This window comes from Gilvimarinus agarilyticus, from assembly GCF_000832015.1.
In the GTDB taxonomy this organism is placed as follows: Bacteria; Pseudomonadota; Gammaproteobacteria; order Pseudomonadales; family Cellvibrionaceae; genus Gilvimarinus; species Gilvimarinus agarilyticus.
In genome coordinates, this window is record NZ_JXCJ01000001.1 from 3,255,151 (window position 1) to 3,370,493 (window position 115,343).

Consider the following 115,343-nt stretch of genomic DNA (forward strand, 5'->3'; position numbering starts at 1 on the left):
TTAAAAACAGGAGGCGTCACATCGCTTGGTGTGGAAAAAGTTAAAGAGTTTATACAAAAGGCTTTGTCATCGATCGGAACAATTTGCAGCTTTTTAATATTAGCAAAAGATCCACTTGTGGTAACAGAAAGGTCAACATTTGTCGCGGCTTGCGCCGCGGGTAAGCTAATGCCTTTTTTACTGGCTATAGGGGTAGTAGATGCGAGTGAGTCGAAGCCATATACATCAACTTCAGTAGTATTATAAGAGTTTGATTGCCGCAGAACCAACTGGTCCATACCAAAGCTATCGCCGCCGGGCTCAGAGCGGATATAAAAGGATGAATCTGAATAATATAAATTCACATACAAATCATCGATACAGGCTCCGGCATTGGTCCCATTAATGATCTCGGGTTGAGTTGACTTAATAAACGCGGCAAACTCGTCAGCTGGAAACGTCATTTCTGCGTTTACGGCATAGACCTGATTAGTAACACCCTCAAAGGTTTTGGTCCCCACAGGAGCCAGTACAGAACTGAAATCTGTGAGTGCTTTATCACTGAAGGCGAGCTTTGTATTGATATCACCTCTGGCGATCTCTAAATCCCAGTCCCCGTTTAAGGATTCGCGACCGCTTTTATCATCCGATGCCGCCACGTCTAAACCGGTGGTGCTGTGAACGATATCAATAAAAGCTTCGCCTGCTTTCTGATCGGCCAAGTCGCAACCGTAAAACAGTAAATCCCCGCCCTTTTGTACCGAGCGTTTAAACGCCGCCGAGAGCGTTACATCTGACTTAATCGTTTCAGCCGAAATACGAGAGTTGCCCAGCAACAACTCCCCCTCGGTCGCATGAGACACAATATGCACGGCCGCCAAATTCTTGTATTGCGCTAACACGGCTTTTAATTGCTCGACACCCGATTCTTGTGAGTTTATCTCTACCACCGCCAAACCGGGCTTTAAGCCCTGGTAAAGCACATGTTTATCGGGCACCGCCGCATCAATTACCACTAGCTCTGTCACGAGAGTGCCTTGGGTAATGCTTAACGTGTCGCCATCGTAATCTGGCGCTAGTGGCGGCGTTTGAAACAACGCATCGGGCGTTGTTAACACTTGCTCACTGATCGTCGCCGGCAGGGCTTTGCGCTGATAATTAGCGTAGCTGGCAGGCGCGCCGTAAGCGGCAAATGGAAGCAGCAGGCTGGTTAACCCGGTAAGCATTTTGTTAGTCATTGTGATTGTCTCTCGTGACAGAGTGTTTTTTAGCGGCAATGATGTTGGCGGCGGTGCCGGCGTTATCTTGCCAAAAATCCATATCCTGGTATTTGGCGAATAAGTCGGGGGGTAAGATTGAGCGACGGGGCTTAAACTCGACCTTTTTGCGCACCGAGTGCAACCCACTCACCCCCAGGGCTTTATCAAATTCGTTGTGTTCGTACTCGACTGCGTCAAAGTCGTGGGTAAATACAGGCTCGCCAATAAACTGATAAACAAGCTCGATGGTGCGGGCCGGGTGCTGAGTTAGCAGGTCGTAGTCAACCAGCAACAGTCGATCAGAAAACTCGCCATAATAAGCTTCTTTTAACGCCGTCCAGGCGCTGCCCACCGTGCCGCCGGCGTTTATTAAGGCCTCGCAGCGGCTGTAAACGGTTTGGCGGCTGGCGGCATTAAACATACGGCTGTAATCGAACGGGTTTTTGCGGTAGATCATCTCGAAGCTGTCCATAATCCAGGCGGGGTTGCGTACACAACACACCACTTTAAAATCATCGAACAGTTCCGCCAGTTGGTGCAAGCGGGCCGTCCAGATTCTGCCGGTATCAAACACGACCTCCTTGTCGGCTTGCTCTTGGTAGTAGGCGTTAAACAGCGCCTGACAAATACGCTTGCGTTTAGCCTCGTCAAAAAACGAGTAAAATTCACTCCCAGCCCCCATTTGCTCTAACGCACCATTGAGCAGCCCGGCGACCGGGCTGCTCATGGCGGCGTAAAAACGCGGGTTTTGCCGTAAAATACCCGCGAGCAAGGTAGAGCCCGAGCGCGGCAGGCCGGATATAAAGTGAACGTGTTGTTGCATATAAGCTTTTTACCTATTACCAATGCATTCGCTTAGCGATATTAAGAGCGAGACGGGAAAACCCCCACAGTTGCAATGCAATATTGCGTGGTCAAAAAGGGTTGACGGTTTTCATGCGGCTGAGAACCACCTGCCGGGGCTAACACGGCGGGCGACATAACTTGGTCCAATGTCTGACTAGCGTCCCCCAAATACTTCAGGGTACCAGCACCACCGCGTTTATCTTTTGCCAGCACGCTGGTTGACTTAGGGTCACCCGATGCGCCGTCCATATTAAACCCCGTCACCTCATGGTTATGAGCGGGTATCTCAGATTCTAATAACGTCACCGAATCTGTACCTTGCCGCTCGCCCTCGCGCCACGCTTGCAGCCCGGGGCCGTGCCCGGCGCTTACCATGGCGCGGCCGCGCAAATCAGGAAGAGCAAACGTGCTTCGCCCGTCACCACCATAGGTGGTACCCAGAATAGAAAACAGCGCAGTATTTGATGCGATTGGCAGCAACTGCCCCTCGCACGCCATCCAACCACGAGGCGCGAAAGTATAAGGCAGCAGCCGGATTTCACCAATAAATGGGTCCATGATTAACTCCTTTTAGCTTCGGCTTGGGTAAATACCGAAAAGACTAATAATGTAGTTGGTTGCCAGGCTCGGCATAATGTTGTTATGGCTTCGGCTTCCCCCTGCACTACCAACCGTATTAGCCGTCATGCGCTCAGGCATCCCGGAGGCCGACTCCGCGTCCAGGTAAATATCATCATCTCCGGTAGCAGCAAATAGGGTACCGTTAGGCACGTCAATACTGGCAGTAGCCGTAGTAGCTACAAAATTGTGTTTGTGACTTGGCAACTGATTAACGGTTAGGGTTTCGGTCTCGCTGCCAAACTTGGCACCAATACGCCTGGCCGTTAAGCCGTTGGCCTGCCCCTCACCCATGGCTACGCGGCCGCGCAAGTCAGGCAATGCGAAGGTCGTCCGACCATCGCCACCAAAGGTGGCACCAATCAGTGAAAACAAGGTGTCGTATTCACTGATTGGCAATAAATCGCCATTGCAAAAATGCCAACCACGGGGGGCAAAATTACCGGCAAACGGGCGAATTTCCCCAATAAATGATTCACTCATAACGTGTGCTCCCTGTTTATGACCGCGATGGAAAAATCCCCGCCGTGGCGATGCAATAATTCAACACTAATGAAGGTTGGATGTTGTTATGTGATTGGCTACCGCCTGAGCTGGTCACCATGTTAGGCGCCAACGGTTGCAGCGCCGATGGCGCTGCATACACTGGCGACTTAGCAAACACGGCGTTTTGAAATGAGGTTTGGGTGCCGTCCGAGGAGCTCGCGTGCACCAGGTGTGTGTGTTGCGGCATCTGGCTTTCGGTTAAGGTGACCTGCTCCTGCCCTCCGGCAACTCCCTGTTTGGGGTGAGCGGCCGATGGGTGCACGGGAACGCGCCCTCTAAAATCCGGCAAGGCAAAGGTGGTCGTGCCGTTACCACCGTAAGTGGTGCCAATCAACGCAAACAGCGCCTGATTTTGATTGATGGACAAAACTGCCCCATTACACAGCGCCCAGCCCTTTGGGGGCCAATCCCAGGGAAAGAGCTTAACTTCTCCCACAAAAGGTTCTGACATGGTTATCTCCTTGATACCTTATTTTTTACCAATCACAGTAAGCACTTTTAGCCAGACTGGCGTATAAGTCATACGAGAGGTATTGCTTACCCAACACTCGTCAAAGTGTGTAGGTTAAACAGTGCCAGACATGCGCCCCGCAGAGAATTACAAGGGATTACAGCGCTGCTCAGAGACCCTGTGGGCATGGCGGTGCCATGGTTATTATCGGCTGCAGGAGCAGAACATTTAGAAATGCAGTGTGAAACGGAGCCATCATACTTCCCTGCTACTTTCCTTACTCTAACTCCGAGCGGCTGGAAGCCGTACTTATTGTGACGTAACCACAGTGCTTGTTACCGGCACATTATTTAAATTATTGTGGCATTGCGATTAACAATACACGTTTAAGCGGTTATACAAACTATCAGGAATAAACGTTAGACAACTATGTCAAGCCCTGAACCACCCCCCTTTTCAGAGGATAGTTCAAAACCTAGGCAAAGGTAAAGAGTGCATAGTAAGAAGCGCTCAACTTACCTATATCGGCAGGCGCTTATTGCGCCTCACGCAAAATAATCGCCGGTGGTGTCGATACCGCGCGGCGGCAACTGGCGGTGCCCAGCAGCCCGACCAATACGGCCCCCACCAAGGGTGATGCCAACCAGTACTCGTAGTGTGGTTGCACCGGGATTTCAAATACATACACCTGCAACCCCAACAGCAGTACCTCGGAGGCTATTACCGCGATGGTGCCGGCTGCTAACCCTAGCAGGGCAAACTCTACTAACACGCTGCCCAGCATAAGCCGTCGGCTAGCGCCTAAAGTACGCAACAGCCCTACCTCCTGCTTGCGTGAGTCCAGGCTGCCACTCACCGCCGCCATCAGCACTAAGCACCCGCCCAGCAGCACCATAATCAACACCAACTGCACACCGTCACTCACCTGAGCGATGATGGTGCGAATTTGGTTGATGATACGATCCAGCTCAATCACCACAACGGTGGGGTATTGGGTGAGCAAGGTATTAATAAATTGCTTTTTCTCGGGAGGCAAGTACACACTGGTCATGTACATGGGCGAGTAATTATCCAGCGCGCCCGGCTCAAAAATAAAGTAAAAGTTCGGTTGCAGTGACTCCCACTGCAAAGTGCGCAAGCTGGCCACTTGCGCCTCGGCCACCAGACCACCGATGGAAAACGTCAGCCGATCACCCAGCTCAATACCCAGCCGCTCGGCCACTTCAACCTCGACCGACACGCCCGGCAAGTCAGATGCATCGCGGCTCCAGTTGCCCCACCACTGCCCGGCCACCACCTGATTATTATCCGCCAGTTCAGCGCTCCAGGTCAGTTGCGCTTCGCGGTTTAGGGCATCTTGCGGTTTTGGTTCGCCGTTAATCTCGCTCAGCCGCCCTCTTACCATGGGGTACAGCTGCTCGACCGATAACTGGTTGTCGGTTAATAACTGCTTAAATACGTCCACGTCTGGCGGGGCGATATTCAACAGAAAATGGTTGGGGGCGTTATCGGGGACTTTGACTTGCCACTCATCAATCAGTGAAGTGCGCACCACGGTCAGGGTAAGCAGCAACATCATGGCCGTGGCAAACACCACCACCTGCAACACGCTCGCCGCACGGCGGCGCTGAATACTGGCCCAAGCCAAACGCCAATAGCTGCCGGCCTGGGCGCCCAACTTGCGCCCCACCGCTAACAGGCCGTAGGCCAACCCAACGGCCAGCACCGCCACGACCGTCAACGCAGCAATTACCGTTAGCGCCAGTTGCAGGTTACGGCTAAACACCGCCACCAAAATAAGCAGCACCACGCTGGCCGCCACCACTTGCCAGACGACCGCACTGGTTTTTACCGCCAGCTCGGCCCGCAAGACTTTTACCGGGGGCACCGTAGGTAAAAACCACAGCGCCGGCAAGGCAAAACCCAACAGCGATAAAGGCCCGCTGATAAAGCTCATAAAATAACTACCGAGCGCCGCCGGCGCCATAGTCACCTGATACAAACGCAGCACTGCTTCGGCCACCAACGCCTGTAGTACACCACCCAACGCCAGCCCCGCAGCCGACGCCAACAAGGCCAACACCACGAGTTGAGCAACATACAAGTAACGAATTTGCCGCGCCGAGGAGCCGAGGCTTTTAAGCAGCGCCACCGGGGCGATGTGCCGCTCGGCAAACTGACGTGCCGCCAACGCAATAGCCACACCGGCAAGCAGTACACCCATAATGGCCGCTAACACCAAAAAACGCCGCCCGGTTTGCAACGTTCCTTGCAGCCGCCGCTGGGCGTTTTCGATGTCCATTACCTCTTCGTGCTCTGATAATTCGGGCTCCAACCACGTCATAAAATTATTAAGCTCGGCCGGCACAGCGGCCAACAACCACTGGTACTCGACCCGGCTACCCGGCTGAATCACCTCGGTGCTGGCCAGATCACTCCAGTTCATCATCACCCGCGCGCCCATCAAGCTAAAAGGGCCACTGCCGTCGGGCTCATCGATAATCACCCGGGTTGCCTGCAACGAACGCTCACCCACTTGCAACGCATCGCCCAGCTCAATGCCGAGCAGCGGCAATAACCGCGAATCCACCCACACTTCACCCGGTGCGGGTACGCCGTCGGCGCGCTCAATCAGGTTACTGTCGACGGCAAAAGCGGATTGGCTGACATCGATATAGCCGCGTAGCGGATAGTTAGCCTCAACCGCTTTAACCGAGGCCAGGTGCATTTCATCGTCGGCAAACACCATCGAGGCAAAGTGGGCAACGCGGGTTTGCTGAATGCCCTCGGCCTCGGCCTCACTTTGCCAGGCCGGTTGCGGTAACTGATTACTAGCGACAATTTTATCGGCGCCCAGCAGTGAGTTACTTTGCTCCAGTAAGGTAGCCTCTAAGCGATCGGTAAAAATGGCAATAGTGCTGACCACCGCCACTGACAACATAATGGCAATGGCGAGCAGTTTAATTTCGCCGGCGCGCCAATTGCGCCACAACAGCCGTAACGCAAGCACGGTTATACCTCCACAGCCGGAGCATTGAGCAGCTCACCCGCCGCCATTTGAATATGACGCTGGCAGCGCCCGGCCAAACGTTGCTCGTGCGTAATAAGCACCAAGGTTGTACCGGTATCGGCGTTTAAGCCAAACAATAAATCGTTAATCGTGTGCCCAGTGGCGCTGTCGAGATTGCCGGTGGGCTCATCGGCAAACAAAATCTCTGGTTCGCAGGCAAAGGCGCGGGCAATGGCGACCCGCTGTTGCTCTCCCCCAGACAGCTGCGGGGGGTAATGGCCAAGCCGTTGCGCCAGCCCGACCTTATCAAGATACGTTTTGGCCGATGCCTCGGCACCCTTTTGGCCGCGCAGCTCTAGGGGTAACATAACGTTTTCAAGCGCGGTTAACCCCGGCAACAACTGAAACGACTGAAACACAAAACCCACATGACGCGCCCTGACCGCGGCACGCCCCTCTTCATCGAGCTTGGTTAAATCGTTACCCGCGAGCGAGATGACTCCGGCGCTGGGTACATCCAAGCCGGCCAACAAACCTAATAGCGTAGACTTACCCGAGCCCGAGGCGCCGGTAATCGCCAGCGACTCACCGGCCGCCACCGTCAGTGAAATATCGTTTAAAATAGTAAGCTCGCCGGCCGCGGTGGTCACGGTTTTAACCAAGCCTTGCGCACTGATAATGTTTTGCATAACACTCGCTCTTTTAACGTAAATATTTATTTAGCTGGCGCTCTGACGCTAACCCACTTCAGGTAAACGATACGCCATAAAGGCGCCTGCGACACCAGCCATCGACAAAGCTAAAATGGCGGCGCCGTAACCCAAGTTACTGGCCAACACCCCACTTGCCCCCATGAGCAATAGCACCAAACCAATCACACTGTTGCTTACGGCAACATAATCAGTGCGTCGGTTGCCCTCGGCCAGATCAACCACGTAGGTTTTACGCCCTACCCGCACCCCCTGATGGGCAACGGTCAGTAAGAAGTACAGCAGCGGCAACATAAAAAGTTGGGCCAAACCTACCTCAAATACATCCAGCAGAAACACCACAACACCCAGTCCAGCACTGATAATTGCCGCCCATATCATCACGCGGCGGCTAGAGACATCGGCAAAGCGCCCCCAAAAAGGCGCCGAAAGCAAGCTGGCCAAACCGCTGGCCAGTATAAAATAACCCAATAGCGCACTCTGACCGCTTAGATGTTGCTGCCCTAAAGCAACGTAATAAGGTGCGGTAAGTGCCGAGCACAACAACAACGCCCGGGCGATCACAAAACGCCTAAAGGGCGCATCATTGATCAAAATGTTTAAACGCTTTATCGCTTCGGTTAAGGCATTGCCGCCGCCACTCACCTCGCCGGCGTACTCCTTAACGCGTAAAAACCAGAAGGCCGCCAGCAACCAAAGCCCACCGGCTAGTATTAACAATAGCGTTGCCGACTTAAGTTCATTGTCGGAGCCCTGCTGCATTATCAGCACCACCGCTAACACAACGGTCACCAGCCCAGCGGCACTGGCCGACCAGCCGTTTACCCGTCCGCGACGCTTTTTAGGAATAGTTTTACCCAGGACATCTTTAGCCGCCACCGACGACAGACCTCGCGCCAGTGAAAACACCACCAGCAAACCGACGATGCTAAATCCGGCGGCGGCACCTTCCAGCAACATAGCGACCGCAGCCATCGCCAACACACATACCCCTTGCAGTAATGCCCCGAGGGACCAGGCGTATTTGCGAATGGGTAACCGCCTAACATAACTGGCCAGTACCAGTTGCGGCAAGAGCGAACCTGACTCGCGGATAGGCACTAAAAAGCCCAGCAAATAGGCCGGGGCCGCCAGTGACTCAAGCAGCCAGGGGAGAACAATTTTAGGGTTGGCGCAGGCATCGCCCAGCTTTGATAAAAAATGGGTAAAAATTAAACGTAGAAAATTGCCCGGAACTTCGTGACAGGCCTCAGGGGCAATGGATTTACACACCCGGGCATCTTCTTCGTTGAGCAGCTTGCGGTATAGCGCCTGGGTAAGTGACGACGACTTCAAGGCCTTCCCCTAGTGATAATCAAAGTGCAGAATACACCATAAGCCGTGCCAGCTCACATATCCACGCCAGACAATTGCCTGCCACTAGCCACTGAGGTAGGCTTGCCCTTCGCCCTCGTTAATTTCGGAGCCGGCCCATGCGATCACCTGTGTATTATCGTTTTTACCAAGCTGTTTTGGCCTTGGCTCTACTCACCCTAAGCGCGGTATACGCGCAGGCAAAACCCGCCACAATTGTGGTGCTAGGCGATAGCTTAAGCGCCGGCTACGGCATGGCGTTAAAACAAGGGTGGGTGCAATTATTGCGCGAGCGCTTAGCACAACAAGACAACACGAGTCGCTATCAGGTTATCAACGCCAGTGTCAGCGGCGAGACGACCCAGGGGGGGCTGAGCCGGCTGGATGCGTTACTAAAAACTCATCAGCCCGAGATCATTATTGTCGAGTTAGGCGGTAACGATGGGTTGCGCGGTCAACCTATTAAACTGATGCGGCAGAACCTAACCGATATTATTAAAAAAGCGCAAGCGGCTAGCGCCACCGTGCTACTGGTGGGCATGCAAATACCGCCCAATTACGGCGCCCGCTATACCCAACTGTTTGCCAAGGTATACCCGGAACTGGCCGAGCAGCTCAACGTGCCGTTAGTGCCTTTTTTATTAGAGGGCATCGCACTGGAGCCGGAGCTAATGCAAAAAGACGGCATCCACGCTAACATGGGCGCTCAGGCCACACTGCTCGACAATGTCTGGCCCTTTTTACAGCCACTGCTTTAAGTTGTTAATCGAGAGGCTCGATATAATCCAGCATTAACTGCAGCGACTCACGACCCCGGTACTCGTTAACATCCAGTTTAAACGCGGCGCGAACACGAGTGGTTGCAGGGCTCGGCCACACCTCTAAATCCACATTAAAAGCGATAGCGTCAATGGCGAGCTGATTATTCGCCTCCGGCGCCAACACCAGCTTTAAATGTTTATCGCCGACAATGCGTTGCTGCACCAGGGTAAACTCGCCATCAAACAATGGCTCGGGAAAGTGCTGCCCCCAGGGGCCCGCCGCCCGCAACTGGTGCGCTAAACCGAGGTCAAACTCCGCATCACTTAACATACCGTCACTAAGCACCACGGCTTGTAGGTCGTCATTGTTTAACTGACGCCTTACCTCGTTATCAAAGGCGCTGGCAAATGCAGCAAAATCATCTTTGGCCAAGCTCATACCCGCCGCCATGGCGTGGCCACCAAATTTATGCAACAACTCCGGGTGGTGCGCCGCAACCGCGTCTAAGGCATCGCGAATATGCAGCCCGGGAATCGAGCGCGCCGAGCCCTTAATGGTGCCATCGTCGGCGTCGGCAAAGACAATTACCGGTCGGTGGTGTCGATCTTTAATACGCGATGCGAGAATACCGATAACGCCCTGATGCCAACGGGCATCGTACAGGCATAAGCCCCAGGGCAACTCGCCATCCTCGCCCACCTCTAAGCCATCCAACATTTGCAAGGCTTCGCGCTGCATGCCGTTCTCAATGGCTTTGCGATCGCGGTTAAAATCGTCCAGTGCTACGGCTAGCTCGCGCGCAGTAAGCAGATCGTCACTCAACAAACACTGAATACCAATGCTCATGTCGTCTAGCCGGCCGGCAGCATTTAAGCGCGGCCCCAACGCAAAGCCTAAATCCGCAGCCACCAAACGCTCGCGGCCGCGGCCGGCCACCTCAAGCAGTGCCAAAATACCGGGGCGCGCCACACCCGCGCGAATACGCTGTAGCCCCTGCTCGACCAAAATACGGTTGTTGTGATCCAGCGGTACCACATCGGCCACGGTGCCCAAGGCAACTAAATCTAAATACTGGGCCATGTTTGGCTCTTTAATGCCAGCCTCGGCAAACCAGCCAATCTGGCTCAGCTCTCGCCTTAAGGCGTTAAGCACATAAAAAATTACCCCGACACCGGCCAGGTTTTTACTGGGAAAATCACAACCGGGTTGATTGGGGTTTACAATCGCCTCGGCCGCCGGCAACTGCGCACCCGGCAAGTGATGATCCGTAACCAGTACGGCGATACCCAGCGCCTGGGCGGCCGCGACACCTTCGATGCTGGAAATACCGTTATCCACGGTAACGATTAAATCGGGCTCCCGTTCGGCTGCCACGGCCACGATCTCGGGCGTTAAACCGTAGCCATATTCAAATCGGTTGGGCACCAAAAACTCAACCTGGCGCGCGCCCATGGCGGTTAATGCCAAAACGGCCAAGGCCGAGCTGGTAGCGCCATCACAATCAAAGTCACCGACAATTAAAATACGGGCATCGGCCACCACCGCATCGGCCAGCAAACTGGCCGCCTCGGGCAACCCCTTCATGGAGGGCTTGAGTAGCTCTTGTAAGGTAAGCGCCAGCTCACGCTCATCGCTAACGCCTCGGGCGCTATAAATACGAGCCAGTAACGGCGGGACGGCATCGCTGCTAAAAGCGGCCTCGGTAGAGCGGCGTTTGATGAGTTTTTGCATGGGGGGACTCGTCGGACGTCAGAGGTCTGAAGTCTGACGCACGAAGCACAGTCGATAACTATACTTCGTGCGCGATTAGAAGTGCAGCGTCTGACGTCCGGCTTCAGACGTCAGACACACAATCAACAAGCCAAGTGCCCGGACATAAACTTATGCACGGTTTCGGCATCGTTCGGCAGTACTTCGTAGCGCTCTTCGCGCTCGAACAAATCGGCCATATGATGGGGCAGCGCCGGGTCCTCGGTTTGGCCGGCCTTTTGTACCGCTTCAGGGAACTTAGCCGGATGCGCAGTCGCCAGGCACACCATGGGCACATCTTGATTGCGGCGGGTGGCTCGGGCAGCCTCGACACCGATAGCGGTGTGAGGGTCGAGCAAATACTCGGTGTTTTCAAACACATCGCGAATCACTTCGAGCATGCGCTCGTCATCCACGCGATGGCTGGCAAACAGCTCGCGAGCGCGGCTGAGGGCGCTCTCATCTAAGTGCATGGCGCCGGTTTTAAAGTCTTCCATCAACTGCGCAATTTTACCGCCATCGCGATCGTACAAATCAAACAACATGCGCTCGAAGTTACTCGACACCATGATGTCCATACTGGGCGACAAGGTGTGCTCGAGTTGTTGCTTGCTTAAATCGTTGGCGCTAATGGCGCGGTGCAAAATATCGTTACTGTTGGTGGCAATTACCAGCTGATCGATCGGCAAGCCCATACGCTTGGCAAGATAGCCGGCAAAAATATCGCCAAAGTTACCGGTGGGCACCGAGAACGAAATCGGGCGCGCGGGGCCACCCAACGCCAACGAGGCGTAAAAGTAGTAAACGATCTGGGCCATAATACGCGCCCAGTTAATAGAGTTTACCGCTACCAGCTGACGACCTTCGGGCAAAAACGACTGGTCGGCAAAACTGGCTTTAACCATGTTCTGACAATCGTCAAAATTACCGTCCAGAGCAATATTATGCACGTTGTCTTCCAATACCGTGGTCATCTGGCGACGCTGTACATTAGACACGCGATTGTGCGGATGCAAAATAAAAATATCGATGTTGTCGCAACGACGGCAACCTTCAATGGCGGCCGAGCCGGTATCGCCCGACGTCGCACCCATCACCACGACTTTTTGGTCGCGCTTTTTTAAGATGTAATCGAGCAAATGCCCCAAAAACTGCAGTGCAAAATCTTTGAACGCCAGCGTGGGCCCCTGAAACAACTCTAAAATAAACTCGTTGTGACCGGTTTGCACCAGCGGCGCAATCGCTTTGTGGCGAAAGGTCGCGTAGGAATCGGCGATGATTTTTTTCAGGTCGGCCTCGGGCACGGCGCCGTCCACAAAGGGCGACACCACCTTAAAGGCCAGCTCTTCATAGGATAAACCCGCCCAGCTGGCGATCTCTTCGCGGCTAAATTCGGGCAGCGTTTCGGGCACGTAAAGGCCGCCATCGGGGGCCAGGCCGGTCAGTACCACTTCTTCAAATGACAGTGCGGGCGCTTGGCCGCGAGTGCTTATGTATTTCACACGAGTAACCTGATTAACATGTTCAATAAAGGCGGGCTAGCCGCCCGCTTATTTTAACGGCTCAAGACGGATGCGGGTAATTGCTCCGGTGATTGAGCTAAGCGCTTCAATCTTGCTGATCGCCGTAGCCAGATCTTTCTCAACAGCACGGTTGGTCAGTAGAATCAGCGGTACAATTTCTTCGTCATCGGGCGCTTCTTTCTGAATCAGCGCCTCAATGCTAATACCCGAGTCGCTTAAGATGGTTGCCACCTGGGACAACACACCAGGTTTATCCAGCGCCGACATACGTAAGTAGTAAGCCGTTTCGACATTTTCGATAGGCAGAATATCGTCCTCGCCTAAGCTGCCCTGATGGAAGCCTAAGTGCGGCACGCGATGCTCGGGGTTGGCGGTCAGGGTCCGGGCTACATCGACGATATCGGCGATAACCGCCGAGGCCGTCGGCTCAGCACCGGCACCGGCGCCGTAGTACATCGTTGGGCCTACTGCATCGCCTTTCACCATAATGGCATTCATTACGCCATCAACGTTGGCCAGCTGGCGCTTGGCGGGAATCAAGGTCGGGTGCACTCGCAGCTCGATACCATCAGGCGTGCGGCGGGCGATGCCCAGGTGTTTAATGCGGTAACCCAGCTCATCGGCGTAGGCCACATCCACTGGCTCGATCTTGCTGATGCCTTCGGTAAATACTTTGTCAAACTGCAGCGGAATACCAAACGACATAGAGGCCAAAATCACCAGCTTGTGGGCGGCATCAATCCCCTCTACATCAAATGTCGGGTCCGCCTCAGCGTAGCCCAGCTCTTGAGCCTCAGCCAGCACGTCATCAAAGTCGCGGCCTTTGTCACGCATCTCGGTGAGAATAAAGTTACCGGTGCCGTTGATGATACCGGCCAGCCACTCGATACGGTTGGCCGATAGCCCCTCACGAATGGATTTGATAATAGGAATCCCGCCCGCTACTGCAGCCTCAAATGCGACGGTCACGCCTTTTTTATCGGCGGCGGCAAAAATTTCATTGCCGTGCTCAGCAATCAGGGCTTTGTTGGCGGTAACTACGTGCTTGCCATGCTCGATGGCGGTCATAATCAAGTCGCGGGCAACGGTCACACCGCCCATCAGCTCGACCACTACATCGACATTGGGGTTGCGAGCCACGTCAAATACATCGCGGGTAACATTCAATGCGGTCATGTCGCAATGGGGGTTGTCCCTGCGCGCACCAACCTGCTCTACAATAATGTCGCTACCGGCGCGGGCATTAATGACGCGCTCATTGCGCGCCAGTACGTTCACGGTGCCACTGCCTACGGTTCCCAGACCGCAGATACCTAATCTGACCGGTTTCAACATCGATTCCTCTTTATGATGGAGTTCTGAACAATTAAAAGACGGCAACCTTACTCAGCACGAGGGTTGCTGTCAATTGCCTAACGAGGGGGCTGCCGGCCGGGCGCGAGCCCAGCCAGCGGGAGTCACTACTTTTGCTCGATTGCCTGCAACAACTGCTCTGGTGGCTGATAGCCCACAAAGAGGCGGCCATCGGGCAGCAAAATTGCGGGGGTGCCGGTAACGCCCATTTCTCCGCCCTTTAAGTACTGCTGCTCAATGGGGTTTTCACAGGTGGCGGGTTCAACGGACTCTAGGTTTTTGAGCTTATCCAGCGCCGCTTTTTGATCGTCGGCACACCAGGCGCTTTCGAGTTTAGCCGCCGAGGGGCTGTTAGCACCGGCACGGGGATAGGCCAGGTAGCGAATCTCAATACCCAGATCATTGTAGCCGGGCTTGTTAGCGCCCATTTCGTTATAACTGTGCATTTGGCTGTGTAAACGGCGGCAATAACCGCAATCAACATCGGTAAAGACATAAGCCACGTGCTTAGTTTCACCCTCTGGGGCAAACTTGATGCTGTCGGCTTCCTTCAGGCTCGACACAAACTCGCGGCGGCTATTCAGCAGGTAAGGATCCTGTACCGGAGCCAAGCCTGAAGCGGTAATGTCAAACGTCTCGCCCATAATCAGGTGCTTGCCGTCAGCCGAGATAATCACCGCTGGGCCACCAATGATTTGCACATTGTAGAGGCCGTCGATGACCGACGGGCGAATAGCACCTAACTGAGCACCGTCAGTTAGCGTCGTGAGGGCCTCTTTAATAACCGCCTCCGGCGACTCCGTCTCTGTAGCGGTTGCTTCTGGGGCTGCTTCTTGAGCGTGGACGCCTGTTGTCAGCACTGCTGACAAGCCCAACGCTAAACCGTATTGAATGACTCGTAAAACCATAAACTCAACTCGTTAGGGAATGTTCCCGGATACGTTTCCGGGGCCAGTTTACCATATAAACTTACCCACAGGCTCCAAACTCTAGCCCCGAGGGTGGTGCTGCTGATGCAACCCCTGCATCCGCGCCTGAGCTACATGGGTGTATATTTGCGTGGTCGACAGATCACTGTGACCCAGCAGCAGCTGTACCACGCGCAGATCTGCACCGTGATTTAACAGGTGCGTGGCAAATGCGTGGCGCAAAGTGTGTGGCGACAGAGGCTTATCAATACCCGCCACTAGTGCCCAGTGCTTAATGCGGTGCCAAAATGTTTGACGTGTCATCGCTTGCGCACGGGTACTTGGAAACAGCACCTCTAAAGGTTTTTCGCCCACCAGCAGCGGGCGCGCCTCACGCATATAGCGCGTCAGCCAGTAGCTCGCCTCTTCACCCAAGGGCACTAAACGCTCTTTACTGCCCTTGCCCATCACTTTAACGACGCCCTGGCGCAGGTTTAATAGTGTCAGAGTTAAACTCGTCAGCTCAGACACTCGTAAACCGCAGGCGTAAAGCACCTCTAACATAGCGCGATCACGCAGCCCCACCGGGTCAGAAACATCGGGGGCATTAAGCAGAGCTTCGACATCCCGCTCAGTTAAAAGTTTTGGCAGCGATTTAGGCAACTTGGGGCTTTCGATGCCCACCAGAGGATCGAGCTCTTGCAAGCCCTCGCGCACCTGGTCGCGATAAAAGCCTCGCAAGCAAGACAACAAGCGGGCCGTTGAGCGACTGGTGTACCCCTTGCCGTGGCGCCAGGCCAGATAACCCAATAACGGCTCGCCGGTTATGGGCCCGGCCAGTGACCGGCCCTGCCCGGCAAGGTACCGCGCCAGCCCCTGCAGATCACGCCGATAGCTGGACAGCGAATTCTCCGAGAGGCCCTTTTCCAGCCACACACGATCTAGGTAGGCATCAATTACTGCCGTATCGGCAGCCGACAAGGGCTTGGATGTCATGGGTATTCCGCAGCAGTCACCATTGCGCCACAGCCTATGTAAAGCTAGCTATAGCAAGTTGCGCCATAAAAAAAGCCGATGTAGTTTCCCACATCGGCTTTTTTTATACAAAACGCACTTAACAAAACGTGCGCTTAGTATCGCTAGGCTATTAACCCAACTTTTCTTTAATACGTGCGGCACGACCGGTCAGGTCACGCAAGTAGTACAACTTAGCCTGACGCACATCACCGCGACGCTTAACCGCGATGCTATCAACCTGACGGCTGTGAGTCTGGAAAGTACGCTCAACACCAACACCGTGAGAGATTTTGCGCACGGTGAAAGCCGAGTGCAAACCACGGTTACGCTTGGCAATAACAACACCTTCGTAAGCCTGCAGACGCTCGCGGCTACCTTCGGTTACTTTAACCTGAACGACAACGGTGTCGCCTGGTGAGAACGAAGGTACTTCTTGTTTGAGCTGTTCGTTTTCGAGCTCTTGAATGATTTTGTTGGTCATTTCAATTCTCCTAAAGAGTTTGTAGCTTCACAGCTAGAATCAATCGTTATCAAGGTCCCGACGAAAGTCCGTCAGCAGCGCCCGCTGCTCCTCGGTTAAGTTTTTGCTTTGCAACAAATCTGGCCGTCTGAGCCAGGTTCGCCCCAGCGCTTGTTGTAAGCGCCAACGCCGAATTTTTTCGTGGTCACCCGAGAGCAAAATCGCGGGCACCGCCTCGCCATTAAGTACCTCTGGGCGAGTGTAGTGCGGGTGATCAAGCAACCCGTCACTGAATGAATCCTCCACCGCCGACTGAGCATCGCCCAGCGCACCCGGTAACAAGCGGGTGACCGCGTCGATCAGTACCATCGCCGGCAGCTCGCCGCCCGATAATACATAATCACCAATGGACCACTCTTCATCGACAACCGCCTGGATTAGGCGCTCGTCAATGCCTTCATAGCGTCCGGCAATTAAAATCAAATTGCCACGTCGCGCCATTTGGGTGGCTGCCGACTGATCAAACACTTGCCCCTGAGGCGAGAGGTAGACCACACGAGCATCACCCGTCCACTGCCTGGCCGCATCTACCGCGTCGCGCAGTGGCTGTACTTTCATCAACATGCCGGGGCCACCGCCATAGGGGCGATCATCCACGGTTTTATGCCGGTCGGCGGTAAAATCCCGTGGATTCCAGCACTGTATCTCCAGCTGCCCTCGCGTTACCGCGCGGCCCGTGATGCCATTATCGCGCACCGCAGCCAACATCTCTGGAAATAGCGTTACAACCGCAATTTTCATGGTTGCTGTAATCTTGTCATCTGACTCAAACACCTGGGCTCCCGTAACTGCCGGCCCTAAAAAGATGGATCCCAGTCCACCTCTATGGTGTTTGTCGCCCGATCGATGTGGGTAACAAACTGATCCGGCACATAGGGGATCAAGCGTTCGCGCTCATCGATGCTATCGGCATCGGGCGCCACTACCAGCACATCATTAGCACCCGTTTCTATAAGCTTCTTAACCGAGCCGAGGCGATATTCACCTCCGTCAAAGCGGCTAAGCACAGCCATGTCTTGCAACTGATGCCAGTAAAACTCACCCTCTTCCAAGGGCGGCAGCTGATCGCGCTCAACGGCAATGACACAATTTGTGTACTGCGCCGCGATATCCCGATCATCAACATCTTTGATGTGGGCGACAAAACCTTTGCCGTGCTCGCGATACTCATCAATCTCAAAGGCCTTCACACCGTGGGCGGTTTTAAGCCACCAGGGCGAATAGTCAAAGAGATTAGCGGCGGGCTCTGTGTGTGAGCGGATTTTTATCCACCCTTTCACACCGAACACGCCGGTTACCTGCCCGACGTTGACCAGATTAGAAGAACCTGCTGACACCGGGCGAGTAATCAGGCTGCGTCTTTAACCAGCTTGGCAACGCGGTCGCTCAACTGAGCACCTTGGCCAACCCAGTAATTTACGCGCTCCTGGTCAACACGCAGGCGCTCTTCCTGGCCACGGGCGATAGGGTTAAAGAAACCTACACGCTCAATAAAACGACCATTACGGGCACTGCGGCTGTTGGTTACAGTCAGGTGGTAAAAAGGACGCTTCTTAGAGCCACCACGTGACAGACGAATAGTTACCATTCTTGCTTTCCTGTAGTTTCATTGGTGCAGGCCTTGCCCGCACACGGTTTAAAATTAGGTTCATCAGCGGAGCGAGTCCACCGCGAAAGGCGCCGTATTCTAAGGGAAACGATTGCCGTTGTATAGCGCTATTGTGCAAGTTTTACGCAATAGCGCGAGATCGCCGCTAGATCATGTCATTAAAGCGGTTGCCAATGTCCAGCGAGACCGGTTTGGCGTAGCCAGGCAGGTGTACGCCGTCGGCGTCAAACACCACTTTAGACTCGTCGATCATGCCCTCGCCAAAACGATAGATAGTAGCAAAATCGCCCTGAATAGCCGCGTTATCGTAGGCAGTGGCGGCCGTGCGCGTCTGCTCACGCCGCGAGCAATAAGACTCAAACTCAGCCTCGCCATAACGCTTGCGCAACATACGCTCTACCACGCGTGGCGCCAGCACACTGGCTGTGGCGTTATTGCCGCCAAAACCCTTAGAGTTTAAAAAGGCCACATCTATGCCCTGCTCCGGGGTGAAATCCCCCAGCGGGATATGCAACCGGTCGCCGTATACATCATCGGCAACTGCATCGATGGTTTTAACACCGGGGATCACGCCGTATTTAAAGGTGCCCAACGCCGCCATCATCTGGTCGGCACTGGCGGGCGACAATGAGTGGCCTACGTAGGCCTTAACCGCCGCCACGGGCCAGTTAGTAATGCCAAAAAACTCCGCCGCCTGATCAAAAATTTGCGATTCAGTCACGCGGTTTTGCGGCGTGCTTGAGCCATGGGCGTGCACCATAGAGCGCTCGCGTATCGCCTCGTCGCCTAAAATAGCGCGAGCCGAGGCCACAGCCTTGGCAAACGTAATGTGATTACCAGGGCCCGGCGCGGTAATGGACTTTTTATAGCCATCCGCATTAATAAACACATCGTTAACCGCGCCGTGAATATCGGCCCCTAGGGTCATGGCCAGCTCGTCGTCCATCAGCACGACATATTGGCCCGACTCAGCGATGGTAAAGCCACAGTTTTCACCAAAAGGGCGACTCGAACGGCGCGGGTCAGTAGCTTCGGAGCCATCGATTTTTTGCAATTTATCTTCGCTCGCCAGCGCACCCATGGTGGCGTAGCCGTCAATCACCTCGGGCAAAATGGGCGCCTCGGCGTTGCCCACGACCGCTACCCGACAGCGACCACTGGTGATGTCCTCGACTGCCGAGCGCAAATTGTACAAAAATGAAGCACAAGCGCCCGCGTTAGCGCCGGTATGGCCGACACTACCCAAAATATAAGCATTGACAAAGTCCGCGACCATGCTGTTCAGCCCCAGCGGGCACTGCTTGGTACTTACCCGCCCACCACGTAAACGCGACTGCAGCAATCCGCCAAAACCGTCTTCGTCCAACTGGCTCATGACGTTGCTGGCGTAAACACCTACTTGATCGGGGTTAATGTGGGCGACGATATCAGCCCAGTCGATACCAATAGAGCGCACGGCATCCGAGGCCGATATAACGGCTAATTGCAGCGCACGGGGGTGGAATCGAGCGTTGTATAGATCTGTTGGGTCAAACCCCTCGGGCAGCTGCCCTGCCGATTTAACCGGGCAATCGCGGAAGCTGTCGATTTTCACCTCCAACGCCCCGCTCACTTCCACCAGTACCTGACGGCTGTCCAACTCGGTCACCTGCCAATTGGCCGGCAGCGGCTCGGGCAACTCACGGGCTTTCATGACAAAGCGCTGATTGTCGTTCTCGGGGTTAAGCGTGGCTGACTTTTGCCAATGCACGCTATCAACATCAAAAAAGGAGGGGCCGATACGGCGAATCAAACTGCCTTCCAGCACCTCTTTGCCAAACTCTGCCTCAATATCGGCAAGGCTCAAGGCCCGGCCTTCCAGATCCTGCCAGCCGCTTTCGCCAAAGCGAACCCGCCCCATCATCACGGCCAACGCCGCCAGCGTTTCACGTCGGGCGGTATCGTCTAAGCTCTCGATGATCATGCGCCGAAAGGCGTGGTGACCTGAGCTACGGCCGGCAGCATTAAAACCACCAAACCCAACAATAACCGGCAAGCGCGACATAGCGTTCTCCAAAACAGTAACAGGAAGATTTTCAGCGCAAAGTGTAAAAGCAATAACCTCTTGGGTCACGGCCATTTTGGCCACATAGTATGGTATTCTGGCCAAAAGCGGGCAATGAGGTTACTTATGAGCGACAACCCGACGCAAATCACCTTTGTTTTGTCTGAACACATGCTCACCACCGGCACCACACTGCCGCTCGAGATGCTGCAAACGGCTCAGCTTGCCCGCCATCAATCAGCTCAAGCCAACCGTGTCAACCTTGCCATGCGCACCGCGGTGGCACCGGGCACCCAGCTGCCCCAACCCACCGGCATGCGCTGGACCCCCGATGCGACTCTGGACGAGGCGAGCGATAACGACATCATCTACTTGCCAGCGCTTTGGCGTAACCCACGGCCGGTATTGCGCCGGGCGGGGGCTTTAATCGAGTGGCTTAAAGAGCAACACCACAATGGCGCAACCATTTGTGGTGTAGGCACCGGCTGCTGCTTCCTAGCCGAGGCCGGCTTACTGGACGACAAAGTCGCCACTACCCACTGGCATTACTTCGATCAGTTTCAAAAAAGCTATCCCAACGTGCGCCTCAAACGACAACACTTTATTACTCAGGCGGGAAACCTATATTGTGCCGCCAGCGTTAACTCGCTCGCCGATCTAACGGTTTACTTTATTCAACGGCTGATGGGTAAAACGGTAGCGAGTCACGTAGAGCGGCATTTTTCTCACGAGATTCGACGCTCCTATGAGAGCTCGGCTTTTTACGAAGACACCAGCCACCCCCACCCTGATGAAGCAATTATTCAAATTCAGTTATGGCTACACGACAATTACCCGCGCGCCATTACCGTAGCGGACTTAGCGCAGCGCTTTGGTATGAGCACCCGCACCCTAAACCGCCGTTTTAAAAGTGCTACCGGCTCAACGCCACTGGCCTATCTGCGCGACGTGCGAATTAAAATCGCCCGCGAGCTACTAAAAACCAGCAACCTCAGCATTGTCGAGGTTGCCGACAAGTCCGGCTATCAAGACAGCGCTTACTTTACCGAGCTGTTTAAACAACAATTGGGCACCACGCCAAGCGCGTACCGCGAGATGGTGCGAGCCAAATTATTTCGCACGGATTAATTTAGCCAGTTACTTGCGGGGGCTTGGTTAAAAAAATCACATCGCCGGCGATAAACTCGATCGATGCGTCAAACCGCTCAGCTAAAAACTCAAAGGTTGTGCGCGAAAAAAAGCACACGTGGGTCGGATCATTTTTATAGTGCCAGCGAGAAAACGCATCAACATCCAGTGCCAACTTAGTCATAATCGCCAGCACACCCCCGGGAGCCAAGCCATCCCACAAGCATTGCAACTGCTGTTGAGGGTCATGCAAATGCTCGACAACTTCAGTGGCGGTTATAAAATCATATTGCCGATTAAGCACCGACCGGTCCGGGTGATAGAACACATCGTACAACGCCACCTTAAAGCCTCGCTCACGCAACATAGCCGCTAGCGCCGGGCCAGGCCCACAGCCAAAATCCAAACCGACAGAACCGGGCGTCAGCTGGTTGACTAAAGGCGTAAAAAGCCGGCTTAGAAAGCGCCTGTAACCAGGGTCGTCGGGCTGATTATCGTGCAAGTCGTACTCGGCTTTTTCACGCTCGGGCGACAGGTAATATTCAGGGGGAACAAAAATTAGATCACACAATTCGCAGCGCAGGTAAGCTCGTTTTCGATCACGGTAAAATACAACCGCATCATCGTAAGAGCAATATGTGGCACACAGCGGGCAAGCTAAAGTGATGGGCATAAAGTTTACACTCAGATACACAAAACGCCGGCGGTGCCGGCGTTTTTCTCGCTAGAAAACCTGACTGGGAAACCTAACGATTACAGCGGCGTTATTAAGCCGCGGCAGAATCACTATTGGGCGCTTCCGTCACTCTCGCGGGCTGTGGAGAGCCATCAGAAATCTCAATAGTGCGGGGCTTTATGGCCTCGGGTACTTCGCGCACCAAATCAACGTGCAGCAAGCCGTTTTCAACGGTGGCAGATTCTACCCGCACATGATCGGCTAACTGAAAGCGGCGTTCAAAGTTGCGTGCAGCTATGCCTTGATGCAAATAAGTCCGCGACTTGTCGTCGGCGCTTTTATTTCCTGCAACCGTCAGATTATTTTGGTTGACCTCAATGTTTAGCTCTGAGCGGTCAAAACCCGCGACAGCCATAGAAATTCGGTAGTGATCCTCACCGGTCAGTTCAATATTGTACGGTGGGTAACTTGGCTGGCTCTGCTCGCTGCGCGATAAACTATCCAGCAATCCAGCAACGCGGTCAAAGCCAATAGAAGAACGATACAGTGGTGTTAAATCAAAATTACGCATAATAATATCCTCAAAGTGAGCAATATGTTTAGGTGCCTATCCCTCGGATCAGGCTGTTTTGTACCTCTCTTTTGAGCCGGTACATAACCTATATAGGGTCGGCTTAATTCATTACAAGCCCAGCCACATAAATTTTTATACACTCACCTTTAGCGCAGCGATTAAGTCACTATAGCGATACTCAAAACCGGCCTCTATCGCCACCTGCGGTGCCACGCGATTACTGCTTAGCAGCAACTCTTGAGCGGCCTGCCCCACCAATAACTTCAACACCCAACCCGGCACCGGCAATACTGTCGGGCGGCGCAACACGTTACCCAAGGTTGAAGCGAACTCAACGTTTCGTATCGACATTGGCGCTACCGCGTTAATGGGCCCACTAACGTCCTGGCGGCCCAGCAGCCAAATGATCAGTGAAACTAAATCTTGCCGATGAATCCAGCTCATCCACTGCTGCCCTCCAGCAATAGGACCGCCCAACCCCAGCCGAAACGCTGGCAGCATCGAGCCCAGTGCGCCACCATCGCGATCTAACACAATGCCAGTACGCAACAGACAAACCCGAGTATCACGCGATGCAGACGCCAGAGCTTGTGCCTCCCAATCCGCGCAAAGCTGCGCCGCAAAGCCTTCACCGCGCGCGGTCGCTTCAGTGGCGGTAGCATCGGCGGTATCACCGTAAAAACCAATAGCGCTGCCGCTAACCAAAACAGCGGGGGCGCCAATCTTATCGAGCTGATGTAGCAGGTTATGGGTAAAGGTAATTCGGCTATCGCGCAATACCCTCTGGCGTTTAACGCTCCAGCGGCTTAACACAGTGGCGCCGGCCAGATTAATCACCCCATCAAAACGCTCGCAGCCGGCTATACCGGCCATATCGATTACCGCAACCGGAAGCTTGGCCAAGCGCTGACGAGCTTTTGCCGCGCTTCTTGTCAGCACGGTCACCTCGGCGCCTATCTGGCACAGCTCGCGGCAAAGTAAGTGTCCGATAAAACCCGTGCCTCCGGTTACCAATATGCGGCATCCCGGGAAATTAATAGACTTCATAATGCACCTCCTGCCAGCAGCCCCGTGTATGTTTGCTATACGTATAGACAGAACTTTTTGTTCACCGTAGATTAAACGCGGCACAAAATTAACGGACAGTGTCTAAGCTATACTAATGATTGCGAGGCAGTAGACGGGGAAATCATGAGCCACTATAAACGTATATTAGTCGCCATTGGCTTGGGCCATGAGGCCGAGCAATTATTGAATCGCGCAAAATCAATTGCAGCGCCAGAACATATTTATATCGCCCATATTGAAGAGCATCCGGTAACCGGCTACGGGGACGCCACGGGCAGCAATCACAGCGTTAACGAAATGAACATCCGGCAATCGGTCTATCCCACATTGTGCGAACTGGCCGACAGGCATCGGCTCCCACGCGATCATATTCACATCGCCTTTGGGGACCCGGGCGCAGAAGTTCACACGATAGCCAGTAGAATCGAGGCAGACCTCATCGTCACCGGCAGTCATGGCAAACATGGTCTAAAGCGCTTTCTCAGCTCAACGTCCAGCAGTATTCACGACGGCGCCACGCGGGACGTGCTGTCTATCTATACCGGATAGAAATTTTCCACAAAAACCTATGTAGCCGTTTAGTGCGCCTGTCGATATGACAAAAACACCTGCTCGATATCCTCTAACAGCTGCTTTAGCTGCCGCTCGCTGGCACCACTTTGCGCAAAAGACCGCACCCCCATTACCTGCGTCTGCAGCAAGCGCGCCAAGCGCTCGCAGTCGACATCAGGGCGCAACTCCCCCGCGGACTTTGCTTGCTCTAACGCGGCGGTAAAGCCCAACTCTACCCGACGCAACAGCTCAGTGGCCTTGCCGCGCAAAGGATCTTCGTCGCCTGTAGACTCGAGTAAGGTTTTAACCACCATACAGGCCGGCGTCGCCGCCAACGCCGGGCATTTTTGCCCCAGCAATAGCCAGCGTAAATACGCCATCACTCCGCTCAAAACACCGCCACTAGCGGCAATATGATTTTGTACGTCATCGGCCATGGTTGCGGTATAGGCATCCAGGGCCTCGACAAACAACCCCTGTTTGCTGCCAAACGCGGAATAAAGGCTACCGGGGCGCATATCCAATTCGCGCTCAATGTCCTTTAGAGACGTCGCATAGTAACCACGGCGCCAAAATAGCGCGATAGCGGCCTGCAGAGCGGCCTGGCGATCATATTGAGCAGTACGGGGCATAAAACACCTGCAAAAAATATCATTTAATTTGAACGAGCACTCAATTATATCTTGAATAAACGCTCAAGAACAGATAGGGTAGCAACATACTTGAGCAATCACTCAAAAAAACGACCATATTGAAACAGGAGAACATTATGACTGACTTTACTTTGCACGATCTTGAGTCCGCCCCCGCCGACGCCAAGCCATTGCTGGAGGGATCACAAAAAAGCTTTGGGATGATTCCCAATCTGCACGCCGTCATGGCCGAGGCACCAGGATTACTGGAGGGCTACCAAACCCTGCATCGCTTAGTACTGGAATCGAGCTTTAACAACGACGAGAAAACCGTCGTATGGCAGAGCGTAAACGTTGAGCACGAATGCCATTACTGCGTCCCTGCTCACAGTGGTATCGCACGCTCTATGGGGGTCGATGAAGCCATTGATGATGCTTTGCGTGATAAAGCGCCACTGGAAGACGCTAAACTTGAGGCATTGCGCACCTTTACCTTAAGCGTGGTACGCAATCGCGGCAATGTTGATGCAGCCGAAGTTAAAGCATTTTTTGACGCCGGCTACGAACAGCGCCAACTGTTAGAGGTGGTATTGGTCGTGGCACAAAAAGTGATGAGTAACTACGTCAACCATATTGCCGACACCCCCATTGACGAGCCCTTTAAAAAGTTTGCCTGGACGCCACAGTCCTAACCGGTCCGGCCCCGTTACGCGGGGCCATCCCCCCGTCTTAACCAACCTCTTGCCCCCACTATTCTTATACCCGCTAACCATCTAAACTCCCCCTCTTGCATAAATAGCGATAAAACCAAACAATAGCGCCAGCATAAATATGTCTGTAACACACGTTACTCCCAAACACTGGCACCGCCAAATAATTGAGGCCCATGAAGACACCCAAAAGAATACAACCCCTGGTGGAAGACGGCCTGGTTGATGAAGTCATAAGTCAGTTAATGAGCGGCAAAGAAGCTACCGTTTACAAAGTCCGCTGTGGGCACGAAATCCGCTGCGCCAAAGTCTATAAAGACGCCGCTAAGCGCAGCTTTAAAAAGGCTGTGCAATATCAGGAAGGCCGCAAAGTCCGCAATAGCCGGCGCGCCCGAGCCATGGAAAAGGGCTCAAAATTTGGTCGACAGCAGCAGGAAGACACCTGGCAAAACGCCGAGGTGGACGCCCTCTACAAAGTCGCGGCTGCCGGTGTTCGGGTTCCCAAGCCCTACGGCTGTTTTGATGGCGTGCTACTGATGGAGCTCATTACCGACGAAGAAGGCGATGTCGCGCCGCGATTAAACGACGTCAGTATGTCGGCCGAACAGGCCCTGGAAGACCACGCTGTGGTGATGCAAGACGTGGTCAAAATGCTTTGTGCGGGCTTAATTCACGGGGACTTATCCGAGTTTAACGTGCTGGTCGATGAGTACGGCCCGGTCATTATCGATCTGCCTCAAGCCGTAGATGCCGCGGCCAATAACAACGCCAAAAGTATGCTCGATCGCGATGTACGCAACATGACCGAATACTACGGCCAGTTTGCCCCAGAGTTACTGGGCACCCGGTACGCGGACGAGATGTGGGCACTCTACGAAGAGGGTGAATTACAACCCGATACGCAACTTACGGGCGAATTTGACGACCCGGAAGACAATGCCGATGTCGACTCAGTACTGGAAGAAATTAAAGCCGCATTAGAAGAAGAACAAGAGCGCCAGGAGCGAATACGAGCGGCCGATGCCGGCGAGGACGATTAAAACCAATCGCGATACCCAAACGCCGCCACTGGCCGCGCTGGGCAATGCCACTGTTAACCACTCAACTTCGGACGCCCCTCTGTGAGCACGCCCAAGCAACCGACCTCGCGCAGCGCCAATCAAACAAAAGCGTTGCACCCCAATAACCTGCACAACAGGCCCTACGACTTTAGTGCGCTGGTCGCCACACACCCGCCACTAGCCCGGTTTGTCGCGCGCAACCAACACCAGCAGCTGGGGATCGATTTTGCCAATCCCGAGGCCGTTAAAACCCTAAATGCGGCACTGCTACAGCACCATTATCACATTAACCATTGGAACATCCCGGAGGGCGCTCTCTGCCCTCCGGTACCCGGCCGGGCCGATTATATTCACTACATGGCGCAGCTGCTTAACGTTGCGGCACCCACCATCATCCCCGCACCAGAAAGCCCGTTTACGATGCTCGACATCGGCACCGGCAGTAGTGGCATCTACCCACTTCTAGCCACCCAGTTATACGGCTGGCGATGTGTTGCCAGCGACATTAATCGCCAATCGCTGGATAATGTCGCGAACATCATCGCCGCTAACCCAGCGCTTACATCGCGGATTGCACTCCGCCAGCAACACGACAAACACCAGTTCTTTGCCGGCATTATCCAGCCCGGCGAGCACTATGACTTAAACGTCTGTAATCCACCGTTTCACACCAGTGAAGCCGAAGCGCTAAAAGGTAGCCTGCGCAAAATAAAAAACCTGGCGCGCAACCGCTCCGGCACCGATAAACAAATGTCCGCTCAGGCCGGCACGTTAAACTTTGGCGGCCAGGCCGCCGAGCTGTGGTGTAATGGTGGCGAGCGGCTGTTTCTTAAAAAGCTGATTAAAGAGAGTCACACATTCGCCCATCAATGTCGGTGGTTTAGCAGCTTGGTATCCAAAAGCGAAAACGTGCCCCCCTTAACGAAACAGCTACGCAAACTAGGCGCCAGCCAAATTAAAGAGATCCCCATGAGTCAGGGCAACAAAATCACCCGGGTGCTGGCCTGGAGCTTTACCGAACAATAACAGCGGCGCTCGTATCCGTTTGTTATCTTGCCCCCCCTGCCCCCATCATCCATAGGGTGCTAAAATATCACCAATGCGCCACAAAGGCGTATTGAATCATTGCGACTGTAAATGTCGATAGGGGACGAGCCATGAACTCACTAAAAGGAACAATCGTTGCGACGATGGCAAGTGTTTTGGCACTTGGCTCAACGGTGGTAAACGCCGATCGCGGCAACAAATACGAATTTACTCTACAGGTGCCATACCTGTACCAAGAGACCATCGATTTCGACGGTGGCGCCAATGTGAGAGTTAACTCCGATGCCGGCTTTGGCTTTAGCGCGGGCTTCAACTACTCCGACAACCTCAACCTGCGCGGCAGTTTTACCTGGAACTCTACCAGCTATAATGCCGAGCGTGTACTCGATGACGGCAATAACACCGTTGAAAACATCGGCGGTGTGTTCGATTCATTTACCGCCAACTTAATGGCCGATTACTACTTCCTTGACGGACCTATTACCCCGTTTATCAATGGCAACATCGGCTGGACGACGGTCGACAGCAATATTGCCGCCGGGCCACCGAACAGCGTGTGCTGGTGGGATCCGTGGTGGGGTTATATCTGTGATTACTATCAGCCCACCTACGGTGACGACTCCTTCTCCTACGGTATTGGCGCCGGGGTACGTTTTGACATCAGCAACCAACATTTTATTCGCGCCGGTTACTACGAGCGCTGGTTAGATGTGGACAACGCCATCGACGACCCCACCTTTGGCACCCTATCGGTTGAGTTTGGCTTTATGTATTAAGCCTGCATTTGCTACCCCATAAAAAAGGCCCGCCGGTAACGCGGGCCTTTTTTATGGCCGACGGCTCATTTATGGCAACGGCTCAGCCCATTAGCTATGGTTGATTTTACGTATGCACCCGACAAGGGTTGCCATACGCCACACTATTGGCCGGTATGTTGTTAGTCACCACACTGCCCGCGCCAATGGTACAGCCATCACCAATCGTAACCCCGGGTAGAATAATCACCCCACCACCAATCCAAACGTTATTGCCAATAGCCACCGGCGCCGCAAAGCCCACATGGGCGTTGCGGGCTTCGATATCCAGCGGATGGCTTGCGGTATAGATTTGTACATTGGGGGCGATAAATACGTTATCGCCAATGGTAACCGGGCAGCAGTCCAACAGCACAAAATTAAAATTGATAAAAACATTACTGCCTATGGTGGTGTTAACGCCATAATCAATGCGCATGGGTTTTTCGATGTGTACACCCTCACCCACGGCGGAAAATATCTGTGCCTGCATACTCGCTTTAGCCACGGCATCGCGTGCGCTTAAGGCATTAAAATCATCCACAAGATCCCGCGTTTTAAAACGAATTTCGGTCAGCTCCGGGTCGTTAATCCAGTACTCCTGCCCAGCCAACATTTTTTCTCGTTCTGTCATTAGCTTACCCATCGCCTTAGTCTTAGACTAACACTCACTGCTTAAAAATATCATTCAATATAACCTTATAACGCTCAAACGCCTCAAATTGCGGCATATGACCAACGTCATCCAACTCATGCAGCGTAGCGTTGGGGATAACCTCGGCCGCTTGTTTACCCAATTTGTCGTATTGCCCCAGCGTACGCGTTACGCCCGGTTTTTTCCAACCTCGCCCCGGGCCTGTGGTATCGCGCGTACCAATAATAAGGTGCGTGGGCACGGTTAGCTCGTCCAGCTCATTAACCACCGCCCCGGTAAAAATTAAATCGTAGGTTAAGGCGTTATTCCAGGCCACTTGCGGCCAGTCCGGGCCATTGAGCCACCCCTTGTGAATGGTGGTCAGCGCCTCGTACTCATCACTCCACTGACCGTCGTAGTAGTTTTTCTTTTGATAAGCAATAACACCCTCAATGGTTTTATTCAGCTCGCTTTGATAAAAGAAGCTCGGGTCTTTGTACTCAACATACTGCAAGTAATCTTCTAGTCCCACGGGGTTCACCAGTACTAGTTGGTCTACCTGACTGGCATAATTTAATGCGTAGCGCGTCGCCAGCATGCCGCCCATGGAGTGGCCCATTACTACCAGGTTATTTATACCCAACTGTTGCGTTAGGCCATGGGTATTCGCCGCCAGCGCCTCAAACGAAAATTGATAATGCGCCGGCTTGGACGATTTGCCAAAGCCAATCTGATCGGGCATCAGCACACCGTAGCCTTTCTTTTGCAGTAGTTCGGCGGTATTTTGCCAATAGTCGGCCGCGAAATTTTTGCCGTGCAGCAACAATACCGTGGGCTTGCCTGGTTTGCCGGGAAGGTGCATATAGGCCATTTCCAGCGACTGTCGCTGGGATTCAAAGGCATACTGCTGCACCGGATAGGGGTAACCATACTCGGATAAGCGGGCATCAAAACTTATCGCAGCATCGTTCTTCTCATCCGCACTGGCCACGGTAAATACGCTAACGCCAAGCAAACATACGGCCGCCACACACTGACTAACGCTTTGCAATAACCTCATAAAAACCTCTTAAGTTGATACTCGTAGCCGCTGAAGCTAAAAGGCTTCACCGACGCCAAAATAAAACTGTGAGCCGTTCTTACCCACCGAGAAGTCGGCTGACAAACTCACCAAATGCTTTTGTGACAGCAAAAATCTGGCCCCAACGCCAGCGGCTGGCAGAAACTCCGAAAAAAAGTCGCCAGGCTTTTCGGCCACCTCTCCGACACCCGAAAAGCCTGTTAATATCCATGCCTCCGATACTCGCCAGCGGTACTCGGCCTGCAGCGCGTACATTACCTTGTCGCGATAACGGCCCACGTCGTAGCCACGCAAGTCACTTTTTCCGCCAAACGAACTCAGTAAAAAGAACGGCGCATCATCACCAGCCGAACGATAATACCCGCGCAGCGCCACAACATCGCGCTCCGCGATGGGTAGATATTGATTAGCCGCCAGCGAGAAAACCTCTGTATCAAAATCTGAACCAAAAGTATTACGATAAAACGACGCCGTAGCGCTGACGAGCGCGCCGCGACGTGGCGAGTACGACTGATCGCGCGAGTCGTACTTCAACGGTATTTGCAAAGCCGCCATATCCAACACTAACTGCGGATCGGGTAAGGTATCGGGCAAATAATCAGAGCCCAGGCTGACATCGGCCGAACCGCCAACAAAGCCTAAGCCAATGTAGGCGTTGGAGAGTACCTCGTACAGTACCGAGCCATAGTACAACGGCGACTTTTGGCTAACATCCACCGATCGACCGGTATCGCCGGCGTTGTTACCAACCCCCCAGAAACGGTAGTTATACTTCACTTCGCCAGCGGCTAAAGCCACACGCAAGCGATCTTCCCAAAAATGCAGTTTTGCGCCCACACCAAAAGCATGGCTGCCATTCTCGGCACTCATCCCCATAGCTCCCACTAACGACGAGGGGGTTTGGGCGCGGGTTTTGTCAATATCAACAAAGTAGCCGCCAGCCAAAGCCAGCTGCCAACCGAGTTCGGGTGAGCGGCCAGGAATGGGAGCCAGTAATAAATCCTCCGGCCACCAACGAGCGATACGGCTGCCCGCGTTGCCAGGTACATGTGTACCATCGGCTTTTAAAACGTCACCGGTCAAGGTGGGCACTTCGCGCTGCTGATCGCCCTGAAGGTTGGGCGATGTCACATCGTTGGTCGACTGCGCCCAACCCGTGAATGGCGTGCCACAGCAAACAACCACTAACACTAAGAAACCTTTGATTGATGCCATTCTCACGATTAAAACCTCACCACGAGCGAGCTAATAACCGCCTCGCGTGTACCGATAAAGCCGTCGTACTCTGCGCTAATCGATAACACCGGGCTGATGGCCCAGTTAAAACCAAGCAATAAATTCCAGCGATCTTTATTAGCCTGATGAATTCGGTAGCCAAGCACCTGCTCGGTGCCCGGAACCGCAAAAGTGCCATCCACAACATTGTTACTGTCCAGATAATTGCCACCCGCAAACAGTGCCAACCGCCCAAGCTTAGACGATTTAAAGGCACGCCCCACTCTGGGGGTTATGGTCAGCGAGTTTCCCTCGGCCCAGGCGTCGTTTGGCTGGCTATAGGTCACGTTTACCGGCAATACCGCAAACCAGTCGCGCCAACCACCCGCTAACACGGCACCTCCGCCATAGGTGGTCGGCCTAACATTCGCCCGAACCGGAAACTCAACCTCACGGCCTTCAAGAACTAAACACAGGGGCGGTTTTATAATGCCCGAGCAGTCGGTGCCGTTGTTTTGCAGCAAGGTATCGCCGTCCAAAGTAACGTCCATCCGCAGATCACCCTGCACTTTACCCACCATGGCGTAAACGTTTAAAAACGGCAGCAACCACATGTCCGCTTTTATTTGCTGAGTTTGCAAGGAGGTTTCGGCACCGCTAAAGGCGACAAACTCGTAGGGGACTTTTTCAGCACCGTTAAAGCCAACATTCAGCTCAGTTAACGACATCTGTTGACGCACATTGGCGACACTAACACCAACGCCAAACGGCAGTGGCAAGTTAAACCCCGCATCAACCGCTTCTTGCCCCATGAGAGGTAAGCTGTGTGGCCACTTGCGCGGCGCCTTGGGACCTTGTGAGTTGGCGTAGGCCGAGCCGCGGTTGGGCACATTAATACTGGCAAGGCCAGTGTCGGTTAAGCGGTGATTAACCGACACTCGCGTAACGCTTAAACCCGCCCCAAATGCGGCGCCCGATTTGTTAAAAAAGTAATAGCGAAGGTCGTCGGTCGCGCCTTGATAGGTAGAGCCGCCATCGCCAAACGAGCTGCTGGCGGAGGTATTAAACAACCATTTGCCTCGTTGTAATTCGTCCATCGCCTCGGCGGAGGTCACTACCGCCAAAAAATAAGTGCCGCTGGAGCCCAGCCCCACACCAACTCCCAAAGCATCGATGTCCAGATAGGTGTAAGTACCAGTGCTCGCATCAAACAATACCGCCACAGCGCTCGCACCACTGAGCGGGCCTAACATCAGCTGATCGCTAAGGCCCACCACATACCCCTCGGACGCATCGATCTCGGCCTGCAACTCGGGTTGCTCGTGCAGCATCATCGCCAATGCCTGCTGCGCTTTTTTATCGATCCGGGCGCGGATGTCTTCGGCCTCTTCTACTGGGTTGGCTGTGCATCCCACCATTCCCAGCACTGCAACCGCAAACAGCAACATCCAAACAGCCCGGCTGCGGCCCTTCAATACCACCATTGTGTCGTCCTTTAGCCTATCGCTACATACCCTATTGGCTATTTTGCACCGTTTAGTAAGTCACCACAAAAAACGGAGCCTCAGGGGCTCCGTTTTTGGGATGTCGATATGGCCGGACATACCTACTTGGCAGGTTTAACAAATTTTAGTGTCATTCGATCGCTCTCACCGATGGCCTCATATTTAGCGCGATCGGTATCGCCCAACCGGTAAGACGGCGGCAGGGTCCAGACGCCTTTCTCGTGATCGGCGGTATCTTTAGGGTTGGCGTTAATATCGCTGCTGCCGGCCAGCTCAAAACCGGCCTGCTTGGCAACACGCTCAATCACACTTTGCTTGATGTAGCCGCTGCCCTCTTGCTCACTGACATCGCGATCCTCTGGCAAACGGTGGTCGACCACCCCCAGCACACCACCGGGCTTAAGCGCACGATAAAACGCCGAGAATGCCGCCAGCAACCGTTTTTCACCGCCGCCTCTCATGTACCAGTTGTGCGCATTGCGAAACGTTAATACCGCATCGGCGGTGCCCACAGGGGCAATATCGTATTGATCGGGCGGGTTAAACACCGACAGTTTTACCTGATCGTACCGCTCGGGGTGGGCTGCCATTTTTTTACCATAGGCTTCGCGCGAGCGCTTAAAGTAAGCAACCTCGGTATCCGGGTCAAAGTGGGCCGCGTAAAACGTACCCGAGTCGCGCAAATAGGCCGCTAAAATATCGGTGTACCAACCACCACCGGGCCAGATTTCGACAACGGTCATATCCGGCTCGATGCCAAAAAATGTGAGTGTTTCGGCCGGGTGGCGATATTCATCCCGTGCCGCGGCATCGCCTCGGTACTCTTGATGCAGCGCTTCATCTAACTTGTCGTTGTCGGTACCGTGCGCCATAGCCGTGCTCGCGCCTAAAAGCGCCGCTGCAACCGCTCCCGCCTGTAACGTCTTAACAATAAAGCCACTGTTTTTGGCCATGATCCGCTCCGTTGTCGTTTTTTGTTGAGTCAAAAAGTAATTTGTCGCCACGTCTAGCCGCGCCAAGCTCAAGGGCCAAACTACCACATCCACCGGGCAATGTGCTGCTATTTACGTCGGCCCATGTAGGTCAATTTTTGCGCAGCGCGTAAAAGTTAATGGGGATCTCATCCTTGTGCTCAAGCAGCTGAAACCCGCTGCGGGCAAACATGGCGGGCTTATCGCTGTTGTGCCACGCCATTACAAACGGCTCGTAGACGAATCGCGCCAGCGTTTTAAAGTACCAGTGGCGCCAACCGGCACGACTAAACAGCGAGCGCAAGCGCACGGGTTGCAATTGATTCTCTGACGGCTCGGCAATCAGCAGCTGGCCACCTGGGCGCAGTACCCGATGGCATTCGGCCAGCGCCTGCTCGGCGTATTTTGGCGGCAGCTCATGAAACAAAAAGCACGCGACGACCGCGTCAAAGCGTTCACTGGCAAAAGGCATCTGCTCCACCGGCGCTTGCAGGTAGGCAACCTCTGGGTAATCACTGGCGGCGTGTTTAAGCATATAGGGCGATACATCAACACCCCACACATCGGCCACACCGGCGCGGTGCACCTGCGCCGCGAGCTTGCCGCCACCGGTGCCAATATCCAACACCGCCTGAGAACCGACGACCCGTGCGGCCATCGCCCGACGTGTTGCCTGCATAAACCCTAGCATCGACGGGTCAAAGCCGGTGATGTAGCCCCGTGAAATACGGCTGGAGTAATTGCCGTTGGGGAGATTATGAAACTCTTGCAGCGCATAGCGCGGAATATTGGCAAACAGAGGATCGCTCTGATCCACCTGTACCCGCTGGGGTTTACCCAAAATAAGGCGAAAAAACTTAACCAGCCCCGCTACACTTTTCAGGTTCAGGCGATCGGCCCAAGTCTCCGGAAGGCTCAAGCTGGCCCAATCGGGCACTGTGGGGTCAGCCGTAGTCGGCACTGGTGTGGAGGAACGTATATCGCTGGTCATGGGGCTATTCGTTAACAATTTTGCCGCACAGAATAAAAGCCTGCCCCGCAAAAATCCAGCCAAACGATGCTTTTCGTCTGTTTCAACATCATTAAATTACATACGTATTCAACCCACTTGCATACGTATACATGTTGGCCCTGACGCTTTGGCTGCCTATGTTATCCGGCAGTGTCGCCTTTCACCCATAACAACACGCGACACGGCACGATGAACCGCTCAATCGTGCCCTGAGGTACCCCTACATATTAATAACCAAACTGGGAGTCACAGATGCAAGCCACCACTATGCCCAAAAAACCTACCACCGCGTTAACACGTCTACTGGGCGGCGCAGCACTTATGCTAGCGGCGCAGTCTTCACAGGCGGGCACCGCGTTTGTCCACTTATTTGAATGGAGCTGGAACGATATCGCCGAAGAGTGCGAAACCTTTTTAGGCCCCAAAGGTTTCGATGCGGTACAAATCTCACCACCGACGGAACACGTAAAAGGCCAACAGTGGTGGACACGCTACCAACCCATTACCTACCAAAACCTAACCAGCCGCAGCGGCACCGAGGCCGAACTGCAAAGCATGATCAACCGCTGCCATAACGCCGGTGTAAAAATTTATGCCGATATCGTCGTCAATCAAATGGCCAATCATTTGGTTGAGGGTAACTACGGTATTGATAATACCTGGTGGGCACCGCGCAACTACCCGGAATTTAAAACTCAGGATTTTCACCCAGGCTGCGCCACCGACTACACCGATGCCAACTCGGTATGGAGCTGCGATTTAAGCGGTATGCCCGACTTAGACCACAGCCTTAATCACGTGCGCACCACCATAGGCGCTTATCTGCAGCGGCTTAGCAACATGGGCGTAGACGGCTTTCGCATCGATGCGGCAAAACATATGCCCCCCTCTGATATTGCCGGTTTTTTACAGGCGGCCGGCAACCCTTGGGTATTTTTAGAAGTGATTGGCGCCGGCGGCGAGGCCCCCGAAATTCAGCCACCCAACTATACCCATATGGGGTTAGTCACCGAGTTTGCCTACGGCCCAGCGGTGGCGGGTAACTTTAATGGCCAGATCAAACACCTGCTGGATTTAGGCCCCAGCTGGGGCCTACTGCCATCGTCCGACGCACTTGTGTTTATCGACAACCACGATCGCGAGCGCGGCCACGGCGGCAGTGGTAACTTATTTTACCAAGACGGCGCTAAGTACAATTTGGCCAACGTGTTTATGCTGGCCTACCCCTACGGTTACCCCAAAGTAATGTCCGGCTTTGAGTTTGACGAGTCAACCACTGCCGGCACCGACATGGGCCCACCAGCGCCCGGCGGCTGCGACGCCAATGGCTGGGTATGCCAGCACCGCTGGGGCAACATCGCCAATATGGTTGGCTTTAGAAATTACACCATCGATGCCTGGAGCGCCGATAACAAAACCGTCATTAACGACAACGCCATTGCGTTTAGTCGTGGCGACAAAGGCTTTGTGGTTATCAATAACAGCCAAGGCACCGTAACCGAAAGCCTGTACACGGGTATGCCCGCGGGCGATTACTGCGATATTTTGCGCGGCGATGACGAGTGCAGTGGCACCATCATTAGCGTAGACAGCAATGGCTTTGCCAACGTTAACGTGGGGCCAGAATCGGCTTTGGCGATTCACGGTGGCGCGCTACCAGGAGCAAGTAATCAGGCGCCGGTAGCCGTCATTGATGGAGCGCCTGCCACCTCCAGTGTCGGCAACCAGATTACGTTGGACGGCACTAACTCATACGATACCGATGGCAGCATTGTCAGCTATCAATGGAGCACCGGGGCAACGAGCTCAAACATTACCCCCACCCTCAACAATGCCGGTACCGCCGTGTTTAGCTTAACGGTCACCGACGATGACGGCGCCAGCGATACCCGCGAGGTGAGTATCGAGGTAGGCAATGACGGTTTAGTCAGTAACTTTACTACGCTGTATTTTCGCGGTACGCCCAACGGCTGGGCTACCAGCCCCATGAGCCTGGTGGACGACAACCTCTGGCAACTCGACGTACAGTTCGACGGCCAGGCCAACCAGCGTTTTAAGTTTGATGTAACCGGCGATTGGAGCCAAAACTATGGTGACAACAATGCCGATCAGCAGCTCGACAGCGTGGGTGCCGACATTACCACCAACGTGATCGGTGAGTATCGCGTGCAAGTCAACGATGCCACCCTAAGCTACAGCATCACCCCCATAACCGCAGGCTTTAGCAGCAACTGGGATACGCTGTACGTGCGCGGCACCTTCAACAATTGGGGCTGCACGGCACTCAGCCTAACCGCCAATCACACCTGGAGCACCAACATAACGCTCGACGGCTCGGCCAATCAGCGTTACAAGCTTGATCGTCACTGCGACTGGAGCGATAACTTTGGGGACAACACTAGTGACGGCGTACTCGATAACAACGGCAACGACATTTTTGACAGCCGCACGGGCAACCTCACCTTAGAGGTAAACGACAGCAACCTTAATTACAGTATTCAATAATGTGTAGGCAATACTAAGCAACCAAAAAAACGCCGACTTGCTCGGCGTTTTTTTGCAATACACAACACCCAAATAGATACAACTAATTGCTAAACCCGGCCAAAAACGTCTCGTGCTCTGGTAGCTGGTTAACCGTACGGGAATAAATGGTTTTTAGGTGCGTCATAAAATCCCTAAGCTGTTGCTGGCTTAATCCATCGGCCAACGTATGGTACGACTCGGGCCGCACGCCCTGCCCTAACATCACCTGTTGCCAGGCGGGCTCGGTAAATAACTCATCGGCGGCCGTATGCACTTGCCCGCTCGCTTTAAACAATGCAATACGCTGCGCTAACGCCTGTGGTATTGCCATGTGTTGGCACTCACGCCACATAGGCTCTTGGCGATTATTGAGATGATAATGCAAAATAATAAAATCGCGAATCGACTCAAACTCGGCTTTCGCTTGCTGATTAAAGACCTCAGCTTGCTTAGCGTAACCGGTAGACGACGGGAACATCTTCACCAAGCGTGTTACCGCGCTTTGCACTAAGTGCAAACTGGTAGACTCCAGCGGCTCTAAAAAGCCACTGGCCAGCCCCAACGCAACACAGTTTTTATGCCATTGCTTGACTCGCCGCCCGACCTTAAACCGAATCAAGTTAGGCTCGGCCACGGCGGGGCCGGTTAACTGTTGTTGTAAGGTGTTTAGCGCTTCGTCATCGCTTAAGTGTTGGGCGCTGTACACAATACCGTTGCCAGTGCGGTGGGTTAAGGGTATTTGCCAGCTCCAACCCGCGCCGTGTGCGGTGGCCCGCGTGTAGGGCGGCACCACGTTCAATCGCTCGCTTGGCAGCGCAATAGCGCGGTTGCAGGGCAGCCACTCGGCGTAATCGGTAAACCCCACGCCTAACGCCTTGCCCAAAAGCAATGAGCGCGCACCGGTGCAATCAATAAAAAAATCGCCCGCCAGCTGTTGCCCACTGGTTAATTGTAGAGTGTTAATTTCACCAGAGTCGGTGTCCAGTATTACCCGATCAATGGTGGCGTCGATGTGGTGTACGCCTGCGGTTTGGCAATAGCGTTTTAACAGCTGCGCGTAACGGCCCGCATCAAAATGGTAAGCGTACTGCAACCCCGGCAACGGCGTATTGGGTATTTGCTCAAGCGGTGCAAATCGGCCGGCGCGTGCGGCATGCGCATTCAGCGAGTACTGCCAAAAGTCGTCGCGGTTGTTATCGGTTAGCCCTTCAGCACGGGCTCTGTGCCAGTAGTGGTAAAAGCTGGCAAATCCCTGCTCGCGGCCAATGCCGCCAAAGGCGTGCAGGTAGTTGCTTGCCGGGCTGCCCCACCCGTTAAACTCAATGGCTAACTTAATGGTGGCACCGGTCGCGAGCAAAAAGTCCGCCTCATCGATCCCCAGCACTTGGTTAAAGGTTCTGATCGGCGGGATGGTGGCCTCGCCAACCCCCACGGTAGCAATCTCGCTGGACTCTACCAGCGTAATCGACAGCTGCGCCCCCAGTAAGCGAGATAACATGGCCGCCGCCATCCAGCCGGCACTGCCTCCACCGGCAATCACTACATTGCGTTTTGCCACGTGTTGCTCCTCTTGCAGCCAACATAAAAAAGCCCCTGTTACCAAAGGGTAGCAGGGGCTAAAGCGGTCCGACTAATGATGTACCCTAAGCCGGTAATAAAGCGAAGCGAGCTTTAAAACTTGTAGTTAACCCCCAGCAGGTAGTTAGCACCAAAATGCTGGTACTTGTTTACCTGGCGTGGGTCGTCTTCGGCGGCCGAGATAGTCTCTTCGTCGGTCAGGTTTTGCCCCTGCAGGGTCAGGGTTAAACCGTCCAGCGATTCGATACCCGCGGCGCCAAAGTCGAAGCCAATTTGCGCATCGATCAGCTCGGCGCCTTGGTCCGTGGTGGGCGTTAGCGCTAAGCTGGCGCCGTAAAACTCAGTCAGGTACTGGTCGCGCTTGCGGCCGCTTACACGGAACTCGAAGCCGTTTTTCTCGTAGAACACCGTAACCTGGTAAATCTCATCCGATAGGCCCGGAATATCCGACTCAGCACCATCGTACTCAACCTGACCATCCAGGAAAGTTGCGCTGGCAATAATGCCAAAGCCATCTAACCAATCGCTAAAGATATGGAACGGCAAGCTACCTTGCAGTTCAGTTCCTTTTACGTAACCGTCACCGGCCTCCAGTATAGTCTCTGTATAACCTTCCGTAGAGACTAGCGTGCCGATCCGCTGGTCGTGATAGCCAGGCACCACAAAAGAGGTAAAATCAGTCAGCGCTCTACTGCTTAGATGCCAATTCTGTAAATCTTTATAGAAATACGCAGCGGCAACATAACCATCATCAGCAAAGTAATACTCGTAAGATAAATCGGCTTGAACAGCTTCAATCGGTTTTAAGCCCGGCGTACCTTTCGATGCATCCCAAGCGCTAAATTCTGGATCATCACTTAAACGACGTTGATCATCAAAACTAAAGTTAGTGCTGTTATTGGGTTTCATTTCGTCCATACGGGCGCGAGACATAGTTTTAGCCGCAGCAAAACGAACCACTTGATTGTCGGTAACCTGAAAGCTGGTGTTCAAGCTTGGCAAGACGTTGGTGTAATCCGCCCCACCAGTTACCGGAATTGCCACCACAAAACCGTCAGTGCCAGTGTAAGTATCAAAACCGGTAGAGCTTTGATCACTACTCACGACTTGCAAACCAATATTACCGCTCATAATACCGGCACTAAAATTTGCCATACCGTAAGCAGTAAACACTTCTTCGCTAACACTATAAGTATCGCCTAAACGACTAGTTTCAGCTTTTGTAGCGTCAATTTCGCGATACAGCCCATCGCGGTACATACCAATGCCATCGTAGGCCAGCATGCCGTCTAACCCTAAAAAGTCTAGGTTTGCGACGCCTTCGATATACTGATCAGGCACAGCGATATCGGTTTGCTGGTCGGCCGGTAGTGAATCGTCGTAACCGGGTGCCACCAAAAAGGCGCCGTAGTTAACTTTAGATTTGCTGCGATCCGAGTAAGCCACACCCACTTCAATACTGTCGATAATCGAGAAATCGATTTCGCCGTTGGCGCTTAGGCGCAGCGTGTCTAGCTCTTCTTCAAACGATGGGTTGTTAACGAAACCATCTTGCGCATTGCTGTTGCCACCCACTTGCGGCCCGATGGCGCCGCCCCAAGGTTGCGGGCCGGCTAAGCGAATTACATCCGCATCAGCATAATCAGGCATGGAGATACCTGGGTGCGCGGAGTACTGCACGCCGGTTGAAGGGTCCATCACCCAAGTACGGGCCGCTGGATCGCCCTGGGACGAGGTTTCCGCACGGCCCACGCCCGAGTAGCTCTCCATGTTGATCAGGTCTTTAGTTGACTCGCTGTGCGCGGCATCAAAGGTCAGGGTCCAGTCAGAGTTCAGCATGTACTCAACGTTAAAGCCAAACGTCGACAAATCGCCGTCTTTTACTTCGCCATCGTTGCGGATGACGCTGTGAAAGCCATCCCACTGGCCAGCGGTAACCAAGCCATCTTCAGTCGACGTGGCACTCCAGTTAGCGCCGCCCCATACCGGGCCGCCCTCTTCCAAACCACGGAATACTTTAGTTTCTTCAAAGTCGATATAGAGCGCATCAACCGTAAAGGTTAAGCGATCATTCGGCGCGTACTGGCCCACCGCCGAAATCGTATCCCGCTCCATTAAAGCCGAGCGGACAAAGGTATCGTGGCCGCCCAGAATTTTAGTGCCAGCGGGCACACCGACAACACCCTGGGGAACATCGGCGTAACCCCACGCACGCACTTGCTCTTCCTGGCTCGGCGACTCCATAGTGGCCACGGTAACGGCCAAACCAAAGGAGTCATCGGCAAAAGTATCTGAGTAAGTCAGCGCCAGACGATGGCCGGTATCGTCAAAGTCTGGGTTGCCAGACTCGAGCCCGTTCATCTCGTAGCTACCGTTAAAACTGATAATGCGGTCGCTCTCTAGCGGGCGGCGGGTACGCAAATCAACAATACCGCCCAGGCCTTGGTTAATAAGGCTGGCATCAGGAGTTTTATACACAACCGCTCCCGCGACAATCTCAGAAGGATACAAATCGTACTCAACCCCACGGTTGTCACCAATGCCCAACAGCTCGCGGCCGTTCATGGTGGTGGCCACGTAGTTCTCGTTAAAACCACGCACCGAAATCCCGCTGGTACGACCATCACGACGCTCACCGGCAAGCCCAGGCAAGCGGGCCAGCGACTCAGCAATACTGGTATCAGGCAGCTTACCAATGTCTTCGGGCGAGATTGCCTCTACAATCGAGCTTGAATCCTCTTTAATCGCCATAGAGTTAATCAAGCTGGCACGAATACCGGTTACCACAACCTCTTCCAGGGCGGGTTCGGCAACGTCAGTTTGGGCAAAGGCAGCAGGTGTGGCAAAGCCTGCAATGGCACAGCTAATGGCTGTAGGTAGCAACAACTTTTTAGTTTGTTTCATGATGCAATCCTATTTAGGTCTATTATTATCAGTCTCACCACCACCGGAGTAACAACCTCACAAGTGGCTAACAAAACCGCCGTTTTTGTGCTCTGCGCTTTTGTCATGAGCTGTGATTGAGGTTAGTGCCAGCGCCTACCTCTGCGCAATTGACTGCATACGTATTCAAAACCAAAAGATCACGGCAAACTGTATGAATACGTATGTAATATCAGCCAAAACGGCACAAAATTCAGTCAATCGTCCTATTGCTCGCATCCTTCCCTTCTGTCGCCCTACCCCGCCCCTGGCCAAATACTAGCCGCCGCTACCAGCCACCACCGTAGCCATCCGGGCGGACTTTGCCCAACAACCCCTAAAACAACGCCCCAAGCCACATTACATCTTGTAACCAGCCGCCACGGGCCCTACAATGGCCGGCCCTTGGGAACTTGGCTGTCATCAGCCTGTCACAAGGGCACGGCTTTGCTAACAAGCTTAGCACCCAGATTTGGGGGCGACTTGGATTCGACGCCGGTGGCAAAACTCAAGGTGCATGTCGTGATGGTAGCGAATCACGTTAATCCAAAGCTGCAATTTATTAGTTGCCAATGACGACAACTACGGTGCCCAATTAGCCGCGTAAGCGGTTGATGAAGCACTTCTAACGGTACGCCGTTAGCGGTCTATGACAAGGTGCCAGTACCGCGTTACAGACTGTCATACAGAACTGGATAGCTGTGTTGTTTTGATCGTGGCAACACTGTGAAACCTAAAGCGAACTCGCTCGCTGCACCCTGCCCGTTGGGTCGCAGATGAGTTAAATCAATTAACGGAAACTAAGCATGTAGAGCCGCGAGCGGAGTGCCGACGGACGGGGGTTCAACTCCCCCCGCCTCCACCAAAAAGCAAAAAGGCCCCACCCCGAAAGGAGTGGGGCCTTTTTCTTTTTCGGCGGGAAGAATTAAAAGCACCCCCCGTAGGGGGTTCACTAATTCGTCAGGAACGAATTAGGGCAGCTTCAGCTGCCGCGAAGCGGTGAGGGCCAGGGAAGGCCCGAATCCACTCCCCCCGCCTCCACCAAACAAAAAAGGTCACCCAACTGGGTGGCCTTTTTTGTTTGTGGGGCGCGTAGAGAGTGTCCCCGTGGGTGGGCTATGACGTGCAGCCCCAAAACACTCGCACGCTCTCAGGGGCAGCGTTGTCGCGAGCGCAGGACGCGCAAGAGCGACCACAAAATTCCTGACAGCGGCCCAAGCCCTGCTAGGGCTAGGCCCCCTAGTACACTCTTGCGCGGCCCTTTAATATTCACAAGAAACGTAAATACCCCCTTTACCCCATAGGCGCGCTGGATCTAAACCCCAATACCGATTATCGTATGCGCTTCTTTAAAACCCATAGAAAAGAGACACGATTATGCCTCAAGCCGCTGCACGTCACATTCTGGTCGCCGACGAAGCCACCTGTAACGAGCTGAAAGCCAAAATTGAAGCCGGCGAAGATTTCGCCAAATTGGCACAAGATCACTCAAGCTGCCCTTCAGGCCGCAACGGCGGTGATCTGGGCACCTTCGGCCCCGGCCAAATGGTCGCCGAGTTCGATAAAGTCGTATTCAGCGCACCGGTCAACGAAGTTCAGGGCCCGGTCAAAACCCAGTTTGGTTATCACCTGCTGGAAGTGACTGAGCGTCAAGACTAGCAAGAAAGGTCCTGCGGCCGACTTGTAATTCACGTTGGTCGTGGGGCTTGCATAGAGCCCTAGTTTCGGCTTATCTCCATAGTATGGAAAGAGTAATATCAGCAAAAGGACCCACATGATTCCCGATTTTCAAAGCTGCATGCGCCCCTTATTAGCCGCAGTACAAGACGGACAAATTCACCGTTTTAATGATGCGTTCGAACAGGTCTGTTTGCACTTTGGGCTCACTGACGAAGAGCGTGCGGAAAAGCTGCCCTCTGGCAAGCAAACGGTTGTTCGCAACCGCGTCGCTTGGGCAAGAACCTACTTGGGCAAAGCTGGGCTATTAACGGCGCCCGGGCGCAGCCAGCTGCAAATCACCGACCGAGGTCAGGCGGCACTGGCACAAGAGCCCGAGCGGATTAATGTGCGCTTTCTCAAGCAGTTTCCTGAATTTGTGGAATTCCATAGCGCCAAACCCAAGGCCAGCAAATCACCCGCCACTCAAGATAACAGTGAAATCGAAGAGACAGACCCGACCGAGCGGCTGGAAGAAGCCTACAGCGAAATTAGACAAGAGCTGGTCGATGAAGTGCTTGCCATGGTGATTCAGCAATCGCCACAATTTCTGGAAAAACTGGTGGTAGAGCTTATGCAAGCCATGGGTTACGGCGGCTGGAGTAAAGACTCCGGGCAAGCAACCCAATACACCGCCGATGGCGGTATTGATGGCCTTATTAACGAAGACCCTTTGGGCCTGGAAACCATTTACCTGCAAGCCAAACGCTACGCAGATAATACCGTTGGCCGGGAGGCCATTCAGGCATTCTCCGGCGCTCTGGATATGCAACGCGCCCATAAGGGTGTGTTTATCACCACCTCCAAGTTTAGCCGTGGCGCACTGGAGTATGTGGGCATGATCCAGAAAAAGATTATTTTGATAGACGGCCCCAAACTCGCTGCCCTTATGATTAAGCACAACCTAGGGGTTTCGGTAAAAGAAACCTATGAGATTAAAGCTTTGGATACGGATTATTTTAGTGATGAATAGATCCACTTCAATTGAGGGCAACTAAGGCGGTAATGAGGCCGATATTCGGCCAGCATCGCCACAATCCAAGCTTAAAATAAGCACAACCGTTATTTCAACTTAACCTCGAAACTAAAATAACGCACCTTCAGGGCAAGGCCCCGGTTTACATGTGTATGGCTAACCGGGGTATGGACTCTGTCCATGCACGACCACGGTCAGGCGCAGGATTTGGCTAAAAAAGGGATAAAACCCGCAAGTGGAAAAAAGCCTGGCCCCAATACTTCCGGCTCCGGTTACATTACCGCGCCAAAAAAGGCCTAGGCTTAAAACCTCGGCTCAATTAATGGGTAAACAAGCTTGGCTGGCGAGCGAATTCCACAATTCTCGGCGTATCTATGAATGGCACCAAATCGACGCCTAGCTCTTGCAGATCACGCTCTGCCAGGCGATACGCATCCTTTAATTCATCATTGACGCTAGTAGGCGGCTCGATAGGAATCATCAGTTCGTCTTGGCGTATACGGTTACGCTCCAGCAACCATTGGATTTTACGCTTCCACTCATCCGCATGTTCAACTAACTTGCCGGGGTCATTTTGGTCCAGCGTTAAAGGTTTTATAATGCTATGACGACCCTTTGCTTGCCACACCAGAGGAAACTGAATCTTACGGTAGTCCTCTGTAAACGTGTACTGCTTGTAAAACTGTTGTAGCTTATTGTCGCGTAACTGGCGCTTAATCGCATCGACCATTACCTGCTCGCGGCGCGCCTTATTGACGAAGTTGCGCCCGACATACCGCTCGTACAGAACCTCTAGCTCTTTAGCGGGGTCTTCTGTCATCACTGCCCGTGTTTCAGAGAAACGAATCAACGATTCACGCGGGCGAGCAACTTCTTGACCAAACACGGCCAACTCTTTGCCCCATAGGGCCCCGGCAATGGTTCGAGCTTCTGCCAGCTCTTTGGCAAAACCCTCGACCGCTTTGGTGTAGACCTTTTTATCCAGCTCACCAAAGAACCGTGTAACCCTCGGAAAAGAGCCCTGAGCCAGCTTGAAGTCCAGGTAACCCGTTTTAGGGGCGAACGCCAACACCCCAATATTGGCAAACTCTCCAGTCTCCATATAGGGTAAAAAACGTACTATGGCATACTGACATGCTACTTTCATTTCAGCGCCTCCCAAAACGAATCTTCTTTAAATTCAAGTAGTTGCCGCTTAATCAGGGCAACCCATTCTCTCCCGTTGGTGCCTGTATCCAGCCAATCGGGCGGTAGATTATCGCAATAGCCATCAAATTTTTCCATGGCCCGGGCCATTCTTTGTTTATAGTCCTCATCGCCCACACCTTCCAGCTCAGGGAGCAAGCCTGCATTTGCGACCAAGTGCAGACGCCTAAAGCTCTCTAGATTAAAACCGGCATCAAAGGCCAAATTATGATCAACCACGACCAGCTTTTGGTCCCTTGGTCGATAAAAGAGGTTGGGATTACCACCTTTAACGGTAAGTGTTCTATCTTCGTTCTTTACCCAAAAATCAAATACCCATAAATCTCTGAGTGTTTGCACTGGCAGATGTTTCAATATTTCCCGGTTAATTTCCTGCGTTTCGGGAACGTATTTTGAACCAAATGCCATACCGGCCCCCAGGCCTTGGGTATATTCCGGGCTGTACTCCACAAGCTCATCGGGAACACTCAGTAGGTCGCACTCGGGTATTGGCAAGCCAAAGTTCCGCCCTAGCATGGGACAGAGATATTCAGAAATTCTCTCTCTTACAGGAGCCGACCGACCTTTTACGACATACTTTTCATCGTTTTCAGCACGGCAGAGGTAAGGCTCGGTAGCCCCCTGCTCGAATTTCTGAATAATTTCAACAATATCCATACTATATTCGCCTAAGCTCGTTAGCTTACGCCCCGGTTAGTGATTGGCCTCTAAGTGCCTTCCTTTAGCTGCTTTCAAGAGTGCTTCTTAGTCGTGTTGCACATCCAATCAAAAATGGTCTCGCACGAGCTTTATTCGTTTGCTTTTGATTCGGTCTCCGATAATTCGCGATCAGACATAGGGACGTAGGTTCTATAAATAGAATATTGGGCATCCCGCTTCTTCTCAAAAATATTCAATGTCGTTTTGCATTCCAAGCCACAAGGCTTTTCCGCGCGACCACTTTGGCCCTCACGACTCAAATATAAAAGGTGCGTCTCAGAATTTGCAATCAAAAAATGCTCAACACCGGCAACGCCACTTATTCGGAAACAGCCTTTATTATTTGACGTAAATTTATCGATGCAATGACCTTTTTGGGCATACGCTTTTAACTGGGCATTGGCCAAATCAACGCCTTTCTTGGTAGCCCATGTACAAACGCCTAACATGAACACAATAAGTACAATTCCAAATGTCCAAGTATAGTAAGGCCAATTGAAAGACTTCGGCAAAGCGTATAAGAGGCGTTTTCGAGCTCGAGTCCAGCGTGTATCACCACTGTATATTTTATATGCCGAATACCGATTTTCTGATTGGCCAAGAGCGCCCAGATTGATATTAAGTAATAGCAAAAATAGCGCCGCTGAAAAAACAGTCCAAACAATCATCATTGGTACAATCGCTTCGACAACCAGCCACGCGCTTACAAAACCACTCGAAAATATCGGGCGACTGTAAACATCAGGGCTGATACCAAAGCCACTAAGGTACGCCGTATCAAAGATCCAGTACACGAGCCTGATAAAGGGTATAAATAAACCTAAAGCCGAAGCCGAAAGCAGCGCTTTAGCCGTTATCATTTTTTTAGCTTCATCTAAAATCCGTTTCATTCAAAGCTCCTGATTATTCTGCGCTCGTGCCCAGCTGCCAAAGTTTATCTGTTTGGCTCGCCTGGCCGAGAACTTCCAGTGCACCCAGCACTTGGGCGACGGATTTTTCCGGTTTGCGTTTAAATTGTTCGGCCAGGGCTTGTTGGGTTTGGGGGCCGATGGCGAGCAGTTGTTGTACGGCTTTGACTTGCTCGGGCATGGTTTTGGGCCAGGTTTGTTTGGCGGCGGTTTGGGGTTTGTCGGTTTCCGCTGTAGCCTTGGTGCTGTTATCGGTGGCCAGTTCGGCGCTGGTTTGGGTGGCTTCCGGTGCTTGGTAGTCGGGGCGCAGCCAGCGGATGTGGCCCTGGGCTTCTTCGGCGGCGCGCTCGTGGTTTAGTGCTACTAATCGGCACAGTAGCTCCTCTTCTGCCTCGGTCTGTTCGGTAGGTTTGTCCGGTAACGGTGTGGTGGCGCCGGGGCGGCCGACCAGTATTTCGCCCAAATCGCTCCAGCCGTAGGCATCGAATACGGCGGCGTCCAGCTCGTCGTGCAGTTCGCGCAGGATTGAAACTAAACCCTGTTCGTGGGTGGTTTTTTCTTTGTCTGTAAGCGGTTCTTCTGAGCGTAGCTTTTCCAGCACGTTGTATATACCGGTAAGGGTCAGCTTATCGTGCTCCGCCTGTTGGCGTTTGCGGTGGGCGTCGATTTTTTCAGCCAGAGTGCCGATGGTTTGGGACTGAGTTTCGGTTAGTTCCGGGACGGGGAAAGTTTCGAAGCAGCGGGTTTTGTTGTAGCGAGGTCGATCTTCTAAAGTCCCGCCAGCGGATAGCACCCAAGCGACATGAATACGACTACTTAAAACACCAAGACTGGAGGTATTTTGCAAAGCGATATTAACCAGCATATTGTCGGGTAATATCGAATCGTCTAACTGAGAGAAAATACGATGTTTTGTGGTTTCTACTGTTGCAATATAACTTTTTAGTCCAGTAGACGCTGCGCGCCAATCTTTTCTGGCTTCACCGAATACCCACCAATTCTTTCTGTAGCCTTCCCGGTTATTTTGATCACGTTCGGGCTTTACCCGCTCCAGCACCCACTGATAAACGGCAGGAAATTTTTCCTGTACCTCCTCCGGCGTATAGCCAAATAAATCAATCACCATGACGCCGCGAGGCGTTTGGGTTAAATCTCGCCCGTTGCGGTAATGACGAATGACTTTTTCAATATCGGGCTTGTGAGGGTAGCCTAATGTTTTGGCTTCTTCTGGAGTGACAATAAACCCTGAGCCAATTAGCTGAACACCACGAGACGATATGTCTGAATTACTTAGCAGCGCTTTAGTGTTGGCAACATCTGCACCAGACTTTAAGTCCGCAAAAATTTTCCCTTCACGCCGATCTACCTTAACCGACCGCGCATCATCGTTCGCCGCTGTTTCAGCAATCACATGGCGCAACACCCCCGGCTGTTCACCGGCCACACCCACACTCATAGCAATACGCACAGCGGCCCCGTCGTTGCCGTCCACCCACGGGTGGTCGGGAATGGCAAAGGCGAGGGACAGCGGTTTTTTATTATGGTTTAGGTGCGGCTCCATCACCCGGCGGTTAAAGGTTTGGCGCAGGCTGTTGGTGGTAATAAAACCAAAGCGGTGGGCGTTACCGGTGCGTACAGTTTCGGCGGCGATGTGCCACCAGTACATCACAAAATCGGCGGACTCGGGCACTAAACCTTTGTAAGAGGCGCGCACGGCATCGACATAGCCATCGCCCAAGGCGCGGCGCATGGTGGCCGCGCCAATAAACGGCGGGTTACCCACAATATACTCCGCCTCGGGCCATTCGGTTTTTCGGGGGTTATTAAAATGGTAGACGGGAATCCGCTGGGCGTCATCGGGGATTAGTTCTCCCGTCACGGGACTGGTTTTATAGCTGATGCCGTCCCAGATGGTTTTGGGGTTGCCGCTATCATCCAGCATTTCTTCTCGGCTATCGTACTCTATAAGCGCATCGCGGCACTCGATATTGTGAAAGTCGCGCAGTATTGGCTCGGGTAAATCCAGCTTGCCGTTAATGCGGTAGTGCCACTGCAAGTAGCCAATCCACAAGACGATTTCAGCAATGGCGGCGGCGCGGGGGTTAATCTCTAGACCCAAAAACTGGTGCGGGTCTACGGTCAGGCCCTCGGCATCGAAGCTTTGCTGACCGGCGGATAGGTCACGGATTAGGTTTAGTACTTCGCCCTCCAGCCGTTTTAAGTGTTCCAGCGCGACGTACAAAAAGTTGCCGCTGCCGCAGGCCGGGTCCAGCACGCGAGTGTTGCACAGTTTTTGGTGAAAGTTGCGAAGCTCGCTTAGGGCTTTGTCGTCTTTGGCCTGTTGCAGCCAGGCCTGGGTGGCGACCTGCACGGTTTGCCATTCGGCGCGCAGCGGCTCAATCAGAGTGGGCATCACCAAGCGCTCAACATAGGCGCGCGGGGTGTAGTGGGCACCCAGCTTGTGGCGTTCGCGCGGGTCCAGCGCGCGCTCCAATAGTGTGCCGAAAATGGCGGGCTCGACATAGCGCCAGTCGGCACGGGCGGCCTCTAGCAATAGGCCAATTTGTTCGGCGTTTAAGGCAATGGGATTAATGTCCTTAAACAGGCCACCGTTAAAGCGGCGCACCTTGGCCATGATTTGCCCTTCAAAGCCCCCGGTGTTCATGGTGTTCCAGAGGCTTTTCATGGAATCCACAAACAAATCGGGCGTGTTTTGCAATCGCTCTAGCAGCGCGGTAAAGCAGCCGTAGGGAATTAGGTCGACGTCTTCGCTGAACATGGTAAACAGGCAGCGCTTAAGAAAGTGCGCCACGCGTTCTACCGGGTGGCCGGATTGCTCCAGCGATTTAGCAAGGTCAGCCAACTTGGCGGATAACTCGCGGGTAACCCGGGCGGCCTGTTTGGATAAGTCCAGCGCGTCCGGGTCTTGCCAGAGGTTGTACAGGCGGTGCTGAATATCCGGCTCGCGCAAGTCGGCCAACTGTATACGATGGTGACCGGGGTCGGGGAATGGCACATAGGTGCCACCGGAGCGGCTGAACTCGGCGTACAACTCCAGCGAGCGACCCACGTCGGTGACCACAATAAACGGTGGGCGGCCTTCGTCGGTAGGCAGGGCACGCACATATTGGTCGGCTTGGTTCTGCGCGGCCAGCATGGCTTTGTCCCAACCGCTGGTGCCTAGGGTTTTGCCAGTTTGTTTGGCCTCTAAAACAAAGCTGCCACGTTTGTATAAGTCGATAAAACCGCGATTGACGCTGCCGTCGGGCTTGTAGATGTCTACCCGGCGCTCAAACACATAGGCGTTGTCGGCGTTGGTGTCGCAGGCAGGCTCCGGCTGTGGCAGGCCCAGTAACGCACACAGTTCGGTAAGGAATATCTGGTAGTTGGCCTTTTCGGTGCCGCTAGCGTTTTTCCAGCGGTTAATAAAGGCATCGACGGCCTCGGGCGTGGCGAGGGGTTGGCGTTCCGGCTCGGGGTACATGGCAATCCGTTTTGTTAGCGCATTTGTAGTGATGGATCATAACAAGATGTTGTTTTTTGCGCTATTGTCGAGATCTGCTGTAGCTATAGCGCACTCACACCAAATKCCGAATATTCCTGCCCAGTAATTTCTTGAGACGCCCTTGCTCCAATAAATCTGCCAACTCCAGCCTAATCTCAGGCAAACTCTCGGTAGAGGATCGGGATATCCAATTCCCACCGTCTCTGCTAGCGGAGACGGATTAGCCGTTTGTCGGGCTTATGGCAATCACTACAGCTGCAAGGGTTGTAATGCCGGAACTTGACCCCCGCTCCCATGTCAGACATAGTGTTACCATTTGAGAGCAAATGGCAGCATTATGTCTGAATGATTATGGCTGACAATACAACCCACACACCCAAGGCGCTAAGCCCCGAAGCGGTATTTCGCGCCCACGGTGGGCAAATGCGCATGAGCGAGGCGCTGGCTGCAGGGCTTAACCGCTACCAACTGTACCGCCTGCGCGACGCCGGGGTGATTGAGCCCATTAGCCGCGGCCTGTACCGCTTGGCAGAGCTGCCCCCTGTCAGCGAGCCGGATTTGCTGTCCGTGGCCAGCCGCTACCCCAAGGCGGTGGTGTGTTTGATATCCGCGCTGGCCTGGCACAGCATTACCACACAAATACCCCACCGTATTCATCTGGCCGTCAACCGCCGCGCGCGCCTGCCGGACATAGAATACCCACCGGTGCAGGGCTACCGTTTTAGTCAGGCCGCGTTTGAAGCGGGCATTGAGCAAGCCCAAATAGACGGCACCACACTGAATGTGTACAACCCGGAAAAAACCCTGGCGGACTGCTTTAAATACCGCCATAAAATCGGCCAAGATATAGTGCTAGAGGCCCTGCAACTGTACAAGCAGCGCTGTAAAGTAAAACCCGCCGAGCTACTGCATTACGCCCGTATTTGCCGGGTGGACAATGTTATGCGCCCGTACCTGGAAGCAGGGCTGTAAACCGCAGGCATCACAAGGAGGCTTAGTATGCCGCCAAGCAATATCGCCGCCTCAGTGCGCCAACGGTTACTTAACCGAGCGCGAGAACAAAAGCGCCCCTTTAACGAACTGTTGCAATACTACGCCATGGAGCGGTTTTTATATCGGCTGAGCCAATCGGCCCACGCTGAAAGTTTTATTTTAAAAGGTGCACTCATGCTGCGCGTATGGCAGGCACCCGAGGCCCGCCCCACCATGGACATCGACATGCTGGGCCAAACCGACAACCAGCCACAGGCCATTGCCCAGCAAATAGCCGATGTCATTAACACGCCCGTGGCCGACGACGGCATAGTATTTAACACCGAAACCCTCAAAGCCGAGATTATTAAAGAAGACGCCGACTACCAAGGTGTGCGCCTGCGCTTTACCGGCGAGCTGGCCGGGGCACGCATACCCATGCAACTGGATATCGGTTTTGGCGATGCCATGGTGCCTGCGCCCCGCCGCAATACCTACCCCACACTGCTGGATTTACCCGCACCCGAACTCTGGTGCTACAGCCGCGAAAGCGCCATTGCCGAAAAGTTTGAAGCCATGGTAACGCTGGGCGAACTGAACAGTCGCATGAAGGATTTTTACGATATCTGGCTGCTGACCCGCCAGTTTGATTTTAGCGCCGATGTACTGGCCGAGGCAGTTAAGCAAACCTTTGCTACTCGCGACACACACCTGCCCCACGCGCTGCCGTTTAATACAGACTTTATCGCACTCAAACAGCCCCAATGGCAGGCTTTTACCAAGCGATTAAACGCGCCGGGTGTTCCCGCCCAGCTGGCTGAAGTATGCTCTGTATTGACGGATTTTTTAGAGTTATTGGTCACACCTCAGCAAAGCAACCAACCCGCCGCGCAGCTAAAACAACAACACTGGCGAGCTCCAGGCCCATGGAGACACCGGTAGATGGCAAACTTTAGCGCCGAAGACGACATTGAAATGGCCCTGCTGCAACACCACCACGGCTTTGACGTATTAAATTGCTAGACGAAACTCATAGGTCATTTAATCAGGGCACGGGCCTTTTTCAATACATCATCCCCCGCGATAGCTTGAGCCGTGCCATTATCCAGCTCCTCGGCCCGGCGCCGCGCCTCTGCCGACCAATCTGCCCGCAACTCTTTGGCTGAAGGTGCGTCAAGACTGGATACCAAGCGTTGGATCAGATGCGCACGCTGCTCCTCAAGCAAGTGCAGCGCCTCATCGGCAAGTTTTTGAATATCCATCGTATAACTCCCTGAATCACAGCTTTTAAAATACTAGTGGGCCATGCGTACAGTTGGCGGATAGGCGTCCAATGCCCGGACTGTTGCGGGGCCTCTTTCCGCTTGTGTCTCTAATACCTGCACAAGCGCCGGTTTCTGATATTTTCGCACTGCGCGTCGCCGTGCCAGGGTCACTCATCCACTTGGCCCGTGGGCCTAAATGCTCACATCCCGCCACTCTACCCTCATACTTGCGTAAACTGTGCCTCCAAACACCCAACTCGGAAGCACCCATGCGCGGTATGTCCCACAAATTGCCCCCCCCTCGGCGCCCGACCCTTCAGTGCCCAGGTTGAACCTGCGGCAGGTGTGGGGCTATATCTGGCCTTACCTATGGGATTACAAATGGCGGGGTTTGCTGGCCATTGCGGCGCTGTTGGCGGCTAAAGGGGCCACCCTGGCGATGCCCTGGGCGCTGAAGCACATTGTGGATGGGGTGGACCGATCTCTGCAGCCGGAGTTGGCACTGCCCCTGGCCTTTTTGTTGTTTTACGGGTTTTTGCGCTTTGGCGGGGTGTTTTTTGGTGAGCTGCGCGATGCCATTTTCAGCCGGGTGACCGAGCGGGCGATGCGCCGGATTGGGCTGCGGGTGTTTCGGCACTTGCACCGGCTGGAGTTAGATTTTCACCTTAGCCGCCAGACCGGGGGAATCAGCCGGGATATTGAGCGCGGTACCAGTGCCATCAGTTTTTTAATGCGCTTTTTGATGTTCAATATTGTCCCCACCCTGTTTGAAATTTTAATGGTGGCGGCGATTTTTACCTTTGCTTTTTCCGCTTGGTACGCGCTGATTATTCTGGCGGCGGTGGCGGTTTATATTGGTTTTACGGTGTTTACCACCGAATGGCGTACCCGGTTTGTACGCGAGGCCAACCGGGCGGACTCGTCTACCAATACCCGGGCCGTGGACAGTTTGCTCAATTACGAGACGGTTAAGTACTTTAATAATGAAGAATTTGAGGCGCAGACTTACGATCAGTTTTTGGCCGAATGGGAACAGGCCAAACTAAAAAACCGCCTATCGCTGCTGGCGCTGAATTCGGGGCAGGCGCTGATTATCGCCGCCGCCATTACCGGCATGATGATTATGGCGGCCCAGTCGGTGATTACCGAGGAGATGACGCTGGGTGATTTGGCTATGGTGAATGCCTATATGATCCAGTTGTTTATACCGCTGAATTTTCTCGGGTTTGTGTACCGGGAGATGCGCAGGGCGCTGACCGATTTGGAAAATATGCTGGGGCTTTTGAAACGGGCGCCGCAGATTGTGGATACGCCTGACGCCAAGCCCCTGCAGGTAACCGCCGGTGAAGTTGAGTTTAAGAATGTCGCGTTTGGCTATCGGCCCGAGCGATCCACCTTTACGGACTTGTCGTTTCGCGTGGCACCGGGGCAAAGGCTGGCCATAGTCGGCGCCTCGGGCGCGGGCAAGAGCACCATCGCCCGCTTGCTGTATCGCTTTTACGATGTAAGTGCCGGGGCCATCGCCATTGATGGGCAAGACATTCGCGAGGTGACGCTGGACTCGCTGCGCCAGGCCATCGCCGTGGTGCCGCAAGACACGGTGCTGTTTAACACCAGCATTCGCGCCAACATTGCCTACGGTAACCCCGACGCCCCAGACGAGGCCATCGACCGGGCCATTACCATGGCGCACCTAGATGGGTTTATCGCCGCCCTACCCGACGGTGACAATACTCTGGTGGGCGAGCGGGGTTTAAAAGTATCAGGCGGTGAGAAACAGCGCATTGCCATTGCTCGGGTGCTGCTTAAGGGCGCGCCTATTTTGGTGTTTGACGAGGCGACCGCGGCATTGGACTCCCATGCCGAAGCGGCGATACTGACCGCTATGCGGGAAGTCTCCAGCGGCCACACCAGCCTGGTGATTGCCCACCGCCTTTCCACGGTGGTGGATGCGGACCAGATACTGGTACTGGATAACGGCCAACTGGTAGAACAAGGCAGCCACCACGAGCTACTGCAACGCGGTGGCCGCTACGCGCAACTGTGGGCTGTGCAGCAGCCAGAGCAGCGTTAGGCACGGAAACTCCGGATGGCGACCGGTTTACTAAGCTTTTCAAGCGAGTTTTCCCGCGCTATTTGATTCGAAAATCCTTATGCAGATGGCTCCAATGGTGTTTTAATTTTTGTTTGTGTTGGTCATTCATTGGCAAAGCCTTTATTGCCTCTGGCCAAATGTTGCGAGCCTTTTCTATAACATCATTCAAATGGGGGTTAATGGCGCGCCAAGGAATGTCAGCACGATTAGCCCATGACTTAAAATGCTCCATTGAGACGTCATACCAGCCTTTAGTCTTACCTAGATTAAGCGCAAAACTCTGCTCGCCGTCGATATATACGCTCGTGGTAACAATATCGTAAGCTGGCGAAAGCCTTGGAGTGATTTTATCGGGATATATTAGGCTCCAATTTTTTAAGTGGGCATCGCCATTGGCGAGAAGGATGTTAACCAGCAATCGCCTGGCAAACTGTTGCGCATCGGCCAAGCCATCTCCCGAGTAAGCGTAAACAATACGGCCAATTTGCTCGTAGTTTGCCGAGCTGTATTTTTCGTGGGGATATTTAACCAATACCTGGGCAAAGTCTTCCATGTGGATACGAGTATTGATATCACGATCAAAACGTTTAATGGCAAAGGCGAGGTTTTCATCGGGCAGGTTTATCTGCGGGAGATTCTCGAGCGTATTTAGCTCGATCAATTTTATCTCTGGAATGTCGATGCCCACTAACTGCGCCAGTGTCATTGCGGTATATTCATTTACCGGTACATCTTTGTGCTTGGTGGATGGGGTTTTGATAATCCAATCACCCAGTACATTGCCATGGGTAAGAGTGTAGCGCCCGTCTTTCTCCTTCATGGAGAACTTCATCTGAACACCGGCTAACGAAAATTTGTTGCCCGTGGATAGCTTTTCAAGCTTTATTGCTTTCACTTTGCCGTGAGCATTTAGAATGCTCGCGGGAACTTCATCTGGCTCCATCGGCTCTGCTATCAATGCACCGGGTAGATCAGCCCCGAGATTCGACAGAAGATGAAATTCGCTGTCGACATGAACTTTAAGCCCCTGCGCCATCAACTCTCGTAAGGCCCCCTCGGGCAGTAAATTGGACAATGTTGGGGGCAACCTTTGGTGTCTTGCCCAAGGTTCAGACATGACTTTTTCAGAACGGGGAAACGCCGGGTGGGTAATCAAGCTCAAGGTAGGCCGGCCCGCATCGTACTTAAACTCCTCGGCAAAGCTCAGCACATTTTTACCGCTCTGAAACCCCACCAAATAACCCACCAACCTTTCATGCAGGCTTAGCTTGAGCACGTTGATTTGCTCGGCGCGGCCATCGCTCATGATTCATCCCCCAGCAAGCCTTGCCAGGGGTCATCGGAAAGACGCTTTTTTGTTTCTTCTTTTACTGGCTTTCTCGCTTGAGAGCCAGGTTCATCCTGCTCAAGCAGTGCTTTAACAGCGTTTAGCTTTTCTTTGGGTATAAGTATGAGTTCACTGTTTAAACCTTCCGATATTAACTCCAGTGTATCTAGCCTGGGGTTTCCTTTGGACTCCAGACGCTGATATTGCTGACGAGATACGCCGACTCGTAGCAACATATCGCTCTGTTTAAGGCCTAGCGTCAATCGTCGCTGTTTTATCTGCTGGAGTATTGAGTTCATCTGAGTAAATACATAGGTTGCTTTTGGTCTCGATAGCAACACTTTAGTTGCCTTAATCTAAAAAAGCAATTTATGAGATTCTTTTTTGCGGCTTACAACGCCAAAAGCAACTAAAGTGTTGCTTTTGGCGTATTCAGTGCGAGATATCCATCGGCTGGCCACCTTTCGGGGCTTTACCGGCTCAGGCAGATCGACTAGACCACCCACTCCTCCATCCCCACAACCTCAGCATAGGCAAACGCCAAAGCCGCCATAGACGACGCATGCACTTGCGCCGCCGGAATGTTCACGCCTTTAAACTCCAAGTCGAGCGTGGCACAGGCATCGTGAATGACGATGGTTGGGTAACCTAAATCGGACGCTGCGCGGGTGGTGGCTTGAATGCACATATGGCTCATGGCGCCGATAATAACCACCTGCTTTACCCCTTGCGCTTGCAGGTAATCGTGCAGGTCGGTTTTTAAAAACGAGTTGGGGTAGTTTTTGAGTATCACCTTTTCGCCTTCGGCAGGCCTCACCTTGGGGTGAATAGTAATGCCGTCGGTGCCCTGGGTAAAAAAGGGCGACTGCGGATCGGGCTCCTGGTGGTGAATATTGACTACCACATCGCCGTTGGCGCGGGCTTTCGCCATCACTTTAGCCGCATTGTCGGCGGCGGTATTAATACCCTCTAGCAGCATTTTGCCGCCGGGGAAGTATTCGTTTTGAATATCCACAACAATTAAAGCTTGCTTGCTCATGCGTATCTCCTATCGGTTAGTGTTTCTCAATCGTCATGGACAGTGTGCGCTCAAACCGACATACTGCGAAGTGGCATATTTGACAATCTAGAAGGCGATAGTGACATATGACTAGTAAGCCAATCGACATCGCCCTCGTTCTGTATTCGGGTGCGCAGCAGGCGGCCATACTGGGGATGACAGACCTGTTTAAAACGGCAAACCGGATGGCGGCGCGTGAGAGTACGGGGCTTTCGTTAGCGGTTAGCCAGTGGCAACCCTATAAAAACGTACAGCCAAAACCAGTGGCGGGTGCTCTGGCAAACACGCCTGCGGCGATTATTTTACCCCCTACCCTGGAAGACCCAGCACAAGTGCCTATACCGGCGCCGTTTATTGATTGGTTGAACGACAGTCATAGTCAGGGGGCGGTGATTTGCTCGGTGTGTGGCGGGGCTTTTTTACTGGCACGCAGCGGTATCTTGCACGGCCGCACAGCTACCACCCACTGGATGTTTACGGAAAAGGTAGAGGCACTTTACCCACAGGTGCGCTGGGCCACCGAGCGCTTAATTGTGGATGACGGCGATGTGATTACCGCTGGGGGCGCCATGTCGTGGACAGATTTAGGGCTGCGCTTAGTGGAGCGGTTTTTAGGGGCGCGGGTTATGCTAGAAACCGCCCGTACCCTGTTGATTGACCCGCCGGGGCGCGAGCAGCGTTACTACCGCCCGTTTGCGCCCCGGCTTAAGCACGGCGACAAAGCCATTTTAACGGTGCAACACTGGCTACAGAGCGTTGATGGCAAAGAATCTTCCGTGGCCGTGTTAGCGGCCAAAGCCGGCTTAGAAAAACGCACTTTTTTACGGCGCTTTCAGCGGGCGACTGGACTGACCAGCACCGACTATTGCCAACATATTCGCGTCAGTAAAGCGCAAGACGCGCTGCAATTTAGTCGCACACCGATCGAAACCATCGCCTGGGAGGTAGGTTATAGAGACCCGGCCTCGTTTCGCAAAATATTTACCCGTATTGTCGGCTTAGGGCCGGGGGAGTACCGTAAACGCTTTAGCGTGCAGGCTAAATGACACGCCCACGCTTTAAGGGCGTTAATTCCGCTATTAGCTTTGCTACGTATTGTTCGCAAGTGCCGCGTTAGAGCGACGAGCAAACAGCACCCTCGCCTTTCGCCCGCCATTAAGCACTTGCCCAATCACGCTTGCGCGCACCAGCAAGTCATACAGCAGCAACGATACCGCAATAGTAATACCCGAGATTAGCGTAAGTTTTACGCCCCAGTGCCAAGGGGTTTCGGCAAACGCAATTTGCAGCCATATAACAATAGGCAGATGAATTAAATACAGCCAGTAGGATGAATCGGGAAGGTAGCGCACCGTTTTACTGGGGCGGTTAAACAAACGTTTAAAAACACCGATGGTGAGTGCCACCAGCGACCACATCATTACCGCGTAGCTGAATAAAAAAAGCGCTTTAATAAGCGGATATTGCGGGTGACCAGGCTGCCCCTCAAACCCCGATAAGAGTACGGCGGCCATACTAGCAACTACCCCGAGAAACACTTTGCCAACACTAATACGGCCAAAGGCCTCGATGACATTACCTTGGCGATGCAGCAACCAACCTAGCGTAAAAAAACCGCCGTAAATAAACAGCACCTGCCATTGCGGCACGAGAGATTTGTCGGGTGTATCCATGCCCCAGTGGCCCATAAACCACAGGCAAGTAACAGTAGGTATAGCGGCAACGATAAACGCTAAGCGCGAGTGGACCAACCAATGTACGACAGCATCGACCCGCTGGGTAAGCGCTCGATAGCTGCGCGGATGCCAGACAACGATCTGGCGCATTAACAAAACAGCGGCGGTCGCCAACAACAAGTAGTACAAAAACCATAGGTGCGTACCGGTAAAAGCCGCGCTTATAGAACCCAATACCACGTTAAAGCCCTCATTTAATGAGGCGATAATAGCAACCTCCCCACGCAAGCTTTGCATGCCCATCACCCACCCCGACACTAGCAGCGGGCGCAATAAAAACCAGCCAACCAAAAAGGGAATAACAATGCGGATAAGCCGCGATTGTATAAAACCCGTAGCGCCTTTGCGATGAAACGTCATATGGCTAAAAAAACCGGCCACCAAAAAAAATAGCGCCATCCGAAAAGAATGKCTAATCAGCATAAACGTGCCCACCAGCGCGCTGGTGGATATATCCATTACCGCCCAACCGATATACACCGGTAAGAACGATAAACTAGCGTGAAAAACGATGCCCAACAACAACGCAAACGCGCGTACGGCATCAAGGTAATCTAAGCGTTGAAGCGCTTGGTTTGGCGTAGCCATGGTAACGGCCCGTAGTAAAGGTGAAGGTATGTTGCGGAGCCCCCCATTCAGCGCCCCGCTACACGCTCAGTTACCTATTAATAAAAGCTGACAGAATCCAGTGACACATCAAAGGGCTCTGGCTGCACGGCGTAAGCGACTATACTGATACCGTTTACTGTTTTGGGGTTAAGTGGCGCCTGCTCGGACCAGGCACGTTTTAACGATGCAAACGGCACCTTTACCTCGTGAAACTCGCCATCTTGAGTGACCGTAATGGGGGCGGCGTGATAGTCAAAGTTAGTGACCTCAGTGCTGTTAACAGAAACCGACAGGTTGCCTTTAGTGAGCTTTACCCGTAACACCACCCCCTCATAAGGGCTAGCGTCCTGTGCGCCTCCCTCTATGTCGAGCGGCAGCACGTAGCTCACCCAACCCAGTTGGCCACGGGCGGGCACAATCTCGCCCTGAAGGGTAACCACGCCCCTCTCTACACTTTGCGTTGCACTGGACCCACCGCCCATCACGGCATCGGTGAGCAGCTGGCGCGGCAGGTTAAGTTGGTTATTGGCGACATCATCAAAGGTATCGACGTGAGGCGCGAGCGGTGCGGCAAAGGCGCTGCTGGCACAAACCACAGCGGCCATAAAAGTCAGTTTTTTAAGTATGGTTACGTTAGCTGGTTTAAACCTTGTCATACTGTGTGCTCCTAATGAAATAATGGGTGGCTCGGAATTCTCCAACGAGTGCGAGCAAGCTGTTGCTATAAACCCGGCCAGAAAAACACGCCGGTACATACGCGTCGGGGTATAAGTGCCTTGAGCAAAACAAAAGGTGACAAGTTTTTATAAAAAATCAGACAAAGAATTAATTTAATAAAAGCCGTCACCTTTTACCGACAAGCGGGCACTTATACCTTTTAAGCCGGAAAAACAAAGCTATGGGCCTTTTTAAAAAGCGTATCAACTACAAAAATTCAGCCGATACCAGCCTAGTGCTGGCATCCATCGGGGGCGACCGCGACGCCTTTGGCGAAATCGTCGGCCGCTACCAAAGCCTGCTGTGCTCGCTTGCGTACTCATCGGTGGGTGACTTAAAACACAGTGAAGATATTGCGCAGGAGACCTTTGTCGAGGCTTGGCGCAAGCTAGATACTCTGAGTGACCCGGCCAAACTTAAAGCGTGGCTATGCGGTATTTTGCGCTTTAAAATCAGCCGCTACCGGCGCAAAGAAACCCGCCACGCGCCCCAGCCCACAGACGAGCTGCACGAGCAGGTGGCTGAACACAGCCGGGTGGATGACGCGGTGATACAAGAGCAAGAGCAAGCCTTACTCTGGCAAGCGTTGCAGCAACTGCCCGAGACCTACCGCGAGCCACTAATTTTGTTTTACCGCGAACAGCAGTCGGTCGAACATGTGGCGGCGGAGCTGGAGTTATCGGAAGACGCGGTAAAGCAACGGTTATCGCGCGGGCGCAAAGCGTTGCAGAAAGCCATGGTCAACTTTGTGCAAGACACTCTTGCCAAAAGCAAGCCAGGCGCCTCCTTTACCATGGCGGTGTTACTGGCCATTAGCACTATATCGGCGCCTAAAGCCAAAGCGGCTTTGTTTAGCGCTGGCGTCGCGCACACCGGCAGCGCCATCAAGTGGAGCAGCTTGCTGACAATAATGGCGTCTTTTTCGGGGGTGATCGGCTCGTTTTTTAGTGTGCGGGCAAGCCTCGCGCAATCGCGCACCGAGCGCGAGCGGCGCGCTACCCTCAAAATAGTAGCATTGTACTTTTTGGTGGCGGCGGTTTTTGTCGCCGGTATGTTTTTGCTTAAGTATGTTGCCCTCGCAAATACCAACTACCAAGGGCTTTACGCCCTAGGCTCGCAGCTTATGGTAGTTGCGTTTATTGCCGTCTATCTAGGGTTGTTAGCGCACATGCTTATCAGCCAGCCGCGGCTGCGAGCACAAGAACGCCAACGACAGCCGGAGGCTTTTCTCGCCGAGTATGATCAGGTGAATTCCAAGCGGCGCGATTACAAGAGCCGGCTTTCGCTTTTTGGCGCGCCTCTTATTCACGTCAAGCTGGGCCTGCCCGAGATGCACGAGAAACCCGCCTTTGGCTGGATTGCCGGTGGCAATAGAGCTTACGGGTTAGTGTTCGCCTGGGGCGGTTGGGCAGTGGCACCCATTAGCGTCGGAATTGTATCGGTAGGCGTAGTAACCGTTGGGGCATTGGGGCTTGGTATTTTAGCCGCCGGCACCGTTGCCGCTGGGGTTGTTGGCTTTGGCGCCTCGGCGATTGCCTATAAGGCTTACGGATCGCTCTCAGCGCTGGGCTGGGAGAGCGCATGGAGTGGCGGTTTTGCTATCGCCAAAGACGCGGCCATGGCCCCTATATCGTTTGCCACGCTGACCAATAGTGAGCACGCTGCCAGCATCGTTGACCTTGCCGCACTAAGCCAAAATCACCTCTGGGTATTGGGGGCGATGAGCGTACTGGTGATTGCCCCCGCTATTTGGCACTCCCATATGGTGCGCAAGCGTATGGGGTAATCCCGCAGAGGGCCACCGTGCCGGGCGAGCGGCGCGCAACAACCAGGCATAAAAAAACCGACGCAAGCGTCGGTTTTTTACAGCCAGTTAACAAACTTAGTTAGCTAACTTGGCGTTTTTCAGCTCAACCAAGCGATTTAAATTGCTCAGTGACTGCAAGTGCGCGTAGATCAGCTCGAGGCCGTCTTTTTTGAACAAATCCAGAACCTGCTCGTCGCCCAGCTCTTTCAGTTTTTCACGCTTAACGGTGTAAAAACCTTTGATGCTCATGTTGTTTTCGGCTTTGCCGTTAAACTCGATGTTTGCTTGCATAGGCTCCAGCAGGTCCAGCTCTTTGAGCTTTTTGCAGAAGGCTTTGGTCATTTCGGCGCGATACTGGTAATCCTGCAAAAACTTGATCACGTCTTTCAAGTGCTCAGTTTGCTCGCCGTTGTCGTCAAACAAACGCTCGCCGCGGCTGCCGTCAGCGTGCAATGCTTTACTTTTTTCGTCGATGCACAGGGTCAGGTTTTCTGACTCGTTACCGCCGGCAAAGACAAACGGATAGCGACGTACAAAGGCAGGAACGTAACGAGCATTGATGCTGCCGTCGTCGCTCAGCATTAAGTTCTCGCCCTGCTTAACGCCCATAACGGCCAGAGGAGTGTGCTCACCCTCGGCATTAGGTGCCGAGAAGATCACAGCGTACTCAGCGGCGGCAAACGGAATCTCGGTAGCCAACAGGGGCGATGAGGTCATCTCGTCGATAAAATCGTATGAGTCGATTTTAACCGACATGTTGCGGTGTTTTTCGCTGCTTAGAGCCTGAATGTCGTTGTAAATCATTAACTGCTTGGTCACGTGAATACTCCGTTGTTATTGTCGCGCCCTATCAGGTTCGCAAAGTAAAAAAATAGGCGCACATAGTAGCATTTTGGCAACTCACTGCCACCCTATCTAACGGCCATTACTGGTTTCTGGGGGCACACCCACAGAAATACAAGGTCAATAGTTGCCAAGATATGAAAAACCCTAGGGGGTAACGGAGAATAACGGGAAGAAGGCCAAGAAACAGAAAGGAAAAATGGTCGGAACGGCGGGATTCGAACCCACGACCACTACACCCCCAGTGTAGTGCGCTACCAGGCTGCGCTACGTTCCGACAGTCGAAACAGGCCAGAAGGCTTGCGTCGAGAGCTGGGCATAATACCGGAATTATTTAAGAATGCAACAGAGAAAAACGGCGAGTGAGCAGGCCAACAACCGGGCGTTGGCTTGCCCGGCTATTAAGTAATCAATTGATTTACTTGGTTTTTAACACGTCCAGCAATTGCTCGAGCTCAGAGATCATTTGATTGACCAACTGGTTAAAGTGGCTGGCATCTTGCTGGGCGGTTTCGCCGCTCATTTGTTGGCGAGCACCGCCGATGGTAAAGCCCTGATCGTACAGCAGTGCACGAATTTGGCGAATGGTGAGAACATCGGTGCGCTGATAGTAGCGGCGGTTACCGCGGCGCTTAACGGGCTTAAGCTGAGGGAATTCCTGCTCCCAGTAGCGCAACACGTGCGGCTTTACGGCGCACAGCTCACTGACTTCACCGATGGTGAAGTAACGCTTACCGGGTATAACCGGCAGCTCGTCGTTATGGCTTGGTTCCAGCATAGGTCTCTACTCGTGCCTTCAGCTTCTGTCCTGGTCTGAAGGTGACTACCCGGCGAGCGCTGATGGGGATCTCCTCGCCGGTTTTGGGGTTTCGCCCTGGGCGCTGACTTTTATCGCGCAAATCAAAATTGCCAAACCCTGACAACTTCACCTGCTCGTTGGTTTCCAATGAGCCGCGAATTTCTTCAAAAAACAGTTCGACCAGCTCTTTGGCCTCACGCTTATTGAGGCCAAGCTCTTCGTATAGTTTCTCTGCCAAATCCGCTTTTGTCAGCGCGCCGTTGGGCATAGGTTGTCGCCTATCTCAGGGTTGCACCATGTTGGTTTTGCAGATGTTCGACCACCTGCCCGACAAATCCATTGATTTCATCATCGGTAAGAGTGCGCGAAGGATGCTGAAAGGTCAAGCCCAAAGCGACACTTTTTCTATGTGGATCAATGCCTTTGCCCATATAGAGGTCAAACACCTTTAAGTCTGCCAGGTACTCTCCGGCGGTTTTACGCACGCCACTTAACAAGCTCTCGGCGGGCAATTCGCGATCTACCAGTAGTGCTAAATCGCGACGGTTAGCGGGGAACCGTGACAGAGGGGTAAAACTTGGCACCCGCGCTTCGAGCAGTGATTTAAGCGCCACCTCAAAGACAAACACGCCAGCGGGGATATCCAGCTGTTGCTGCAATGCGGGGTGAATCGCCCCGACAAAACCAATCACCTCACCATCGGCGAGCACTTCGGCACACTGCCCTGGGTGCAACGCCGGATGCGACCCGGCCCGAAAACTAAAGTTAACGCCGTTGCCCGTTTGCGCCAACAGTGATTCTAGGTCGCCCTTGATATCAAAAAAGTCGACGGTGCGGTCTTGCTCGTTCCAGTTTTCGGCCGCCAGCGGCCCATACACCAAGCCCGCCAGAGTGGGCTGCTGGTCGACACCGTCGACACCGGGAATAAACCGTTGGCCACTTTCAAACAAGCGCAAACGGCTTTGCTGGCGGTTAAGGTTGTGACGCAAGGTCGCCACCAGCCCAGGCAACAAGGTGGTGCGCATCACAGCCATATCGGCACTGATGGGGTTCTTAAGGGCAATGGGGCTCAGCTCCGGGTCAAACCTGGCGTTATCGGCCGGGTCGACAAAGCTGTAGGTCACCACCTCTTGGTAATCGCGGCTAATTAAGTGCCGGCGCAGCTGCGCCAGCGGCAAACGCGACTCGGTGTGGGCCTTAATGGCCATGGGTGAGTCGGGCACGCGAGTTGGCAGACGGTTGTAGCCGTAAATACGTGCCAGCTCTTCAAGCAAATCGGCCTCGATGTCGATATCAAAGCGCCAGCTTGGTACGGTTATTTTCCAGTCGTTGTCGCGACTCTCGGCGATCTCAAGCCCTAAGCGGGTCAGGATATCTTCGACGGTCGCCGCGTCCATATCGATGTGTAACCCACTGGCGATACGCTCTTGACGCAATACAACTTGAGGGGCCTGAGGCAACTCGACCGAAACCTCCTCGACAATGGGTCCGGCTTCACCGCCGACGATTTCCAGCAATAACGCGGTGGCCCGTTCAATAGCCTCGCGCTGCAGCTGATAGTCGACACCGCGCTCAAAGCGGTGTGAAGAATCGGTATGCAAACCATAGTTGCGCGCGCGACCGGCAATGGCCAAAGGATTAAAGAACGCACTTTCTAACAAGATGTTTTGCGTGGCCGGGGTAACCGCGCTCGCTAAGCCGCCCATAATGCCGGCCATGGCCAACGGGGCGTCATCATCAGCAATAACCAGGGTGCCCGATTGCAAAGTTACCTCTTGCTCATCGAGCAGGGTGAGCTTTTCGCCTTCGCGTGCATCGCGCACGGTAATACCGCCCTGAATTTTAGCTAAATCAAAGGCGTGCATGGGCTGGCCCAACTCAAGCAGCACGTAGTTGGTAACATCCACTACGGCATCAATCGAGCGCACACCCGAGCGACGCAGTTTTTCTTGCAGCCACAGGGGGCTCGGCGCGCTGACATTAATATTGCGGATAACCCGGCCCAGGTAGCGGCTACAGGCGTGCGATGCCTGCAAGGTAACCGGTACGGAGTCCTCTATTGTGGCAGCCACCGGCTGCACCGCAACCGGGTTTACCGCTTGGCGGTTAATCACCCCCAACTCGCGGGCAAGGCCGCGCACACTTAAGCAGTCACCACGGTTGGGCGTAATGTCTACCTCAATCAGAGTGTCGTTGAGGTTTAAGTACTCACGCAAGTCTTGCCCTACCGGGGCATCTACCGCCAGTTCCCACAGGCCAGAGTCATCGTCACCGGCCTCTAATTCCGTTTGGCCGCACAGCATGCCAAAGGATTCGACCCCACGCAGCTTGGCTTTTTTGATTTTAAAGTCACCCGGCAGTTGCGCACCCACGGTGGCGAACGGCGCTTTTAGGCCAACCCGCGCATTGGGTGCACCACACACGACCTGAGTTTCGCCGCCCTCGGGGTGACCGGCCACCTGACACACGCGTAGCTTGTCGGCATCCGGATGCTGCTCTACAGCCACAATCTCACCCACTACCACACCGGTAAAAGCTCCGGCAACAGGCTCGGTAGCATCGACCTCAATGCCGGCCATTGTCAGCTGCTCAACTAAAGTGGCAACACTCACCTCGGGGTTAATCCACTCGCGCAACCAGGATTCACTTACTTTCATAGTTCAATCTCTTTCGGCCTGCGGGGCCTATCTGTTTTGTTTTGGGCGGTTATTCGGCGACGTTCGGCCTATTAGAATTGCTGCAAAAACTTTATGTCGTTTTCAAAAAACAGGCGCAAGTCATTAACGCCATAACGCAACATCGCCATTCGCTCAACACCGATACCAAACGCAAAGCCGGAATAGGTTTCCGGATCAATACCAGAGGCTTTAAATACATTGGGGTGCACCATGCCGCACCCCATAATCTCGATCCAGCCGGTGTGCTTGCACACCCGGCAGCCTTTACCGCCACACTGAGTGCAGCCAATGTCTACCTCGGCAGACGGCTCCGTAAACGGGAAGTAAGACGGGCGAAAACGCACCGGCGCATCCACCTCGAAAAAGGATTTTAAAAACTGATCGACTGTGCCTTTTAAGTCGGCAAAGCTGATGTTTTTGTCCACCACCAACCCCTCGACCTGATGAAACATCGGCGTGTGAGTCAGATCTGAGTCGCAGCGATACACCCGGCCCGGGCAGATAATACGAATAGGCGGCTCGTCGGTTTCCATCACGCGCACCTGAACAGGCGAGGTGTGGGTACGCAGCACGTAGCTACCACCGCTGGTGGCAAACGGCTTTTCATCCACGTAGAAGGTATCGTGCATGGCGCGCGCGGGGTGATGCGCGGGAATGTTCAGCGCCTCAAAGTTGTGGTGATCATCTTCGATCTCGGGGCCTTCGGCCACCTCATAGCCCACCTGGGCAAAGATCTCGGCAATGCGATCAAGGGTGCGGGTCACTGGGTGCAAACCGCCTAAGCCTCCAGAGCGGCCAGGCAGCGTTACGTCGATGGTCTCGTCGGAGAGCTTGGCCTCGATGGCTTCGCGCTCAAACCGAGCCTTTACCTCGTTAATGCGATCTTGCACTTGCTGCTTAGCTTCATTAATTAGAGCGCCGGCCTTGGGGCGCTCTTCGGCTGAGAGCTTGCCTAGCATTTTGGCCTGAGCACTAATGCTGCCTTTTTTGCCAAGATACTCGACGCGGACTTTGTCCAGCGCCGCCAGATCTTCAGCGTTATCGACTAATTTGAGCGCTTGTTCGGTTAGCGCAGCGAGATTTTCCATCGCAAATTCCAGTGTTTAGCGTGGGTTAAGCCGCTGTGATTGAGCACAGCGAATAGCACATAGCGCAGATAAAAAAGGGGAGGCCCATAACAGCCCTCCCCTTTATCGCATAGCGGCGCAGGCTAAAAGCCCGAGCGTGCAAGCGGTAATTAAGCAGCCAGAGCTGTTTTAGCCTGAGCTACTACAGCAGCAAAAGCTGCCTTATCGTAAACCGCCAGATCCGCCAATACACGACGGTCCAGAGCGATGTTGGCTTTCTTCAAACCAGCAATAAGCTGGCTGTAAGTCATGCCTTCAGCGCGAGACTGAGCATTGATACGAGTGATCCACAAAGCGCGGAAGTTACGCTTGTTAACGCGACGGTCGCGGTAAGCGTACTGGCCGGCTTTGATAACGGCTTGCTTGGCAACACGGAAAACTCGTGAACGAGCACCGTAATAACCTTTTGCTGCTTTTAAAACTTTCTTGTGACGGCGACGCGCCTCTACACCACGTTTTACACGGGCCATAATAAACTCCTAATTATCCGAAATTAAACCAATTACTTGGCGCGAAGCATACGATCAACAGCTGGGGCATCTACAGCATTAAGGATGCTGGTGCCACGCAGTTGACGCTTGCGCTTAGTGGTCATTTTGGTAAGGATGTGGCTCTTGTTCGCGTGTTTGTGCTTGTAACCGGCCGCAGTCTTTTTAAAGCGCTTGGCGGCGCCACTGTGTACTTTAGCTTTTGTTGCCATGAGATAAACTCCGCATTTGCAATAACATTAATATTAAGTAACTAAGGCAGCTAAAAGCCCAGCTACTATCTCTTTCTCGGGGCCATGACCATAATCAGTTGGCGACCTTCCATTTTAGGCCGTTGCTCCACTGTTGCCAGTTCCTCCAGATCGGTCTCGATGCGTTGCATCATTTCCATCCCGAGCTCCTGGTGAGCCATTTCGCGGCCGCGGTACCGAAGCGATACCTTGGCTTTGTCCCCGTTTTCAAGGAAACGTATAAGGTTGCGTAGTTTGACCTTATAATCCCCTTCTTCCGTCCCTGGACGAAACTTCATTTCTTTAACCTGCTGCTGCTTTTGCTTCTTCTTAGCAGCCGCTTTGGTCTTTTTAATCTCAAACAGGTGCTTGCCGTAGTCCATAACTTTACAGACTATCGGCGTACTATCAGCCGCTATCTCGACCAGATCCAGCGAGGCATCCTGGGCGATTTTTAAGGCCTCATCCAAGGGGACAATTCCCACTTGCTCTCCGTCGGCACCAATTAGACGAACTTCGCTCGCTTCAATTTGGTCGTTAATACGGGCTTTCTTGGACTTACCTTTAGCGTTATCTCGTTTGATAGTGTCTTTCTCCTATTTGATTAATCTTGCGAGTCAGAAGCCGCCACGCGACTACGATTAGCGATATCGGCACTCAGATGCTCACTGAACGCTTCCAGACTCATTGCGCCCAAGTCTTGACCGTCACGGGTACGGACCGCCACTTGGTTGGATTCGACCTCTTTGTCACCGATGACCAAGAGATACGGAACCCGCTGAATTGTGTGCTCGCGGATTTTAAAGCCGATTTTCTCGTTTCTCAAGTCCGAAACAGCCCTAAACCCATTATTTGCTAGGGTTTTTTCGACTTTTTGCACATATTCGGCCTGATTGTCCGTAATATTAGCCACCACCACCTGAACCGGCGCCAGCCAAGTGGGGAAAGCCCCCTCGTAGTTTTCGATCAAAATACCGATAAAACGCTCGAACGAACCGAGGATCGCCCGGTGCAACATGACCGGCACCTGACGCGAGCCATCTTCGGCCACGTACTGGGCATCGAGCCGGCCTGGCATCGAGAAATCCACCTGAATGGTGCCGCACTGCCACACCCGATCGAGGCAATCTTTTAACGAGAACTCGATTTTGGGGCCGTAAAAGGCGCCCTCACCCGGCAGTAACTTGTACTCCAGACCTTTGGCATCCAGCGCATCGGCCAATGCTTGCTCGGCGCGATCCCAGTCTGCGTCAGACCCTACCCGCTGCTCGGGGCGAGTCGAGAGGCGAATAATCACTTCGTTGAAGCCAAAGTCGGCGTATACCTGATACAACAGATCGGTGAAAGCCGCCACTTCGTCCTGAATCGCCGCCTCGGTACAAAAGATATGCGCGTCGTCCTGGGTAAAGCCACGCACCCGCATAATACCGTGCAACGAGCCAGAGGCCTCGTTGCGGTGGCACGAACCAAACTCCGCCAAGCGCAACGGCAGGTCGCGATAGCTGCGCAACCCCTGGTTAAACACCTGCACATGGCAGGGGCAGTTCATGGGTTTAACGGCAAATTCGCGATCTTCCGACTTCAGCATAAACATGTCGTCGCCAAACTTGTCGGCGTGACCGGATTTTTTCCACAGGCTTAAATCCACCACCTGGGGGGTTTTGATCTCCTGATAGCCGTTATCGCGCTGTACTTTGCGCATGTACTGCTCGATAGCGGTGTACACCGACCAACCTTTGGGGTGCCAAAACACCATACCCGGGGCTTCTTCCTGCATATGAAACAGGTCAAACTTTTTAGCCAGTTTGCGGTGATCGCGCTTTTCGGCCTCTTCCAGACGATGCAAATACGCTTTTAACTCTTTTTTGTCGTTCCAGGCGGTGCCGTAAATGCGCTGTAACTGAGTGTTGCTGGCATCGCCACGCCAGTAGGCGCCCGATACCCGCATCAATTTAAAGTGACGCATTACCCGGGTATTGGGCACGTGTGGGCCACGGCACATATCTACATATTCTTCGTGATGATACAGGCCCACAGCCTCTTCACCGGCCTCGATCAGACCATCAACCAGCTCGACCTTGTAGCTTTCGTTGCGGCTGTTAAACACCTCGCGGGCGTCCGCAATCGGGGTCATCTTCTTAACGACGTCGTAATCTTTTTTAATCAGCTCTTTAATACGCTGCTCAATGGCGTTTAGATCTTCTGGCGTCAGGGTGCGCTCGTACTCGATATCGTAGTAAAAGCCGTTGTCGATAACCGGACCAATAGCCATTTTTGCCTCGGGGTACAACTGCTTAATCGCGTGCCCTACCAAGTGCGCAAAAGAGTGGCGAATAACCTCCAGGCCCTCGTCGTCACGGCCGGTAATCAAGCTGATAGAGGCGTCGTGATCAATCAGCTCGCAGGCATCAACCAGCTCGCCATCAATACGGCCGCACACGGTGGCCTTGGCCAAACCGGGGCCAATATCCTCAGCTACCTGCAACAGGGTAACGGGCTGGGCAAACTCGCGAGTAGAACCATCGGGAAGAGTAATAACTGGCATGTTACATCCTTAATCTCAGTGGTGACCCCTACCAAAGGCCACTTGTTGCTGTGTTTGGGCGTGCAGCCCCTATAAATTCGGGCGGGCAGTATATAAAACCCACAGGCAATAAGCCACCGCCGCTGTAACATTTGGCCCCGCCCCGCGTCTTTATTAACACCTTGTGTACCACTCGCGGTAAAACCAGCGAAAGGAGTTTTTAATGTCCCCCTTAACGTTTTCGGGCCGTAACGGGCGCATGTTCTTAATGGCTCTTACCGCAACAATCCCCAGGGCCCTAAACCCGATTACCCGCTATTAAGTGCTGCACCATGCTATATTACCCGCTTATTAATAGTGGCAACGCGTGGCGCTGCAACTGGGCGCGCCCCCGAAGGTCGCTCTGCATCCAGTGGGCCGGCGTTCAGACAACTCAGGAAAATCTACCTCTTTTGAGTACGATCAGTACCCTTAACGTGACGCCGTCCACCCCGGACGAGCAGCTGGTAAGCGCCGCGCAACAAGGCGCAGAGGCCGCTTTAGTCGAGCTAATTAACCGCTACCAGACGCTGCTGCTAACTGTGGCGCGCGCCATTGTCGGCCAGGCCCATGCCGAAGACACAGTTCAGGAGGCCTGGCTGTCGATTTACCGCTCGCTGGATCGCTTTGAGGGGCGCTCCAGCTTTAAGACCTGGGCCGTGCGCATTGTCAGTAACGAAGCCAAAACCCGCCTAAGGCGAGAGTCGCGCACAGTAGCGCTGGATGAGGCCGAGTTAGAGCGCCCCCGCCTGGACGAAAACAACTTTAAAAACAACGGCCACTGGGCCGCCCCACCGTCGCGCTGGCACAGCGAGACACCTGACGCCCTACTCGAAGAGACTCAGCTAAAGCGTTGCATCGAGAAAACCCTGAGCTTGCTGCCCGAGCGCCAAAAAGCCGCGTTTATGCTGCGCGATTTAGAGCAACAGCCACTGGAGGAGATCGCTGACACCCTGACAATCAGCAACGCCAACGTTCGGGTATTGCTACACCGGGCCCGCCTGACTTTATTGCAAGTGGTAGAGCACTATCAGGAGACAGGCCAATGTTAAGCTGCCGCGATGTTGCACAACAGGCGAGCGACCACCTCGATATCACTGACGAGCCAGGCCTAAAGCCCAGCATGCAGATGCGCTTGCACTTGCTGCTGTGCCGCCACTGTCGCCGCTTTATACGCCACCTGCGCGCCAGTCGGACACTTGCGGTGCAAGTACAACAAAAACACCAACGCTGCGAGCAAGGCGAGCGTATTTTGCGGCAGGTTAAACGCGACAAACCCGAAAGTTAGTGTCGTTATCCCCCCTAAGAGCGGCGCCGTGACTGGGCTGATAGAACAAATGATGCTATGTTGCTGTCTCTAGGTGTACCAAAGCCGCTGCCCAGGCGCCGATGTTTCACGCCGGGCCCGAGCGCCCAAAGTGGGCGCCGCATAAAAAGCAGCGGTGATTGACTATTTAAAACTAAGAATACCGAGAGCGTTATATGCTGGAAATGTTGTGTAAATCCCACCGCGTTAAAGCGGGTGTACTGTGTGTAGGCCTTGGCGTTAGCCTGCTGGGCGCCGCCGTTTTTGCGACTGCTGCAGAGCTTGAGCCGCTGCAGATAACCGAGCAGCAGCGTAAAACCACTGCTGAGATCGTCAGCTCGCTGCACAAACACCACTACCGGGATCAAAATATTGACGACGCTCTGTCGCAGAAGTTTTTAACCAACTACCTCGACACCCTCGACCCCAGTCGCAGCTATTTTTTACAAGCGGACATCGACGAGTTTAATAAGCACCGGGACAAGTTTGACGAAGACTTTGAAAAAGGCGAGCTAAAAACCAGCTTTGTCATTTTTAATCGCTACCGCGCACGCCTCATGGCGCGCCTTGAGAGCGTTGTGGCGCAACTCGAAGACGACGAACGCCGTTACGATTTTAGCCAGGATGACGCCCTGAATGTCGACCGCGAAAACGCCCCCTGGCCCGCTACCGCTGCCGAGGCCGATGAGCTATGGCGCAAGCGCACTAAAGCCGACCTACTCAACTTAGTGCTCGCCGATAAAACCGTAGAGGAAGCCCGCGAGGTGCTCATAAAGCGCTACAACAACCAGCTGCGCCGTATAGGCCAGCAAACCGGTGAAGACGCTTTTAGTGCTGTTATTAACGCATTCACCATGCTCTATGACCCGCACACAAATTACCTTTCGCCGCGGATGCTGGAGAACTTCAACATCAATATGTCGCTCTCACTGGAGGGCATTGGTGCCATGCTGCAAAGTGAAGATGAGTACACCAAAGTGGTGCGCCTGATTCCCGCAGGCCCTGCCGATAAGCAAGGACAACTAAAACCGGCCGACCGTATCGTGGCCGTCGGTCAGGATAAAGAAGGCGAGCTGATAGACGTTGTCGGCTGGCGCCTGGATGAAGTGGTCGATTTGATTCGCGGCAAAAAAGACAGCGTTGTGCGCCTGGAAGTACTGCCGGCTAAAGCGGCCGCTGGCGCCGCCACCCACGTGATTAACATTAAGCGCGACAAAGTAAAACTGGAAGAACAGGCCGCGCAAAAAGCGGTGTTTGAGCTGTCAGATAAAGACAACAACAGCTATAAACTAGGTGTTATCGACATTCCAACTTTTTACATGGACTTTGAGGCCTATCGCAAGCGCGACCCCAACTACAAAAGTACCACCCGGGATGTGTTTAACCTGTTGGGCGAACTGGCACGAGAAAATGTCGACGGTATTATCGTCGATTTGCGCAACAATGGTGGTGGCTCGCTGCACGAGGCCACGGCCCTCACCGACCTCTTTATCGATCAGGGGCCAGTGGTACAAATTCGCCAAACCAATCAACTGATTTCACGCAACTATCGCTCTCACTCGAAGGCGGTGTTTCGCGGGCCAATTGTCGTTTTAATCAATCGCCTGAGCGCCTCGGCCTCGGAGATTTTTGCCGGAGCCATTCAAGATTACGGCCGCGGCATTATCGTCGGCAGCCAGAGCTTCGGCAAAGGCTCTGTGCAATCACTGCAGCCACTGCAATCGGGCCAGCTTAAAATTACCGAGTCTAAATTTTATCGGGTATCAGGCGGCAGCACACAACACAAAGGTGTGGTGCCCGACATTTCTCTGCCCGATATGATTGACCCTGAAGAAGTAGGCGAGAGCAGCTACGACTACGCCCTGCCCTGGGATCAAATCCACGAGGTAAAACACGATCACTACTTCGATATTGCCGCACTTTTGCCCGCCATTCAGGCCGAGCATGATGAGCGCATCAAGGTCGATCCGGATTTTATCTTCCTCAGCAAGCAGCAAAAGCTGATTGATGAAAACAGCGACCGCGCTCACATCTCACTAAACGAGAAAACCCGTCGTCAGGAAAAAACTGACTACGAGCAGCAACTGCTGAGCATCGAGAACGAGCGCCGCAAAACCCGCGGCCTTACGCCTTACAAAACCTACGCTGAAATAAGCGAAGACGACAAGAAGGATGCCGAAGACCCCGAAGCAGAAATGGCCGAGGCGGAAGCGGAGCCGGAGAAAATCGACCCAGCTAAAGACCCACTGCTTACCGAGGCTGGTTACATTTTGCTCGACTTTATTCGTGGCGCCAACCAAAAAGACGAGCAAAAAGTGGCTAACTTTTAACGCTTTGTGCACCCTTAACCTGTGGCGGCCTAGGCCGCCACAGTGCGTTTAACCCGACTGATATTAACGACCCGCTATGAAAGCTATCTCTTTTAACATCAACAGCATCCGCTCACGCCCCCACCAGCTGCAAGCGATTATCGACACCTACAACCCAGACTTTATTGGCCTGCAAGAAACCAAAGTAGCCGATGAGCAGTTTCCGCAAGAAATGGTCGAGGCGATGGGATATCACGTGGCTTTTCACGGCCAAAAATCCCATTACGGGGTGGCGTTAATGTCTCGCCACCCGTTTATCGAGACCATTAAAGGGTTTCCGGGCGACACGGAAGAGTCGCAGCGACGTTTTATCGGTGGACGATTTGAGGTGCCCGGCATGGGCGAGATGCTGGTGTACAACGGTTATTTTCCGCAAGGGGAAAGCCGCGACCACCCGCTTAAGTTTCCGGCCAAACAAAAATACTACGCCGACCTAACGAACTTTTTGCAAGAGCAGCACACCCCCAACGACCCGATTATTGTGATGGGCGATATTAATATCTCCCATCAGGATATCGATATTGGTATTGGCGAAGATAACCGCAAGCGCTGGCTGCGCACGGGCAAGTGCAGCTTTTTACCCGAAGAGCGTGAATGGCTGGAAACTTTGATAGGGTGGGGACTCAGCGACACCTATCGCGCCCTCCACCCAACGGTTGATGACGTGTATAGCTGGTTTGATTATCGCTCGCGCGGCTTTGAGCGCGAACCTAAGCGCGGCTTACGCATCGACCAAATTCTGGCCACTAAGCCACTGCTAGAGCGCTGTACCGGCGCCGGTATCGACTACGAGTTGCGGGCCATGGAGAAGCCTTCAGATCACTGTCCTATTTGGGCCGAGTTTAACTAACAAACTCTTCTCGGCCCTGCCAGTTACTCCGCCGCCGGCAGCGGCGGCGGAGTAATATCCAGCCAGCGTTGCAAGCGCCCCTCCAAAGCCTCATAGCGCAGCGGCTTACCCACCTGATCATCAAAACCGGCGGCCAGTAGCTGATTAACCTCGTCATCGGAAAGCTCGGGAATCATCCCCACAATTGGTACGCGACGGCTGTTAGCGGCTTTTTCGTGTTCACGAATTTTATGGACGGCGCTGATGGCGGCGTCATCCGGCAGCTCACTATCGAGCAGCACCAAATCAAATCGCTCTTTTTCTAAGATCGCCACCGCCTCTGGACCGTTACCCACCAGCTGTACATAACAACCCAACTTTTTAAGCATGCCAGAGGCAACCATTTGATTAACCCGGTGGTCCTCCACAACCAGAATTCTCCGCGTACCCGGGACATCTAATACTGGCGCCACAGGGCCGGGAGCCGGCTCGACAACCGATTCTGTATTGCTATTCGGTGAACTCAACAAGCGCTGGCACAGCGCCTCGTAAAGCTGCTTATAAATCACCGGTTTTTCCAGGCAACTTACCTGTGCGTAGTGCGTCAAATGCTGCTGTACCTCATCGGTATCGCGCTGCAATACGCTCATGGCAATCACTTGTTTTAACTCGGCGGTTTCATCGGTAGCCGCCAGCTCACGAGATAGCGCCAGCGCGTTAAAGCTGTTGAGGCGGTTGTAGATCAGCACTAAATCCACCGGTGCGCCTTTTTCTCGCTCCTCAGCGATACGTGTTACCGCCTGCTCGTAGCCGTAGACGGTGTTGGTGTCCACCCCCCAGTTGTTGAGCTCACTCTCCAGGTCCATGGCCACCCGGTCGGGCAGGTCCACTAACAACAAGCGCTTGCCGCTAAGCTTTTGATCGGCGCCTAAGGTTTTACCCTGATGGCTAATGGTTTGCAGGCGCACGTTAATTACCAGCCGATTCCCACCAGCGGGGTTTTTTAGCAAATGCACACTGCCGCCCATACACTCGGCCAAGCCCTTGCTGATTGAAAGGCCAATACCCACCCGACCAGTTTGCTCAGCCTCTTGCAGGCGCGACTCATCCACCTCGGCTTTTGCCTCGTCAGTGCGGTGGTAATGGCTATCGCTGATAACCGCTTGCAGCTCGCCCATATCGTCGTCAGAACTGGCGTAACTAACCTCTATAAAAACGTTTCCGGTGACCGAAAATTTAATCGCATGCCCCAACAAGGTAGCGGTGATTTGCCGCAAGCGTGCAGCATCGCCACGCACCCGGCTGGGCAACTCCGGATCGAGCAAGTAATTTAACTCTACCCCCTGCTGGTGCGCCTCCAGTGAGAAATCGCGCACCAGCTTGGCCACCAGGCGGCGCAAATCAAATACGGATTCATCCAGCTCTAAGCTTTTGGTGGTGATCTTCGAAAAGTCCACCACGTTGTTCACCAAGTCCAGCTGCCGCTCGCCGGCTTTTGAGGCCATACCCAGCAAATCGCGCTGACGATCGGACAGCTCGGCGTCATCCACCAGCGCTAACGTCCCAAGGATATCGTTAAGAGAGGTACGAAACTCGTGCCCAAGATTTACCAAAAATTCGTTTTTAAGCTCAATCGCGGCGCGGGAGCTTTTCTGCTCGTTCTCCAGTCCCCGGGCGCGCTCGTGCAACACAAAGTTGGCCTCGAGCCGCTGCCAATACCCCGTGCCGGTAACCCGCGCCTGGTGTATCAGCATCATATAAAACAACACCATAATAGCCGCGTATAAATAACCCTCGACCGTTGCCAGCGCCATGGCCGTAAGAGCGGCGGGTATCATGCCAATAAACAGGTAGATTTTTAAAAAGCGGATATAAGGGGCAAATACATTGGCTACCGACGAGTAAAACACCACCGTGTAGAGCCACATAATGAGCGTTTCTTCACGCATACCCAACACCCAGGTCAGGCTAACCAGAATAACGCTCCACCAAATGGCGCCCAAAAAAGAGGCGATAAAATATTGGGTGCGCCAGCGCCTTGGGGCACGACTATAAAGTGCCTCAAAGCGGAACAGGTAATAACTGCGCAGCAGCGTTACCAGTAGTAGACCGGTGACCAAAACGATGGCGAGATTGTTTTCGCGATAGAAAAAGTCGCCAAACACCAGGCTTAGGACAAACACCAAAAAATTAAGCAGCAAGCCGCGACGACTGTACTTGGCGACTCGGGCGTCGGTATCGTGAATAACCTGGCGGTCTTTCTGGACCTTGGAGGTCGGCGTAAAGAGCTCGAACATAAGGTGCCTTTATTCGCGTGTTACATTAGAAGATTATCGTTAGCGTGCGTATTGCTTTAATGCCAGTGCTGCACCTACGGCCTCAAGTGAAAAACACAATAGGCCGGGCACTGTTGGCGCAATCACTGATGGATAAAATACTCCACCAGAACAGTTTTGATCACAAAACCGAGCAGACCGAGGCCGAGTGCAAGAAACAGTATAAAGGTGCCAAAACGGCCCGCCTTCGATTTTTTTGCCAGGTCCCATACAATAAAGACCATAAAAGCAATTAAACCGCCCACACCCAACACCAGCGACCAGCTTTCAAACTGCTCAAAAGACATGCGTAACACCCACTCTTTACCACAACAACCCGCAGCACCATTGGCGGCTGCAATGCTGTCATTGTAACCAAGTTGCCTCCTACACGCACTAAAATCAGCCTTAAACCCATTTAACCCGGCGCCGCTTTGCGCACGCTGAAAAGTCTTTTAAACTAAACAGGCTCGCGCTGATATTGCTCTGGCTGCAGCGAAGGGAGCGGTAATATGACCCTGACACTGCCTAAGAGTAAACCCCACGACTTTCCGAGCGCGGCAGCACCTAACCATTACTTGAGGGATTATCCATGAAAACCAAAACTCTAATCGGTACTCTTCCGCTCATTGCAATACTCGCCGCTTGTAGCCCCAACGAGGACAGCTCATTGAGCGAATCCGCGCAAAGCACGATGTCGAGCGCCAAAGAGACCGCCAAGGCGGCCACAGACGCGGCGGCTGAAAAGGCGCGCGAATTAAAAGACGATGCCGCCGAGATGGCCGATGACGCGGGCGATGCTACCGCCGATGCGTGGAATGACACGAAAGAGGCCACCTCTGAAGCGTGGGAAGATACCAAAGAAGCGTCTAAAGAGGGTTGGGATAAAACCAAAGAGATGAGTAAAGATGGCTGGGAAGCCACCAAAGAGGCGGGCGAAGATGCCGCCGATGCAATGGATGACGCTGTTGACGACATGAAAGACTAAGGCTCTACTCCCCGGCAGTACGACGAACAGATTTGGCGTGCTGCCGGCGTCCCAACCTTTTGTGCCACTCTAAGCACAACGCCAGCCTGAGATTAGCTTTTAGCTCGCGGCCACTTTTGGTTTACGTAGTGCGCTACTGTGAGAACCACTGCGCCGCTGCTACATCATCCTGCTCCCGCGCGGCCACCCAGCGAGCGCCACTGGCGCGATGCTCTTTCTTCCAAAACGGCGCACGGGTTTTTAGATTGTCCATTAAAAAACGCGCCGCTAAAAACGCCTCGTCCCGGTGCCTGCTGCTAACCGCCACCAGTACAATTTGCGCCCCGACCGCGAGTTTGCCAACGCGATGCACGATCGTAATGGCGTCCAATGACCAGCGCTCCCGAGCCTCAGCCACCAGCCGACTCAACGATTTCTCAGTCATCGCCGGATAGTGCTCAAGCTCGAGCGCCTGCACCGGATCTACCTCAGACTCGGCGCGCACTTTACCGATAAAAAACACCACGGCCCCAGTATTGCCGGCCAGCTGCTCCAGGCGCGCATAATGCTCGGCCAGCGAAAAATCCTCCTGCTGCACTTGCACCAAATCATGCTCAACCACGTCCGTCACCACTATCCCCCCGTTACCGGAGGAAAAAGCGCCACCTCGTCACCATCGTTAATGGTGGTAACCGGTTTTGCCATGGCCTGATTCACACTCAGCAGCCAAGGCCTACTTTGCAGCACCTCGGCCCACTGGGGATTAGCGGCGATTAATGCCGGCACCAGGTCCGCCGCGACCGCGACACTACCGGCGGCCAGTGTTGCCTCCTCGCACGCCAGCTGCTCACGCAGCTGGGCAAAAAACAATACCGTAATCACGTACTCTCCCGCTGATAGTGGCCGCGTCGGCCGCCGCTTTTTTCTAGCAAGCAAACGCCTTCGATTACCATGGCCATGTCGATGGCCTTGGCCATATCGATCACCGTTAGCGCCGCCACGCTGGCCGCAGTTAGCGCCTCCATCTCAACACCGGTTTTACCGCTGAGCTTACAATAGGTTTCAATACGTAACTGGCTGCGGTCATGGTCAAGCTGAAATTCAACCGCGACTTTTGACAACGCCAATGGATGGCATAACGGAATTAAGTCTGAGCATTTTTTTGCCGCCTGAATACCGGCGATTCGGGCAACACTCAAAACATCACCCTTTTTTAGATCGTTGGCCGCGATGGCCGCCAATGTCGCCGGCTGCATGGCCACCCGCGCCTCGGCCCGGGCCTCCCGCACCGTATCGGCTTTGGCGGAGACATCCACCATGGATGCGGCCCCCTGCTCATCACAATGTGTCAAATTCATTTTTAGCCTCTACACTTAAACGGTTAAGGCACCTCAGTCGACAACACCGCGGAGGCCCCATGCATTTGCAATTGGTTAAAGAGCGCTGGCCCGCCCAACACCCACGGCGCATTCAGCTGTACTCAATGAACACCCCCAACGGCATAAAAGTAGCGCTGGCGCTGGAGGAAATGCATCTCGCGTACGAGCCCCATACCGTGGACATTACTCACGGGGACCAATTTTGCGACGCCTTCCAGGTTATTAACCCCAACCGTAAGATCCCGGCCCTTCTTGACCCGGAGGGGCCGGACGATCACCCCATTAGCCTTATGGAATCATGCGCTATTTTACGCTACCTCGCCGAGAAAACCGGAGAATTTATACCGCTGGATAAAGCCGGCAAAAGTGCCTGCGAGCAATGGCTGTTTTTTCAGGCCGGCCACATAGGGCCCATGTTTGGCCAGTTTGGTCACTTTTACAAGTACGCGCAAAACGATTGCCAAGACCCATACCCGCTGGAGCGTTATCGCACCGAGACGCAGCGCCTGCTGCAGGTTTTGGACAGGCACTTACAAAGGCACGACTACATGCTGGGCGAGAGTTACAGCATCGTAGATATGGCAATCGCCCCGTGGGTCGACTGCCTGGAACGATTTTACGAGGCGGGCGAGGTTCTCGGGCTTAAGCAATATGAGCGCACCAACGAGTGGCTGTCACACTGCACCCGTCGCCCGGCCTACAATCGGGCTAAGGATGTCTGCGCGCCGGGCTAACGTCGCACAGACATCTACGAGCAACGTCCGTTAAAAGTTATAAACCAAGTTAATATAGGTGGTGGTATCGGTACCGTCTTTATCATCGGCAACGTCTGTGTCGTGATTAACGGTGTAACCTACCTTCATTTGCATGCGATCGCTGATTTTAGTGCTAAGCGAGGTATCACTCACGTAACGAGTGTTTTCTTCGGCCGCTTCAGCCGCCAGCTTTTGGTTAAAGGTGGCATTTTCCGTAATCGCCCATTGCAGCTCGCCGGCAACCCGAACCATAAAGCCTTCTTCTTCGACGATAATGTCGTTGTCCTCGTCTTCCACTTTATCGCCCCAAAAGTAACCTGGGCCGACCTCAGCGTCCAAGCTCAAGGTATCTCGGTCAATAAAGCGCGCACCATATCCGGCGGATACGACGGTGTAATTGCGGTAGGCACCAAACTCATCGTGGGTGTGTGAGCCGTATACAAACAGGCTGCTAAACTCATCCGATAGCTTATAGGCGCTTTTGGCCGAGGCAAAATACTTCTCGGCCGTGGTTTCGCTCTGCTCGCTACCGTCGTCTTGCTCAACCATGTCATTTTTATACAAAGCGCTGGCAACATATTGGTTTTTCCAGCGATCCAAGTGGTGCGTTACGTCAATTTTGCCGTTGAACGATTCGGTCTCGGTATTACCCGTGGTTCGCAGCGCACCCAATTCGGCTGAAACCTCCCAGGTTTTTTCCGCCTCCAACTCATCCTGAGCCAAACTACTGCTCGCAGCGGCAGCCAGTAAAACCCCGGCCGCAGCCATTGTGTACATCTTCATAGCGTCCCCTTATGTGTGGATCAGTCGAAATTTAAGGCGATTATTATACACACCCTAACGTCTTGTCTGTCAGGCGAGCGAGCACTTCAGGAGGGGATAACACAGCAATTGAGAATCGCGGCAAATTTAGCCGCGTACATTAAATCAAGCTGTTAAGCAGATCACGCCTCCCGAAAGAGATGTCGGGAGGCGTTTGGGCATTAACCGTACGCCACCTCACCACGTCCTGCAGCGGTACCGGTGCCTGTATCGGTCTCGCTCAGCCACATCGGCCGCAGAGCGTCGTAGGCAACGTTAAAGGCAAAGGTATAACCCATAACAAACAGTGTTACCCAAACATCTAATAAAAGCGCCTCGAGTAAACCGACGTTAAGAATCATCGCGACCATGGGAGTCGTCAGAGCTAGCAGGCAAACATCAAACAAGCAGGTATAAAGCACCCTAACCCACAATCCGCGCTGGGCCCTAGGGCCAGGAAACCAGCGATCAAACAGAATATTAAAATAAAAGTTATAAACCAGCGCAACCAATGAAATTGCCAGCATAGAGCCAAAAACCGCACCAGGGCCATACTGTGTAAACAACAGCAGACCGATAATGGTTAGCACTAACGCCAAAAACTCGTACAAAAAGGCATGCACCATACGCTCTAAGGTAGACATGATTACGACTCCTCGTGTGGGCAAATAGTGGCGTCCATTATGGCGAGTGATCACAGTAAGCAAAAGTTAGCAGCCATCACAATAAGTGATAGCATGGGCATTAATTAAACCATCAGCTTACCGCGGGGCGTAGCATGTACAGCTTGGAGCAGCTCAACATTTTTGTCACTGTGTGCGAAACCGGCTCGTTTTCAGCCGCAGCCCGACAGCTCAACCGCGCCCAGTCGGGCATTAGTCAGGCCATATCAAACCTGGAGATCGCCTTTAACCGCCCCCTGTTTGACCGCAGTGGCAACACGCCTCAGCTAACGCCCGACGGCGAAGCACTGTTACCCATCGTGCAGTCAATTTTGGATCAACGCCTACAGCTCGAGCAAAAAGTTGCCTCGCTCGACCAACAGCACGAGCACGAGTTAAGCATAGTGATTGAAGAGAGCCTGCTCGATGCCCCGCTATTGGCCACCCTAGCCCCTCTCGCCGAGCTATACCCCAGCACCAGCATCAACCTCCAGTCAGCCTCCACCTTCGACGCTGAAGATATGGTGCGGGAGGGGCACGCTCACATCGGCGTGGTTTACACCGATGGCCAAATACTAACCGATGTGGACTTTTTTGCGCTGGGGCATAAACGCTTTATTACTGTCGCCTCCCCCAAACACCCGCTGGCCGTACTCGATAGCGTCACCCATGCTGACCTCCGCCGCCACCGACAAGTGGTGCAGCGCGCCAGTACCGGCAAAGAGTTGTGGTTTAGCTATGGCATCAGCACGCAAACCTGGTACGCCAGCACGCACCAAATGCTGTGTCAGCTTGCCCAGCAGAACGTAGGCTGGGCGATTGTGCCCGAGAGCCTCGCCCAAAACCTCCTGAATCTGGGCCAGCTGAGCGCACTTAAAGTCGACTTTGAGCCCAATGGCTGGATCAGCTCGATTGACTGCATCACCTCGCGCAGTCACCAGAGCGGCCCCGCGTTTAAAGCGGCTATTAGCCGGCTAAAACAACACTTTAAGCTGCCACCAAACCCTGCCCTGAGCACCAAACCGCCCCTCAGCTAAAATCGCGTGTAGGTTGTATCACGCCACTTTGGCAACACACGCTATTGCGAGTAAACTAGCGGCCCTGTCAGCCACACAGAGCTGTCCCTACAACAGTGAACTACAAGGCTTCCGCACGGTGAACAACCCCCACACAAACATCAGCCGCCGCTTTTGCGCCGCCCCGATGATGGACTGGTCCGATAGACACTGCCGGTTTTTTTGGCGCCTACTGAGCAAAAACACCCTGCTGTATACCGAAATGGTCACCACCGGCGCTTTGATTCACGGCGACCGCGAACGTTTTTTGGCGTTTAGCCCCGCCGAGCAACCGGTGGCTCTGCAGGTGGGCGGCTCTGACCCCGAGGCTCTGGCACAGTGCACCGGGTTTGCCGCCCAGTGGGGTTACAGTGAGATCAATTTAAATTGTGGCTGCCCCAGCGATCGGGTACAAAGTGGGCGCATAGGCGCTTGCTTAATGGCCGAGCCCGAACTGGTGCGCGACTGCATCCAAGCGATGCGCGATGCCGCCGACATCCCCGTAACCATTAAGCACCGTATCGGCATCGACGATATGGATGATTACCAAGGGCTGAGGGATTTTGTCGCAATCGTTGCCGAAAGCGGCTGCAAAACCTTTATTGTTCATGCGCGCAAAGCCTGGCTGCAAGGGCTGAGTCCTAAAGAGAACCGCGATATACCGCCGCTCGATTACTCGCTAGTGGCCCGCTTAAAAGCCGAATTCCCTCAGCTTGAGATCATCGTAAACGGTGGCATTACTACACTGGAGCAATGTGAGACGCTGCTACAAGATGTTGACGGGGTAATGCTAGGGCGCGAGATCTACGCCAATCCCTACCTGCTTGCCGGAGTGGATCGAGCCCTGTTCGATAGCGCTGCCCCAACACCCGGGCGAAGCGAAGTAATGGCCCAGTTTATGGACTACTGCGAGCTTGAGCTCGCCAAAGGCACCCGCCTCAACCAAATGACCCGCCATATTCTGGGCCTATACCAAGGGCTACCGGGCGCGCGCCGGTTTCGGCGCGTAATTAGCGAGAACGCCCACAAACCCGGCGCCGGCATCGAGGTTCTGCAACAGGCATTAAGCCAACTTGAGCAACGTAACAGCGCTTTGCCCGCCGCCCAATAGCGTTTACAATAGGCGCCCTGAGGTTAACTGGCCCGTCCTGGACGGCGCCAAATACAAGCCGGTCCAGCTCCGCAGAGAGTGACTAGAAAACCGGGGTGCCGCGCACCACACCCAATGCGCTACATCGAAGAGATCGCCCTACTGCGTTTAACTTTTCGCACAACGAATCTACTTAGGAGCCAAATGTGAGCACTAAACTCGAGCAACTGAAGCAAATGACCGACGTTGTCGCCGATACCGGTGACATCGAAGCCATCAAACTGTACAAACCCCAAGATGCCACCACCAACCCATCGCTGCTATTAAAAGCGGCGCAACTGCCCCAGTACAAAAGCCTGCTGGATCAGTGCATTGTGGCCGCCAAAAAAGAAGGTGGCAGTTCAGACCAGCAACTTAAGTACGCCAGCGACCACCTGGCGGTAGCCATTGGCTGTGAAATTTTGAAAGTCGTACCGGGACGTATCTCAACCGAGGTTGATGCGCGCTTGAGCTTTGACACCGATGCCAGCATCGATAAAGCCCACCACCTGATTGATCTGTACCAGCAAAATGGTATCGACAAGTCACGGGTTCTGATCAAGCTCGCTTCTACCTGGGAAGGTATTCGCGCCGCTGAAAAACTGGAAAAAGAAGGCATCAACTGTAATCTGACCCTGCTGTTTGGCTTTAATCAGGCCGCTGCCTGTGCCGATGCCGGTGTATTTTTGATCTCGCCTTTTGTAGGCCGCATTTTGGACTGGTATAAAGCCAGCACCGGTCAGGACTACACCGCCGAGACCGACCCAGGTGTACTGTCTGTGCGCCACATCTACAACTACTACAAGCAACACGATTTTAAAACTGTGGTTATGGGCGCGAGCTTCCGTAACACCGGCGAGATCGAAGCACTGGCCGGCTGTGATCGTTTGACCATTAGCCCGCAATTGCTGAAAGAGCTGGACGAAGATACCGGCACGTTGGAGCGCAAGCTATCCGCCGAAAACACCGGCGATGCCATCGCCCGTTACGCTGATACCGAGAGCAGCTTCCGCTTTGGCATGAACGACGACGCCATGGCAACCGAGAAGCTGGCCGAAGGTATCCGCAATTTTGCGAAAGATCAGGTTAAGCTTGAAGACCAGTTAAAAGAGCTGGCTAATGCTTAATCGTCTTACCCAGTTCTTTGAGCGCCATCTGCAAACCGATGGCGCCGAAGAAACGTTGTCTTTTTCGCAAAAGCAGCTGGCCGCCGCAGCGCTTCTTATGGAAGTGGCTGCGGTAGACCGCGTGTTTGAAGATGCCGAGTTTGAAGAGTTTAAGCGTATCGTTGCCAATGTATACAACATTGCCGATGACGAGATCGAAGAGCTGTGCGAGCTGGCCCGAGACAAACAAGATCAGGCCACATCGTTATTTCAGTTTACGCAATTAATTAACGATCACTGCAGTAACGAAGAAAAGTTTACCCTGGTGAAGTCCATGTGGCAGATAGCGCTGGCCGATGGCGATCTGGATAAATACGAAGAACACCTGATTCGGCGTGTGGCCGAGCTTATTTATTTATCGCACACCGACTTTCTAGTGGCCCGCAACGCCGCACGCGAGCAATCGGGCACGAGCTAAATTCAGCGGCCCCCTCGCGCTTACGCGGTATCGTATCGGTATATATCAAACTGCGGGCGGGGCTACTGGCCGTCTTCTAGCATGTTTACCAGGTTGGTAAACGTCTGCTCATTGGCATCGTTCATTTGCATCAGATAACGATGCGCCTCTATTACTTTACCCTTTACCTGCTCTTCGCAGTTTTCGGCATCGGCCTCAAGCGCTGCAGTGGGCTGCACCGGGGTGTGGAAGTCTTTGACGATGGTAAAAATATCCGCAAATCCCATGGTCTCAAGGATGCGGTTAATACTCTCGCTGGTTGACAAAATAACCGGGTAACAACCTAAGCGCTCTTCCCCCAGCAAAGAGATCTTCGCCATTAAGCCCAAGGTAGTACTATCGATGGCCTCAGCGGCAGAGAGATCGAACAGCACCGCTTTAAAGTCCGGGTGGGCAAACATATCATCGATGAATTGATCGAACGAAATACAGAGCGTCAGGCGAACATCGCCCGTCATCTTAATGACGAAAACGCCGTCGTGTTCGGCAACCAGAATCTGTCCAGGCTGCATGTTTAATAACCTCGAGTAATGGTCAGAATAGCAATGTCATCGGGTGTGGCTGTTACTTCATCAACCCCTACCGCGTCGCACACTGCTTCTAGATTTTGCGCCTTTTGGGCGAGCAATTCCAGTAAATACGCCTCTTTTTCTTGTAGCGTTGAGGGGGGCAATATTTCTAGCACCCCGTCAGAAAAACACACAAGTGAGAATTTCTCAGGCAGTATCTGTGAGTGAATCGTCCAGCTAACGTCGCGAAAGATTCCCACCGGTTTGCCATTGCCACTAATAAATTCAGCCCCCTGTTCGGTTACCAGTAAGGGCATCGGTAGGTGGCCGGCAACCACATAGCGCATCTCGTTGGTGTGCGTATCAATGACACCCACAAAAAACGTTAGGTGGTGATTTAGACGGGTTTCTACCAGCTCGCGGTTGATTGCGCGCAGCATTTCATTGGCGCCGTCGGTAAACGAGGCTTCATCACCAAACAACCCCTCTTCGCGAACCATCCGACTCACAATATGCTTAAGCCAAATGGTGACAAACGCCGACGACGCACCATGACCGGAGACATCGGCCAAATAAAACGCCAAGTAGCGCCCTTTAATATGGGCATAATCAACAAAGTCACCACTTAAATACAGTGACGGAGCAATATGGTGCGCTGCACTGTAACCCTCGGCCGTGGTCAGTGGTTTGGGCAACAAGCGGCGCTGCACTTGACGCCCCGCCAACTGGTCGCGCTCAAGTACGCGCAGATTGTCCCGCAGATCTTTGTTGGCTTTTTCGAGTTTTTCGCGGTATTTTTTGTTTTGTGCAAGCAGGTCGCGGCGCTCTAACGCCTTCTCAACCGAGTGCTCCAGCACTTCCATATCGACAATGGGTTTTATCAGATAATCGGCGGCGCCGAGCCGCAATGCCGAGACCACGTCGCTCATAACCCCGGCACCCGAAATGACAATAACAGGAATATCGCTGGATTTTTCGTGCAGGCTTTTTAATACGCCCAAGCCATCCATTGTCGGCATACGCAAGTCGGTAATTACCAGCTCGACGTCACCTTCGTCAAACAATGCTAAGCCACTGGGACCATCGGCTGCCTCCAGCACACGGTAACCACTGTCTTCTAAAAAGGCTGTAATACTGTGCCTTACCGGCTTATCGTCGTCGATAATCAGCAGTGTTCGGCAGCTTTCGTTCATGGTTTGAGTCCGCGTAGCCATTTCGGATACAGCTGCGCCCGGCAACTGTCGTAATGGCGCCTAACAGTACTCCGATAGCGACAGCGGCGCAAGCATTCAGGCCCCCGAGAGCCGCGTATGGAGTTAGCGAAAAAACGCTGATACTCTTATATGGCTCTGAACACCACTGCATCGTCCCGTTGGAGGGCCAAAAAATGAGCCATTCAGAGAGCTTTTACGCCGAAAAACGCGATTTTATTCGCATGAAGATTGAGTTGCCCCTAAGCGGAACCCTCACCAATGACAGTGGCCGCATCACTGGCCAATGCCATGAGCTAAGCGGTGGCGGGCTTCAGCTCGAACTGCCCGAGGCGGTCGCGGTGGAATCTCAGTGGGAGTTACACCTAAGCGCCGAGCACGATGAGCGAGCCCAGCTGCGAGCTGTGGTAAAGGTCGTTAGATGCACAACGGAGGGAGATCACTTTAGTGCCGGCCTCCAGATCGTGCAGGTGATTGAGTAGCGCTACCGGAAGCAAGGCGAACGCTTAGATGAGCTTAAAAGTCATCAAAGCTATCTAAGTCATCGACATCACTACCGAACGAGTCTTCTACCTCGCCGTCTTTAACCAAATAGTCACGACGCTGTAGGTAGATATCGCGGAACAGCGTGTACTTATCAGCCCCAATGTCTTGCTCCAGCGCTAACAAACGTGCCCGGGCATCGACCAACTCCAGTACTTTGATCTCATAGCTGGTTTGGGTATGGCCGATATAGGTCTTGGGGTCAGTGACCCAATCAACCGGGGTGGCCGCGGCATCGCGCAGCGTACGTGGGCCAAATATTGGCAGTACCAGATAGGGACCGTCAGGCACCCCCCAACGCCCTAGCGTTTGACCAAAGTCTTCACTGTCGGTACGTGGCATTCCCATATGCTTAGCAACATCAAACAACCCTACAACACCCAAGGTCGAGTTAATCACAAAACGGCCGCTGTCTTTGCCCGCCTGAGAGAATTTACCCTGCAGCAGGTCATTAAATACCTTCGGCACCTCAAGGATATTGCTGAACATATTGTTGACCCCCTGACGCACAGGCCCCGGGGTAATCGCGTGGTAGCCACGCGCAACTGGTTTGAGAACGTAGGTATCCGCCGCGTCATTAAAAGCAAAAATGGCGCGGTTGTACTCTTCCCACGGGTCTTGTTCGTCGGAGGCAAAAGCCAATGCAGTAAGGCCCGACAGCAACAGTGCCAGACATAGACGTACGAGTGAATTCACGGTGTCTTCCTAGTTTAGGACAAGGCGCTCTGGTTCCATCCAAAATAATAACTAGCAACCCAGAATGAACGATCGTTCACATTTTACCGAATAACCACACGCTAAACAATGTGCAAGTCCATAGAATGGGACATTTAACGACAATAAAATTTCATATAAAGGCCTGTGGCGCCCCGCGCTTCTGGCATATAAGACTCTTCGATAAGCGCTGCAGCGCCCTCGCAGTGCTCTGTCGCTTGCCTCACCAGTGCGTAACGCGCCTGGAGCATATCCAATGCACTGGCTATGGTATTACGACTCAGGGTAAATTCATCCCCCACAGCCACTGCGCTATCAGCCGAGGCCTTTAACTCGCTGGACTCCTCAGCGGGCTTAGCATCGCCGCGGCCTTGCAGCCAACCGTTTAAACCTTCATCGCTGTAATCACACTCGGCGATACGGTTAACGGCGTCGTTACTCTCCATCAGGTCTACAGCCGGTTCGCATTCTTGCCCTACCGCACTGGCGCCGTATAGCAATGTGGCTATCACAGCGACCAGTGTAGCACCTGGTTTGCGCACGGATCCGTTCACACTCACCCCGATTAGAATTTCATTTCCAGGCCGACACCCAAATAATCGTCATCGCGAATGGCGTCATCCTGATTCGTCGTAAAATAGGCAAAAGCCTTGGCCGTTTTTGAAAAGATATAATCGCCACCCAGGCTGAAACTCTCGCGGCCTTCGACTTTGATGTCCGACTGGCCATACTGAGTTTTAAGAATCCACTGATCGGTAAGGCTCCACTTAAGTGAGGCAAAATAGCCATCACCGCTGCCTATGTGTCGCTCATACTTTTCGTAAGCGCCGCCCAGCTGAAATGCACCCAGCGAATAGGCCCCAACCAAACGATAGGTATCGGTGTTGTCGACGTTGTCCTCTACGTCCTGATCCATCGCCATGGCGAGATATAAGTCTTCAAGTTTATAAGCGGCCGAGGCCGAGACGCCGTCAATACCATCGACTTCTTTCGTGATGTAAGCCACTTTAGCGGTAACCGGGCCTAGGGATTTTGGGGTGACGTACTGAACGATATTCTTGGGACGGTTTTCGCCGGCGAATATGCTGCGGATATCGCCCTCAAGATCGTTAAATAAATCCACCCCGGCGGCAGCGGTTTTGAGGGGAGAGTCAAAAACCCCACCCATCAGAGTACCGCCGGCGGTTTGCAGGCCCAGGTAGATATTGCGTTGGGTCAGCGTCTGGCCATCTTTATCGCCGTCATCAACACTGGTTTCATATTCAAAACGGTAGAGGATAGCCACACTATCCGATAGGGACTCCTGCCCCATAAGGCCGATACGCGACGAGTTACTCTGTAGCTCAATCTCGCGGTTACCCGCCTCATCAGCATGCTGCAACGAAACATTCGCTTTACCGTAAACCGTTACATCAGCAGAGGCCTGAGCGGACACTAAAGCGGCCGCGGCCAGTAAAAATGGAACTCGCATGAATCTTCCCCAACTTTCAAATATGACAACAAGATGTACACTTGATGACGATTAGATGACAGATATATGACAAACCTGCGTATCATGCGAGCCAATTGTTGCAGTATTGTTACAAGCGGGCAATATTTTCTGCATTCTGCGTGTTTGTCTATCTGATTACCAACACCATCATTCGGCAGCCGGCCACAAAACATCTTTTTGGTATAGTTCGAGAAGTATAGACTCTCCCAGCGCTATAAAACGAGCCGTGTCGGCGAAACCAACCTCTTGCGACAGTGCCGTCAAGGCCGCCCGCGCCGGAGTGGCTTCTGCCTGTAGCATTTGCACCATGCGCACGGTCACGGCATTCGAGTGGATGAACTCCACCTGATCGGCGCGATTGCGAAAAACCAATACAAAAGTCGGCTCATCTGGCGGCGCCAGGGGTTGGTAATCTGGCCCAAGCCTATGCACCGGATACTGGTAGTTAAGACACCAAACCAGAGGCGATACATCAATAACGCTATCGAGCAGACTTAGTTCAACGGAAGGCTTAGGCGGCAAGTCGCCGGGCGCAACATCCAGCGCTAACTCGACCCACTCGTAATGGGCCAACTCCAACATAAAGGGTGGGTCGGAGGCATCGCTTGAGCGCTCGTTTTGCAGGTAGAGTAAAAACTCCTGGCTGATTTCTAAAAAGTAAGGGCTGTGGCTTTTGTGCCGCGAAATAAAATCCCGCACCATCGCGTGCCAGTGAGCATCGGGCAAGATTTCACGCAACACCGGAAACCCGCCGGCAATAAAGCCCTCAATATTGTTGTAAATTAAATCGCGGTAAACCGCCAGACGGCGATTTTCTATACCTTCAGGGGCCGCATTAACATCAGGGTGACGTAAATGCCCGGTAAAGGCTTGCTGCAATTTGGCCAGCGACGATTCGCTCACACCAGCACCCTCTTATGCGCCGATGTAGCGGCCGCTGCGCCAGCCTGAATACGCGTACCAGTCTGCAATCGCCTAATAGTATCGAGCTCAGACAACAGCTCTGCTACCGGCGGAATATTAAAATCGCGCTCAAGCAAGGTGGCAACCGGCCCGGCCTGTTGATAAACCGCTTCTAGCAAATCCCACACAGGGTCTTCCACCGGGGCACCGTGGGTATCGACGCGTAAATCTTCGGCCTCATGAAAGTGCCCGGCCACATGCATATAGGCCACCCGGTCCAGCGGCAAGCCTGCCAGAAAATCATCCGTCCGATAACGATGATTAATGCTGTTTACGTATAAATTATTCACATCCAGCAGTAGGCTGCAATCGGCCTCGGCCACGACCGCGTTAATAAATTCCAGCTCGCTCATCTCCTGTCCGGGAGCGCAATAATACGACGCATTTTCGATAGCGATGCGCTCGCCCAAAATATCCTGAGCCTGACGAATTCGTGCGGCCACATGGTGAACGGCCACCTCCGTAAAAGGGATGGGCAATAAATCGTATAGGTGTCCATCGTCGCTGCAGTAGCTTAAATGCTCGCTGTAGCCGCGAACCTGGTGCTCACGCATAAACGTCTTGACGGATGTTAAAAGCTCCACATCCAGCGGCGCCTGCGAGCCAATGGACAAGGACAAACCGTGACACACAAACGGAAAACGCTCGGTGTAGGCGCGAAACTGTCGCCCTAACCGACCACCAACGTTAATCCAGTTCTCGGGGGCCACTTCCATAAAATGGATATCGTTAGTGGAGAGGTTCTCGAGGGGTTTGAGTAACGACCGGCGCAGGCCCAGGCCCGCACCGGTAACGTCAAAGCGATGCGAACTCATCAGTGACCGCAAGTACCTTCAGCGCCGGACTTTTTCTCGCCACAAGCGCCTTCACGGTCGGCCTTTTTCTCTCCACATTTACCTTCGCCGCACTTGCCCTCATCGTCGGCTTTAGCTTTTGCCTCACCGCACTTGCCTTCACCACATTTACCTTCGTGCTCAGCCTTGTCCTCGCCACACTTGCCTTCACGCTCGGCTTTTTTCTCGCCGCACTTACCTTCACCGCACTTGCCCTCAGCGCTGTTCTCAGCAAGCTTGTAACCGGCGCTTAGCGATTCGGCGGCAAATGGATTTTCTGCCGCCGAGGCAACCGGCGCTACTACGGCCGAAGCCATAAAAGCCGCGCCAACTGCGGCGGCCAAAGGAGATGCAAATTTCTTATTCATGGGTTAACTCCATTACTCGATTGTTAAAATGCAGCGGCTTTGCACTGACTTAGCCTACTGTATGGTTACGCAGCCAACCCCGTTCAGGATCAACTGTTAAGTACTGATGCACGAACAAGGCTTTTGTTACATAACCTATCGGGCAGTGGCCACTATTACCGGCCTCCACATAATACGCCTCAACCACCATTTTAATCCCGCTCAAGTTCTCGATTATCGCACGAGCTAACGTTGGGTCGCCTCTAACCAGAGTTTATTAAGCCGCTTACCCGATACCGGAAACCGGGTTTTTAGGGTCTGAGCAAACAACGACACCCGAAACTCCTCGATAGCCCAACGATAACGCATCAGATCAGGGTTTTCGGTTAACTGATAACGCCCGTGCAACTGTAAGTACTCCGCCAGACGCTCCTCGTGCGGCTCTACTTCAATCATCTGCAGGCGATCTTTTTGCGGGTTAAGAGCCGCCTTTTCCAGGCGCATATTAACCGCCTGTAAATAGCGCGGGTACTCCTGAAACCACTCCTCAGGCGTATCAAATACCAACGAGGGCTGAAACAACCGGTCCAGTTGCTGGGCAATATCGCCGGCCGCCAAGGCAATTGCCAGTGCATTTTTCGAGTGTTTAAGCTGTTTTTTTAGCGCCACCACTAAGCCCAGCGAGGCAACCAGTGTTTTCTCTAGCTGTTGCGCCTGTGCCACTAAATCGGGCTTAACCTTAGCCAAGCAAGCCTCAAACTCAGCCTCGGTGCGCGGCAGCTGGTCATTGGGCATCGCCAACTGTCGTGCCGCCGCCATGATAATATCGTCCACCACCCGATCACGGTTGCCAATTTGCACAACGCTTAGGCCCAACTCCTTGCCTTTTAACAGCTGTTTTTGCAGATATTTAACCGTCTCTTTACTTTGCAGCAGCAACAAGCGGGCAACCCCGGCGAGCGAGGCCGAGTGCGCCTCCTGCGGGTTATCCAGCACTTGCATAGACGCCGAGTCGCGCTTATCCAACAGGGCAGGATAAGCACGAATGCTCAACCCCCGGCGTTTAAGCTGTACTTGCTCGGGCAGCTCCAAATCCCAAGCGGTAATTTGCTCCCGGGTAATATCATCGGCGGCGTCGCGAATATTATCCTGCACTCGTTCACGGTAATTCGCTTTAAGCTCAGTTAAGTCGCGGCTGGCCGCTATGATTTTACCCCGGTCGTCCACCACCTTAATGTTAAACCGGTAGAAGTTCTCCAGCCGCTCACTCTGCCAATCACCAGGTTTAAGCTCTACTAAAGTTTGGCGCTTTAGTTGCAAACTTAACGCCTCGGTCAAAGGGCTATTATCGGGCGCCAAGCCGGCCAGCGCTTTGTCGACAACGTCGGGCACCGGCACAAAATGTTTGCGCAGTGGTTTGGGCAGGCTTTTTACCAGCTCGATGCATTTATCACGCAGTAGCCCCGGCACCAACCACTCCAGCCGGTGCTCGGGCAGCTCATGCAATAGACTAACCGGCACGTGTACACTTACGCCGTCGTCTTTATGGCCGGGCTCAAAGTGATAGCTCAGGGGGTAAGTCACCCCTTTGTGGTCGAGCGTATCGGGAAACTGCACCTCGCTTACGGCGCCAGCGCCCTGCAAAACCAAACGCTCACGCGGGATTTTTAAAATACCCGGTTGCTCTTGCTCGGCCTTTTTACGCCAGGCATCAAAGCCTGCGCGATTGACCACGTCCGCGGGGATACGCTCATCGTAAAAGGCAAAAATTTCCTCATCGTCCACCAAGATATCCCGTCGCCGGGATTTGGCCTCCAGGGCCTCGATCTCCTGCACCAGCGCTTGGTTATGTGCGTAAAAAGGCACTGACTTTTGGCCGCGTTTAACATAGCGCCCCTCTACCAAGGCGGCGCGGATAAACACCTCACGGCAGACTTTCGGGTCAATTTTACTGTAGTTAATACGGCCTTTCTCGACCAGCGCCAAACCATACAAGGTGACCCGCTCGTAGGCTTTCACCTGCCCCGCCTTGGCATCGTAATGAGGCTCAAAGTAGTTGCGTTTTACTAAGTGCTCGGCTGCCTGTAGCAGCCACTCGGGTTCGACCTTGGCAACGTCGTGAGCAAACAGCTGGGACGTCTCTAGTAGCTGCGCCGCCACCAACCACTTGGGGCGCTTTTTTTGCTGCGACGAGCCGGGGAAAATCGCAAACTTGCGGTTGCGCGCGCCTAAGTAATCACGGCCCTCATCGTGAAAGCCGATATTGCCTAATAGCCCGGTTACCAGCGAGCGGTGGACCGCTTCATAGTCAGCCGGATGGCTGTTCGCTTGCAGGCCAATCTTTTTAGCGGCTAATTTTAGTTGCCGGTGGATGTCGCGCCATTCGCGCATGCGCATAAACGCCAAAAACTCTTTTTTACATTGCTTACGCAACTGGTTTTGGCTCAGCTCCTGACGCTGCTGCTCAAAATACCGCCAAAGATTTACATACGCTAGAAAATCAGAGTGCTCGTCGGCAAAGCGCTTGTGTTGTTGGTCGGCGGCTTGCTTTTTTTCAGCGGGACGTTCGCGCGGGTCTTGTACCGAGAGCGCACTGACGATAATTAACACCTCTTCCAGCGCTCCGAGCTTGTCAGCCGCCAACAACATACGGGCCAGCTGCGGGTCGACCGACAGCTGAGCTAAACGACGGCCATCGCCAGTTAAGCGCTTGCGATTATCGACCGCATGCAGCTCTTCGAGCATTTTAAAGCCATCATTTATCTGACGGGAATCCGGCGGGTCGACAAACGGAAACTTGTGAATATCGCCAATGCGCAGCTGCAGCATTTGCAAAATAACCGCCGCCAAATTCGTGCGCAGAATCTCGGCATCGGTAAATTCCGGGCGGCTTAAAAAGTCGTCTTCGCTGTACAGGCGAATACAAATACCGTTACTCACCCGCCCGCAACGCCCTTTACGCTGGTTGGCGCTCGCTTGCGATATGGGCTCGATAGGTAGGCGCTGTACTTTAGTGCGCACACTGTAGCGACTGATACGGGCCACACCGGTATCAATCACGTACCGAATGCCCGGCACGGTAATAGAGGTTTCGGCCACATTAGTGGCCAGAACTATACGTCGCCCGCGATGGGCCGAGAACACCAGGTTCTGCTCGGCAAGGCTTAAGCGCGCGTAAAAGGGCAATACCTGATAGTGACGTAAATCAGCCTGACGCAGGCGTTTAGCAGTTTCGCGAATTTCCCGCTCACCACTTAAAAACACCAGTATATCGCCGCCACGCTTACCGCTTTTGCGCTCGTGCTGATCAATCTCTTCAATCGCATCCAGAATCGGCTGATAGGTATCGCCGTCGCCATCATCGCTGGTTTCAAACGGCGGCCGGTACCACACATCGACGGGGTACGTGCGCCCGGACACCTCGATAACCGGGGCGTTATCAAAGTGACGGGAAAAGCGCTCAACATCGATGGTCGCCGAAGTAATGATTAATTTAAGGTCCGGGCGCTTTTTAAGCAGCTGCTTTAAATAACCGAGCAAAAAGTCGATATTTAAGCTGCGCTCGTGGGCTTCGTCGATAATAAGCGTGTCGTAGCGACCAAGGGTGGGGTCTTGCTGTATCTCGGCCAGCAAAATGCCGTCGGTCATCACCTTGATTAAGGTATTGTCGCCAGCCTGCTCAGTAAAACGCACCTGGTAACCCACCGCTTCACCCAGCGGCGAGCTCAACTCTTCGGCCACCCGGGCCGCCACCGTATGGGCGGCAATTCGCCGCGGCTGAGTATGACCAATGAGTCCGCGCACGCCGCGGCCTAACTCCAGGCAAATTTTGGGCAGCTGCGTGGTTTTACCCGAGCCCGTCTCACCGGCCAGCACAACCACCTGGTTGTCGCGGATTAACGCGGCAATCTCATCGCGTTTGCCACTGACGGGCAGCTGCTCGGGAAACTCGATCGGGTTGGGTACACGCTCACGCCGTGTTGCACACCGCAAGCGTGAGGCTTCGAGGTCGGCCTGCCATTTGCTAATGGCTTTATCGGCGGGCTTACCCTGCGCCAGGCGCTCGGCAATGTCACCTGCTTTGCGGCGCAGGCGATTGGCATCGTTCAACATGGCGCTGGCGAGCGCTGTGTCGATATCGGCGGGTAAACCGGTCATAAGCGTCCCTCTTTAGATTCAGATGGGGCGCATTCTACCAGTTTACGGCGAGAGGTTTGAGGTACGCGATATCAGGCGGGGCGCCATGCCCACTAGGGGCACGGCGCAGTTGGTTACTCTTCGAGCAGCGAGCGCAGCATCCAGGCGGTTTTTTCATGCAACTGGATACGCTGAGTCAGCAAATCGCCGGTCGCTTCGTCGTTGGCTCTATCGACCAGTGGGTACAAGGAGCGTGCGGTTTTCACGACCGACTCCTGCCCCTCTACCAAGAGTGCGATCATCTCCTTAGCGGCGGGAATGCCCTCTTGCTCTTTAATGGAGGACAGCTCGGCGTACTGCTTGTAAGTACCGGGGGCCGGGTAACCCAGCGAGCGAATACGCTCGGCCAGATCGTCCACAGCTACCGCCAACTCGGTGTATTGAGTTTCAAACATCAGATGCAACGTTTGAAACATGGGCCCTTTAACATTCCAGTGAAAGTTATGGGTTTTAAGGTATAGCGTGTAGGTATCGGCCAGTACCCGCGACAAACCCTCGGCCAACTGACGGCGGTCATCCTGCTCAATACCAATATCAATATCCATGCTGTACTCCTTTATCAATACCAAGACCTACAAGGGTTCGCAGGTCGTTCATTAATCAAACGATGATCGTATCCCTATAAGATGGGCCCGGGGTGCTGGCTTTTCAAGGCGGTGAACCATCAAGTTCGTCTATAAGGACTATAGTTCTTCGCTATGCTGCGCCCGATAAGCAATTTCCCCGCGATCAAACACAATAAACTCCCCCGCCGCCATGGCCTGCCAGGTTTCATTCACGGTTAACGGGTTAGTCGCAATCACGGTAACGATGTCATTGGCGGTGGTGTGCTCGCCAAAATCGACCGTTAAGTCAGAGTCCGACAAACGGGCCTCACCAAACGGCGCACGCCGGGTAATCCAACTGAGCTTAGTAGCGCAATAGGCAAACAAGTAGCGACCATCGCTGAACAAAAAATTGGCCACCCCGCGGGGGCTCAACTCGTCGCACCAACGATGCAGTTGCTGCCAATAAGCGGTTTCGTCAGCTTCAAGTGTGGCGCTGTTGGTAAAACGCTCGCGAATACGTGCCAATAACCAGCAAAATGCTCGCTCGCTATCGGTGCTGCCCACCGGAATAAAATCTCCCAGGGTTAATGCCTCGGTACCGGCCAACTGCCCATTGTGCGCAAAGCTCCAGTTGCGACCAAACAGCTCGCGCACAAACGGGTGGGTATTTTCTAAATTAACGGCGCCGACGTTAGCCTCGCGAATATGGCTAATGGCAATACAGGTTTTCATGGGTAAGCGGCTAACAAGCTGCGCGATTTCAGAGCTAACGCTGGGTGCCCAATCGCGAAAGGCACGGATGCCGCGGCCTTCATACAACACCACGCCCCAGCCATCACGGTGCGGCCCGGTGCCGCCACCACGTTGCAATAACCCGGTAAAACTAAAGCATAAATCGGTCGGCACATTGGCCGACATGCCCAGCAGTTCGCACACCCTTAAACTCCTTACACATTGGTTACGTTTGTGCGCGCCAGCCCATTAGAACGAACGATTTACCGCGCTCGCGATAGCGCCGATAAGGCTCTGCAATAGGTTCTGGCACCGCATCCGCGGCCAGCGGAGAAAAGCCCAAGCTTAGATAAAATTCGCGCAAATAATCCAGCGCATAACAGTACAGTCCCGGTTCACGGGCCTCGCGCTGTATATGTTGCATCAACTCTCGAGCCAAACCACGCCGGCGACGCGAGGGGTCGACGGTTAAACTACGCAACAAAAAACAGCCGGCGGCGGGCTCCAGTACTCGCGCCGCCGCCAGTACCTGACCGGCGTCGGACAAGGCGTAAACACGATCTTTTTTACCGCACTTTACCTTCTGCCCCCACTGACGAAACTGTCGGGTTATCTCGGGGTAAGTCGCAACGGGCACTACCCACAGAGCTCGCTCGGCGTCACTTAGCTGGCTATCAATCACTGCCCGGCGCCTTTGTTGTCATCACGATTATCTGGTGCGGCCGGTTTGCCTTTATCTGCCCCAGCCTCGTCACTGTCGAGCTGTACCGCCGGCTCACCCAGGTCGCCCATATCGGCAAAAACGTCGTCAAAAGCGCCGGCCTCAAGCTCTTCTTCGTCGGCGGGAGCTTGCTCGTCGCTTAACTGTTGCTCAATTTCACCCAACTCTTCTTCCATCGACTTGCCACTAAAACGCCGATACAACCAATAAACTAACGCCAGCAAAGCCACATTAAACAATGCGATTAATGCTATCAACCACCAGCGGGTTCCGCTTTCTTCTGCGGGTTTAGGGGGCTCATCTGCGCTTTTTAGCGACGAGCTCTGTGCCGACGACGCAACCACCGGCTGCTCCGGTTGCGGCAGAGGCTCATTGCGCTCACGCGCTAACGCTGCGCGCTCGTCGAGCAATGCCTGCTCTAATGCCAGCAAGGTGTCATCCTCGACGATCTCTTGGGGGTCACCCTCGGCCGGGTAACTAAAATACTGCGAAGGCAACGCTTCAGAAAACACCCGGCCATTAGAGTCGGCACCTTTAGCCTGTAGCTCCACCACATAGCGAGCCCGGTTGTCTGGAGTAATTGTAAGCCCCCAGCCACCACTAGGCAGGCGAGCTAATGGTTGCATAGCGCTAGCGCCGGTAGAATCTTTGACATGCGCCACCAACTCAGTGTTATCAGAGTCCAGTGACGGCGCCGCTGTCACGGTTAATTGATAGTTTACGCTCGTCCCACTGTCTTGCGTTTGCTGTGATTTATTCAGCTGTACCCTAAACTTAGGCTCCACCGCCAGGTTACGTTGATACTGCCGGCTAAAGGTAGCGCCGTCGACCCGCAGGTTCAGCTGAAAACGCCCCGGGGTTTCTGGAGTAACCGCACGCACTAAAAAATGGCCACGTTCATCGGCCGGTATCAAGGTGACGTTTTGTGAACGTGGCGCTGCCAAACTGCCATCGTGGTTGTAAGGGGCGATGCTCACGCGCGCACGAAGCTGCTCGAGGAGCGGATTATCGATAACCAGCTGACCGCGCTCGCGTAGCGAAAAATCTAACATTATGGGCTCGCCCGGCACCAGCGTCGGTGCGAGAGGCTGCACCTGTAAGCTAAGATCTGTGAGCACACTGACTCTTGTTTCGCTGCCACCATCGACGAGCTGCCAGCGACCACTTTGGGGCTTGGGGATAGTTACTAAATCATAGTGCGGCCGCGATACCCAGCGCACGCCCGCCGCATGAGTTTGCTGACCTATACGCGCAAGCTTAGGGTCGAGTAAATGTGGCCTGGTGTCCGCTTGAGCCGGGTGATACATCAACACCGTTAACTCCTCCACATGGGCGTCCACATGAAACCCATCCCCTGTCAGAGGCAATCGTTGCGGCGGTACCGCTTGATCGAGAATCTCGACAAAGACGGACACCAGCTGGTCACGATTGGTCACCACCCGGTGCTCGCCCGCACTGGTGCTGGCAATGCGCTGCAACAAGTCGGCATCGGCATCGACGGATAACGCAATCGTGTGTACAACAAAGCCGCGCGCGACTAAATTGGGAATCAGCTCGGTCAGAATACTATCGCGCTCGCGTGCATTGCGCTCAGAATCACTGTGTATGTCGACCTTGCCGTCAGTTAACAAAATAATATGCGCTTGTGCCGCATTTTTGGGCGCTCGCCCGGCTCGAGCCAAGGCCGCGCCTATATCGGTGAGTTGTCCGTTGGAGCGAAGCTTTTGCAGTGACTCAAGTGCGCGTTGACGCCAATTGGCATCCACTGAGGCGGCCGGCACCACCTCGTTAACACTGCCGGCAAAGCTCCACAAACCGGCGCGGGTGCCTGCGGGTAACATTCTGCTCAACAGCGTTAACCCCTCGGACCTCAGGTTTTGCGGGTCGGACTGATTCATACTGCCAGACACATCCACCAACAGCCGAACGTCGGCCGGGGTCAATGGCTCGTCCGCCACACCAGGAACTGCGGAAAAAAACGGCAACAACAAAGTAGCCACGACTAAAAACCGCCTTGGCCGACACCACGTCAGGCTTAATAATGTACTAGCAATGTTGTGAGCTATCCGATGGGTCTTGGCCATAATGCGGCACTCTTTAGCGGGCTCGCCGCTGCGATATATTTTATTATTTTGCGGGCGTACTTGCCTCGCCGCCGCGTTTACGGGTAACCAGCAATAACACTAAGGTTAGCACCAATGCGACCAGCCAAATTAATGCGAGGGTAACGGCGGCATCCAGCCCCTCCTCTACCCCCAAAAAAACACTGTTTAACACAGCCACAAACAATGCCGGGGCGTAAGCTCCCGGGTGGTTGTCCAAATTTAAACTAAACGGGGTAAACAGCAATACGGCTATCGACACTGCAAACAGCCACTGTGCATAGCGAGAAAATGGCCGGGCAATACGCCAGCCAAACAAAACCAACAACAAAGCGCCTATCAGGTAAATGCCCCAGGCGATCATCGACTCACTCAAGCCCTACTCCCCATGTGTTAAGTAATTATACTACCCAGTGAATTATATACTCTTCCAGCTCATCCGGTGTTACCTGCGCCTCGGGCACCACTTTACCGGCTACCGACATTCCCGCGCGGTGAATGGCATCCGGGTCGCCACTGACCAGCGGGTGCCAGTCGGGCAGAGGCTCACCCTCGGCCAGCAAGCGGTAGGCGCAGGTGCTGGGCAGCCATTCAAACTCGTGCAGATCGTCGAGCGTGAGGGTTAAACACTCCGGCACGCGCGCTTTGCGGCTGGGGTAATCTGTGCAGCGGCAAGTATCGGTATCCAGCAACTGGCAGGCCACGGCGGTATAGTAGACCTCGCCGTCATCTTCATCTTCGAGCTTATGCAGGCAACATTTACCGCAACCGTCGCACACAGACTCCCACTCGGCAGGCGTCATTTGCGCCAGGGATTTTTCTTGCCAAAAGACGCGCGCCGCCATCAGGACAGTTTACTGTTGCGGGACTGAATATCGGTGACTTGCGCATCGGGCTCTACCCGCGGTGGTAACTGCAGGTAATAGCCGGGATCATCTAAGCTGGCAATCACTTTATTGACATCCACCCGTGCGAGCTTGCGATTGCTGTCTAGCGCCAATACCATCGCCGGTTCCGCCACACCAAAGCGTTTGCGCAGTGGCTCAGGGACTTTGTCCAGACCATCTTCTTTGCGGCAATAAAGGTACATGCCCTCTTCGCGTTTGCTGCGATAAATCTGACAGATCACCTTCATGCGTTCGCTCCATCACGTAGCTGCTGTACTTTTTGCAGCAAACCGGCGCCAATCACATCATAGCGCCACCCGTTTAAACGCTCTGGCAACTGCGGCGCACCAACAATTGCACTGCGCACAATCGCCTCGTACTCTTTTTTACGAATCAAGACTTCCGGCGGTAACTCGTGAGACTCGGCCTGAGTTAACACATACGCTTTAAGTGCTTTCATCCAGGAGCCATACTCGCGGCCCAATGGCGGGTCGAGCCGTTCGGGCCAACTCTCAGAGGGCTTAGCCAACTCCTGGGCAATAATATCCAGCAGGGTTTCGCCATCTTCGGCAATGGTGCGCCGGGGCATACCCTCAATCCGCTTAAGCTGATTGACTTGATCGGGCAACTGCCGGGCAAGCTCATACATGGGTTGCTCTTTCATGAGGCGGTTGCGGGGGATGTTGCGCTGGCGCGCTTCAACTTCGCGCCAGTAGCTCAGCGCCCGCAACACCGCCAGGTTTTTAGGCTGCAACTTCCAGCCCAAACCAACACGGGTGTAAAAGCCATCCAGGTCAGCCTCTTGGCGAGCGGCGGCTACTAAATCGGCGCAATCGGATTTAACCCAGCTGAGCCGGTCATCGATTTTTAAACGCTGCAGCAGCTTGCCATATACAATCAGCAAGTGCGCCACATCCAGCGCCGCGTATTTAAGCTGCGCCACACTCAGCGGGCGCTGCAACCAATCGGAGCGGGTTTCACCTTTGGGTATTTCAACATCCAGTAACTCGCGGGCTAATGCGGCATACCCCAATGAAAAGCCGCAACCGGCAAAAGCGGCGCCAATTTGCGTATCAAAAATCGGGCCCGGCACCGCGCCCAGCAAGGTATTAAACACCTCTAGGTCTTCCGAACAAGCGTGCAGCACTTTGGTCACGTGCTCATCAAGCATCAGCTCGGTCAGTGGGGTTAACTCATCGAACGCCAGCGGATCAATTAAATAACAGCCCTGACCGTCGCCGATTTGAATCAATCCGGCAATCGGGTAAAACGTATCACTGCGCATAAACTCGGTATCAACCGCAATGGCCGCCTGAGTACGCCAGCGCTGGCAAAGCTCCGTTAATTGATCGAGCGTATCAACCCAAATCGGGTCTGTTGGAATAGCCATAACTACCTAATAAGACGAGCGCACTTAAAAGCGCGCTAAATTAAAGTGAGCGGCGACTGCTAAACGCGTGGGCCAAAGTGCCACCGTCGATGTATTCTAGCTCACCCCCAAGGGGCACGCCGTGGGCTATGCGGGTGACGTTGATACCGGCTTTTTTGGCCCGCTCGCTGATGTAATAGGCGGTCGCCTCGCCCTCCACCGTGGGGTTGGTGGCCAAGATAATTTCGGCCACCGGCTCCGCCTCAAGCAGCGCCAATAACTGATCGATACCGATATCCTCAGGCCCAACGCCGTCGATGGGCGACAAGTGCCCCAGCAACACAAAATACTTACCCTGGTAGCTACCGGCCTGCTCGATGGCAAGCACATCGGCTGGCGTCTCGACGACACATAACAGCGAGTTATCGCGCCGCTCACTGGCACACACACCGCACAACGGCTGCTCGGTTAAGGTGCGGCAGCGGCCACAGCGGGCAACACCCTCGACTGCACGCTGCAGACTATCGGCCAGGCGTAGGGCGCCCTCACGATTGTGTTCTAAAAGCTGTAACGCCATGCGCTGGGCACTTTTAGGGCCAACGCCTGGCAGCACTTTAAGCGCGTGCATTAATTCATCGATAAGCGGACTGAACATAAATTCGTAAGCGCCTTAAAAGGGCATTTTAAAACCGGGGGGCATGCCCATACCCGAGGTCATCTCGGACATTTTATCGCGGCTATTAGCCTCTACCCGGCGCACGGCATCATTGACCGCAGCGGCCAATAAGTCTTCCAGCATTTCTTTGTCTTCTTGCAGTAAGCTGGGGTCAATGCTGACATTTTTTACGTCGTGACGACCGGTCATGGTGACTGACACCAAACCCGCGCCCGATTGACCGATAACTTCGGCGTTGGCCAGCTCTTCTTGCATTTTTTGCATGCGCTCCTGCATCTGTTGCGCCTGCTGCATTATGTCTCCCATGCCTTTCATGGTATTACCTCGTATCGTGTTAATTCTGATCGATTGGCTCGACGGTGCCTTCGTCTAAGGTGGCGGCAAAATGTTCTACCAGCTGCTGCACAATGGGGTCTGACTTAACCGATTCAACCGCCTGCTCGTAGCGCTCACTTTGCTTGCGTATGGCGATTTGTGCAGGCGTTTCGGTTTGTACTTGCCCGGGTTGAATCACCACACTGACCGGCTCACCATAGTATTCGTTAAGAATATCGGCCAGGCGCTGCTGGTGGCTTTCGTCGTACAGGCTGCTATTTTGCTCATCCAAAATAAAGTGCAGCTGATTACCCTGCCGCCCCACCAGCTCACAATTAGCCGCCGTATTGCGCATTACGCCGCCGACCGATAGCCCTAGATAAATCTCAGGCCAGCGCAGGGGGGCGGTATCAGCAAGGCTCACCATAGCGATGGGCTCGGGAGCCGATTTAAGCTCCGGCGCCGGTGGCGCTGGGCTGGGTGTCACTTCTGGCTGTGCTGGTGACGGTGATTGCGCTGCCGGTTCACGGGGTGTGGCTGCGGGCTGAGTGGGTGCTCTGGCAGGCTCATCCACCTGCCAGGGTACCTCAACCGCTGGCGCACTGGCGGGATCTGCTGGCTGGGGCTCTGACTGTGTCGCGCTGGACTCATTGTGGGCTTGGCCAGCTAACTGCTCATACTCGGCCGCCGCCTGAGAGCCTGAGTCGTCGTAAGGCTCGTAATCCGGGGCGCTATCTTCCTGCTCGTTGCGCTGCGGGTGGGCACTGTTATCACGCCCCTCAGCACTTTGGTTCGCAGGCGTGACCGGGTCTTGCGAGGCGGCTGGGGGCTCGGGCGGACGCTCTGCCGGCGCCTCCTGATCTTCTGGTGCTGGCGCCGCTGTGGTGGTCGTCTCGGCTAACGGCGCAGTCGGCGCGGCACTCTGAGCGACCGGTGACTCAGCCGCAGGGGATGCCTGATTGGTATCAGGTGCAACATGTGCCACTTGGGTCGCCGCGCCGTGCGCGGGATTGGGCGAGCCCGACGCCAGTGCCCGGGTAGGCACATCAGCCACGCCTTGAGGGCGAAACGCCAACATGCGCAACAGGACCATCTCGAGCCCGGCGCGCGGATCTGGCGCCAGGGGTAAATCGCGCCGGCCAATCAGGCCGGTCTGATAAAACAGCTGTACGTCTTCGGCGGGTAACTGCTGCGCTAACTGCAGGATTTGCTCGCGATCACCGTGGCTGTTATCCACCGCCTCGGGCAGTGCCTGGGCAATGGCCACCCGATGCAAAATAGACAGGATGTCGGCCAGTGCGCTGGCAAAGTCGGGCGCGTGCTCGGCCATTTGCGCCACGGCATCCAGCACCTGCTTGCCGTCGCCGGCGGTAAGCGCTAACACCATATCGTAAACCGCGCTGCGATCGATGGTGCCCAACATAGCGCGAACATCGGCCTCGACCACTTTACCCGAACCAAAGGCAATGGCCTGATCGGTGAGGCTTAGGGCATCGCGCATACTGCCGTCGGCAGCGCGGCCCAGCTGCCACAAGGCGCTCTCTTCAAAGGGCACCATCTCGGTTTCGAGCACGTGCTGCAAATGACCAGTAACCAGCTCGGGGGTCATGTTTTTGAGGTTAAACTGCAGGCAGCGTGACAAAATCGTCACCGGCAGGCGCTGAGGATCGGTGGTCGCCAGCAAGAATTTGACGTGCGGTGGTGGCTCTTCCAGAGTTTTCAGCAACGCATTAAACGAATGCGTCGAGAGCATGTGCACCTCATCGATCAGGTACACCTTGTAGCGGCCGCGAGTCGGCGCATACTGCACGTTCTCCAGCAGCTCGCGGGTATCTTCTACCTTGGTGCGGCTGGCCGCATCCACCTCAATCAAATCGACAAAGCGGTTCTCGGCAATCTCGACGCACGCAGCGCACTGGCCGCAGGGCTCGGAGCTTACGCCCGTCTCGCAATTTAAGCACTTGGCAAGAATCCGGGCGATGGTGGTTTTACCCACACCGCGTGTACCGGTAAATAAATAGGCGTGGTGCAGCCGATCGTGGTCGAGCGCGTTAACCAGCGCTTTGAGCACATGCTCTTGCCCCACCAAATCGCGAAACGTACGGGGGCGCCACTTTCGGGCCAGGACCTGATAACTCATGCCTTCCTCGATTCCTTAGTCGTAATCTTCGGGATTATAGCTGTCCCGGATACAAATAAATACGGGGCCACGATACCGCCAGACAGACAGCGTAAAAATTGAGCAAAGGGAGAAGCAAAAAGAAGATGGAGGCGACCCCGCCAGCCACACCCCGGCACATGGTATCACCGCTACCGTTGCTCCCTTCCGGGCCTGGCGGAGTTCACGATTGACCATTGCGAGGGGACCGACAGGGCCACCATTGCAGCGACAGAGCGAGTCTGTCGAGGCCGCGCATTATCCTGAGTTTTAACCCCGAATGCAAGGGCGCTTTTTAACGGCCAGCAGCTCTTATGCCTGAGGCCCGAGCGGCAGCCCAATCAGCAACCACAGCGCGAACATAAGTGACCACACCAGTAAAAAACTCAACGAGTAAGGCAGCATCATCGCCGCCAGGGTGCCCATGCCACAGTCTTTGCGATAGCGTGCGGCAAATGCCACCACCACCGCAAAATACGGCATCAGCGGCGTGATAATGTTGGTGCTGCTATCGCCGATGCGATAAGCCATTTGTGCTTGCTCGGGCGCCACGCCTAATAAATACAGCATGGGCACAAACACCGGCGCCAACAGCGCCCACTTGGCCGAGGCGCTACCGACAAACAAATTAATCAGCGCACTGACAACAATAAAGCCCACAAGCAATAAAACGCCCTGCCCCTCAAGGGCACTTAACAGCGTGGCGCCGCTGGCCGCAATCAACGCGCCCAGGCTCGTCCAGTTAAACCACGCGACGCACTGCGCGGCAAAAAACATAATCACCAAATAACTGGCGAGAGTGGCCATAGCCTCTTCCATACCGGCCACCATATCGCCCACGGCGCTATAGCGGCCGCTAACACGGCCAAACAATAAACCAGCCATAGCAGCATAAATAGCAATCAAAGGGACCAACATGGTCAGCTGTAACGAGCCAGACTCATCGCGTAAAGGAGCGTCCACAGCCACGCTCGCCCACAGTACCAGCGCCATAAACAGCAGTGACCAAGCCCCTACCAGCCATAGCGCGCGGGTATCTCGCGGCCGCTCCTGCATAGGCTCGGGCGCAGGCGCATCAAGCGCCTCGTCGTCTTCACCCAAAAACGGCGCCACCCAGCGCTCGGTTACCCAGGCGCCCACCAGCGCCAATACAACCGTGGAAGCCGCTGTAAAGTAATAGTTGGCGGCAACGCTCACGCGGTAATCTGGCACCACGCCCGCCATTGCCTCTTGGGTGATGCCGGCCAAAATTACATCCGCCGGGCCCAGCAGCAAATTAGCGCTGTAGCCGGCCGACACGCCGGCAAACGCGGCAGCAATACCGGCCAGAGGCGGCCTACCGGCCAACTGAAACAATACGCCCGCCAGCGGGATCAACAACACATAACCCACGTCAAACGCCAGGTTCGACAAAATACCCGTCAGCACCACCATCACACTTAACAGGCTGCCCCGGGCGCGGCGCACTAAGCGCAACAGCACGCAACGCAGTAAGCCCGAGTGTTCGGCTACACCCAGCCCCAACATAGTGACCAATACCGCCCCCACAGGCGCAAAACCAACAAAGTTATCCACCATCGAGTTAAGTAACCAGCGCACGCCCTCGGCACTGATCAGGCTGCGTGCGACTACCAGCTCGCCTCCAAGCAGGCTTGCCTGCCAGCCCGCAAGGCTCGCCAACCAAGAGGCTACGGCAATCAGTCCGGCCAGCCAGACAAACAGCAAGGCCGGGTTTGGCAAGCGGTTGCCAATACGCTCAAGTCTGGCCAACAGGCGATGGGCACGGGAGGCGTCAGTGGCTGGTGTCATATCAATATCAGCTTTGTCGGTTTAATTGAGTGGGCAGATTAAATGCTCGCCCATTGAATTTTACAGCTTTGCCACCACAGTAACAGGAGCGATGCACAGAGCCTCTCGCCCCTTCACTTACACGCGATTAACGCACGGAGTTTTATATGGCTACGGTTACCTTAAAAGGCAATTCTATTAACACCAACGGCGCGCTACCCGCCACTGGCAGCGCGGCACCGGATTTTACTCTGGTTAAATCAGACTTGTCTGAACTGAGCCTGGGCGATTTAAAAGGCAAAAAAGTCGTGCTGAACATCTTCCCCAGTGTCGACACCCCCACCTGCGCCCAGTCGGTACGTACCTTTAACGAGCAGGCCAACAAGCTCGACAACACCGCTGTCGTCTGTGTATCGCAAGATCTGCCCTTTGCCCAGGCGCGCTTCTGTGGCGCCGAAGGCCTGGATCAAGTAGAAAACGGCTCGGCCTTTCGCTCAAGCTTTGCCGAAGATTACGGCGTTAAGTTTGTCGACGGCCCATTGGCTGGGCTTACCGCCCGTGCAGTGGTGGTCATCGATGCCGATGGCAAAGTGGCCTACTCGGAGCTGGTTAGCGAAGTGGCCGACGAACCAAACTACGATGCCGCGTTAAAAGCCCTGTAAACGGCTGACGCTACAGGCACCATGAACCCGGCGGCGAGCGTCGCCGGGATCTGCTATCATGCGGGGCATTAACGAGCCCGGACCCTTCACCTATGTTACTGTTTGTCGACAACCTCACCAATGTGGATTTTAGCTATCTCGACGCCTCTCGCGGGCTACTGGGCGAGACTTGGCTTGCCAATATTCGCCTGCACGGCGATTTGGACGATCAGAGCATGGTGTGCGACTTTGGCGTGGTTAAAAAAATCGTGCGCGATTGGCTCGATACCGAATTAGACCACCGCCTGGCCGTACCCACCCAGGCACCCAACATCGAGATTAACGCCAATGGCGATCAGCTCGACATCCGCTGGACGCTCGATAACGGCGAACACATTCACACCACGAGCCCGCGTCAAGCCATTGCCTTGGTCGAGGCCGAAACCCTAACCGCCGAAACCATTGCCCGCTGGTGCGAGCAGCAGCTGAAAAGCGCGTTTCGCGATGAGATCGAAAAGCTCGAACTCAGCTTTAGCACCGAACACATAGAGGGCGCTTTTTATCATTACTCCCACGGCTTAAAAAAGCACGGTGGCAACTGCCAGCGCATTGCCCATGGCCACCGCTCACGCATCGACATTTGGGCCGAGGGGGAAAAGTCGTCTAATCTGGAACAGTGCTGGGCCGAGCGTTGGCGCGATATTTATATTGGCAGCCGCGAGGACATCAGCGCCGAACCCACCATTAACGGCGCTGATTATTTCGACTTTGCTTACACCTCAGAGCAAGGTGCCTTTACCTTACAGCTGCCAAAGCGCTGCTGTTACATCATCGATACCGACACCACCGTCGAGTGTCTAGCCGAACACATTGCCGCCACAACCGCCGCCGATAACCCCAGCGTCGAGCTGCGTATTCGCGCGTTTGAAGGCATCAATAAAGGCGCTGAAGCCTACCGCTAACAGCGGCTCGCTAACCGTAAAAATCCGGCTCGCCGGGTGGGCGGGKTTTAAAGCGTGGCTGAGCCCAAAAGTACTGCTCGGGGCATTTGGCGATTTGCTCGGCCATAAAATCCGACACTCGCTGAGTATCGGCAATATCGTCCCCGCTGGGAAAGTCTTCAAACGCCGGATGGATGGTCAGCTTATAACCCGAACCATCTTCCAGGCGCACTTGCGTAAACGGAATCACCTTCGCCCGGCCGAGCTTAACAATTTTACTGGTGGCGGTAATAGTAGCGGCCGGCACGCCAAAAAAATCCACAAACACGCTATTTTTAGCACCCAAATCGCGATCGGGTGCATACCACACGGCCCGCCCCTGACGCAGGCGCGAGATCATCGTTCGCACGTTATCGCGCGGAATTACCCAGCCGGCACAGTAGGACTCGCGGCCTTTGCGCTGCAAGTAGTCGTAAACCTCATTGCTGTGGGGGCGATAAAACCCGTCGTACTCGATGTTTTGTCCCAAAAACGCACTGCCAATATCCAGCGTACTAAAGTGGGTGGTTAACAATAAAATGCCATGCCCTTCGCGCTGGGCCTGATGAATATGCTCCACCCCTTCAATTGTGTGCAGCTTGCGCAGGCGGCGACCACTCCAAAACCAGCCCATGCCGGTTTCAAAGGCGGCAATCATCATCGACTCGGTGTTCTTTTTAAGTAGGGACTCGCGCTCGTGCTCTGATAAATCAGGAAAACAGCGCTCGAGATTAACCCGCGCAAAATTGATGCGCTTTTTATTCAAGTACAACAGCGGTGCCAAGCGGCGCGCCACCCACAATTGCCACTTGTAAGGCAGCTGAGCAAACAAGAACCAAATACCGGCCCCCAACCACGACAACCAATGGCGCGGTTTAAGCAGGGACGGACTAAAACGGGTACGACTCATAAGTGGATACTTTTCTTGTGGGGCATGGCTTGCCCAGAGTGCGACAGAGACTCAAGACGCTCGTCTTTTTCTTGCCAAATACGGTTAATCCATCCCTGAAAATGTGCACGAAACGCCGCATCTTCACTGTAATTGCCCAACAAATCTTCACCTACCTCAAGCTCGCGGGCGTGCACGTTAATATGCCCCACCTTGCCGCCCACATACTGTATAAAACTGGGCCGCCCTTCGGGGTAGTGAATCGTCACGTCCAGCAAGGTTTTAATGCGGCCGTTCATCGCGGTGAGGGTAAACGCCAAACCGCCCGCTTTGGGCAGCAACAAGTGGCGATACGGCGAGCTTTGCGCGCGGTGCTTTGCCGGCGTAAAACGTGTGCCCTCGAGGTAGCTAATAATCGTGACCGGTTTGTTGCTGTAACGCTCGCATTGCTTTTGCGTGGTGGCTAAATCTTTACCGGCCAAGCTCGGATCGCGGGCGATTTGCGCTTTGGTATGACGACGCATAAACGGAAAGTCCAACGCCCAAAACGCCAATCCCAGCACGGGTATCCAAATTAACGAGGCTTTTAAAAAAAACTTAAAGTAAGGCACCTCGCGATTAAACAACCGCAGCAATACTAAAATATCCACCCAGCTTTGATGGTTTACCACCAACATAAACCACTGTCGGCGGCTAAAATACTCGGGCCCCTCGTAGGCGATACGAGTGGGCAGTAACCAGCGCTGGTGTAGGTTGTTACAGCTGATCCAGAAGCTCGCCGTTTTATCGAGCCAGCGCGTTAACGCCGGCCGATACGCACTGCGGTAGGCCACCAGCTTTAACAGCGACAAGCTAATTAGCGGAATACTAATCAGCAAGGTCACGGATATGAACAGCAGTAGCGAGAGTGCGCCCCGCGCTACCGATATTAAGGTCTTCACCACGGGCCTTAAAAGTTGTGGGATACCAGCGGTGAAGTTTCGGCGTCGTAGTCTACGCCGTCAAAGCCAAACCCAAACAACTTCAAAAAGTTTTCGTGGTAGGTTTTGTAGTCGGTCAGGCTCATCAGGTTGTCCTCGGTCACCTGGGGCCAAAGCGCCTCGACCTCTGCCTGGGTTTGCGGATCTAGCTCCAGGTCATCCACGCGAAAACGGTTGTCGTTATCCAGGCGCGGATCGCTGCTGTACAGGCATTCGGTAAACAAACGCTGTAACTGCTCGATACAGCCCTCGTGGGTGCCCTTTTCTTTCATGACTTTAAACAAAATCGACATATACAGCGGCATTACCGGAATCGCCGAGCTTGCCTGAGTCACCAGAGCCTTGAGTACCGCGACATTAGCGCTGACATTTTTGTCGGTTAAACGCTCGGCAATGGCCGAGGCTGCACGGTCGAGATCCTCTTTGGCTTTACCGATCGTCGCGTGACCATAGATGGGCCAGGTCAGTTTATCGCCCAGATAGGTGTAAGCAACGGTCTTAGCGCCTTCTGCCAGAACGTCGGCCTCGGCCAAGGCATCCATCCACATCTCCCAGTCTTCGCCGCCCATCACTTTTACGGTGTTGGCGATTTCTTCATCGCTGGCGGGCTCGACGGTAATGTCAGAGATCTTCATGGTATCGGTGTTTAAGTTCTTAGCGGTGTACCCCTCACCAATGGGCTTTAACACCGAGTTGTAGGTCTCGCCGGTGTTGGGGTCGGTGCGCCGCGGTGATGCCAGCGAATAAACCACCAAATCAATTTTGCCTAAATCTTCTTTAATAGCGGCGATTGCGTCAGCTTTGATGTCATTGCTAAAGGCATCACCGTTTATGGTGCGGGCGTACAGGCCGTCTTTTTCGGCCGCAGCATGGAAGGCCGCCGTGTTGTAGTAGCCGGCCGAGGCGGTTTTGCGCTCGGTGGGGGGCTTTTCAAAACACAAACCCAAGGTTTTAGCGCCACTGCCGTAGGCGGCGGTAATACGCGATGCCAAGCCATAGCCGGTCGAACAGCCAATCACCAGAACGTTTTTGGGACCACCTGCCACCTCGCCCTGAGCACGGGTGTAATCAATTTGCTCCTGCACATGGGCGGCGCAGCCCTCGGGGTGGGCATTAATACAGATAAAACCACGAACTTTTGGCTTAATAATCATAGACTTGCATCCTATTGTGTAAGCATTTGCGGCCGCCTGCCGCCACGCAACCTAGCGGTTGCACTAACTGAAAAGGGGGTATTATAGTGCTCTCGGCGCCGATTAACAGAGCCTGCCGGCTCTGGCGGCGTTTTCCCCAGCGAGGAGGTTTTATGATTTACCCCATGGCGGCCTTAGTGCTACTCACATTTTACGTTGCTCTGCGCATGTTTAAGGCGCGCGTTAGCGCCATCAAAGGCGGCCAGGTAGCGATGGAGCACTTCAGAACCTACGCCACACCCAGCGATCAGCTGCCTCAGGCCATGGTGCTCAGCCAGCGCTGCTACAACAACCTGTTTGAGATGCCAATACTGTTTTACGCCGCTTGCATCACCGCCATGGTAACTCAGCTCACCGGTGTCTTTATGCTGGCGCTTGCCTGGCTGTACGTGGGCTGTCGTGTGGTTCAGGCCACGCTTCACTTACGCGGTAAAATCCGCTGGCGCATGCGTTCGTTTATGGCAAGCAATGTGTGCTTATTGGCCATGTGGGGAGTATTGCTCGGAACGTCGTTGATTCGCTAGGCAAAGGCCGTTTACCGCTCTTAACAACCTCTAGCCGTTACCCCCTCGAGCCAGATTCCATCAGCGCCTCTGGCTCTCCCGCCCGCAACCCCGTAAAATACCTGCCTCTACACTCTTTATTGACTTCGAGCCCTATGATCCCCCGTATACGTGAAACGTCCCCTGTTCAGTCGGTTTATTTAGCTTTTATCGAGGCGCTGCAACAGGCGGGCTTTGCCGGAGACTTGAACCCGGACTACGCCAACCGCACCGTACTGGCCACCGACAATTCGATTTATCAGGTGTTGCCTCAGGGGGTGATCTACCCGCGCAATACGGCGGACTTAGTGCTAGTAGCCGAGCTGGCCCAGCGCGATGCGTTTACTCAGGTCGTACTCAGCCCCCGTGGTGGTGGCACTGGCACCAATGGTCAGTCACTCACCGACGGTTTGGTGGTGGATATCTCCCGCCACATGAACCAAATTTTGGAAATTAACGAACAAGAGCGCTGGGTACGGGTGCAAACCGGTGTGGTTAAAGATCAGCTAAACGCCGCGCTTAAGCCCTACGGTTTGTTTTTTGCCCCGGAGCTATCCACCAGCAACCGCGCCACCATCGGCGGCATGATCAATACCGATGCCTCGGGCCAGGGCTCGTGCCTGTACGGCAAAACCCGCGACCATGTACTGGAGCTTAAAACTGTACTGCTGGACGGCAGCGTCTGCGACTCGGCGCCACTGGACGACACCGCGCTGGCTGCCCTGCGCAACCGCAGCGACCGGGTGGGCGATGTGGTGCGAATGGTGGACGATATTCAGCGCGAGCACGCCGCGCTGATCGATGCAAAATTCCCCAAACTAAACCGCTGCCTTACCGGTTACGACTTAGCCCATATCCGCACCGACGAGGGCGAATTTAACCTCAATAGCGTGTTATGCGGCAGCGAGGGCACTTTAGGTTTTATTACCGAGGCCAAACTCAACGTGCTGCCTATCCCCAAGTGTTCGGCACTGGTAAATGTTAACTACCGGGACTTTAACGCGGCGCTGCGCGATGCGACCGAGCTGATGAAAGCCGGCCCCACGTCCATAGAAACAGTCGACTCAAAAGTACTGAACCTGGCCATGAATGACATCGTTTGGCACAGCGTGAGCGAGTATTTTCCGCCCGTGCCCGGCGAAGAGATCAAAGGCATTAATTTGGTCGAGTACACCGCCGACAGCGACGCGGCTTTGGCCGAAGGCATTAAACGCCTGACGGATGCTCTGGATGCCATGAACGACTCGGCCCGAGAAAGCACCGGCCGCATTGGTTATTCGGTGGCCATGGGCAACGCCGCCGTGGGTAAGATTTGGGGCATGCGCAAAAAAGCCGTCGGGCTTTTGGGCAACGCCAAAGGCGAAGCGCGCCCGATACCCTTTGTGGAAGATACCGCCGTACCACCCGAGCACTTAGCCGACTTTATTTTTGAGTTTCGCGCCCTACTCGACAGCCACAATTTGGCCTACGGCATGTTCGGCCATGTGGATGCCGGCGTACTGCATGTGCGCCCCGCCATCGACATGAAAGACCCAGAGCAGGAAAAACTGATTC

The 115,343-nt window shown here is 53.9% G+C and carries 109 protein-coding genes, 1 tRNA gene, 2 other RNA genes and 2 pseudogenes (2 of these 114 only partly in view); 31 read left to right on the top strand and 83 right to left on the bottom strand.

Features of this window, described 5'->3' with window-relative positions:
* The 8 genes from SD69_RS14185 to SD69_RS14220 all read right to left on the bottom strand — a co-directional run.
* Positions 1-1,217, bottom strand: partial view of a tandem-95 repeat protein gene (locus tag SD69_RS14185; RefSeq protein WP_041523728.1) — the beginning only. It extends 6,304 nt beyond the left edge of the window; 1,217 of the gene's 7,521 nt are visible here — the first part of the coding sequence; the start codon lies at positions 1,215-1,217; the stop codon falls past the left edge of the window.
* A complete protein-coding gene (locus SD69_RS14190; protein WP_041523729.1) occupies positions 1,210-2,061 on the bottom strand; it encodes a sulfotransferase family protein in 852 nt (283 codons plus the stop codon). Before SD69_RS14190 ends, SD69_RS14185 begins: the two co-directional genes overlap by 8 nt.
* Before the next feature lie 41 nt (positions 2,062-2,102).
* Entirely contained in the window at positions 2,103-2,642 is a 540-nt protein-coding gene (locus SD69_RS14195; protein WP_041523730.1) for a phage tail protein, read from the bottom strand.
* A 12-nt stretch (positions 2,643-2,654) separates the two neighbouring features.
* Positions 2,655-3,185, bottom strand: coding sequence for a phage tail protein (locus tag SD69_RS14200; protein ID WP_041523731.1), 531 nt, complete (start codon positions 3,183-3,185; stop codon positions 2,655-2,657).
* Between the two features lie 16 nt (positions 3,186-3,201).
* Positions 3,202-3,699, bottom strand: a complete 498-nt coding sequence (locus tag SD69_RS14205; RefSeq protein WP_041523732.1) for a phage tail protein — start codon at positions 3,697-3,699, stop codon at positions 3,202-3,204.
* A 535-nt stretch (positions 3,700-4,234) separates the two neighbouring features.
* The gene (locus tag SD69_RS14210; RefSeq protein ID WP_052481183.1) at positions 4,235-6,709 is read right to left on the bottom strand and encodes an ABC transporter permease; all 2,475 of its coding nucleotides are present in this window, start codon (positions 6,707-6,709) and stop codon (positions 4,235-4,237) included.
* Between the two features lie 2 nt (positions 6,710-6,711).
* Complete coding sequence (locus tag SD69_RS14215) at positions 6,712-7,398, bottom strand: ABC transporter ATP-binding protein (protein WP_041523733.1); 687 nt, start codon at positions 7,396-7,398, stop codon at positions 6,712-6,714.
* Positions 7,399-7,446: 48 nt separating this feature from the next.
* On the bottom strand, positions 7,447-8,754 hold the full coding sequence (locus tag SD69_RS14220) for an MFS transporter (protein WP_041523734.1): 1,308 nt from the start codon (positions 8,752-8,754) through the stop codon (positions 7,447-7,449).
* 137 nt (positions 8,755-8,891) lie between these two features.
* Between SD69_RS14220 and SD69_RS14225 the strand changes: the two genes are divergently transcribed.
* Positions 8,892-9,530: an arylesterase gene (locus SD69_RS14225; protein ID WP_041523735.1), complete on the top strand. Its 639-nt coding sequence runs from the start codon at positions 8,892-8,894 to the stop codon at positions 9,528-9,530.
* A gap of 4 nt (positions 9,531-9,534) precedes the next feature.
* Here SD69_RS14225 and recJ read toward each other — a convergent pair whose 3' ends face one another.
* The 10 genes from recJ to SD69_RS14275 form a co-directional block, all read right to left on the bottom strand.
* Positions 9,535-11,265, bottom strand: a complete 1,731-nt coding sequence (gene recJ, locus SD69_RS14230) for a single-stranded-DNA-specific exonuclease RecJ (protein ID WP_041523736.1) — start codon at positions 11,263-11,265, stop codon at positions 9,535-9,537.
* Between the two features lie 122 nt (positions 11,266-11,387).
* Entirely contained in the window at positions 11,388-12,785 is a 1,398-nt protein-coding gene (gene thrC / locus SD69_RS14235) for a threonine synthase (RefSeq protein ID WP_041523737.1), read from the bottom strand.
* A gap of 48 nt (positions 12,786-12,833) precedes the next feature.
* Positions 12,834-14,141, bottom strand: a complete 1,308-nt coding sequence (locus SD69_RS14240) for a homoserine dehydrogenase (protein ID WP_041523738.1) — start codon at positions 14,139-14,141, stop codon at positions 12,834-12,836.
* Positions 14,142-14,266: 125 nt separating this feature from the next.
* Positions 14,267-15,067: a thioredoxin fold domain-containing protein gene (locus SD69_RS14245; protein WP_041523739.1), complete on the bottom strand. Its 801-nt coding sequence runs from the start codon at positions 15,065-15,067 to the stop codon at positions 14,267-14,269.
* A gap of 81 nt (positions 15,068-15,148) precedes the next feature.
* A complete protein-coding gene (gene xerD, locus SD69_RS14250) occupies positions 15,149-16,063 on the bottom strand; it encodes a site-specific tyrosine recombinase XerD (RefSeq protein ID WP_052481184.1) in 915 nt (304 codons plus the stop codon).
* 151 nt (positions 16,064-16,214) lie between these two features.
* Positions 16,215-16,571: a 50S ribosomal protein L19 gene (rplS, locus tag SD69_RS14255; protein ID WP_456297719.1), complete on the bottom strand. Its 357-nt coding sequence runs from the start codon at positions 16,569-16,571 to the stop codon at positions 16,215-16,217.
* Positions 16,572-16,604: 33 nt separating this feature from the next.
* Entirely contained in the window at positions 16,605-17,345 is a 741-nt protein-coding gene (trmD, locus tag SD69_RS14260) for a tRNA (guanosine(37)-N1)-methyltransferase TrmD (RefSeq protein ID WP_041524859.1), read from the bottom strand.
* A gap of 56 nt (positions 17,346-17,401) precedes the next feature.
* Complete coding sequence (gene rimM, locus SD69_RS14265) at positions 17,402-17,941, bottom strand: ribosome maturation factor RimM (protein WP_041523741.1); 540 nt, start codon at positions 17,939-17,941, stop codon at positions 17,402-17,404.
* An 11-nt stretch (positions 17,942-17,952) separates the two neighbouring features.
* Positions 17,953-18,192, bottom strand: coding sequence for a 30S ribosomal protein S16 (gene rpsP / locus SD69_RS14270; protein ID WP_041523742.1), 240 nt, complete (start codon positions 18,190-18,192; stop codon positions 17,953-17,955).
* Between the two features lie 166 nt (positions 18,193-18,358).
* A complete protein-coding gene (locus SD69_RS14275; protein ID WP_041523743.1) occupies positions 18,359-20,257 on the bottom strand; it encodes a beta-ketoacyl synthase in 1,899 nt (632 codons plus the stop codon).
* A 126-nt stretch (positions 20,258-20,383) separates the two neighbouring features.
* Here SD69_RS14275 and SD69_RS14280 point away from each other — a divergent pair, with 126 nt between their 5' ends.
* Positions 20,384-21,385 (top strand): GlxA family transcriptional regulator, encoded by a 1,002-nt coding sequence (locus SD69_RS14280; RefSeq protein ID WP_041523744.1) that lies wholly within the window; start codon positions 20,384-20,386, stop codon positions 21,383-21,385.
* Position 21,386: 1 nt separating this feature from the next.
* On the opposite strand, the gene SD69_RS14285 is transcribed toward SD69_RS14280, so the two are convergent.
* The 3 genes from SD69_RS14285 to SD69_RS14295 form a co-directional block, all read right to left on the bottom strand.
* On the bottom strand, positions 21,387-22,058 hold the full coding sequence (locus SD69_RS14285; RefSeq protein WP_041524860.1) for a class I SAM-dependent methyltransferase: 672 nt from the start codon (positions 22,056-22,058) through the stop codon (positions 21,387-21,389).
* Positions 22,059-22,152: 94 nt separating this feature from the next.
* The gene (locus SD69_RS14290; protein ID WP_041523745.1) at positions 22,153-22,632 is read right to left on the bottom strand and encodes an Hsp20 family protein; all 480 of its coding nucleotides are present in this window, start codon (positions 22,630-22,632) and stop codon (positions 22,153-22,155) included.
* Positions 22,633-22,767: 135 nt separating this feature from the next.
* Entirely contained in the window at positions 22,768-23,682 is a 915-nt protein-coding gene (locus SD69_RS14295; protein ID WP_041523746.1) for a TIGR01777 family oxidoreductase, read from the bottom strand.
* A 144-nt stretch (positions 23,683-23,826) separates the two neighbouring features.
* Here SD69_RS14295 and SD69_RS14300 point away from each other — a divergent pair, with 144 nt between their 5' ends.
* Entirely contained in the window at positions 23,827-24,252 is a 426-nt protein-coding gene (locus tag SD69_RS14300; RefSeq protein WP_041523747.1) for a universal stress protein, read from the top strand.
* A 29-nt stretch (positions 24,253-24,281) separates the two neighbouring features.
* Here the strand turns inward: SD69_RS14300 and SD69_RS14305 are convergent, their stop codons facing one another.
* A complete protein-coding gene (locus tag SD69_RS14305; RefSeq protein WP_041523748.1) occupies positions 24,282-24,887 on the bottom strand; it encodes a TetR/AcrR family transcriptional regulator in 606 nt (201 codons plus the stop codon).
* A gap of 137 nt (positions 24,888-25,024) precedes the next feature.
* On the opposite strand from SD69_RS14305, the gene SD69_RS14310 reads away from it, so the two are divergent.
* From SD69_RS14310 to SD69_RS14325, 4 genes are all read left to right on the top strand, one after another.
* A complete protein-coding gene (locus SD69_RS14310) occupies positions 25,025-25,579 on the top strand; it encodes a carboxymuconolactone decarboxylase family protein (protein WP_041523749.1) in 555 nt (184 codons plus the stop codon).
* 194 nt (positions 25,580-25,773) lie between these two features.
* Positions 25,774-26,637 (top strand): PA4780 family RIO1-like protein kinase, encoded by an 864-nt coding sequence (locus tag SD69_RS14315; RefSeq protein ID WP_041523750.1) that lies wholly within the window; start codon positions 25,774-25,776, stop codon positions 26,635-26,637.
* 81 nt (positions 26,638-26,718) lie between these two features.
* Positions 26,719-27,684 carry a 23S rRNA (adenine(1618)-N(6))-methyltransferase RlmF gene (gene rlmF / locus SD69_RS14320; RefSeq protein WP_041523751.1) on the top strand — a complete coding sequence of 322 codons (966 nt, stop codon included), beginning with the start codon at positions 26,719-26,721 and terminating at the stop codon, positions 27,682-27,684.
* A gap of 131 nt (positions 27,685-27,815) precedes the next feature.
* The gene (locus SD69_RS14325; RefSeq protein ID WP_041523752.1) at positions 27,816-28,481 is read left to right on the top strand and encodes an outer membrane protein; all 666 of its coding nucleotides are present in this window, start codon (positions 27,816-27,818) and stop codon (positions 28,479-28,481) included.
* A 124-nt stretch (positions 28,482-28,605) separates the two neighbouring features.
* Here the strand turns inward: SD69_RS14325 and SD69_RS19225 are convergent.
* The 7 genes and pseudogenes from SD69_RS19225 to SD69_RS14355 form a co-directional block, all read right to left on the bottom strand.
* A pseudogene (locus tag SD69_RS19225) lies at positions 28,606-28,740 on the bottom strand (DapH/DapD/GlmU-related protein); the annotation flags it as partial.
* 234 nt (positions 28,741-28,974) lie between these two features.
* Positions 28,975-29,145, bottom strand: a pseudogene (locus SD69_RS19230) (maltose acetyltransferase domain-containing protein); the annotation flags it as partial.
* 22 nt (positions 29,146-29,167) lie between these two features.
* The gene (locus tag SD69_RS14335) at positions 29,168-30,193 is read right to left on the bottom strand and encodes an alpha/beta fold hydrolase (RefSeq protein ID WP_052481185.1); all 1,026 of its coding nucleotides are present in this window, start codon (positions 30,191-30,193) and stop codon (positions 29,168-29,170) included.
* 36 nt (positions 30,194-30,229) lie between these two features.
* Complete coding sequence (locus SD69_RS14340) at positions 30,230-31,429, bottom strand: BamA/TamA family outer membrane protein (RefSeq protein ID WP_041523754.1); 1,200 nt, start codon at positions 31,427-31,429, stop codon at positions 30,230-30,232.
* Between the two features lie 8 nt (positions 31,430-31,437).
* Positions 31,438-32,913 carry a hypothetical protein gene (locus tag SD69_RS14345; protein ID WP_041523755.1) on the bottom strand — a complete coding sequence of 492 codons (1,476 nt, stop codon included), beginning with the start codon at positions 32,911-32,913 and terminating at the stop codon, positions 31,438-31,440.
* Positions 32,914-33,035: 122 nt separating this feature from the next.
* Positions 33,036-33,887 carry a class I SAM-dependent methyltransferase gene (locus SD69_RS14350; RefSeq protein ID WP_041523756.1) on the bottom strand — a complete coding sequence of 284 codons (852 nt, stop codon included), beginning with the start codon at positions 33,885-33,887 and terminating at the stop codon, positions 33,036-33,038.
* Positions 33,888-34,017: 130 nt separating this feature from the next.
* Positions 34,018-34,896 (bottom strand): class I SAM-dependent methyltransferase, encoded by an 879-nt coding sequence (locus SD69_RS14355; RefSeq protein WP_084591589.1) that lies wholly within the window; start codon positions 34,894-34,896, stop codon positions 34,018-34,020.
* 273 nt (positions 34,897-35,169) lie between these two features.
* Here SD69_RS14355 and SD69_RS14360 point away from each other — a divergent pair, with 273 nt between their 5' ends.
* Positions 35,170-37,422 (top strand): alpha amylase C-terminal domain-containing protein, encoded by a 2,253-nt coding sequence (locus SD69_RS14360; RefSeq protein WP_232301206.1) that lies wholly within the window; start codon positions 35,170-35,172, stop codon positions 37,420-37,422.
* A gap of 82 nt (positions 37,423-37,504) precedes the next feature.
* Here SD69_RS14360 and SD69_RS14365 read toward each other — a convergent pair whose 3' ends face one another.
* Together SD69_RS14365 and SD69_RS14370 are read right to left on the bottom strand one after the other, a co-directional pair.
* Entirely contained in the window at positions 37,505-39,001 is a 1,497-nt protein-coding gene (locus tag SD69_RS14365) for a tryptophan halogenase family protein (protein ID WP_041523757.1), read from the bottom strand.
* A 113-nt stretch (positions 39,002-39,114) separates the two neighbouring features.
* Positions 39,115-41,925, bottom strand: coding sequence for a TonB-dependent receptor (locus tag SD69_RS14370; RefSeq protein ID WP_041523758.1), 2,811 nt, complete (start codon positions 41,923-41,925; stop codon positions 39,115-39,117).
* A gap of 492 nt (positions 41,926-42,417) precedes the next feature.
* Here SD69_RS14370 and ssrA point away from each other — a divergent pair.
* The 3 genes from ssrA (at position 42,418) to SD69_RS14380 (ending at position 44,632) form a co-directional block, all read left to right on the top strand.
* Positions 42,418-42,808, top strand: a transfer-messenger RNA (tmRNA) gene (gene ssrA / locus SD69_RS18490).
* Positions 42,809-43,320: 512 nt separating this feature from the next.
* Entirely contained in the window at positions 43,321-43,602 is a 282-nt protein-coding gene (locus tag SD69_RS14375) for a peptidylprolyl isomerase (protein ID WP_041523759.1), read from the top strand.
* A gap of 115 nt (positions 43,603-43,717) precedes the next feature.
* Positions 43,718-44,632 (top strand): restriction endonuclease, encoded by a 915-nt coding sequence (locus SD69_RS14380; RefSeq protein WP_041523760.1) that lies wholly within the window; start codon positions 43,718-43,720, stop codon positions 44,630-44,632.
* A 322-nt stretch (positions 44,633-44,954) separates the two neighbouring features.
* On the opposite strand, the gene SD69_RS14385 is transcribed toward SD69_RS14380, so the two are convergent.
* From SD69_RS14385 to SD69_RS14400, 4 genes are all read right to left on the bottom strand, one after another.
* A complete protein-coding gene (locus tag SD69_RS14385) occupies positions 44,955-45,782 on the bottom strand; it encodes a DUF3037 domain-containing protein (protein WP_041523761.1) in 828 nt (275 codons plus the stop codon).
* Positions 45,779-46,498 (bottom strand): HipA family kinase, encoded by a 720-nt coding sequence (locus SD69_RS14390; protein WP_052481187.1) that lies wholly within the window; start codon positions 46,496-46,498, stop codon positions 45,779-45,781. The genes SD69_RS14385 and SD69_RS14390 overlap by 4 nt, the downstream gene beginning before the upstream one ends.
* A gap of 131 nt (positions 46,499-46,629) precedes the next feature.
* Entirely contained in the window at positions 46,630-47,430 is an 801-nt protein-coding gene (locus tag SD69_RS14395; RefSeq protein ID WP_041523762.1) for a hypothetical protein, read from the bottom strand.
* 13 nt (positions 47,431-47,443) lie between these two features.
* Positions 47,444-50,932, bottom strand: a complete 3,489-nt coding sequence (locus SD69_RS14400) for a class I SAM-dependent DNA methyltransferase (RefSeq protein WP_041523763.1) — start codon at positions 50,930-50,932, stop codon at positions 47,444-47,446.
* A gap of 372 nt (positions 50,933-51,304) precedes the next feature.
* Between SD69_RS14400 and SD69_RS14405 the strand changes: the two genes are divergently transcribed.
* Together SD69_RS14405 and SD69_RS14410 are read left to right on the top strand one after the other, a co-directional pair.
* Positions 51,305-51,925, top strand: a complete 621-nt coding sequence (locus SD69_RS14405; RefSeq protein ID WP_041524865.1) for a type IV toxin-antitoxin system AbiEi family antitoxin domain-containing protein — start codon at positions 51,305-51,307, stop codon at positions 51,923-51,925.
* Positions 51,926-51,952: 27 nt separating this feature from the next.
* Positions 51,953-52,867 (top strand): nucleotidyl transferase AbiEii/AbiGii toxin family protein, encoded by a 915-nt coding sequence (locus SD69_RS14410; RefSeq protein ID WP_041523764.1) that lies wholly within the window; start codon positions 51,953-51,955, stop codon positions 52,865-52,867.
* A 95-nt stretch (positions 52,868-52,962) separates the two neighbouring features.
* Here SD69_RS14410 and SD69_RS14415 read toward each other — a convergent pair whose 3' ends face one another.
* Positions 52,963-53,187 carry an addiction module protein gene (locus SD69_RS14415; RefSeq protein WP_041523765.1) on the bottom strand — a complete coding sequence of 75 codons (225 nt, stop codon included), beginning with the start codon at positions 53,185-53,187 and terminating at the stop codon, positions 52,963-52,965.
* 322 nt (positions 53,188-53,509) lie between these two features.
* Between SD69_RS14415 and SD69_RS14420 the strand changes: the two genes are divergently transcribed.
* Positions 53,510-55,264, top strand: coding sequence for an ABCB family ABC transporter ATP-binding protein/permease (locus SD69_RS14420; protein ID WP_232301207.1), 1,755 nt, complete (start codon positions 53,510-53,512; stop codon positions 55,262-55,264).
* A 58-nt stretch (positions 55,265-55,322) separates the two neighbouring features.
* On the opposite strand, the gene SD69_RS14425 is transcribed toward SD69_RS14420, so the two are convergent.
* From SD69_RS14425 to SD69_RS14435, 3 genes are all read right to left on the bottom strand, one after another.
* The gene (locus SD69_RS14425; RefSeq protein WP_041523767.1) at positions 55,323-56,591 is read right to left on the bottom strand and encodes a type II toxin-antitoxin system HipA family toxin; all 1,269 of its coding nucleotides are present in this window, start codon (positions 56,589-56,591) and stop codon (positions 55,323-55,325) included.
* The gene (locus SD69_RS14430) at positions 56,588-56,953 is read right to left on the bottom strand and encodes a helix-turn-helix domain-containing protein (RefSeq protein ID WP_232301208.1); all 366 of its coding nucleotides are present in this window, start codon (positions 56,951-56,953) and stop codon (positions 56,588-56,590) included. Before SD69_RS14430 ends, SD69_RS14425 begins: the two co-directional genes overlap by 4 nt.
* A 152-nt stretch (positions 56,954-57,105) precedes the next feature.
* A complete protein-coding gene (locus SD69_RS14435) occupies positions 57,106-57,651 on the bottom strand; it encodes a cysteine hydrolase family protein (RefSeq protein ID WP_041523768.1) in 546 nt (181 codons plus the stop codon).
* Positions 57,652-57,758: 107 nt separating this feature from the next.
* Between SD69_RS14435 and SD69_RS14440 the strand changes: the two genes are divergently transcribed.
* Positions 57,759-58,718 carry a GlxA family transcriptional regulator gene (locus SD69_RS14440; protein WP_041523769.1) on the top strand — a complete coding sequence of 320 codons (960 nt, stop codon included), beginning with the start codon at positions 57,759-57,761 and terminating at the stop codon, positions 58,716-58,718.
* A gap of 42 nt (positions 58,719-58,760) precedes the next feature.
* Here SD69_RS14440 and SD69_RS14445 read toward each other — a convergent pair whose 3' ends face one another.
* Both SD69_RS14445 and SD69_RS14450 read right to left on the bottom strand, forming a co-directional pair.
* Complete coding sequence (locus tag SD69_RS14445; protein WP_041523770.1) at positions 58,761-59,996, bottom strand: acyltransferase family protein; 1,236 nt, start codon at positions 59,994-59,996, stop codon at positions 58,761-58,763.
* A gap of 77 nt (positions 59,997-60,073) precedes the next feature.
* Positions 60,074-60,673 (bottom strand): CIA30 family protein, encoded by a 600-nt coding sequence (locus tag SD69_RS14450; RefSeq protein ID WP_232301209.1) that lies wholly within the window; start codon positions 60,671-60,673, stop codon positions 60,074-60,076.
* Between the two features lie 242 nt (positions 60,674-60,915).
* Between SD69_RS14450 and SD69_RS14455 the strand changes: the two genes are divergently transcribed.
* On the top strand, positions 60,916-62,520 hold the full coding sequence (locus SD69_RS14455) for an RNA polymerase sigma factor (protein WP_041523771.1): 1,605 nt from the start codon (positions 60,916-60,918) through the stop codon (positions 62,518-62,520).
* A gap of 96 nt (positions 62,521-62,616) precedes the next feature.
* Here SD69_RS14455 and SD69_RS14460 read toward each other — a convergent pair whose 3' ends face one another.
* The 10 genes from SD69_RS14460 to thrS all read right to left on the bottom strand — a co-directional run bounded on the left by SD69_RS14460 (position 62,617) and on the right by thrS (position 71,251).
* Positions 62,617-63,360 (bottom strand): SapC family protein, encoded by a 744-nt coding sequence (locus tag SD69_RS14460; protein WP_041523772.1) that lies wholly within the window; start codon positions 63,358-63,360, stop codon positions 62,617-62,619.
* Positions 63,361-63,584: 224 nt separating this feature from the next.
* Positions 63,585-63,661: transfer RNA gene (locus tag SD69_RS14465), tRNA-Pro, on the bottom strand.
* A 141-nt stretch (positions 63,662-63,802) separates the two neighbouring features.
* On the bottom strand, positions 63,803-64,162 hold the full coding sequence (locus SD69_RS14470; protein ID WP_041523773.1) for a MerR family transcriptional regulator: 360 nt from the start codon (positions 64,160-64,162) through the stop codon (positions 63,803-63,805).
* Entirely contained in the window at positions 64,143-64,451 is a 309-nt protein-coding gene (gene ihfA, locus SD69_RS14475) for an integration host factor subunit alpha (protein ID WP_041523774.1), read from the bottom strand. Before ihfA ends, SD69_RS14470 begins: the two co-directional genes overlap by 20 nt.
* Positions 64,452-64,461: 10 nt before the next feature.
* Positions 64,462-66,840, bottom strand: a complete 2,379-nt coding sequence (gene pheT, locus SD69_RS14480) for a phenylalanine--tRNA ligase subunit beta (protein ID WP_041523775.1) — start codon at positions 66,838-66,840, stop codon at positions 64,462-64,464.
* A 71-nt stretch (positions 66,841-66,911) separates the two neighbouring features.
* Positions 66,912-67,949 (bottom strand): phenylalanine--tRNA ligase subunit alpha, encoded by a 1,038-nt coding sequence (pheS, locus tag SD69_RS14485; RefSeq protein WP_041523776.1) that lies wholly within the window; start codon positions 67,947-67,949, stop codon positions 66,912-66,914.
* A gap of 149 nt (positions 67,950-68,098) precedes the next feature.
* Positions 68,099-68,458, bottom strand: coding sequence for a 50S ribosomal protein L20 (gene rplT / locus SD69_RS14490; RefSeq protein WP_041523777.1), 360 nt, complete (start codon positions 68,456-68,458; stop codon positions 68,099-68,101).
* A 32-nt stretch (positions 68,459-68,490) separates the two neighbouring features.
* The gene (gene rpmI, locus SD69_RS14495; RefSeq protein WP_041523778.1) at positions 68,491-68,688 is read right to left on the bottom strand and encodes a 50S ribosomal protein L35; all 198 of its coding nucleotides are present in this window, start codon (positions 68,686-68,688) and stop codon (positions 68,491-68,493) included.
* Positions 68,689-68,753: 65 nt separating this feature from the next.
* The gene (gene infC / locus SD69_RS14500) at positions 68,754-69,290 is read right to left on the bottom strand and encodes a translation initiation factor IF-3 (protein WP_041523779.1); all 537 of its coding nucleotides are present in this window, start codon (positions 69,288-69,290) and stop codon (positions 68,754-68,756) included.
* A 20-nt stretch (positions 69,291-69,310) separates the two neighbouring features.
* On the bottom strand, positions 69,311-71,251 hold the full coding sequence (gene thrS, locus SD69_RS14505) for a threonine--tRNA ligase (RefSeq protein WP_041523780.1): 1,941 nt from the start codon (positions 71,249-71,251) through the stop codon (positions 69,311-69,313).
* A gap of 431 nt (positions 71,252-71,682) precedes the next feature.
* Between thrS and SD69_RS14510 the strand changes: the two genes are divergently transcribed.
* The 4 genes from SD69_RS14510 to xthA all read left to right on the top strand — a co-directional run bounded on the left by SD69_RS14510 (position 71,683) and on the right by xthA (position 75,794).
* Positions 71,683-72,321 carry an RNA polymerase sigma factor gene (locus tag SD69_RS14510; RefSeq protein WP_232301210.1) on the top strand — a complete coding sequence of 213 codons (639 nt, stop codon included), beginning with the start codon at positions 71,683-71,685 and terminating at the stop codon, positions 72,319-72,321.
* Positions 72,315-72,557 carry a hypothetical protein gene (locus tag SD69_RS14515; protein WP_041523781.1) on the top strand — a complete coding sequence of 81 codons (243 nt, stop codon included), beginning with the start codon at positions 72,315-72,317 and terminating at the stop codon, positions 72,555-72,557. The genes SD69_RS14510 and SD69_RS14515 overlap by 7 nt, the downstream gene beginning before the upstream one ends.
* Positions 72,558-72,760: 203 nt before the next feature.
* Positions 72,761-74,905: a carboxy terminal-processing peptidase gene (locus tag SD69_RS14520; RefSeq protein WP_052481402.1), complete on the top strand. Its 2,145-nt coding sequence runs from the start codon at positions 72,761-72,763 to the stop codon at positions 74,903-74,905.
* Positions 74,906-74,981: 76 nt separating this feature from the next.
* On the top strand, positions 74,982-75,794 hold the full coding sequence (gene xthA / locus SD69_RS14525) for an exodeoxyribonuclease III (protein WP_041523782.1): 813 nt from the start codon (positions 74,982-74,984) through the stop codon (positions 75,792-75,794).
* A 23-nt stretch (positions 75,795-75,817) separates the two neighbouring features.
* On the opposite strand, the gene SD69_RS14530 is transcribed toward xthA, so the two are convergent.
* Positions 75,818-78,070, bottom strand: coding sequence for a response regulator (locus SD69_RS14530; RefSeq protein WP_041523783.1), 2,253 nt, complete (start codon positions 78,068-78,070; stop codon positions 75,818-75,820).
* 122 nt (positions 78,071-78,192) lie between these two features.
* Positions 78,193-78,396 carry a DUF2788 domain-containing protein gene (locus SD69_RS14535; RefSeq protein ID WP_041523784.1) on the bottom strand — a complete coding sequence of 68 codons (204 nt, stop codon included), beginning with the start codon at positions 78,394-78,396 and terminating at the stop codon, positions 78,193-78,195.
* A 284-nt stretch (positions 78,397-78,680) separates the two neighbouring features.
* Here SD69_RS14535 and SD69_RS14540 point away from each other — a divergent pair, with 284 nt between their 5' ends.
* Positions 78,681-79,076: a hypothetical protein gene (locus SD69_RS14540; protein WP_052481188.1), complete on the top strand. Its 396-nt coding sequence runs from the start codon at positions 78,681-78,683 to the stop codon at positions 79,074-79,076.
* A gap of 133 nt (positions 79,077-79,209) precedes the next feature.
* Here the strand turns inward: SD69_RS14540 and moaE are convergent, their stop codons facing one another.
* Genes moaE through moaC form a run of 3 tightly spaced genes read right to left on the bottom strand, consistent with a single transcriptional unit; the run spans position 79,210 to position 80,413 of the window.
* Positions 79,210-79,677, bottom strand: coding sequence for a molybdopterin synthase catalytic subunit MoaE (gene moaE / locus SD69_RS14545; protein WP_198144107.1), 468 nt, complete (start codon positions 79,675-79,677; stop codon positions 79,210-79,212).
* 11 nt (positions 79,678-79,688) lie between these two features.
* Positions 79,689-79,937, bottom strand: coding sequence for a MoaD/ThiS family protein (locus SD69_RS14550; RefSeq protein WP_041523785.1), 249 nt, complete (start codon positions 79,935-79,937; stop codon positions 79,689-79,691).
* Positions 79,934-80,413: a cyclic pyranopterin monophosphate synthase MoaC gene (gene moaC, locus SD69_RS14555; RefSeq protein ID WP_041523786.1), complete on the bottom strand. Its 480-nt coding sequence runs from the start codon at positions 80,411-80,413 to the stop codon at positions 79,934-79,936. Before moaC ends, SD69_RS14550 begins: the two co-directional genes overlap by 4 nt.
* A gap of 59 nt (positions 80,414-80,472) precedes the next feature.
* On the opposite strand from moaC, the gene SD69_RS14560 reads away from it, so the two are divergent.
* On the top strand, positions 80,473-81,168 hold the full coding sequence (locus SD69_RS14560) for a glutathione S-transferase N-terminal domain-containing protein (RefSeq protein WP_041523787.1): 696 nt from the start codon (positions 80,473-80,475) through the stop codon (positions 81,166-81,168).
* A gap of 30 nt (positions 81,169-81,198) precedes the next feature.
* Here SD69_RS14560 and SD69_RS14565 read toward each other — a convergent pair whose 3' ends face one another.
* Together SD69_RS14565 and SD69_RS14570 are read right to left on the bottom strand one after the other, a co-directional pair.
* Complete coding sequence (locus tag SD69_RS14565) at positions 81,199-81,972, bottom strand: DUF481 domain-containing protein (RefSeq protein ID WP_041523788.1); 774 nt, start codon at positions 81,970-81,972, stop codon at positions 81,199-81,201.
* Between the two features lie 200 nt (positions 81,973-82,172).
* The gene (locus SD69_RS14570) at positions 82,173-82,634 is read right to left on the bottom strand and encodes a PACE efflux transporter (protein ID WP_052481190.1); all 462 of its coding nucleotides are present in this window, start codon (positions 82,632-82,634) and stop codon (positions 82,173-82,175) included.
* A 134-nt stretch (positions 82,635-82,768) separates the two neighbouring features.
* Between SD69_RS14570 and SD69_RS14575 the strand changes: the two genes are divergently transcribed.
* From SD69_RS14575 to SD69_RS14590, 4 genes are all read left to right on the top strand, one after another.
* Positions 82,769-83,689 (top strand): LysR family transcriptional regulator, encoded by a 921-nt coding sequence (locus SD69_RS14575; protein ID WP_052481191.1) that lies wholly within the window; start codon positions 82,769-82,771, stop codon positions 83,687-83,689.
* Positions 83,690-83,855: 166 nt separating this feature from the next.
* On the top strand, positions 83,856-84,818 hold the full coding sequence (dusA, locus tag SD69_RS14580) for a tRNA dihydrouridine(20/20a) synthase DusA (RefSeq protein WP_052481403.1): 963 nt from the start codon (positions 83,856-83,858) through the stop codon (positions 84,816-84,818).
* Positions 84,819-85,003: 185 nt separating this feature from the next.
* A complete protein-coding gene (gene tal / locus SD69_RS14585) occupies positions 85,004-85,963 on the top strand; it encodes a transaldolase (RefSeq protein ID WP_041523790.1) in 960 nt (319 codons plus the stop codon).
* Positions 85,956-86,420 carry a tellurite resistance TerB family protein gene (locus tag SD69_RS14590; RefSeq protein ID WP_041523791.1) on the top strand — a complete coding sequence of 155 codons (465 nt, stop codon included), beginning with the start codon at positions 85,956-85,958 and terminating at the stop codon, positions 86,418-86,420. Before tal ends, SD69_RS14590 begins: the two co-directional genes overlap by 8 nt.
* A 62-nt stretch (positions 86,421-86,482) precedes the next feature.
* On the opposite strand, the gene SD69_RS14595 is transcribed toward SD69_RS14590, so the two are convergent.
* Together SD69_RS14595 and SD69_RS14600 are read right to left on the bottom strand one after the other, a co-directional pair.
* The gene (locus tag SD69_RS14595; protein WP_041523792.1) at positions 86,483-86,971 is read right to left on the bottom strand and encodes an STAS domain-containing protein; all 489 of its coding nucleotides are present in this window, start codon (positions 86,969-86,971) and stop codon (positions 86,483-86,485) included.
* 2 nt (positions 86,972-86,973) lie between these two features.
* Positions 86,974-88,161, bottom strand: coding sequence for a SpoIIE family protein phosphatase (locus SD69_RS14600; RefSeq protein ID WP_041523793.1), 1,188 nt, complete (start codon positions 88,159-88,161; stop codon positions 86,974-86,976).
* Positions 88,162-88,355: 194 nt separating this feature from the next.
* On the opposite strand from SD69_RS14600, the gene SD69_RS14605 reads away from it, so the two are divergent.
* Positions 88,356-88,661 (top strand): PilZ domain-containing protein, encoded by a 306-nt coding sequence (locus SD69_RS14605; protein WP_041523794.1) that lies wholly within the window; start codon positions 88,356-88,358, stop codon positions 88,659-88,661.
* A 34-nt stretch (positions 88,662-88,695) separates the two neighbouring features.
* Here SD69_RS14605 and SD69_RS14610 read toward each other — a convergent pair whose 3' ends face one another.
* The 20 genes from SD69_RS14610 to SD69_RS14700 form a co-directional block, all read right to left on the bottom strand.
* Positions 88,696-89,418 carry an MlaA family lipoprotein gene (locus SD69_RS14610; protein WP_041523795.1) on the bottom strand — a complete coding sequence of 241 codons (723 nt, stop codon included), beginning with the start codon at positions 89,416-89,418 and terminating at the stop codon, positions 88,696-88,698.
* Positions 89,419-89,552: 134 nt separating this feature from the next.
* Positions 89,553-89,990 carry a hypothetical protein gene (locus SD69_RS14615; protein WP_157471705.1) on the bottom strand — a complete coding sequence of 146 codons (438 nt, stop codon included), beginning with the start codon at positions 89,988-89,990 and terminating at the stop codon, positions 89,553-89,555.
* A gap of 11 nt (positions 89,991-90,001) precedes the next feature.
* The gene (locus tag SD69_RS14620; RefSeq protein WP_041523797.1) at positions 90,002-90,907 is read right to left on the bottom strand and encodes a porin; all 906 of its coding nucleotides are present in this window, start codon (positions 90,905-90,907) and stop codon (positions 90,002-90,004) included.
* 168 nt (positions 90,908-91,075) lie between these two features.
* Positions 91,076-91,831 (bottom strand): HvfC family RiPP maturation protein, encoded by a 756-nt coding sequence (locus SD69_RS14625; protein ID WP_232301212.1) that lies wholly within the window; start codon positions 91,829-91,831, stop codon positions 91,076-91,078.
* Positions 91,828-92,706: an HvfB family MNIO-type RiPP peptide maturase gene (locus SD69_RS14630; protein WP_041523798.1), complete on the bottom strand. Its 879-nt coding sequence runs from the start codon at positions 92,704-92,706 to the stop codon at positions 91,828-91,830. The genes SD69_RS14625 and SD69_RS14630 overlap by 4 nt, the downstream gene beginning before the upstream one ends.
* Positions 92,706-93,092, bottom strand: coding sequence for an HvfA family oxazolone/thioamide-modified RiPP metallophore (locus tag SD69_RS14635; protein WP_041523799.1), 387 nt, complete (start codon positions 93,090-93,092; stop codon positions 92,706-92,708). Before SD69_RS14635 ends, SD69_RS14630 begins: the two co-directional genes overlap by 1 nt.
* Positions 93,093-93,317: 225 nt before the next feature.
* Positions 93,318-97,229, bottom strand: coding sequence for an ATP-dependent RNA helicase HrpA (gene hrpA, locus SD69_RS14640; RefSeq protein ID WP_041523800.1), 3,912 nt, complete (start codon positions 97,227-97,229; stop codon positions 93,318-93,320).
* Positions 97,230-97,342: 113 nt separating this feature from the next.
* On the bottom strand, positions 97,343-97,813 hold the full coding sequence (locus tag SD69_RS14645; protein ID WP_041523801.1) for a Dps family protein: 471 nt from the start codon (positions 97,811-97,813) through the stop codon (positions 97,343-97,345).
* 138 nt (positions 97,814-97,951) lie between these two features.
* Entirely contained in the window at positions 97,952-98,752 is an 801-nt protein-coding gene (locus tag SD69_RS14650; protein WP_041523802.1) for a class II glutamine amidotransferase, read from the bottom strand.
* Between the two features lie 22 nt (positions 98,753-98,774).
* Positions 98,775-99,230 carry a GNAT family N-acetyltransferase gene (locus tag SD69_RS14655; RefSeq protein ID WP_041523803.1) on the bottom strand — a complete coding sequence of 152 codons (456 nt, stop codon included), beginning with the start codon at positions 99,228-99,230 and terminating at the stop codon, positions 98,775-98,777.
* Positions 99,227-101,269 carry a vWA domain-containing protein gene (locus SD69_RS14660; protein ID WP_041523804.1) on the bottom strand — a complete coding sequence of 681 codons (2,043 nt, stop codon included), beginning with the start codon at positions 101,267-101,269 and terminating at the stop codon, positions 99,227-99,229. Before SD69_RS14660 ends, SD69_RS14655 begins: the two co-directional genes overlap by 4 nt.
* Positions 101,270-101,396: 127 nt before the next feature.
* A complete protein-coding gene (locus SD69_RS14665; RefSeq protein WP_157471707.1) occupies positions 101,397-101,747 on the bottom strand; it encodes a hypothetical protein in 351 nt (116 codons plus the stop codon).
* Positions 101,748-101,772: 25 nt separating this feature from the next.
* Positions 101,773-102,216, bottom strand: a complete 444-nt coding sequence (locus SD69_RS14670) for a YcgN family cysteine cluster protein (RefSeq protein WP_041523806.1) — start codon at positions 102,214-102,216, stop codon at positions 101,773-101,775.
* Positions 102,216-102,506 carry a YcgL domain-containing protein gene (locus SD69_RS14675; protein WP_041523807.1) on the bottom strand — a complete coding sequence of 97 codons (291 nt, stop codon included), beginning with the start codon at positions 102,504-102,506 and terminating at the stop codon, positions 102,216-102,218. The genes SD69_RS14670 and SD69_RS14675 overlap by 1 nt, the downstream gene beginning before the upstream one ends.
* Positions 102,503-103,648, bottom strand: a complete 1,146-nt coding sequence (rnd, locus tag SD69_RS14680; protein ID WP_041523808.1) for a ribonuclease D — start codon at positions 103,646-103,648, stop codon at positions 102,503-102,505. Before rnd ends, SD69_RS14675 begins: the two co-directional genes overlap by 4 nt.
* Before the next feature lie 40 nt (positions 103,649-103,688).
* Positions 103,689-104,282 carry a recombination mediator RecR gene (gene recR / locus SD69_RS14685; RefSeq protein ID WP_041523809.1) on the bottom strand — a complete coding sequence of 198 codons (594 nt, stop codon included), beginning with the start codon at positions 104,280-104,282 and terminating at the stop codon, positions 103,689-103,691.
* A gap of 15 nt (positions 104,283-104,297) precedes the next feature.
* Positions 104,298-104,618 (bottom strand): YbaB/EbfC family nucleoid-associated protein, encoded by a 321-nt coding sequence (locus SD69_RS14690; protein WP_041523810.1) that lies wholly within the window; start codon positions 104,616-104,618, stop codon positions 104,298-104,300.
* Positions 104,619-104,637: 19 nt separating this feature from the next.
* Positions 104,638-106,758 (bottom strand): DNA polymerase III subunit gamma/tau, encoded by a 2,121-nt coding sequence (dnaX, locus tag SD69_RS14695; protein ID WP_041523811.1) that lies wholly within the window; start codon positions 106,756-106,758, stop codon positions 104,638-104,640.
* A gap of 135 nt (positions 106,759-106,893) precedes the next feature.
* Positions 106,894-106,990: signal recognition particle sRNA small type (ffs, locus tag SD69_RS18495), an RNA gene on the bottom strand.
* A gap of 98 nt (positions 106,991-107,088) precedes the next feature.
* The gene (locus SD69_RS14700) at positions 107,089-108,585 is read right to left on the bottom strand and encodes an AbgT family transporter (RefSeq protein WP_041523812.1); all 1,497 of its coding nucleotides are present in this window, start codon (positions 108,583-108,585) and stop codon (positions 107,089-107,091) included.
* A gap of 146 nt (positions 108,586-108,731) precedes the next feature.
* On the opposite strand from SD69_RS14700, the gene tpx reads away from it, so the two are divergent.
* Both tpx and SD69_RS14710 read left to right on the top strand, forming a co-directional pair.
* Entirely contained in the window at positions 108,732-109,226 is a 495-nt protein-coding gene (gene tpx, locus SD69_RS14705; protein ID WP_041523813.1) for a thiol peroxidase, read from the top strand.
* Positions 109,227-109,318: 92 nt separating this feature from the next.
* Positions 109,319-110,167 carry a 6-carboxytetrahydropterin synthase gene (locus tag SD69_RS14710; protein ID WP_041523814.1) on the top strand — a complete coding sequence of 283 codons (849 nt, stop codon included), beginning with the start codon at positions 109,319-109,321 and terminating at the stop codon, positions 110,165-110,167.
* A 10-nt stretch (positions 110,168-110,177) separates the two neighbouring features.
* Here SD69_RS14710 and lpxL read toward each other — a convergent pair whose 3' ends face one another.
* The 3 genes from lpxL to fabV are packed head-to-tail and all read right to left on the bottom strand — an operon-like array spanning position 110,178 to position 113,208.
* Entirely contained in the window at positions 110,178-111,095 is a 918-nt protein-coding gene (gene lpxL / locus SD69_RS14715) for an LpxL/LpxP family Kdo(2)-lipid IV(A) lauroyl/palmitoleoyl acyltransferase (RefSeq protein WP_041523815.1), read from the bottom strand.
* Entirely contained in the window at positions 111,092-112,015 is a 924-nt protein-coding gene (locus tag SD69_RS14720; protein WP_232301213.1) for an acyltransferase, read from the bottom strand. Before SD69_RS14720 ends, lpxL begins: the two co-directional genes overlap by 4 nt.
* An 8-nt stretch (positions 112,016-112,023) precedes the next feature.
* The gene (gene fabV, locus SD69_RS14725; RefSeq protein WP_041523816.1) at positions 112,024-113,208 is read right to left on the bottom strand and encodes an enoyl-ACP reductase FabV; all 1,185 of its coding nucleotides are present in this window, start codon (positions 113,206-113,208) and stop codon (positions 112,024-112,026) included.
* A 152-nt stretch (positions 113,209-113,360) separates the two neighbouring features.
* On the opposite strand from fabV, the gene SD69_RS14730 reads away from it, so the two are divergent.
* Complete coding sequence (locus SD69_RS14730; RefSeq protein WP_041523817.1) at positions 113,361-113,771, top strand: MAPEG family protein; 411 nt, start codon at positions 113,361-113,363, stop codon at positions 113,769-113,771.
* Between the two features lie 134 nt (positions 113,772-113,905).
* Positions 113,906-115,343: the beginning of a D-2-hydroxyglutarate dehydrogenase YdiJ gene (gene ydiJ, locus SD69_RS14735; protein WP_041523818.1), read on the top strand. Its footprint extends 1,616 nt past the window's final position; 1,438 of the gene's 3,054 nt are visible here — the first part of the coding sequence; the start codon lies at positions 113,906-113,908; its stop codon lies off the right edge, out of view.

Excerpts from the sequence above, each read along its gene's own strand:
- rpsP (WP_041523742.1), bottom strand. The coding sequence starts at position 18,192 with ATGGTAACTATTCGTCTGTCACGTGGTGGCTCTAAGAAGCGTCCTTTT.
- pheT (WP_041523775.1), bottom strand. The coding sequence starts at position 66,840 with ATGAAAGTAAGTGAATCCTGGTTGCGCGAGTGGATTAACCCCGAGGTG.
- SD69_RS14425 (WP_041523767.1), bottom strand. The coding sequence starts at position 56,591 with ATGAGCGATGGCCGCGCCGAGCAAATCAACGTGCTCAAGCTAAGCCTG.
- SD69_RS14240 (WP_041523738.1), bottom strand. The coding sequence starts at position 14,141 with ATGTTGAAACCGGTCAGATTAGGTATCTGCGGTCTGGGAACCGTAGGC.
- SD69_RS14300 (WP_041523747.1), top strand. The coding sequence starts at position 23,827 with ATGAGCCACTATAAACGTATATTAGTCGCCATTGGCTTGGGCCATGAG.
- SD69_RS14570 (WP_052481190.1), bottom strand. The coding sequence starts at position 82,634 with ATGTCTACCTTAGAGCGTATGGTGCATGCCTTTTTGTACGAGTTTTTG.
- xerD (WP_052481184.1), bottom strand. The coding sequence starts at position 16,063 with ATGACATCCAAGCCCTTGTCGGCTGCCGATACGGCAGTAATTGATGCC.
- SD69_RS14450 (WP_232301209.1), bottom strand. The coding sequence starts at position 60,673 with ATGACAAGGTTTAAACCAGCTAACGTAACCATACTTAAAAAACTGACT.
- moaC (WP_041523786.1), bottom strand. The coding sequence starts at position 80,413 with ATGAATTTGACACATTGTGATGAGCAGGGGGCCGCATCCATGGTGGAT.
- SD69_RS14595 (WP_041523792.1), bottom strand. The coding sequence starts at position 86,971 with ATGCAGCCTGGACAGATTCTGGTTGCCGAACACGACGGCGTTTTCGTC.
- SD69_RS14285 (WP_041524860.1), bottom strand. The coding sequence starts at position 22,058 with ATGCCCATCACTTTAGCTTGCCCGCTGTGTGCCACATATTGCTCTTAC.
- SD69_RS14455 (WP_041523771.1), top strand. The coding sequence starts at position 60,916 with ATGGGCCTTTTTAAAAAGCGTATCAACTACAAAAATTCAGCCGATACC.
- pheS (WP_041523776.1), bottom strand. The coding sequence starts at position 67,949 with ATGGAAAATCTCGCTGCGCTAACCGAACAAGCGCTCAAATTAGTCGAT.
- SD69_RS14345 (WP_041523755.1), bottom strand. The coding sequence starts at position 32,913 with ATGGTGGTATTGAAGGGCCGCAGCCGGGCTGTTTGGATGTTGCTGTTT.
- SD69_RS14315 (WP_041523750.1), top strand. The coding sequence starts at position 25,774 with ATGAAGACACCCAAAAGAATACAACCCCTGGTGGAAGACGGCCTGGTT.
- recJ (WP_041523736.1), bottom strand. The coding sequence starts at position 11,265 with ATGCAAAAACTCATCAAACGCCGCTCTACCGAGGCCGCTTTTAGCAGC.
- SD69_RS14370 (WP_041523758.1), bottom strand. The coding sequence starts at position 41,925 with ATGAAACAAACTAAAAAGTTGTTGCTACCTACAGCCATTAGCTGTGCC.
- recR (WP_041523809.1), bottom strand. The coding sequence starts at position 104,282 with ATGTTCAGTCCGCTTATCGATGAATTAATGCACGCGCTTAAAGTGCTG.
- SD69_RS14630 (WP_041523798.1), bottom strand. The coding sequence starts at position 92,706 with ATGAGTTCGCATCGCTTTGACGTTACCGGTGCGGGCCTGGGCCTGCGC.
- SD69_RS14560 (WP_041523787.1), top strand. The coding sequence starts at position 80,473 with ATGCATTTGCAATTGGTTAAAGAGCGCTGGCCCGCCCAACACCCACGG.
- SD69_RS14390 (WP_052481187.1), bottom strand. The coding sequence starts at position 46,498 with ATGGATATTGTTGAAATTATTCAGAAATTCGAGCAGGGGGCTACCGAG.
- thrS (WP_041523780.1), bottom strand. The coding sequence starts at position 71,251 with ATGCCAGTTATTACTCTTCCCGATGGTTCTACTCGCGAGTTTGCCCAG.
- SD69_RS14620 (WP_041523797.1), bottom strand. The coding sequence starts at position 90,907 with ATGCGAGTTCCATTTTTACTGGCCGCGGCCGCTTTAGTGTCCGCTCAG.
- fabV (WP_041523816.1), bottom strand. The coding sequence starts at position 113,208 with ATGATTATTAAGCCAAAAGTTCGTGGTTTTATCTGTATTAATGCCCAC.
- SD69_RS14690 (WP_041523810.1), bottom strand. The coding sequence starts at position 104,618 with ATGAAAGGCATGGGAGACATAATGCAGCAGGCGCAACAGATGCAGGAG.
- SD69_RS14200 (WP_041523731.1), bottom strand. The coding sequence starts at position 3,185 with ATGAGTGAATCATTTATTGGGGAAATTCGCCCGTTTGCCGGTAATTTT.
- tpx (WP_041523813.1), top strand. The coding sequence starts at position 108,732 with ATGGCTACGGTTACCTTAAAAGGCAATTCTATTAACACCAACGGCGCG.
- SD69_RS14190 (WP_041523729.1), bottom strand. The coding sequence starts at position 2,061 with ATGCAACAACACGTTCACTTTATATCCGGCCTGCCGCGCTCGGGCTCT.
- SD69_RS14440 (WP_041523769.1), top strand. The coding sequence starts at position 57,759 with ATGACTAGTAAGCCAATCGACATCGCCCTCGTTCTGTATTCGGGTGCG.
- SD69_RS14415 (WP_041523765.1), bottom strand. The coding sequence starts at position 53,187 with ATGGATATTCAAAAACTTGCCGATGAGGCGCTGCACTTGCTTGAGGAG.
- SD69_RS14385 (WP_041523761.1), bottom strand. The coding sequence starts at position 45,782 with ATGAAAGTAGCATGTCAGTATGCCATAGTACGTTTTTTACCCTATATG.
- SD69_RS14670 (WP_041523806.1), bottom strand. The coding sequence starts at position 102,216 with ATGGCGGCGCGCGTCTTTTGGCAAGAAAAATCCCTGGCGCAAATGACG.
- SD69_RS14325 (WP_041523752.1), top strand. The coding sequence starts at position 27,816 with ATGAACTCACTAAAAGGAACAATCGTTGCGACGATGGCAAGTGTTTTG.
- SD69_RS14305 (WP_041523748.1), bottom strand. The coding sequence starts at position 24,887 with ATGCCCCGTACTGCTCAATATGATCGCCAGGCCGCTCTGCAGGCCGCT.
- SD69_RS14375 (WP_041523759.1), top strand. The coding sequence starts at position 43,321 with ATGCCTCAAGCCGCTGCACGTCACATTCTGGTCGCCGACGAAGCCACC.
- hrpA (WP_041523800.1), bottom strand. The coding sequence starts at position 97,229 with ATGACCGGTTTACCCGCCGATATCGACACAGCGCTCGCCAGCGCCATG.
- SD69_RS14350 (WP_041523756.1), bottom strand. The coding sequence starts at position 33,887 with ATGGCCAAAAACAGTGGCTTTATTGTTAAGACGTTACAGGCGGGAGCG.
- SD69_RS14410 (WP_041523764.1), top strand. The coding sequence starts at position 51,953 with ATGCCGCCAAGCAATATCGCCGCCTCAGTGCGCCAACGGTTACTTAAC.
- SD69_RS14565 (WP_041523788.1), bottom strand. The coding sequence starts at position 81,972 with ATGAAGATGTACACAATGGCTGCGGCCGGGGTTTTACTGGCTGCCGCT.
- SD69_RS14605 (WP_041523794.1), top strand. The coding sequence starts at position 88,356 with ATGAGCCATTCAGAGAGCTTTTACGCCGAAAAACGCGATTTTATTCGC.
- SD69_RS14355 (WP_084591589.1), bottom strand. The coding sequence starts at position 34,896 with ATGACCAGCGATATACGTTCCTCCACACCAGTGCCGACTACGGCTGAC.
- SD69_RS14310 (WP_041523749.1), top strand. The coding sequence starts at position 25,025 with ATGACTGACTTTACTTTGCACGATCTTGAGTCCGCCCCCGCCGACGCC.
- SD69_RS14520 (WP_052481402.1), top strand. The coding sequence starts at position 72,761 with ATGTTGTGTAAATCCCACCGCGTTAAAGCGGGTGTACTGTGTGTAGGC.
- SD69_RS14635 (WP_041523799.1), bottom strand. The coding sequence starts at position 93,092 with ATGAATAAGAAATTTGCATCTCCTTTGGCCGCCGCAGTTGGCGCGGCT.
- SD69_RS14515 (WP_041523781.1), top strand. The coding sequence starts at position 72,315 with ATGTTAAGCTGCCGCGATGTTGCACAACAGGCGAGCGACCACCTCGAT.
- SD69_RS14205 (WP_041523732.1), bottom strand. The coding sequence starts at position 3,699 with ATGTCAGAACCTTTTGTGGGAGAAGTTAAGCTCTTTCCCTGGGATTGG.
- SD69_RS14710 (WP_041523814.1), top strand. The coding sequence starts at position 109,319 with ATGTTACTGTTTGTCGACAACCTCACCAATGTGGATTTTAGCTATCTC.
- SD69_RS14225 (WP_041523735.1), top strand. The coding sequence starts at position 8,892 with ATGCGATCACCTGTGTATTATCGTTTTTACCAAGCTGTTTTGGCCTTG.
- SD69_RS14730 (WP_041523817.1), top strand. The coding sequence starts at position 113,361 with ATGATTTACCCCATGGCGGCCTTAGTGCTACTCACATTTTACGTTGCT.
- SD69_RS14380 (WP_041523760.1), top strand. The coding sequence starts at position 43,718 with ATGATTCCCGATTTTCAAAGCTGCATGCGCCCCTTATTAGCCGCAGTA.
- SD69_RS14295 (WP_041523746.1), bottom strand. The coding sequence starts at position 23,682 with ATGAAGTCTATTAATTTCCCGGGATGCCGCATATTGGTAACCGGAGGC.
- SD69_RS14600 (WP_041523793.1), bottom strand. The coding sequence starts at position 88,161 with ATGAACGAAAGCTGCCGAACACTGCTGATTATCGACGACGATAAGCCG.
- SD69_RS14590 (WP_041523791.1), top strand. The coding sequence starts at position 85,956 with ATGCTTAATCGTCTTACCCAGTTCTTTGAGCGCCATCTGCAAACCGAT.
- SD69_RS14245 (WP_041523739.1), bottom strand. The coding sequence starts at position 15,067 with ATGGTTTTACGAGTCATTCAATACGGTTTAGCGTTGGGCTTGTCAGCA.
- SD69_RS14290 (WP_041523745.1), bottom strand. The coding sequence starts at position 22,632 with ATGCGTAATTTTGATTTAACACCACTGTATCGTTCTTCTATTGGCTTT.
- SD69_RS14535 (WP_041523784.1), bottom strand. The coding sequence starts at position 78,396 with ATGTCTTTTGAGCAGTTTGAAAGCTGGTCGCTGGTGTTGGGTGTGGGC.
- SD69_RS14395 (WP_041523762.1), bottom strand. The coding sequence starts at position 47,430 with ATGAAACGGATTTTAGATGAAGCTAAAAAAATGATAACGGCTAAAGCG.
- dusA (WP_052481403.1), top strand. The coding sequence starts at position 83,856 with ATGATGGACTGGTCCGATAGACACTGCCGGTTTTTTTGGCGCCTACTG.
- rnd (WP_041523808.1), bottom strand. The coding sequence starts at position 103,648 with ATGGCTATTCCAACAGACCCGATTTGGGTTGATACGCTCGATCAATTA.
- SD69_RS14645 (WP_041523801.1), bottom strand. The coding sequence starts at position 97,813 with ATGGATATTGATATTGGTATTGAGCAGGATGACCGCCGTCAGTTGGCC.
- SD69_RS14400 (WP_041523763.1), bottom strand. The coding sequence starts at position 50,932 with ATGTACCCCGAGCCGGAACGCCAACCCCTCGCCACGCCCGAGGCCGTC.
- xthA (WP_041523782.1), top strand. The coding sequence starts at position 74,982 with ATGAAAGCTATCTCTTTTAACATCAACAGCATCCGCTCACGCCCCCAC.
- SD69_RS14280 (WP_041523744.1), top strand. The coding sequence starts at position 20,384 with ATGAGCGACAACCCGACGCAAATCACCTTTGTTTTGTCTGAACACATG.
- SD69_RS14575 (WP_052481191.1), top strand. The coding sequence starts at position 82,769 with ATGTACAGCTTGGAGCAGCTCAACATTTTTGTCACTGTGTGCGAAACC.
- SD69_RS14340 (WP_041523754.1), bottom strand. The coding sequence starts at position 31,429 with ATGGCATCAATCAAAGGTTTCTTAGTGTTAGTGGTTGTTTGCTGTGGC.
- SD69_RS14435 (WP_041523768.1), bottom strand. The coding sequence starts at position 57,651 with ATGAGCAAGCAAGCTTTAATTGTTGTGGATATTCAAAACGAATACTTC.
- SD69_RS14195 (WP_041523730.1), bottom strand. The coding sequence starts at position 2,642 with ATGGACCCATTTATTGGTGAAATCCGGCTGCTGCCTTATACTTTCGCG.
- SD69_RS14675 (WP_041523807.1), bottom strand. The coding sequence starts at position 102,506 with ATGAAGGTGATCTGTCAGATTTATCGCAGCAAACGCGAAGAGGGCATG.
- dnaX (WP_041523811.1), bottom strand. The coding sequence starts at position 106,758 with ATGAGTTATCAGGTCCTGGCCCGAAAGTGGCGCCCCCGTACGTTTCGC.
- rpmI (WP_041523778.1), bottom strand. The coding sequence starts at position 68,688 with ATGGCAACAAAAGCTAAAGTACACAGTGGCGCCGCCAAGCGCTTTAAA.
- SD69_RS14360 (WP_232301206.1), top strand. The coding sequence starts at position 35,170 with ATGCAAGCCACCACTATGCCCAAAAAACCTACCACCGCGTTAACACGT.
- SD69_RS14275 (WP_041523743.1), bottom strand. The coding sequence starts at position 20,257 with ATGTCGCGCTTGCCGGTTATTGTTGGGTTTGGTGGTTTTAATGCTGCC.
- SD69_RS14335 (WP_052481185.1), bottom strand. The coding sequence starts at position 30,193 with ATGAGGTTATTGCAAAGCGTTAGTCAGTGTGTGGCGGCCGTATGTTTG.
- SD69_RS14540 (WP_052481188.1), top strand. The coding sequence starts at position 78,681 with ATGAAAACCAAAACTCTAATCGGTACTCTTCCGCTCATTGCAATACTC.
- SD69_RS14405 (WP_041524865.1), top strand. The coding sequence starts at position 51,305 with ATGGCTGACAATACAACCCACACACCCAAGGCGCTAAGCCCCGAAGCG.
- SD69_RS14530 (WP_041523783.1), bottom strand. The coding sequence starts at position 78,070 with ATGTTCGAGCTCTTTACGCCGACCTCCAAGGTCCAGAAAGACCGCCAG.
- SD69_RS14700 (WP_041523812.1), bottom strand. The coding sequence starts at position 108,585 with ATGACACCAGCCACTGACGCCTCCCGTGCCCATCGCCTGTTGGCCAGA.
- rplT (WP_041523777.1), bottom strand. The coding sequence starts at position 68,458 with ATGGCCCGTGTAAAACGTGGTGTAGAGGCGCGTCGCCGTCACAAGAAA.
- ihfA (WP_041523774.1), bottom strand. The coding sequence starts at position 64,451 with ATGCCCAACGGCGCGCTGACAAAAGCGGATTTGGCAGAGAAACTATAC.
- SD69_RS14470 (WP_041523773.1), bottom strand. The coding sequence starts at position 64,162 with ATGCTGGAACCAAGCCATAACGACGAGCTGCCGGTTATACCCGGTAAG.
- SD69_RS14215 (WP_041523733.1), bottom strand. The coding sequence starts at position 7,398 with ATGCAAAACATTATCAGTGCGCAAGGCTTGGTTAAAACCGTGACCACC.
- trmD (WP_041524859.1), bottom strand. The coding sequence starts at position 17,345 with ATGAAAATTGCGGTTGTAACGCTATTTCCAGAGATGTTGGCTGCGGTG.